Here is a 100,746-nt window from a genome sequence, read left to right on the forward strand (position 1 = left end):
CCTTAGGCCCCCCCCCCCAAGGGCCCCGGCGCCCCCCCCCCCCCCCCCCCCCAAAAACCCCCCCCCCGGGGCCCCGCGGGGGGGGCCCGCGGGGGGGCGGGGCGCGGCCAACGAAGCCTGGGGCAAGAAGCCGCTGGTGACGGTGTTCGTCACGAGGTGACGAACAAGGGAGTAGGGGAGTAGGGCAGTAAGGGAGTAGGGAAGTAGGAAGTAGGAGCGCAAACAGATGCACTTCTAGATCCAGTTTTTCCCTACTCCCTTACTGCCTTACTCCCCTACTCCCCTAACCCGGGAGTACTCTATGCTCGGACGCCTCAACCATGTCGCGCTTGCGGTGCCGGATCTGGCCGCGGCCGCGGCGGTCTATCGCGATACGCTTGGCGCGCGCGTGACCGCGCCGCAGGCGCTGCCGGAGCATGGCGTTACGGTGGTGTTCGTCGATGTCGGCAACACCAGGATCGAGTTGCTCGAGCCGCTCGGCGAAGCCTCGCCGATCGCCGCATTCCTCGCGAAGAATCCGTCCGGCGGCATGCACCATGTCTGCTATGAGGTGGATGACATTGTTGCGGCGCGCGACCGTCTCAAGGCCAGCGGCGCGCGCGTGCTCGGCGACGGCAATCCGAAGATCGGCGCACATGGCAAGCCGGTATTGTTTCTGCACCCCAAGGATTTCTTCGGCACGCTGGTCGAACTGGAGCAAGCATGAGTTGGGTTTCGTTTATCGCCCTGTTCTTCGCCACATGGTGGGTGGTGTTGTTCGCCGTCCTGCCGTTCAGCATGCGGACGCAGGACGAGGATCGGGACGTGACGCTTGGCACGGTTCCGAGCGCACCGCGCGGACCGCACATGCTGCGCGCCGCGCTGCGCACGACGATCGCCACGCTGGTCCTCATGGGTATCTTCTACGGCATCACGAGAGGGCTTGGCCTCGGTATCGACGACATCCCGCACATCGTGCCGGATTTCAACCAGAGCCCAGCGCATTAGCCGGCTACCTATCGTGTCCGACTATCCCAGCCTAGCTGAGGCTCTGAAATCAAGCTGAGCCAGCAAGGTCAACCCAAAGTAAAGGCCGGGGCGGGTTTGGGCTGACGCAACGTCATGTGGTTTGATAATCTGTCGTGCTAACCAGATGATTGCACAAAAAAAATGCAAGGCGCGAGGCCTTGCAATTTAAACGCGTCCGATCTGTTTCCGGTGTCCGGCGGCAGCGAGTTACCGCGCCTAGATCGCATCCTCCCAAGACTTTGACCGCGTAGGAGGGCAGATTTTTCTCTACCCTCTCGGTTATGGGGGCACACTAGCCTAAGGCGGGTGAAAATGTCACGAAGAATTTTGCCCAGAAACAGGCAATCTCGTGCTGCAGTGCACAATAGTACGGCAGGCGTTGCTTGCGAAACGCCCAGCAAGCCGCGTGCGGCAATTGCGGCGCCTGTGCAGCGCCTGGGCCGGGTTTCCATTCCGCCATGAAATGGCTATGAAGCCGGGGCAAGCAAGCCTGCGCTGCGCCGATTCCGGCGCCGCCATCCTCTCTCACGGACCCAGTTCATGCGTTTGTCGCGCTATTTCCTGCCCATCCTCAAAGAAAATCCGCGCGAGGCTGAGATCGTCTCGCATCGGCTGATGCTGCGCGCCGGCATGATCCGCCAGCAGGGGCAGGGCAGCTTTTCCTGGCTGCCGCTCGGCAAGCGGGTGCTGGACAAGGTCTGCCGGATCATTCGCGAGGAGCAGAATCGCGCCGGCGCACTCGAAATCCTGATGCCGACCATCCAATCGGCCGAGCTGTGGCGCGAAAGCGGCCGCTATGAAGACTACGGCAAGGAGATGCTGCGCATCAAGGACCGGCAAGACCGCGATATGCTCTACGGGCCGACCAACGAGGAGATGGTCACCGAGATCTTCCGCTCCTATGTCAAGTCCTACAAGGACCTGCCGCTCAACCTCTATCACATCCAGTGGAAGTTTCGCGACGAGGTGCGCCCGCGCTTCGGCGTCATGCGTTCGCGCGAGTTCCTGATGAAGGACGCCTATTCCTTCGACCTCGATTATGAAGGCGCCAAGGCCGCCTATAACCGCATGTTCGTTTCCTATCTCAGGACGTTTACGCGCATGGGGCTGCAGGCCATCCCGATGCGCGCCGACACCGGGCCGATCGGCGGCGACCTCAGCCATGAGTTCATCATCCTGGCCGACACCGGCGAGAGCCAGGTGTTCTGCCATCGCGATTATCTTTCGCTGGCAGTGCCCGGCGCCGACACGGATTTTTCGAACGACGCCGAGATCGGCGGCATCGTCAAGACGTGGACGACGCCCTATGCCGCCACCGACGAGATGCATGACGAGGCGGCGTGGGAGAAGGTGCCCGCGAGCGACCGGGTCTCGGCGCGCGGCATCGAGGTTGGGCATATCTTCCATTTCGGCGACAAATATTCCAAGCCGATGGGCGCCAAGGTGACCGGGCCGGACGGCAAGGATCATTTCGTTTCTGGCGGTTCCTACGGCATCGGCCCGTCCAGGCTGGTCGCGGCGATCATCGAGGCCAGCCATGACGATAACGGCATCATCTGGCCGGAGGCGGTGGCACCGTTCGATGTCGGCCTGATCAACATGAAGGTTGGCGATGCCGAATGCGACCGCGTCTGCGGCGAGCTGAATGCCGCCTTTGCCGCCGCCGGCAAGGAGGTGCTCTACGACGACACCGACCAGCGGCCGGGCGGCAAGTTCGCCACCGCCGACCTGATCGGGCTCCCGTGGCAGGTGATCGTCGGGCCGCGTGGTGTCGCCGCCGGCGAGGTCGAAATCAAGAACCGCAGGACCGGCAAACGCGAGACGCTGCCGATCGCGGACGTGAAGCAGCGCTTCGGTGCCGCGGCATGAACGAAGCGGCGGCAGCAAGACCATCGGGCGCCGGGCCTTTTTCCGGCTTCGAGCGCTTGGTGGCGTGGCGCTACCTGCGCTCGCGCCGCAAGGAGACGGTGATTTCGGTGATCGCCTCGATCTCTTTCCTCGGCATCATGCTGGGCGTTGCCACGCTGATCGTCGTCATGGCGGTCATGAACGGCTTTCGCGCCGAACTTTTGACGCGCATCCTTGGCGTCAACGGGCACCTGATCGTGCAGCCGCTCGACATGCCGCTGGAGGACTATGACCAGGTCGCCGGCCGCATCAACGGCGTGCCCGGCGTCAAATATGCCATTCCGCTGATCGACGGGCAGGTGCTGGCGCAAGGCAATGTCGGCGGCGGCACCGGCGCGCTGGTGCGCGGTATACGCGGCGAGGATCTCGGCAAGATCACCATCGTCGCCAACAACATCAAGGAGGGCTCGATCGTCGGCTTCGACACCGGCGAGGGCGTCGCCATCGGCAGCCGCATGGCCGAGAATCTCGGCCTTGTGCTCGGCGATACCATCACGCTGATCTCGCCCGAGGGCGACATCACGCCGCTCGGCACGACGCCGCGCATGAAAGGCTATCCGATAACCGCGATCTTCGAGGTCGGCATGTCGGAATATGACAGCTCCATCGTCTACATGCCGTTTTCCGAAGCGCAGCTTTACTTCAACATGGACGGGCGGGCGCAGACGATCGAGATCTACGCCGACAATCCCGACAATATCGACGCGCTGAAGCCGAAGGTCGAAGAGGCGGCGCAGCGGCCGATCAGCCTTGTCGATTGGCGGGAGCGTAACAAGACGTTCTTCGACGCGCTGCAGGTCGAGCGCAACGTCATGTTCATGATCCTGACGCTGATCGTGCTGGTGGCGGCGCTCAACATCATTTCGGGCCTGATCATGCTGGTGAAGGACAAGGGCCACGACATCGCCATCCTGCGCACCATGGGCGCCACGCGCGGCGCGATCCTGCGCATCTTCCTGATGACCGGGGCTGCGATCGGCGTTGTCGGCACCATCGCCGGCGTGCTGCTCGGCATCGTAATCTGCCTCAACGTCGAGCGCATCCGCCAGTTCTTCTCCTGGCTGGCCGACGAGAGGCTGTTCAATCCCGAGCTTTATTTCCTCAGCCAGTTGCCTGCCCGCATGGATGCCAGCGAGACGATCTCGGTCGTTCTCATGGCATTGGCGCTGTCGTTCCTGGCGACGCTGTTTCCGGCGTGGCGCGCAGCCAGGCTCGATCCGGTCGAAGCGCTGAGGTACGAATGACGGCCGAGGCCATTATCGAGCTGAAGAGCGTCGAGCGGCACTATGTGCAGGGGCCGCGCAAGCTGACCATCCTGAACGGCGCCGATTTTTCGCTGAAGCGTGGCGAGATGGTGGCGCTTGTGGCGCCGTCGGGCACCGGCAAGTCGACGTTGCTCCACACCGCCGGGCTGCTGGAGCGACCGGACGCCGGCGACGTGATCCTGGCGGGGCGCGCCTGCGGCCGGCTTTCCGACGACGAACGCACGGCGATCCGCCGCAACGACGTCGGCTTCGTCTACCAGTTCCATCATTTGTTGCCTGAGTTTTCTGCGCTGGAAAACATCATGATGCCGCAGCTGATAAAAGGGCTGCCGCGCAAGGAGGCGGCCGAACGGGCGGCGCAATTGCTCGACTATATGCAGATCGGCAAGCGGGCACAGCATCGCCCCTCCGAGCTCTCCGGCGGCGAGCAGCAGCGGGTCGCCATTGCGCGTGCCGTCGCCAATGCGCCGCTGGTGCTTTTGGCCGACGAGCCGACCGGCAATCTCGACCCGGTGACTGCTTCCTATGTGTTCGAGGCGCTGGCAGCACTGGTCCGGCAATCGGGCCTGGCGGCGCTCATCGCCACCCACAATCACGAGCTCGCCTCGCGCATGGACCGCCGCGTGACGCTGGCCGACGGCAAGGTCGTGCCGCTTTAGAGTGCGCTGCAATTGAGGCGATGACGGCCTGCGAGCTGCGGTGCGCCGTCCCGCCGCTTTCGCGCGCCTGTCGGCCCCGAAACGCTCGGCATCTCCCTCTCAACCGTTTCTTAACCCTGTCGAAATGACCGAGCGCAATTCCGGTGACGCCCGGACTGCGATCGTTGACATTCGAACAAAATTAGAACAAAATACGAACATACTAACAACAGGAGAGAGTTATGACCGATCTTGTTCAGGATGTCGTCTCGCTGGTGTGCATGAGCACGTTCCTCATTTCCATGGCAATCTGGATCGGCGCGATGTGAGGATTGAGCTCAAGGGCGGCCTCATGCTGATGAGCGAGGGCCGCCTTCGCATATTGGCGCAGGCATTGGGCGAGTGTTTCAGCCGGCCTTGCGGGAAACTTCGACAGGCGACACCGCGGCGGGCCCGAACACGTCCTCGAAAGCGGATTTCAGCGCCAGGTCGAGGTCGGCCATGGTCACGGAAAGGCCGAGGTCGACAAGGCTGGTGACGCCGTGATCCTGGACGCCGCACGGCACGATGCCGCTGAAATGGCTAAGGTCCGGCTCGACATTGATGGCGATGCCGTGAAAGCTCACCCAGCGCCTCAGCCTGATGCCGATGGCGGCGATCTTGTCCTCGGCCGCCGAGCCGTCGGGCAAAGCGGGGCGGTCCGGCCGAACCACCCAGACGCCGACGCGGTCCTCGCGGCGTTCGCCGCGTACGTTGAAGGCGGCCAGCGAGCCGATGATCCATTGTTCGAGTGCGGCGACGAAGGCGCGGACATCCTCGCGCCGCCGCTTCAGGTCGAGCATGACGTAGGCGACGCGCTGGCCCGGCCCATGATAGGTGTATTCGCCGCCACGCCCGGCGGCAAAGACCGGGAAACGGTCCGGCTCGATCAGGTCCTCGATGCGGGCGCTGGTGCCGGCGGTGTAGAGCGGCGGGTGCTCGACCAGCCAGACCATCTCGCCGGCGGCGCCGCTGCGGATTGCCTCGGCGCGCGCCTCCATCACGGCGAGCGCATCGGGATAGGCGGTGAGCCCCGGCTCGATGCGCCATTCGACCGGCGCCGAGCCGGGCAAGGGCAGGAACGACGTGGCGATCTGGCTGCGTTCTGTCATGATATCTCGTCTCGCCACTCATATGGCGGCAATCGGTACAAACGTCCAGTTCCGGCACGTTCGGCCCTTGAACAGTTATGCCGATGTCCGGCCGATTATTGCTGGCCGCGCACTTGTTTCACCGGAAACGATTTGCTACACGCCGCGGGCCGGTTGGTTCCGGCTCCTACCACGTGCGGTCGTGGCGGAATTGGTAGACGCGCAGCGTTGAGGTCGCTGTGGGGCAACCCGTGGAAGTTCGAGTCTTCTCGACCGCACCATTAAATTCGAAAGCGGAACCTCTAACCCGTTGAATTCGAGCACGGCGGGGAGCGTCCTTGTCGGGGCGCGAGGCTTTTTGCCTGGTTGCGATCACGAATGTGGCCCAGTGAAGAAGCAATCGGCGCGCGGAGCCATCTATGCGGTTGGCGTGCAAACTATTCGCGCACCAAGCGTCCGGTTGCCCACCAGATCACCGACACAACAATGATCGATGCGTAGCCGTCCACGGCATAGTGCCAGCCAGTGAACACCGATCCGTACAGGATCAGGGCTGCAAAGGTCCAACCCAGAACGAGCCGGCGCTGGGTGTGGTTCGAGGGGCAGCTCGATCTCGACGCTGATCGGATGGTTCATGGCCTATGGTCCAGCGACGATCGCAGCGAAAATAAGCCCCTTTGCGCTTGCCTTGAAGGCATCCTATTCTGGCGGGTAGTATCCGCTCGTGGGCATAGAATGTCGGTACTGCCTTTCCTAAGAATTTACGCGCCGCTCAACGCGGTGCTGGCTGCGACTGGGCTTGTGGCGGTGGCTACGCTCACGACACCGGACCTGTCCGGACGAAGCAGACTGGCTTTGGCTGCCGTGCTCGCGGTCATTTGGGGCGTCTATCTCCTGGAATTGGCCGAGAAACTGCTCAAGCGCCGGGCGGGAGACGTTCGGGACAGGACGCCGGCAATCGCCATTGATGTGCTCGCGGTTTTGGTTCCACTCGCCGCATTTCTGCTCGTCGGCACGCCCGACCGGAGCCTCTACTGTGCTGTCTGGCTGCTGAAACCGCTGCGCGACTCAACTTTCTTCCCGCTGCTGGGCAGAATCCTGACCAACGAAGCGCGCAACCTGATCGGCGTCGCCACGGTCTTCGGCATCGTTCTTTTCGGTTTTGCGCTCGCAGCCTATGTCATCGAGCGCGACGTCCAACCGCAACAGTTCGGCAGCATCCCCCAGGCAATGTGGTGGGCGGTGGTCACGCTGTCCACCACCGGCTATGGCGACGCTATTCCGGAAAGCTTCACCGGCCGCGTCCTTGCCGGGGCGGTCATGATGAGTGGCATCGGCATCTTCGCGCTCTGGGCTGGCATTCTTGCCACCGGCTTTTATCAAGAAGTCCGTCGCGAGGATTTCGTCCGCAATTGGCAATTGGTCGCCGCCGTGCCGCTGTTTCAGAAGCTCGGCCCGGCCACACTAGTCGAGATCGTGCGCGCATTACGACCTCGCATCGTGCCGGCGGGCGCTGTGATCTGCCGCAATGGCGAGACCGGTGACCAGATGTTCTTCGTCGTGGAGGGGCGCGTCAGCGTCGCGACGCCGAACCCGGTGGAGCTGGGCCCTGGCGCCTTCTTCGGCGAGATGGCGCTGATCACCGGCGAACCACGCTCGGCGACCGTCAGCGCCACAACGGTGGTCTCACTCCTGTCGCTACACTCGGCGGATTTCCAGATGCTGTGCAGCAGCAGCCCGGAGATCGCAGAAACCATCCGCAAGACCGCGCTCGAGCGGCGCGGCGCGGCAGCTAAGGGTTGACCGTACTAGGTGTTCGTCAGAGGAGGATGTGATGGCAAGGCTGCCAGCTGCCTGCCGATGGTGGCTGGCTGGAACTACATGCTTTGCCGCTGCCGAACCATCCTCAATACAAATCGCCACGGAATCGTAGAAAAATGGCTTAAAATCAACGCGGGAGGCGTTGCGGCGCTGCATCTCGACCGCACCATCAAATTCGAAAGCGGAATCTCTTGCCCGTTGAATTCGAGCACGGCAGGGAGCGTCCTTGTCGGGGCACGTGCTTTTTGCCTGATTGCGGTCGCGAGTTTGGCTTATGCGAAGTGGCCATCGGCAGGCATGGCCATCTATCGACAAGCGCACATAACTATTCGCGCACCAGGCGTCCGGTCGCCCACCAAATCACCGACACAACAACGATCGATGCGTAGCCGTCCACGGCATAGTGCCAGCCAGTGAACACCGATCCGTACAGGATCAGGGCTGCAAAGGTCCAACCCAGAACGCCAAGCCAGCGATTGATCGATGACAGCAAATAGGCGTTCAATGCGGCAAAGGCGACATGCATGCTTGGCATGGCCGAGATGCCGCCGCCAAGACTTGGCCGGCCGCTTTGGTAAGCCATCAGGAGATATGCCGCGGGTTCCCGCACCATGTAACTATGGTCCAGCCTGTCCAAGGCCGCATTCAATCCGTGGAAGCGATCCACGCCGACAAAGTGGTGGTAGTAAACCGGTCCGACCGATGCCAGCGCCAGGGCCAAGACCGTTCCGAGGACGGACAACGTCAGCGCTGCTGCGCAGAGATAGCGGATGCGGGCAATCTCGTCGGACCAGAGCGACACGAAAAGGATGGCGCCGAACCACTGGTAAAACCAAATGACTTCATAGCTGTTGAAGACGACGAACGACCAATTGTTGCTGTCGAGCTTATGGACGATCTCCCATGGCGGCATCCCGTGCAGCCATTCATCAGCGTCGGCCAACCAGTTGTCGGCATAGTATGGGACGACGGACGGGATGGCGATCTTGTAGGTAGAGAACGCGGTCAAGCTGGCAAAGAAGAACAGCAGCACCAGCAGACAACCGCGCCAGCGCCCTTGAACCAAATCCAGTGCGTAGCGAACCGGTTGCCGCCGGCCATGGATTAGCGCGGCACAGCAGACGCCACCGATAAACAACACCGGAATGCCAACAAGAAACTTGTGAGAATAGATTAAGGCGGACGTATAGAATATTTCTGGATATAATCCAGATGCGCCTAAAACGTATGTCGCCATGAACAAGGAGAGCCGCAATTGCCATATGGCGGAGGGCCTGTAGCGAGAGGCTTCCGTGGTTAGGGCCAAACCAATTTACCTGTTCTTAACGTTTCGCCGGAGAGACACATACACCGGTAAGGTAAAAACCTTGCCGCCAGGTTTACTTTTCCCCGGTGGTCGACATTTGCCGGCCGGCCCGCATGCGGTGGATCGATTCCCTGAGCAGTCTTGCATCCGCATCGCTGTCCATGCCCCCGCGTGAAGGAATTGCCCCGGAGCCTCGGGGCCGAGCCGGCCGGTTGCTTGAACACGGGCCCGCCACGCCCTCGGTTGACTTATCATAAGTTTTAGCTTATCATAAGTCATGATTTATGATTATGCAGGAATGGTGGCCTTGGCCGATCCGACGCGCCGCAAGGTGTTCGAGCTCATCGCCGATCGGCCACGCTCGGTCATAGATCTGACGCGAGTGCTTCCGGTCTCGCAGCCGGCGGTATCGCAGCACCTCAAGGTCTTGAAGGAAGCCCGGCTGGTCCGCGCAGAGCCGAAAGGTGCCAGCAACATCTATCATCTCGACCCGCATGGGCTCGGCGAGATGCGTGCCTGGCTCGACCGCATGTGGGGCGATGCGCTCGACGCCTTCAAACGGGAAGTCGACAACAGCAAGGAGAAGAGGAAATGACGACCATGATCAAGCCCGCGCCGGTCAGGAAGTCGGTGACGGTGGAGGTGCCGCTCGACAAGGCATTCGATGTGTTCACCACAGGATTCGGGCGCTGGTGGCCGGCTTCGCACTCGATCGGCAAATCCGCCCTGACGACCGCGGTGATCGAACCGAAAGCCGGCGGCCGCTGGTACGAGATCGACGAGGATGGGTCACAATGCGATTGGGGCGAGGTTCTCGCCTGGGATCCGCCGTCGAGGCTGACGCTCGCCTGGCGCATTGGAGCCGGCTGGCGCTACGATCCGGCATTGCTGACCGAAGTCGAGATCCGCTTTGTCGCGCTCGGCGAGAACGCGACGCGCGTGGAACTCGAGCACAGGCTTCTGGAGAACATGGGCGAAACCGCAGAGGCGATGCGCGAGGCCTTCGAATCGGAGGGTGGCTGGAGCGGTCTCCTGGACCGCTATGCGGCTGAGGCCAAGCGCCACGCCGCCTGATCGGGAAGCCGTTAAGTCCAATATCCAGCGAGGCCGTCGCACCTTCGGCCTCGCCGTTTTTGAATCAGTGTCGATCTGCCCATCTGGTTGACCGGGGCGGGGAGATACGCTGCCCTTTACCTGCCGCCGCGAAGGTTTGCAGCGCCGCAGGTTTGTAGAACGTCCTCTCCTCCTACCATCCGGTATGCGCCGCGTCGTTTGGACGCGCGAACGGCGCTGTAGCAATTTGTCGTTGTGCATGGTCCTTTCGCAAAATCGATTCCGATTGTCAGGATCATGGTCTAGACCTGACAGGCACCTTATCCGGAAATCCGATGGCGGGAGGCGCTGGTGGAAGGCCAGGACGAACAGATGACCGGCGCCAGGGCGGCTGAGGAGCGCCGCGCCGACATCTATGACGAGGACGGCGTCATCCTGTCGTCGTTCCTCGCCCAGATCGGTGCCGCGATCGCCGATCGCGATACGCTGACGCTGAAGCGCGAAGTCGACGATCTGCACCAGTCGGAACTCGGCCACCTGCTCGAGGCCCTGCACCCGGAACAGCGACGCGCGCTGGTCGAATTGCTGGGCAAGGATTTCGATTTTTCCGCGCTGACCGAGGTTGACGAGGCGATCCGCCGCGACATCGTCGACAGTCTGCCCAATGCGCAGATCGCCCAGGCGGTGCAGGATCTCGATTCCGACGACGCGGTCTACATTCTCGAAGACCTCGACCAGGAGGACCAGGACGAGATCCTGTCGCAGCTGCCGTTCACCGAGCGGATCAGGCTGCGGCGTTCGCTTGACTATCCCGAAGAGACCGCCGGCCGCCGCATGCAGACCGAGTTCGTCGCGGTGCCGCCGTTCTGGACGATCGGCCAGACCATCGACTATATGCGCGAGGACAACAATCTTCCCGACCGTTTCAGCCAGATCTTCGTCATCGATCCGAGCTTTAAGCTGCTCGGCGCCATCGACCTCGACCAGATCCTGCGTACCAAGCGCTCGGTCAAGGTCGAAGAGGTCATGCATGAGACCAGGCATGCCATCCCGGCCACCATGGACCAGGAGGAGGCGGCACGCGAATTCGAACAATACGATCTCCTGTCCGCCGCCGTCGTCGACGAGAACGAGCGGCTGGTCGGCGTGCTGACCATCGACGACGTCGTCGACGTCATCCAGCAGGAGGCCGAGGAAGATCTGCTGCGCATGGGCGGCGTCGGCGACGAAGAACTCTCGGACAGCATCTTTTCGACCTCGCGCTCGCGCGTGCCGTGGCTGCTGGTCAATCTTTTGACGGCTTTCCTGGCGGCCTCGGTGATCGGCCTGTTCGACCGCACCATCGAGCATATCGTGGCGCTGGCGGTGCTGATGCCGATCGTCGCCGGCATGGGCGGCAATGCCGGCTCGCAGACCATGACGGTCACGGTGCGGGCGCTGGCGACCAGGGACCTCGACATCTACAATGCCGGCCGCATCATCCGCCGCGAAATCGGGGTGGGCTTCATCAACGGCATCATCTTTGCCATCCTGATCGGCCTCGTGGCTGCTGCCTGGTTCCACGATCGCAATCTCGGCGGCATCATTGCGGCTGCGATGATCATCAATATGTTCGTGGCGGCTCTGGCGGGCATCCTTATCCCGCTGCTGCTCGACCGCTTCAAGATCGATCCGGCTGTGGCTTCGGCGGTTTTCGTCACCACGGTCACCGATGTCGTCGGTTTCTTTGCCTTTCTCGGGCTCGCCACATGGTGGTTCGGCGTGCGCTGAACGTCACCTCAGTTGACTTTTACGTAAATGCCATGCGAGGCTTTGAAAGGTGCCTTGTCCGCCGATTCTGGTACGCGCCTGGGCGCTGGCGGCGCCGGCCAGTTGGAACTCGCGGCGTGGCCGGGGCATTGGAGTGACGATGCGGGAATATTATTCGATCACGGAACTGACCCGCGAATTCGACGTGTCGACGCGGACGTTGCGCTTCTACGAGGACGAAGGGCTGGTGCAGCCGGTAAGACGCGGCCGCACGCGGCTGTTCCGTCCGTCGGACCGGCATCTCATCCGCCAGATCATGCGGGGAAAAAGGCTCGGCTTCTCGATCAACGAGATCCGCGAGATCATCCAGATGTACAGGGAGCCGCCCGGCGAGGTAGGCCAGCTCAAGCTGATGATCAAGCGCATCGAGGAAAAGCGCGAGGATCTTCGCCAGAAACGCCGCGACCTCGAAGAGACCCTGGCAGAGCTCGACCAGGCCGAGGAATCCTGCGTCGAGCGGCTGGTGGAGCTCGGCGTCACCACCTAAGCCGGTGTCAGCCTCGGCTCAAATCCAGCGCCGCACCCTTTTGGCGTAGTCCCGGTATTTCTTGCCGAATTTGGCCGTCAGCACCTTCTCCTCGCTCTCGATCGTCAGCTTCTGCGTCAGGAACGCCGCGATGACTGCCAGCGGCAGGAACCAGGCGATCCCAGTGACAAAGGCGAGGCTGACCAGCAGCAGCGTGTTGGCGAGGTAGATCGGGTTGCGGCTGACGGCGAAGGGTCCGGTGGTCACCAGATGGTCAGGCACGCCGTTCGGGTTGAGCGTCGTCTTGGCGCGGATCATGGTGCGGATTGCCGTGAACCAGAGCGCGGCAACCGCCACCAACCCCACAAGGCCGGCGGCGAACAGGATGTCGCCGAGAAGATCGCCGATCCACGGCAGCGGATAGAACAGCCCTAGCGCGACGCTGACGATGATGGCAGCGATATAGATCAGCGGCGGCCATGGGATGTGCCCCAGCTTCGGCTGCCCAGGATTTTGCTGCACGGGTTTCGGGTGACTGTCGCTCATTATTGTCCTCCCTCGATTAGCGCGTTCCCGGTTCCGCCGCCTCGGTTTGGGCGGTGCAGGTGCCGGCGAGCTCGCCAATATGCGCCTTCCACTCCGGGGACTGGTCGTCGCTGTAGAGCCGGTCAAGCGAGGCTTCGCCCTGGAGAGTGTCCAGCATGCAGGCACAATAGCTGGAGCAGAACTCGGTGTCGCGTGCCTGCTCGCAGGATATCTGGCAGGATTTCAGAAAACTCACCTCCCTGGTTTCGGCCTGCGCCGGCATGAATTGCGAAAACAGCCAGACCGAGCCGATCAGCACCGGCTGATGGATCAGGTAGAAGGCAAGGCTGTGCCGGCCGATGAAGACCAGCGGATTTGCCCAGCGGCCAGGCGCCAAGGCCGACAGCCGCGTCAGCGCGCCGGAGGTGGCGGCGAGCTTGGTAACCGCGATGCCGGCAAGTACGGCGCCGAACCAGGGCAGCAGTGGAACGTAGTCGTTGGAGCGCGGGTTGGTCGCCGACAGGCCGACCCACCACAAAGCCGGATGATCGAAAAGCTCAGATCGCAGGTAGAAAGGCGCGGCAATAGCGAGGGCCGCCACGGCAAGCGTCAGTAGCGCCGGGAGGCGCAGGAACGCCAGGCCGAGCAGGCTGGCGAGCGCGATCTCGTGCAATATGCCGAAGAAGATGAAGCCGTCGGGCGTGGCGATGCGGGTGACCAGCGATATTGCGAGCGCTGCCCCGGCAACCATGGCGAAGCGCTTCCAGAAGCCGGTCCAGCGGATTTTCTTGCCATGGGCGAGATAGAGGCTGATGCCGACCAGGAACAGGAAGCTCGAGGCGATGCAGCGCGCGTAGATTTTCCACCAGCCGAAGGCGGTGAGGCCGGGATCGGTGTAGCCGAAGAATTCGAGGTCCCAGGTGAAATGATAGCTCGCCATGGCAAGCAAAGCGATGCCGCGTGCAATGTCGATAGCGGCGATGCGCTTCGACTTCGGTTGATCCTGAACGGCTGCGCTCGGCGTGTCGATGCTCATGGTCTCGCTGTCTTGGTTCAGCCCCGGCAAGACGACTATCACGGTTGCCACCGTCAAAAGAAGCAGGGCCTTGCGTCGTGTTGGCGCCGGTCGGCATCAGAGCTGCTTTAGGCCAGAGCCGGAAAGCCTTTGGCCGGCGTGCTGGCGTTTTTCGGACTGGGCGCTGTTTTCGCGACGCTCGGCCTGCTGGCGGTGGCCTGCGGCTTCGTCACCTGGCGCTATCTGCCCAAATCGCTTTGATGTGTGAGCGCCGCATGGCGCTCGCGCACCCAGTTGTGGAAGCGGTGCAAGTCGTATTCCTCGGGCATCAGTACGCCGGCCTTGTGGCGCATCGAGCGCAGGCCCATCTGGTTGACCTCGCAGATATCAGCATCCTCCTCCAGCACCTGGGTACCGAACGCGACGATGTTGTCGATATCGGCGGCCGGATCGGCGAGCGCTTCGCGTCGCGGCAGACGAGCAGCCAGTTGCGATACCAGATGGCCTCGAGATCGCGCTGATAGGCTGCGATGTCCCAATAGGCTGTTTGACGGCAGCGTCGGCTCGGGCCGCGTCAGGCCGTTGTAGGGATCGCTTGTTCGGGCTGGGTTGCATGCCGGCTTCCTCCGCATCCGCCAGCCGACACCCGGCTGCGAAAATTGTCAATCGCGGCGCCGGTCTGCGAACTTGGCGAGGCGGCGCATTCGCCACACGATCCGGCGGAATTTGGTTTGCCGGGCGCGGCGATTCTGCCTATAGTCGCTGATGTCGTCGGTTCCGTTTGGAACCAAGAGGGAATGCGGTTAGGGCAAGTTGTTTGCCCAATGCCGCGGCTGCCCCCGCAACTGTGTGCGGTAGTCCTCTCCATATGCCACTGAAGGTTCGCCTTCGGGAAGGTGGGGAAGGGCGCTGATCCGCGAGCCAGGAGACCTGCCGGCGACAGGAAACTGACTTCTATGCCCTCGGGTGGAGGGCGAAAGGACAAGACATGAATACCGCTTCCGTTTCGCTCGGCGCTTCCGCCTCCTCGCAGTCGCGTCTCATGCAGCTGGCGCTTGCTGCATTCCTCGGCATTTTCGTCATGGGCTTTGTCGGCTTCTCGCATATCGATGCGGTCCACAATGCCGCGCACGACTATCGCCATTCGATGGGCTTTCCCTGCCACTAACAAGGGGCTGACATCATGACACTGTTTCGCAACGTCGTGTTCATCGCGGCGATCGCAGGGCTTGTGGCCGGCGTGGCTCTCGCCTGCATGCAAGCCTATGCCACGGTGCCGCTCATCCTGAAGGCGGAAGTCTACGAACAGGCCGGCGGCGGCCATGACCATGCCGCGGCACCTGCGGCACCGGCCGAAAACGCCGCGGGCACGACGGCTATGAGCAGCGCCGCGCCGGCACCGGCTGAAGCAATGGCTCCGGCGGAAGACGAAGGCTGGGCGCCGGCCGACGGTTTCGAGCGCTTCGGCTTCAGCGTCGTTGCCAATATCGTCACCGGCATCGGCTTTGCGCTGGTCCTGGTTGCGGTTTCGGAATTCGCCGGCGGCATCGGCAACTGGCGCCAGGGCCTGTTCTGGGGGCTTGCCGGCTTTGCCGTGTTCACGCTGGCGCCGGGCCTCGGCCTGCCGCCGGAACTGCCGGCGATGCCGGCGGCCGACCTTGTCCAACGCCAGATCTGGTGGTGGGCAACAGTGGTGGCGACCGCCGCCGGGCTCGGCCTTATCGCCTTCCGCAGATGGTTGCCGCTGGCGATCCTTGCCGTAGCGTTGATCGTGGCGCCGCATATTGTCGGCGCGCCGCAGCCCGATAGCTTCGAGACGGCGATCCCGGAAGGCCTGCACCACCAGTTCGTGGTGGCGGTGACGCTGACCAATCTGGTGTTCTGGCTGGTGCTCGGCGCGGTCGTCGCCGTGGTGCGCGGACGCTTCACGGGCACGGCGACCAGCCTGCGCGACAGCTTTGCCTGACCGCGCTGCCGGGGCACTCACCCTGGTCATCGGCGGTGCGCGCTCCGGCAAGAGCGCGCATGCTGAGAGCCTGGTGACGGTCGGCCCGCCGCCTTGGAGCTATATCGCCACGGCGCAAGCCTATGACGAGGAGATGCGCCAGCGCATCGCGCTGCACCGCTCGCGCCGCGGCGCCGGCTGGACGACCATCGATGCGCCGCTCGACCTTGCCGGCGCGATCGGAGCGCTGCCTGACGGCCAGCCGGTGCTGATCGATTGCCTGACGCTGTGGCTGACCAATCACATGCTGGCCGACCATGATGTCGAGGCCGAATGCCGGAGGCTGGCCGATGTGCTGTCGCGGCCGCGTGGGCCGTGGTTCGTGGTGTCCAACGAGGTCGGCCAGGGCATCGTGCCGGACAATGCGCTGGCAAGACGGTTTCGCGACGCCGCCGGCCGGCTGAACCAGGACGTCGCGGCTGTTGCCGGCACCGTGCTTTTGATGGTGGCGGGGCTGCCGCTCAAGGTGAAATGACATGGCTGATACTATCGATCCCAAGGACGAGGAACGCCACCGCGCCAAGATGGCCAAGCGCAAGGCGGTGCAGGACGCAGAGGTCGCGGCCAAGACGGTCGAGAAGGGGCTGCTGATCGTCAACACCGGACCGGGCAAGGGCAAGACCACGGCCGCCTTTGGGCTGGCACTCAGGATGCTCGGCTATGGCAAGCGCGTCGGCGTCGTTCAGTTCATCAAGGGCAAATGGCACACCGGCGAGAAGGACGCGTTTGCTAGTTTTGGCGATCGTGTCGTCTGGCACGCCATGGGCGAAGGCTTTACCTGGGAGACACAGGACCTGAAGCGCGACATCGCGGCGGCCGAGGCTGCCTGGGCGAAAGCGCTGGAGCTGATGGCCGAGCCGTCGATCAGCCTCGTGGTGCTCGACGAGCTGAACATCGCGCTGCGCTACGACTACCTCGATCTCGAAAAGGTGGTCGCGGCGCTGAAGGCGCGTCGCGAAGGCCTGCATGTCGTCGTCACCGGCCGCAACGCCAAACCGGTATTGGTCGAGGCGGCCGATCTGGTCACCGAGATGGGCGTGACCAAGCACCACTTCTCCGCCGGCGTGAAGGCGCAGCAGGGGATCGAGTTCTGAGGGGTGTTGCTGGCGCCTCTTCTTCCTTCTCCCCTTGTGGGAGAAGGTGGATTGGCGCGCAGCGCCAAGACGGTTGAGAGGTGCTGGCCGGGGCGCTGTTTGGTGCCAAGCTGGAACACCCCTCATCCGGCCGCTTCGCGGCCACCTTCTCCCACAAGAAGGGGAGAAGGGAAAGCCGCACGAAGCGGCTCGCCCCGGGAATGGTAAGGGTGAGGGGCGGCGCCGACCTGACGCGATTATTTGAGGCGTAGCCTTATTTTGTTCTTGCTTTGTGCCGGCAGCTATGCTACTAATTTCGGTATGGTGCTAATTGGCTCCAACGACCCGCCGCATGGTGGGTTTTTTGTTTCCACTCGATCTCGAGCGCAGATCACGCCAAGATAACAACCATCGCGACCACGCCGAATAGCGCGATCAGCAGTAAGTCGGCGACACGGTAGAGTTTGAGGGCCCGTCGGATGTCGGTGCTCTCGACATCATCGCGCCGGCCGCCTTCGCCCATCAACGCGTCTTCGACCATGACGCCATCGTAGGAACGGGGGCCGGCGAGCGCCAGGCCGAGCGCGCCGGCCATCGCTGCTTCCGGCCAGCCGGCGTTGGGCGAGCGGTGTTTTTTCGCATCGCGCCGCACGGCGTGCCAGGCGCCCTTGGCGTCGGCGCCCTTGACCAGAAAAGCGGCGAGTACGATCAGCAGCGCCGTCAGCCGCGACGCCGGCAGATTGATCCAATCGTCGAAGCGCGCCGCCGCCCTGCCGAAGGCTTCGTGGCGCGGGGTGCGATGGCCGATCATCGAATCGGCGGTGTTGGCGGCCTTGTAGGCGACGCCGCCGGCGAGCCCGCCGATACCGAGCCAGAAGGCCGGAGCGACGACACCGTCGGAGAAATTCTCGGCCAGGCTTTCGATCGCGGCGCGGCAGACAGCGGCCCTGTCGAGCTTTTCCGGGTCGCGACCGACGATCCGCGAGACGGCAATGCGGCCCATATCCAGTCCGCCGCTGTCGAGTGCGTCGGCGACCGCTTCGACATGCTCGGCCAGGCTCTTCTGCGACAGCAGCGACGTCGCCAGGATTGAGGTGACCAACAAGCCGAGGGGAATGCTCCAAAGCAAGGTTTCGAGCCAGAGGGCGAGGGCGGCCGGCACCAGCACGATCACCAGCAGCGCGACGACGCCCCAGCCGCGACGGTGGGCGTCGGAATCAGTGGCGCGGTTGAGCCTGCGGTCGAGAAAGGATATCAGCCTGCCGAACCAGGTGACGGGATGGCCAATGGCATCGAAGAGCCGGGCCGGGTAGCCGAGTACAAGTTCGATGGCCAGCGACAGGAAAGTGATCAGGATCGGCATGAAGTCTCTTGATGGAGTGACGGCGGCAGTGGACCACGGCGGAAGCCTTGGCCGGGCGAGGGCGCTTTTCCCTCACGCGCCGCTGCCTTTCGTCGACCTCTCGACCGGGATCAATCCGCACTCCTACCCGCTTTTCGATTTGCCCGCCACCGCCCTGTCGCGATTGCCGGAAACAGCGCGCAGCCGCGACTTGGCTGAACGCGCGGCAAGCGCCTATGGCGCCCCGTCGGCGGCGAATGTCGCAGCGGCGCCCGGCACGCAGATCCTGTTGCCGCGCGTCGCTTCGCTGGTCAGCCCGGGCACGGCGCTGGTGCTCGGGCCGACTTATGCCGAGCATCGGCGGGCAGCGGCGATCGCCGGCCATGCGGCGGCTGAAGTCGATGATTTCGAAGCCCTGGCGGCGGCCGACCTTGCCGTCGTCGTCAATCCCAACAACCCGGACGGGCGCGTCGTCGAGCGCGAAAGATTGCTTCGACTTGCCGGGACATTACGCGCCAGAGGTGGGCTGCTGGTGGTCGACGAGGCCTTCATGGATGTCGGCCCGCGCAGCGAAAGCCTGGCCGGCGACGTCGACCAGGGCGGCATCGTCGTGCTGCGTTCGTTCGGCAAGTTCTTCGGCCTGGCCGGCCTGCGGCTTGGCTTTGCACTGGCCGATGCGCTGACGGTCGAGCGGCTGGAGGCGCAATTCGGGCCATGGGCGGTTGCCGGGCCGGCGCTCGAATATGGCATAAGGGCGCTTGCCGATACCGGCTGGCAGGCCGGGATGCGGCGCCGTCTGGCCGAGGACGCTGCGCGGCTCGATACGCTGTTCGGCCGCTTCGGCGTGCCTGTCGCCGGTGGCACCGCGTTGTTCCGCTATATCAGGCTGGCGGGCGCCGCCGGCCTGTTTTCGGTGCTCGGCCAGCGCGGCATCCTGCTTCGGCATTTCGCCGATCGTCCGGATGTGCTGCGCGCCGGCCTGCCGGGAGCCGATGAAGAATGGCGGCGGCTCGAATCCGCACTTGCCGGCTGGGCCTCGCGGCGCGACGATGATGCCAAGGGAGAAACTACCCAATGATCCACGTCTGCTCGCTGTCCAAAGTCGAGGAAACGGTAACGAAGACCGGGGCCGGGCGGCTTCTTTCGCTGCTCGCTGCCGGAACGGAGGTGATGCGACCGGCCTCGATCACCAGGGAAAACCATCTGCATCTGGTCATGCATGACATTGCGGTGGCGCAGGAGGGCATGACCATGCCGGGCGAGGAGCATGTCTTGAACCTGCTCGATTTCGCCTGCCAATGGGATCGGTCGCGGCCGCTGGTGGTGCATTGCTATGCCGGCATCAGCCGTTCGACCGCCTCGGCCTACATCATCGCGGCAGCGCTGGCGCCGAAGCGCGACGAGGCCGAGTTGGCCGAGACGCTGCGCGCGCTGTCGCCCACGGCGACACCCAATCCGCGGCTGATCGCAATTGCCGACGCACTGCTCGATCGCAGGGGCCGGATGATCGAAGCGATCCAGGCGATCGGGCGCGGCGCGGATGCTTTCGAAGGCACGCCGTTCGAATTGAAAATCTGAGCTTAAAAACAAATTCCAGGAAAATGCGCAGGAGTTCTAGGACACGGCCAAGGGGCGAATGATGATCGGGAGAATTTTGGCCATCGTTGTTGGCGTGGTCTGCGCGACAGGCAGCGCCATGGCCGCGTCCATGCCGGCTCTCAAGTCGATCGACCTGGCAGCGCTCCAAGCCACTGTCGAGGGTTTGGCCAAGGAACTTATGCTGCCCGGTGCCATGGTTTTGCTCAAGACTCCGCAGGGCAACCTCGTCTTCGGCTACGGTACGACTGAACTGGGTGCCACGAACCCGCCGCGCGCCGATACCCACTTCCGTGCGGCCTCGAACACCAAGACGATGACCGCCGCTGTCATCGTGCAACTGGTGCAGGAGGGGAAACTGAGCTTCGCCGATCTGATCTCGAAATACGTCCAGCGCGTTCCCAACGGCGACGAGATAACCATTCGGCAGCTCATAACAATGCGGAGCGGCCTCCCTAACTTCACCAATGCGCCGGAACTTGCCGAAAGCCTGGACAAGTATCCTTACAGGGTATGGACCGCCGATGAAGTACTCGGCATGGCGTTCAAACGGCCGCCGGACTTCGCGCCGGGTGCCGAATTCGAGTACAACAACACCAACTACTATCTGCTCGGCCTTGTTGCCGAGAAGATCGACGGCAAGCCGCTCTCGACCATCTTCCGGGACCGCCTGTTCGGGCCGCTCGGCATGAAGAACACCGCGTTGCCGCCGAGCACGTCGAACGCCATCCCCGAGCCATACTCAAACGGCTATCTCTACGGCAGTACTTCGTACGCCCTGGCTGATGCGCCCTATCCGGACGACCTCCAGGCTGCGGCCAGGGCGGGAACGCTCAAGCCCAACGACGACACATGGCAGAACCCGTCCGCCTACTTTGCGGCTGGCGGAGTCATCTCCACCGCGGATGACCTCGCGACCTGGATGCGCGCGCTGGTCGGGGGCAAGCTCTTCAATGCCGACTTCCAGCGGCAGTGGCTTGCAAGCCCTGAGGCGCCGGAGCCGGGCGAACCCGCCATGCAAAAATACGGCTATGGCATCCTAACGCTGACTTTCGGGCCTAACGAAATCTACTATCACGAAGGCGAGATGCCCGGTTACCAGTCCTTCATGGGCTACGATCCGGCCAATGATGTCACCCTGGTCATATGGACCAACCTGACTCTCGCGCTCGACGGCCAGGCGACCGCCAACACCTTGATGGTGAAGATACTCGACGAAATCTACACGGTGTCGCCGCTTCAAGACGTGAAGTGAGGATCCTCGCGCCCGAATGGAATCGCCCCTCGTGAGCGAGGCCTGAGGTGGTGGGATCAAACACCTACGCCAACCAATCCGCCAGCTTTGCCTTGCCCACGTCCCTCAGCAGGTCGATGAAGCCGTCGGCCTGATGTTCGGCGGTCAGCCGGCCTTTTTCGGCGGTGGCAATGCTGGCGTCGCCGACCACGCCATTCGGGTTGAGGTCGCTGGCGATCCAGGCGAAGGCGTGCGTTCCGGTGTGGCGCAGCAGCGAAAATTCCTTTTCGGCGCGGGCGACCTTGGACACGAAATTGTCGGCCTTGGCCATGTCGACGAGGTCGGGCCGGAAATGCAGCATCAGCGAGGTCTCGACGTCGCCGCCATGAATGCCGTGGCGGTCCTCGAGCTCGGTGTACATGCCGGCCGGCCGGCCAAAACGCTGCCAGCTGGTCTTTACCGCCAGCATCTTTGCCCGCACGCGCAATTCGCGGGTGATGATGCCCATGATCTCCTCATTGCCGCCATGCGAGTTCACGACAATCAGTTTTCGGACGCCGGCGCGCGCGACCGACAGGCCAAGTTCGGTCCACGCCTCGACCAAGGTCGTCGCCGGCAGGGTGAGGGTGCCCGGCGCATGCAAATGCTCGTTCGACTTGCCTACCGCCTGGACCGGCAGGATGCGGATGTCGAGATCGCCGGGCAGGCGCGCGATCACCGTCTCCAGCATGCCGTTCATGATCGAGGTGTCGGTCGAGACCGGCAGATGCGGGCCGTGCTGCTCAATCGCCGCCAGCGGCAGAACGGCAATGGTCGCCTCAGGATCGACGGTCGCGTATTCGGTGGTCCGGTAGTCACCCCACCATACGCGTTTTTTTGCAGCGGTCATGTCATGCCCTCTTGAACCGACAAGCCCAGACCTAACGCGGGAACGATCGGCTGTCGATCATCCCGCCGCAATGACCTCGATCTCGACCTTGAATTCCGGCCGGGCAAAACCGGACACGATCATCAGCGTCGAGGCCGGCGCCGGGCTGGCAAACAGCCGGTCGCGAACCTCCATATAGGGCCGCAGGAAGGCGCGGTCGGTGACGTAGGTGTTGATGCGGACGATGTCGGACAGGCCGAGCCCGGCCTCGCCGAGAATCGCCGCTATGTTCTGGAAACAAAGCTCGGCCTGTGCGCCGGCCTCCTCGGGGATCTGGTCGTCCGGGGTGATTGCGACTTGGCCCGAACACAGCACCAGCCGCTTGCCGGGCGGCAGTTCGACACCATGGCTGTAGCGGGCGAAGGGCGGCTTGATCGACTTCGGCGTGAGAAATTTGAACATGGCAATCTCCGTTCACGGCAGCCTAAAGCGGGATCGATGCGGGCATCAAGATGGCGGTGCATGTCACGAGGGCGATTGTGGACAGGCGATCAAAAAATAGGCACGATGCCTTTCGTACAGCATGACCCGTCCGGCTCGCGCCGCCATTGCACAGGCGGGCATTGCACAAGCGGGCGGTCCCGGCGCAACGCGCCGGTGGCATGTGTCTTGCTTCTTGAAACAATGGTGTCGAGCCCGACGCGTGACGCGCCGGAGCGAACAAAGGGTGGTGTGGATGTACGGAAAACTCAAGATTTCGGCGGGCGTGATCGTGCTGCTTGGCGCAGGCACGCTTGCCGCGGCAGCGAACGAAAAAGTCACCTTCGGCACCAACTGGCTGGCTGAGCCGGAGCATGGGGGTTACTACCAGGCCGTGGTGGACGGCACCTATGCCGCCTGCGGCATCGACGTGACGATCATGCAGGGCGGCCCACAGGTCAGCGGCCGGCCGCTGCTGCTGGCCGGCAAGATCGATTTTTACATGGGCGGCAATCTGCTGTCGGCCTTCGATGCCGTGCAGCAAGGCATACCGATGCGCGTCGTGGCGGCCGACTTCCAGAAGGACCCGCAGGTCATCATGTCCCATCCCGGGCAGGGGCTGGACAAATGGGAAGACCTGAAGAACGCCGAGCAGTACATCCTCGGCGACGAAGGTGCGCAGACCTTCTTCCAGTGGATGGTCACCGACCTCGGCTTCGATGCCGCCAAGCGCGTGCCCTACACCTTCAACCCGGCACCGTTCATCGCCAACAAGAAGTCGATCCAGCAGGGTTACGTCACCTCGGAGCCATTCGCCGTCCAGAAGCAGGGCGGTTTCACGCCGAACCAGTTTCTGCTGGCCGACTATGGCTGGGACACATATGCAACGACGGTCGAGACCATGCAGGAGACGATCGACAAGCGTCCCGAGGTGGTCCAGTGCTTCGTCGATGGCTCGGCCAAGGGCTGGTACAATTATCTCTACGGTGACAACAAGGCCGCCAACGAGATGATCAAAAAGGAAAATCCGGACATGACGGATGAGCAGATCGCCTTCTCGATCGAGCAGCTGAAGAAGTTCGGCGTGGTCGATTCCGGCGACAGCGAAAAGCTCGGCATCGGCGCCATGACCGATGCGCGCATCCAGAGTTTCTACGACAAGATGATCAAGGCCAAGGTCACGCCGGCGGGCATCGACATCAAGAAGGCCTACACGCTGGCCTTCGTCAACAAGAGCGTCGGGCTCGACCTGAAGAAGTAGGCCGTGAAGCTGGAGAAAGTGGCGCAACAGCCAGGAAGTATACCAGGGCCGACGCTGTTGGCGCTGCGCGGTGTCGGCAAGGTGTTTTCCAACGGCGTTACCGCGCTCAGCAATGTCGAGCTGACGATCCGGGAAGGCGACTTCCTCAGCCTGCTCGGGCCGTCGGGCTGCGGCAAGTCGACGGCGCTGCGGCTGATTGCCGGCCTGTCGACGCCGACCTCGGGCGTGCTCGACTGGCGCGGCAGCGGCGCCCTCGAGCGTTCGAATATCGGCGACCGTTTAAATATCGGCTTCGTCTTCCAGGAGCCGACGCTGCTGCCCTGGGCCGACGTCTTTGACAATGTCTGGCTGCCGCTGCGGCTGAAGGGCGTGTCGCGTGCCAAGGCGGCGCCGGCGGTGATGGAGATGCTGGCGCGGGTTCACCTGACCGGCTTCGAGAATGCCGTGCCGCGCGAACTGTCCGGCGGCATGAAGATGCGCGTCTCTATCGCCCGCGCCATGGTAACCAAGCCGCGCATTCTGTTGATGGACGAGCCGTTCGCCGCACTCGACGAGATCACCCGCTTCAAGCTCAACAACGACCTTCTCGAGCTATGGCAGGATGAGCGTTTTACCGTCGTTTTCGTCACCCACAGCGTCTTCGAAAGCGTATTCCTCTCCAACCGCATCGTCGTCATGGCGGCGCGGCCGGGCCGGGTGTTTGCCGAGCTTGCCGTCGATGCATCCTATCCGCGCGACGAGGCGTTTCGCACCTCGCCCGACTATGCCGCGCTCTGCCGCCAGGCATCCGACGTGCTGATCGGCGCCATCAACTCAACTGCCGGACCGCATCATGACGGCCATTGAAGAACCAGTCCTGGCGCTCGACCCGGAGGAGGCGCGCCGCGTCCGCCAGGAGCGCTTCGAGCGCATCGGCAGATGGCTGCTGCCGCTGGCGATCATGATCCTGGCCATCTGGCTGTGGGACCGCATCTGCGTCTGGAACGACATCCCGAAATACATCCTGCCGCGTCCCGGTGTGGTGCTGCAAACGCTGCACGACGATGCCGGGCTGCTGTTCTCCTCGCTGCTGGTGACACTCAGGATCACCTTCTTGAGCCTGCTTCTCGCCGTGGTCGGCGGTGTCGGGCTGGCAGTGCTGTTCGCTCAGTCGAAATGGGTCGAGATGTCGTTCTTTCCCTTCGCCATCGTGCTGCAGGTGACGCCGATCGTCGCGATCTTTCCGCTGATCAATATCTATGTCGACAACCAGACGACGAAGCTTTTGCTTTGCGCCTGGATCGTCGCCTTCTTCCCGATCCTCTCCAACACCACGCTCGGCCTCAATTCTGTCGACCGCAATCTGCGCGACATGTTCAAGCTCAACGGTGCGACCCGCTGGCAGCAATTGCGCTATCTGCGGCTGCCGGCGGCGATGCCTTATTTCCTCGGCGGGCTGAAGATCGCCGGCGGCCTGTCGCTGATCGGCGCGGTGGTGGCAGAGTTCGTCGCCGGCGCCACCGGCCAGTCGTCCGGCCTCGCCTCGCGCATCATCGAGGCCGGCTACCGGCTCAACGCACCAAGACTGTTCGCGGCGCTGATCCTGATCTCGCTCACGGGCATCCTGATCTTCCTGGTGCTGTCGCTGATTTCGCATCTCATTTTGCGGCGCTGGCACGAGAGCGCGCTGAGGCAGGAGCGGTGATGGTGAGCAGCGCCGCCTTGATACCGGCTTCTGGTTCCTACCATCTTTCCAACGTCCGGCTTCACGCGTCGCTGACGCCGGGGCTTGCGGCTGCCTTTGACGCCGACGGATTTGCGCTCGCGGACATTGCCGTCGCCGATGGCAAGATCTCCGGGATTACGGCGCATCGATCCAACGCACCGGCGGACGCCACCGACCTCGGCGGCCGCATCGTGCTGCCGTGCTTTGTCGACTGCCACACCCATATCGACAAGGGCCATATCTGGCCCCGAAAGCCCAACCCGGACGGCACCTTCATGGGCGCTTTGAACGCCACCGGCGCCGACCGCGCGGCGCGCTGGAGCGCCGACGACGTTGCCCGCCGCATGGATTTTTCGCTGCGCTGCGCCTACGCGCACGGCACCAGGGCGCTGCGCACGCATCTCGACAGCGTCGCGCCGCAGGAAGAGATCTCCTGGCCGGTGTTCGAGACGATGCGGGAGAAATGGCGCGGCCGCATCGAGCTGCAGGCAGCCTGCCTGCTCGGCATCGAGGGCGTGCGCGACAGGAAATGGTTCGAGAGGCTGGCCAAACGGGTGGCTGCCGCCAAGGGTGTCCTCGGCGTCGTCACCTACATGGTGCCGGATCTCGAAGAATTGCTCGACCAGGTGTTTGCGCAGGCGATCAAGCATGGCCTCGACCTCGATTTCCATGCCGACGAGACCGACGATGTCTCGGCGATCTCGCTGAAGAAAATCGCCGAAGCCGCCCTTTGGAACGGTTTTGACGGGAACATCCTGGTCGGCCATTGCTGCTCGCTGGCGCGCCAGCCCGATCTCGACGTGCTCGACACCCTGGACAAGGTCGCCAAGGCGGGCCTGGCGGTGGTGTCGCTGCCGATGTGCAATCTCTATCTGCAGGACCGGCGAGGCGACAGGACAACGCCGCGCTGGCGCGGGGTGACGCTGCTGCACGAGATGAAGGCGCGCGGCATTGCCGTCGCCGTCGCCTCCGACAATACGCGCGACCCGTTCTACGCCTATGGCGATCTCGACATGCTGGAGGTCTACCGCATGGCGACGCGCATCCTGCATCTCGACCATCCCGTCGCCGACTGGCCGCAGGCGGTGACCGCGACGCCGGCCAAGGTGATGCGGCTCGATGGTTTCGGCACGCTTGCCGCCGGAGCGCCGGCCGATTTCGTCGTCTTCAAGGGGCGGAGCTGGACGGAATTGCTGTCACGGCCCGAATCGGATCGCATCGTCGTGCGCGACGGGCATGCGATCGAGCGCCAGCCGCCCGATTATGCCGAACTCGATGATCTGATGGTGGAATGATGGATATTGCGGCGCTCAAGCGCGACCTGGACGGTTTGAAGATCGACGACCATCCGGCGATCGTCCAGCAGAAGAGCCGCGACTTCTACTGGTACAGCCCGGTGCTGAAGCAGCAGCTCGAACACGTCACCGGTGACCTGATCGTGACGCCGAAAACCGAAGACGAGGTCGTCCGCATTCTCGCCGCCTGCCACCGGCATGGCGTCCCGGTGACGCCGCGCGGCAGCGGCACCGGGAACTACGGCCAAGCGATGCCCTTGTCCGGCGGCGTCGTGCTCAATCTCGCCGAGATGAACGCGGTCAAGACGATTGCCCCCGGCCGTGTCGTCACCGGCCCCGGCGCCGTGCTCGCCGACATCGACAGAGCGACGCGGGCGCATTCCGGCCAGGAGCTCCGCATGTCGCCGTCGACCTACAACACGGCATCGATCGGCGGCTTCGTCGCCGGCGGCTCCGGCGGTATCGGCTCGATCCGCTGGGGCGGACTGCGCGACCTCGGCAACGTCATCCGGCTGAGGACCGTGACGATGGAGGCACGGCCGCGGGTCATGGAGCTCACCGGCGAGGACGTGCTGAAGGTCATGCACGCCTACGGCACCAACGGCATCATCACCGAAGTCGAGATGCCGCTGACCGCCAGCTATGACTGGATCGACGTCATCGTCGGCTTCGACGATTTCATGGATGCGGCCGGCTTCGGCAACGACCTCGCCATCCAGGACGGCATACTGGCAAAACTGGTCACGCCGATCGCAGCACCGATCCCCTACGATTACTTCAAGCGCCACCAGCGGTTTTTCCGGCGCGGCCAAAGCATCGTCGTCCTGATGATCGCACCGCATGCTATGGATGCCTTCCTCGCCTTCACGGCGCGCAGCAAGGGCGAGATCGTCTTCCGCGCCGACAAGGAGGCCGATCTCAAGGGATTGCCGCCGGCCTATGAGCTGACCTGGAACCACACGACGCTGCGTGCCATCCGGGTCGATCCGACGATCACCTACCTGCAGACCCGCTACCCGTCGCCGGACCACCTCGGCCACGTCAAGGCGATGGTCGACCGCTTCGGCGACGAGGTGCCGGCGCATCTCGAATTCATCCGCTTCGACGGCGCAATCGGCATTGCAGGGCTGCCGCTGGTGCGCTTCACCACGGCGGAGCGGCTCGACGAGATCATCCGCATCCACGAGGACAATGGCTGCTGGATCTTCAACCCGCACCGCTACACGCTGGAAGAAGGCGGCATGAAGCGCACCGACGAGGTGCAGCTCGCCTTCAAGCGCGAAACCGACCCGCAAGGGCTGCTCAATCCGGGCAAGATGATCGCCTGGGAAAACCCGGACTATGATTATCGCTCGGGCAAGTCGTTCCTGTTCAAGGGGCTGGAGAAGGCGGGTTGAGACGATGACGGGCGTGTGGCGCTGTATCCCCCTCTGGCCTGCCCTCTTTGCCACCACTTGGCATCTCCCCCGCAAGGGGGGAGATTGGCAGTTCCATCGTCTCGACCATCTTCCAACGTCGTCGAGTGGCGAACGCGATACTGACAGCCGATCTCCCCACTTGAGGGGGAGATGCCCGGCAGGGCAGAGGGGGGTGCTTGGTGCCGACTTGCGAGATGTTCTCCTGTGAACGTCCTCGTCCTCTATGCTCATCCTGTGGAGACCAGCTTCAATGCCGGCCTGCACCGGACCATCGTCGAGCGGCTGAAAGCGGCCGGCCATGTGGTCGACGATTGCGATCTCTATGCCGAGGGTTTCGATCCCAGGCTGACGCACGCCGAGCGGCTGTCCTATCACGACGCGCGCAGTGCCGGCGATCCGGCGGCGCCTTATGTCGAGCGCCTGTTGCGGGCCGAGGCGCTGGTGCTGTCGTTTCCGGTGTGGAACTTCGGCTATCCGGCCATTCTGAAAGGCTTTTTCGATCGCGTCTTCCTGCCCGGCGTGTCGTTCAAGCTGGTCGACGGCAAGGTGCAGCCGTCACTGCACAACATCCGCAAGGTGGTCGCGGTCACGACCTATGGCGGCAGCCGGTTCCGAGCCATGCTGATGGGTGACCCGCCGCGCAAGCTGGTCAAGCGGGTGCTGCGTGCGACGATCAAGCCCGGCGGGTCGGTTTCCTACCTTGCGCATTACTCGATGAACCTGTCGACAGAGGGCAGTCGGACGAGGTTCGTGGCGAAGGTCGCGGCCAGGATCGACGCGTTCTGAGGTGCGCTACATCCGCACCCGTTCCGACTTCGGATCGTACATCGGCTTGAGCGAGGCCTCGGCGGCAAAGCGCTCGCCGGCGATCTCGATCTCGTAGGACGACGACAGGACATCCGCCTCGCTCTCGCCCTTGCAAGGCACGTAGCCAAGCCCGATCGCGCCGCCGAGATGATGACCGTAATTGCCCGAGGTGATCGGACCGACGATCTTGCCGTCGCGCAGGATCGCCTCATTGTGGAAGAGCAGCGGCTCGGTGTCGTTCAGGCGGAACTGCACCAGCCGGCGTGACAGGCCGGTTTCTTTCTTCTTCAGCACCGCATCGCGGCCGAGGAAGTCTCTCTTGGCAGTCTTCACCGCGAAACCCAGCCCGGCCTCCAGCACATTGTCCTCGTCGGTGATGTCGTGGCCGAAATGCCTGAACGCCTTTTCGATTCGGCAGGAATCCAGTGTGTGCAGGCCGCATAGCTTCAGGCCGACGTCGGCGCCGGCTTCTTCTATCGCCTCGAAGACGTGGGCGGCCTGGTCGGTCGAGAGATAAAGCTCCCAGCCGAGCTCGCCGACATAGGTGACGCGGTGGGCGCGGGCCAGGCCCATGCCGATTTCGATCTCCTGAAACGTGCCGAACGGATTGTTCCCGTTGGAGAAATCGTTGGGGCTGACCTTTTGGATCAGCTTCCTCGAATCCGGGCCCATCAGGCAAAGCACGGCTTCGGCAGCGGTCACATCGGTGATGACGACGAACTCGTCGGCAAGGTGTTTTCGCAGCCAGGCCAGGTCGCGCTGCAGCGTGGCGCCGGGCACGACGAGCAAGAAGGCTGTTTCGGATAGCCGCGAGACGGTGAGGTCGCTCTCTATGCCGCCGCGCTGGTTGAGCATCTGGGTGTAGACGATCTTGCCCGGCGCCACGTCGATGTCGTTGGCGCAGAGCCTTTGCAGGAAAGCGCAGGCGTCGCGGCCCTCGACGCGGATCTTGCCGAACGAGGTCATGTCGAACAGGCCGACGCCGTTTCGGACCGCCAGATGCTCCTCGCGCTGGTTGTCGAACCAGTTCTGCCGTTTCCAGGAATAGCGGTATTCGCGCTCCTGGCCCTCCCGCGCAAACCAGTTGGCGCGCTCCCAGCCGGCGACCTCGCCGAACACCGCGCCGCGCGCCTTCAGATGTTCGTGCAGCGGCGAACGGCGGACGTTTCGCGAGGTTGCCATCTGCCGGTACGGAAAATGATCGGCATAGAGCAGGCCGAGCGTTTCGGAGACGCGCTCCTTGAGATAGCGGCGGTTCTTCTGGAACGGCTGGGCGCGGCGGATGTCGACCTCCCAGAGGTCGAAGGGCGCCTCGCCGTCATTGATCCATTGCGCCAGCGCCATGCCGGCGCCACCGGAGGAGACGATGCCGATCGAATTGTAGCCGGTCGCCATCCAGTAGCCGGAAAGCTCCGGCGCCTCGCCGAGATAATAGCGATCGTCGGGGGTAAAACTCTCGGGGCCGTTGAAGAAGGTGTGGATGCCGGCGGTGGCCAGCATCGGCATGCGGTTGACGCCCATTTCCAGGATCGGCTCGAAATGGTCCATGTCCTGCGGCAACTGGTCGAAGCAGAAATCCTCGCTTATGCCGTTCATGCCCCAGGGCTTGGCCACCGGCTCGAAAGCGCCGAGCATCATCTTGCCGGCATCTTCCTTGTAGTAGGCGCACTCGTCCGGCACGCGCAGCACCGGCAAGCGGGAAAGCCCGGGGATCGGTTCCGTGACGAGATAGAAATGTTCGCAGGCGTGCAACGGGATGGTGACGCCGTTCTGGGCGCCAAGTTCGCGTGCCCACATGCCGGCGCAGTTGACGACGATATCGGCCTCGATCAGGCCTTGCTCGTCGCCCTGCACCCAGGAAACGCCGGTGACGCGGCCGGCCCTGGTATGCACCTTGGTCACCTTGACGTTCTCGACGATCGTCGCACCGCGCTGGCGCGCGCCCTTGGCCAACGCCATGGCGATATTGGCCGGATCGCACTGGCCGTCGAGCGGCAGGTGCACGGCGCCGACCACATCGGAAACATTGAGATGCGGGTACATCTGCTTGACTTCGTTGGGCGAAATCTCGCGCACGTCGACATCGAAGGCGCGGGCGAGAGATGCCTGCCGATAGATCTCGTGCTTGCGCTCCTCGGTCAACGCCACCGTGATCGAGCCGACCTGGCGCATGCCGGTGCCGACATCGGTCTCGGCCTCCAGCTTGACGTAGAGGTCGGCCGAGTACTTCGCCAGCCGCGTCATGTTCTGCGAGCCGCGCAGCTGGCCGATCAGGCCGGCGGCGTGCCATGTCGTGCCCGACGTCAGCTGCTTGCGCTCGAGCAGCACGATATCGGTCCAGCCGAGCTTGGCCAGATGATAGGCGACCGAGCAGCCGGAGACGCCGCCACCGATGATGACCGCCCTCGCTTTGGGAGGAATGACCTTGGTCGGAATGGTTTTGGTGGGCGAGGCGTTCATGCGGCCTCGCGACCATAGCTGGAGGCAAAGCGGCGCAGGCGCGTGGCAGCCTCCATCAGTACCGGCTCAGGCTGGCAGAGGCTGAAGCGGATGTGGCCGGCGGCGGCCTCGCCGAAGCTTGAGCCGGGCATGACGCCGACCTTTTCCTGGTCGAGGAAGGCCCAGGCGAATTTTTCGTCGTCCGGCTCGATCGCCGATATGTCGAGCATGACGTACATGCCGCCTTCGGAGCCGCGCACGGTGATGTTGTTCATACCGCGCATGGCATCGAGGACGACGGTGCGCCTCGCGGCGTAGCGCTCGGCGATCTCCTTGACGCCGTAGCCATTTTCGAGCGCCTCGGCGCAGGCGAGGCTGATGAAGGCCGGCAGGCCGTAGGTCATCACCAGATTGAGGTCGGTCAGCAGCGAGACCATCGGTTCCGGCCCGGTCAGCCAGCCCATGCGCCAGCCGGTCATGCCGTGGCTCTTGGACATCGAATTGATGACCAGCGTGCGTTCGGCCATGCCGGGCAGCGAGCGTGGTGAGACGTGCTCGCCGCCGCCCAGCGTCCAGTAGACCTCGTCCGACAGCAGCCAGAGGTCATGTTCGCGGCAGATCTGCGCCAGCTCTTCCAGGCGCTCGCGCGAATAGACGGCGCCCGTGGGATTGTTCGGCGTGTTGATCAGGATGGCGCGGGTGTTCGGCCGAAGGGCGGCGCGGATGTCGGCGGCCCGCGGCTGAAAGCCATCCTCGGCGGGGGTCTCGACGACGCTGAACTCGGCGCCCGCCGCACTGAAGGTGTTGGGATAGGTGGCGTAATAGGGCGCGACGACGATGGCATGGTCGCCCTGGTCGAGAACCGCTTGTATGGCCGCGTAAAGCGCGGCCTGCCCGCCCGGGGTGGCGATGACCTGGTCGGGATTTGTCGCAACCCCGGTGCACCGCGTCGAGGCCGCCGCCATCGCCTTGCGCAGGCGCGGAACGCCGGCAAGCGGGGTGTAGTGGTGATTGCTGGCGCGAACCGCCGTCACGCAGGCTTCGATCGTCTCGCTCGGCGTGTCGAAATCATGGTCGCCGACCGACAGCATGATGATGTCCTCGCCGGCCTGCTTGCGCGCCCAGGCAGCGGAATGAACCTCCCAGCCATCCTTGCCCGAAGGCACGATGCCGGAAATGCGCGATGATGGCCTGGTCATTATGCTGCTCCCGAAATTTCATAACCGGCCTGTTCGAGCCGGTCGCGCAGCGCGGCGATGTGGGCCGGTCCGACTTCGCAGCAGCCGCCGACGATGCCGGCGCCGGCCTCGACCCAATCGACCGCCTGGCCGGCATAGGCATCCGGATCGAGGTCGTGGCGGGCGTGCAGCACTTCCACCGTACCGCCATGCTTGAGCGCCTCAATCGAGGTGAAGCCGTTGGCATAAGCGCCGACCGGACCGCCGAGAGCGATCAGTTCGGGCAGCGCTGCAGCGATCGCTTCGGGCCGGCAGCAATTGATCAGCCGGGCCGCGACGGGCAGGCCGGCAAGAGCGCCCGACGCCGCCGCAATGGCTTCGCCGCTGCGCAGGCGCGGCGTGCCGTGGTCGGCAAGCGTCCACGACACCCATACGGGCTTGCCGCTTTCCGACGCCGCGGTGACGGCGGCGCGCGCCTCTTCGGCCGACGCCATGGTTTCGCACAGAAACAGATCGACGCCGCCCGCCTGCTCGGCAACGATACGGCGATAGATGTCGAGCGTATCCTGGAAGGATATCGTCAGCGCCGGCGCATAGCTACCGAACAGCGGCGACAGGCAGCCGGCGATCGCCGCGTCGCCAGCCTGGTCGCGGGCTTGCCTTGCCAGTTCGATGCCGCGCTTCTGCAGGGGCTTGAACAGCTCTTGCGCGCCTTCGCGTGCCAGCCGTTCCGGCGTGGCTGAATAGGTGTTGATGGTGATGACGCGGGCGCCGGCGCGGATGAATTCCGCATGCAGGTCGCGCACCAGATCCGGTTCGTCGATCAGCACCCTGGCCGACCACAGCGGCGTCGGCTCGGAACTGCTACGGCGGACCAGCTCCTGGCCCATGCCGCCATCGGTGAGGATAACAGTCTTCATGCTCTGAGCCTCTCGTTCTTTGGATCCCATAACGGCTCATCCTTCTGCACGATCGCCCGAAAACGTTCGCCGAAGATCTCGATCTCGACCGCGGTTCCCGGCTCGGTGAGGTCGGCGCGCAGCATGCCGAGCGCGATCGACTTGTCGATGCGATGACCCCAGCCGCCGGATGTCGTCTCGCCGACGATGCGGCCATCATGCCACAGCGTCGACATGTAGGGCGCATCGCAGTCGCCGGGGTTTTCGACGACCAGCGTGACGAAGTGTTTCTTTACGCCCTGCTGCTTCTCGTTCTGCAGCGCCGCCTTGCCTCGGAAGTCGGGCTTGTCCCATCTGACGAAGCGCTCCAGCCCGCCCTGCAGGATCGAATAGTCGGTCGACAGGTCGCCCTTCCAGGTGCGGTAACCTTTTTCGAGCCGCAGCGAATCCAGCGCGTACATGCCGAACGGTTTTAGTCTATGCCTCTTCCCGGCCGCCCAGACGGCGTCGAAGATGGCTGCGGTATCGTCGACCTTGCTGTGGATTTCCCAGCCGAGCTCGCCCGCGAAGGACACGCGCACCAGCTTTGCCCAACGTCCGGCGATACTGGTTTCCTGATGCGTCAGCCAGGGCAGGGTGAGGTCGGCCGCGCAGAGTTCGGCGAGGATTTTTCGCGAGTTGGGGCCGGCGAGGATCTGGGTGGAGTATTCCTCCGTCCGGTCGACCAGCTTGAAAGTGGCGTCCTTCGGGATGCGCGATTTCAGCCATTCGAAATCATGCCACTGAGCCACCGCGGCGGTGATCAGCGTCATCAGGTTCTCGTCGTGGCGGACCACCGACATTTCGGTGACGATGCGGCCCTTGTCGTCGGCAAAATAGACGAGGCCGATGCGGCCGGGTTTCGGCACCAGGCCTGTCACCTGGAGGCTCAGCCATTCGGCGGCACCCGGACCATCGAGATTGAAACGGGAAAACCCCGGCAGGTCCAGAATGCCGGCGGCATCGCGCACGGCGAGGCATTCCTCGCGCACACGATGCTGCCACGGCCCGTCGCGGCGGAAGGTCAGCGTGGATTCTTCGGAGATGTCGTCGCCTGGCTTGGCATACCAGGTGGCGCGTTCCCAGCCATTATAAGCGTCGAACCGAGCGCCGAGTGCCTTGATGCGGTCGTGGAGCGGCGACAGCTTGCGGTCGCGCCCGGCCGGCCAGGCATGGCGCGGGAACTGGATGGCGTATTCGTTGCCGTAGATTTCCATGCCCTTGGCAACGCAATAATCCGGAGCCGAGGCGAAGGCGGTGAAACGGCGCGGATCGCAGGACCACATATCCCATTCGGTCTGGCCCTCGGTCACCCATTCGGCCAGCACCTTGCCGGCGCCGCCGCCCTGGGCGATGCCGAAGGTAAAGACGCAGGCCTCGAAGGCGTTGGGCACGCCGGGCATCGGGCCGATCAGCGGGTTGCCGTCCGGCGCATAGGGGATCGGCCCGTTGATGACCTTGGACAGGCCGGCGGTGCCGAGGATCGGCACGCGGGCGACAGCATCGGCCAGGTAATGTTCCAGCCGGTCGAGATCGTCGGGAAACAGCTGGAACGAAAAGTCGTCGGGCATTGGGTCGTTGTGGCCGACCCAGTGGGCGCGGCAATTGCGCTCATAGGGGCCGAGATTCATGCCGTTCTTTTCCTGGCGCAGATAATAGGACGTATCGACGTCGCGCAGCAGCGGCAGCTTCTTGCCCTGCTCCTTCGACCATGCGGCCAGTTCGGGGATTTCCTCAAACAGGATGTATTGATGGCTCATCACCATCATCGGCACCTCGCGGCCGAACATCCTGCCGACCTCGGCGGCGCGGTAGCCGGCGGCGTTGACGACGATCTCGCAGCGGATCTCGCCTTGCGTTGTCTCGACCACCCACTCGTCGTTGTCGCGGCGCACGCCGGTGACCGGACAGAAGCGGATGATCTTCGCGCCCATGTCACGCGCGCCCTTGGCCAGTGCCTGGGTCAATTGCGCTGGATCGATATCGCCATCATTCGGATCGTAGAGCGCGCCTTTCAGCTCATGCGTCTCGATGAAGGGGTAACGGCGCTTGATCTCGTCGAGCCCGAACACGTCGATATCCATGCCCTGGTAACGGCCCATGCCCTTGGCGCGCTGGAATTCCTGCATGCGCTCCGCGCTATGGGCTAGCCTGAGCGAGCCGGTGACGTGGTAGTTCATGGGATAGCCGACCTCGTCGGCCAGCCGGCGATAGAGCTCGGTCGAATAACGCTGCATGTTCATCAGCGACCATGACGAGGAGAAAGTCGGCACGTTGCCGGCGGCATGCCAGGTCGAGCCGGAGGTCAGCTCGTTCTTCTCCAGAAGCACGCAGTCGGTCCAGCCCGCCTTGGCGAGATGGTAGAGCGAGGAGGTGCCGACGGCACCACCTCCGATGATCACAACGCGTGCCGTGGTCGGCAAACCGGCCATGTTCTTCTCCGACTATTTGTTTTGATGCATGTCGTTGTCCCAAAACCGCCACGCACTTTTGGGCGACATGCATTCGTTCAATAGACAGGCGGCGAAACCACCCAGATCACCACAGCCGGTTCCGCTCCAGGATTGCGCCAGCGGAACGGCTTGCCGTCGAAGCGGAAGGAATCGCCTTCGCCAAGCCGGTGCCAGACGCCGGCAATTTCGATATCGAAACTGCCGGAAGCGACGTAGCCGGCTTCCTCGGTCGGCCGGCGCGCCTCGGTGCTCAGCTCGGCACCCGGGGCGAAGACCGAACGCAGCATCTCGAAGCTACCGCCGAGATCGGGCGACAGAAGCTCCTCCACCAGGCCAGAATCGCTTGTGCCAAGCGTGCGCCGGTTGCCGGCGCGCACGACCACGCCGCGCTCGGTCTCGACAGGTACGTCATGGCTGAAGAACAGGCTGACCGGCACGCCGAACAATTCGGCGAAGGCCCTGAGATCGCCGAGCGACGGGACCGACAGACCGCGCTCGACCTGGCTGACCCAGCCGACGGAACGGCCGAGCTTCAGTGCGATTTCAGCAAGCGTTAGGCCGCGCGCCTTGCGCAACGCGCGGATGTCGCCGGCCAGCAGCCGTTCGCCGCTGTCCTGTTCCGATCTGGCGGCGGTTGAGGGCAAAGCCATCCCTGTCTCGGTGAAAAATTCCCAGCAAATTTCATTTGATGGCGGGTTCATGAAAAAATCAAGAGGATTTTCACGCACTCACAAGATTTACTTGCGCCATTTTGACGGTTCGGGCAAAGGCTCGGCGCACGAGCGGCGAGTGGGGCGTCCGGTCGAGGCGGGTAGGCTATCGGGCGTTCAAAAAGACGCGCAAGGATGCTCCATCACTTCTAGTCGGCGCATGATCCTTCCGGAAAATCGGGTTCGGGATCATACGCAAAAGGACGGCCCATGCTGGAAAACAACTCCCGGATTGCGGCGGCGATCGTCGATGACGCGATCACCTCGCGGCGGTCGGTACGCGCCTTCTTGCCCGATATGGTCGACGACGAGACCATCCGCGATATTCTCGCCGTTGCCGCGCGCGCGCCCTCAGGCACCAACATGCAGCCCTGGAAAGTCTATGTGACCAAGGGCGAGGTCAAGCAGCGCATCACCGATGCCATCCTCAGCTCGGGCATCCGCGCCGAAAAGGCCGAGTGGGACGAGTACCGCTACTATCCCGACCAGTTCTTCGAACCCTATCTGACGCGACGGCGCGCCAACGGCTTCGGCCTCTACGGCGTGCTCGGCATCGGCCGGCGCGAGGTCGACAGGATGCGTGCGCAGCACGACCGCAACTTCGTCTTCTTCGACGCGCCGGTCGGCATGATCTTCACCGTCGACCGGCGGCTGAACAAGGGGTCGTGGATCGACTACGGCATGTTCCTGCAAAACATCATGGTCGCCGCGCGGGGCAGGGGCCTGCACACTTGTCCGCAAGCCGCCTTCGCGCCCTATCACCGGCAGATCAGGCCGGTGCTCAACATTCCCGACGAGGAGATCGTCGTCTGCGGCATGGCGCTCGGCCATGAGGATACGTCCAAGCCCGAAAATGCCTTCCGCACCGACCGCGCGCCGCTGGAAGAGTGGGTGACGTTCGCGGAGTGACGTGAAGCGCCGTCCGGCTCTACTGCACTTCGTAGCCGACTTCCTCGCTCGCATGGCAGAGCGCTTTCCAGAACGAGCGGGCAAACGAGCGGAACACATAGATGTCGAACTGATCGGCGCCGGTGCGCTGGATCTGCGCGAAGATGTCGTGATGCATGGTCGAGCGGCCGGCGCCGATCGGGAAGGCCGGCAGCGCGAAGTCGATGGCGAAGAATTTCGCCAGCACCCACTCGGCCTTCGGCCCGGCGATACGGATCGCGGTGCGGCCGTGCGAAAGGTCGGTCACCGTACCGATGGCCGAAGTGACGACACTGGCAAAGGCCGGCCCCAATCCCTCGGCTTCATCGACCACAGTGAACTTTCCCGGCGCAAAGCCGAACACCGACCTGGCGCCGTTCGTCACACCGCCACCGGCGCCGTCGGGCAAAGCCAGGCCGGTGACCGCATGGATGCCGGCCATCAACGTCTTCTCCTCGCCGGGCCAGGCGGCGAGCTGCAGGATCGAACCCGGCCTGGTTTCGGAGAGGATGATTTCGACACCATGCTCGAAATTGCCATGCGAGCCCGGATGCAGCACCGGCTCAAGCGGTGATTGGCGTTCAACCATGCATGCGGCTCCCGTCCGGATCGAAGAAATGGTTGGAGACGATCTCGACCGGCCCGAACCGGTTGCGCAGCGGGTCGGAGACATAAGCGCGCGTGCCGCGCCGCGCCTTGCCGCCCTTGACCAGGGCAAGCGCGATATATTTACCGAGCGCCGGCGAATAGCAGCAAGCGGTGATGTGGCCAAGCGAGCCGTGCGGATTGGCTTCGTCAAGCTCCTCGACGATGTGCCCGCCGCCGTTGAGCGGCTGGTTGTCGAGCGAAACAATACCGACGAGTTCCAGGCGGTCCGGCGCGATCAGCCCCTCGCGGTCCATCATCGCCGAGCCGATGAACGGCTTCTTCTTCGACAGCATCCAGTCGAGATGCAGGTCGCGTGCCGTGGTGCGGCCGTCGATCTCGGCACCGGTGACGTGGCCTTTCTCGATGCGCATGGTGCCCAGCGCCTCCAGCCCGTAGGTCACCAGCCCGAACGGCTTGCCGGCTTCGATCAGCGCCTCCCAGACATGGGTGCCGTAGCCGGCGCCGGAATAGACCTCGAAGGCCATTTCGCCGGAGAAGGACAGCCGGCAGATCATCACCGGCACGCCGGCGATTTCGCCGTGGACGATGCCCATGAAGGGCAGGGCGGCATTGTCGACGGCGGTGCCGCTGACGCAAGCAGCCAGTATCTGCCTTGCCTTCGGCCCACCGATGGCGGCACCGGCCCATTGGTCGGTGACCGAGGCGACGTGGACTTTCAGCTCCGGCCAGATCACGTCGAGGAAATATTCCAGATGCTGCATCACCTTGCCGGCATTGGCGGTGGTGGTGGTCATCAGGAAATCCTGCTCGCCGAGCCGCCATGTGGTGCCGTCGTCAAAGGCGAGACCGTCCTCGCGCAGCATCAGCCCATAACGCGCCTTGCCGACGGCCAGCGTCGAAAACACGTTGGTGTAGACGCGGTCGAGGAATTCCGCCGCGTCGGGGCCTTGCACCGCGATCTTGCCCAATGTCGAGACATCGACGATGCCGGCGCTCTCGCGCGTGCCTCTCGCTTCGCGCACATAGGCCTGCTCGATCGTCTCGCCGGGATGGCCGTAGATCATCGGCCGATACCACAGGCCGGCGGAATACATGGTGGCGCCATTGGCGACGTGCCAGTCATGCATCGGCGTCAGCCGCTCGGGCTTCAGATCGCCGAAGCGTTCGGCGGCTAGCGAGCCGATCGACACCGCCGAAAAGGGCGGGCGAAAGCGCGTTGTGCCGACCTGCGGGATCGGCTTGCCCAGCGCCTCGGCCATTATGGCGAGGCCGGGTATGTTGGAGCTCTTGCCCTGGTCGGTTGCCATGCCGAGCGTGGTGTAGCGCTTCAGATGCTCGACCGAGACGAAGCCTTCGCGATGCGCCAGCCGCACGTCGTCCGCCGTCACGTCATGCTGGAAGTCGACGAAGCTTTTTCCTTCGGCCTTGATCTCGAACACCGGCGCCGGATCGGGATCGCCAGGTGCTGCCTCGACGGCAGGCAAGGCCGCCGGCGTGGCGGTTGCGCCCGCAGCGGAAAGACCGGCGGCGCGACCTTCGGCGATCGCCTCGGCGGTGGAGAAACTGCCGGTGAAGGCGCCGGCGCCGATCCATTGCCGTGTCGTCGGCTTGGGCGGCAGGAACGCTTGCAATGCTTCGTTCCATTCCGCTTTAGCTCCGGCCTGGCTGGCCAGATGAATGGTCGGCGACCAGCCGCCCGACATCAATAGGCAATCGGCGTGGATGCTGCGCGCATCGCCGGAAAGCGCGCCGTTGACCATGTCGAAGCGCTGCACCTTGAAGCCGGAAAGCGCCTTGCCGCCCTCGGTGGCGATCACCGCGTGGCCAGAAAGGATCTCGGCCTCGGTCTCGCCGGCCAGCTTGCGTATTTCGCTCGAAAGCTCAGGGCGCACGTCGATGATGGCGACGACCACGGCGCCGGCCTTCTTCAGCGCGAGGGCCGCGCGATAGGCGCTGTCATTGTTGGTGAACAGCCCGATCCTGTCGCCGGGCAGCACGCCATATTCAATGGCATAACGCTCGGCAGCATGCGCCAGCATTACGCCTGGCCGATCATTGCCTGGAAAGACCAGCGGACGCTCCAGGGATCCGGTGGCCAGCACCACCGACTTGGCGCGGATCGTCCAGTAGCGATGGCGCGATTCGCCCTTGCCGGGCGTTTCCTTGTGGTCGGTGACACGTTCGAGCGCGGCAAGCGTGTTGCCGTCATAATAGCCCCAGGCGGTGGTGCGCGGCAGCAGGCGGACATTGTCACGGCCTTCGAGCTGGCCAGCGGCGCGCGCTGCCCAGTCGGCGGCCGGCATGCCATCGATCGTCTCGCCCGACCAATTGGCCGAGCCGCCGAAATGCGGCTCGAGCTCGGCCAGGATGACGCGTGCACCCTGATCGGCAGCCGCCCTGGCGGCCATCAGCCCCGCCGGGCCGGAGCCGACTACCAGCACATCGCAAAACGCGTTCATGCGTTCGTAGCGCGCCGTATCGGGAGCCGTGCCTGCCTTGCCCAGGCCGGCGGCACGGCGGATGAAATGCTCACAGAACATCCAGAAGCGAGTGCCCTTCAGCGGACCGATCACCGGTCCCATGAAGGTTTTGTAGTAGAAGCCGGCCGACAAAAGCTTGCCGCCGAGCTGGTTCACGGCACTGACGTCCCAGGCAAGCGAAGGGAAGCGGTTCTGGCTGACTGCGGCCAGCCCGTCATAAATTTCGACCATTGTGGCGGGGATGTTCGGCTCGCGAACCTCGCCCCTCAACACTGTGACCAGCGCGTTCGGTTCCTCGACGCCGGCGGTCAGCACGCCGCGCGGGCGGTGATATTTGAACGAACGCCCAAACAGGGTGACGCCGTTGGCCAGCAGCGCCGAAGCCAGCGTGTCCCCGGCATGGCCGGTATAAGGCGCGCCGTCGAAGGTGAAACGGATGGTCCGCAGCCGGTCGATGCGGCCGCCGGCCTCGGTACGGCGCGGGCTCATGGCTTGTCCTCGGCCCGGTGCCGCGCAACCGAGTTGTGGTCGCCGCGCGCGAACGCGGTGCTGGAGATCTCGTGCGTCAGCGTGTTGCGCACGACCCTGAGATGGGCGCGGCAGCCGCCGGAATGCTGCCAGATCTCATTGTGGTCGCCGGCCGGGTTAAGCCGGTCGTAGACATAGGCGTTCCAGGCGTCGAGGTTCTGCGAGGCGGGCTGTGGGCGCTGGCTGTTGCCGTCGCCCTGATAGGTGAATTCGATCACGTCGCGGGGGCCGCAATAGGGGCAGGTGATGAGCATGGATCTCTTAAACTTCTCGTTTGACCATGATCTTGTCCGAAAACCGGTTTCCACTTTTCGGGATCATGGCCTAATGCAGCCGGGGCGTGGCGCCCTGGCCCTTGTCGTCGATCACCATGCCACGGTAAAAGCGGTCGAGCGTGAAGGCCGCGTTGAGACCGTGCGGCTCGTCCTTGGCAATGGTCCAGGCAAAGCACCAGCCGGAAGCCGGCGTCGCCTTGAAGCCGCCATAGCACCAGCCGCAGTTGAGATACATGCCCGGCAGCGGACCGGTGGTGATGATTGGCGAGCCGTCCATCGACATGTCGCAGACGCCGCCCCATGAGCGCAGCATGCGGACACGGGCCAGCCCAGGGAACAGCGCCAGCATCTCGCTCATCACCTCATCGACGATAGGCAGGCTGCCGCGTTGGGCGTAGCTGTTGTAGCCGTCGAGATCGCCGCCATAGACAAGCCCGCCCTTGTCAGATTGCGACATATAAAAATGGCCCATGCCGAAGGTCAGGACCGTATCGATGAACGGTTTTAGCGATTCCGTGACGAAGGCCTGCAGCACGTGGCTCTCGATCGGCATCGTCTCGATGCCGGCAAGCCGCATGACCCGCCCGGTGCTGCCGGCAACCGCGACCGCTACCTTTTTTGCGCGGATTTCGCCGCGCGTTGTCGTGACGCCGATGATGCGGTCGCCGTCGCGCAGGAAGCCGGTGACCTCGCAATTTTCGATGATGTCGACGCCGCGGCGATCTGCGCCGCGCGCATAGCCCCAGGCGACGGCGTCGTGGCGGGCGGTGCCGGCGCGCCGCTGCATCAGGCCACCGACGATCGGGAAACGCGCGGTGGCCGAGACGTCGAGCGCCGGCACCAGGCGCGCGATTTCGGCCGTGGTCATCAGTTCGGCGTCAACGCCGAGATGGCGCATGGCGTTTCCGCGCCGGGCATAGTCGTCGAGCTGAGCAGGTGTGTGGGCGAGGTTCAGGCAGCCGCGCTGCGAGAACATGACGTTGTAGTTGAGGTCATGGGCCAGGTTCTCCCACAGCTTCATCGAATGTTCGTAGAAACGCGTGTTGGCCGGCAGGAGATAGTTGGAACGGACCGCCGTGGTGTTGCGGCCGACATTGCCGGAGCCGAGCCAGCCCTTCTCCAGCACCGCGACATTTGTGATGCCGTGCTCCTTGGCGAGATAGTAGGCGGTCGACAGGCCATGGCCGCCGCCGCCGATCACGATCACGTCGTAGGACGCTTTCGGGTCGGGCTTGCGCCAGGCCGGCCTCCAGTCCTTGTTTCCGGTCAGCGCGTTCTTGAGAAGCGAAAAGGCCGAATATTCCGCCATTCTTATTGTCATCCATTTCAGGCTTTACGGCAGAGTATAGAGCAGGCTGCAAACGCAAAGCCAAGATTGCGCCATCGCTTTTCGACTCCCCGACTTCGATTGGATTTGGCCGACTTCGATTGGATTGGCCGACTTCGATTGGCGGGACTTCGAAAAACGAGACGCCTGGGATGACTTGCCCCGTGATATGAGCCTCTTTATCAAGGACGTGCTTCAAAACTGCCGATGCCGCCCGCGAGTCGCCAGAAAAATCATGTTCTTTCGTTTATTCCGCCTGGTCTTGATTCTTGCGCTTGTTGTCTCGGCGCCGCCGTCGCTCGTTGCTATGGCGCAGGCACTCGGGCAGGGCGCCGCCGGGTTGATCGCAGACCAGCAGAAGGTCATCCAGAGTCTGACGGCCAAAACCGACGGTCTCGAGAAGAAGATACAGCAGGACGGCCAAGACGATGCCACCCTCGTGGAAATCCGTCTGCAATTGGAGGATCTGTCGCGGGCGGCGCTCACCAGCGCGCTAGCGTTCCGATCGCGTCTCGGCGATATCAACGATCGGATTGAGATGCTGGGACCTCCGCCGGCCGCGGGCCAGCCGGCCGAGCCAGACATCGTAACCGGTGAACGCCAGGCCTTGGCTTCCGAAAAAGCCGAGATCAACGCCGTTATTGCCAGCGCGCAGAACCTGTCGATCCGCATCAGTGGGCTGATCGAGAAGATCGGCAACATGCGCAGCGAGCTGTTCCGCAATGTGCTTACCAAACGCTACGTGCTGTCCGATGCGCTTAGCCCCGAAGTCTTTTCCGACGCCAACGCTGAGTTTTCCGGCTTCTATAAGGCGGTCTCGTCCTGGCTGAGTTTCGCCTTCAAGTTCAAGTTCCAGGCCATTCTTGCCGCGACTTTGATGGCGCTCGCATTCGCTGCAGTGCTTTTTATCGGCGGCCGACGCCTGTTCGGCCGCGTCTTCGAAGCGGATCCCTCCGTCGAGGACCCCTCTTATCTCAGCCGCCTGTCGGTGGCGTTCTGGTCGACGTTGCTGCCGACGCTGGCGGTCGGCGCCTTCCTTGTCTCGACGATCTTCTTCTTCGATTATTACAACGTTTTACGCGGTGATATCGGCATCTTCCTGAATTCGCTGGTTGCCGTTATCGCGGTGGTGTTCTGCGTCAACCGCCTGACCAACGCAGCGCTCGAGCCCCGACTGCCGAACTGGCGTTTGATCCCGGTCGAAACCGGCCCGGCGCGCTGGCTGGTGCGGCTGACGACCGCCATGGCTGTCGTCATCGGCAGCAACAACTTCCTGTCTGTCGTCAACGACAAGATGGGCTCGCCACTGTCGCTGACCATCGCCAGAAGCTTCATCGCCACCATCATCGTCGGCATCATCCTGATCCTTATGGGCCTTCTGAAGCCGTTCAAGGCCCCCGACGGAAGCTGGCGCCCGTGGCCGGCGTGGCTGCGCTACACCGCCGTCGCGCTAGGCCTATTCACAATCGCATCGGCACTGCTTGGCTATATCGGCCTTGCAATTTTCGTCTCGCTGCAGGTCGTGGTCACCGGCACCATCCTGGTCACCGCCTATATCGGCTTCCTGTCGGCGCGAGCGATCGGCGAGGAAGGTGGTTTCGCCAAAACTTCGATCGGGCGCTGGCTAGCGGCCAATTCAAGCTACGAAGAGACCGCCCTCGACCAGCTCGGGCTTGTCGTCAGCGCCGCCATCAACATCATGATTGTGCTGGTGTTCCTGCCGCTGATCCTGTTGATGTGGGGCTTCCAGCCCGGCGACATCCAGGCCTGGGCCTACAAGCTGGCGACCGGCCTCACCATCGGCTCGGTGACGATCTCGGTCACCGGCATTCTCACCGGCGTCGTCGTCTTCATCATTGGCTATTTCCTGACGCGCTGGTTCCAGGGGTGGCTCGACGGCTCGGTGATGGCGCGCGGCCGGGTCGACACCGGCGTGCGCAATTCGATCAGGCTGGCGGTCGGTTATGCCGGTGTCGCGGTCGCGGCACTGGTCGGCATCTCGGCGGCCGGTATCGACCTCTCCAATCTCGCGCTGGTCGCCGGCGCCCTGTCCCTCGGCATCGGTTTCGGCTTGCAGAATGTCGTCTCGAATTTCGTGTCGGGCCTGATCCTGTTGGCCGAGCGGCCGTTCAAGGTCGGCGACTGGATCGTCGCCGGCGACATCAGCGGCACGGTCAAGAAGATCAGCGTGCGCGCCACCGAGATCGAGACGTTCCAACGGCAATCGGTGATCCTGCCCAATTCAAACCTGATCAACAATGCGGTCGGCAACTGGACGCACCGCAACAAGCTCGGCCGCGTCGACATCAAGGTCGGCGTTGCCTATGGCAGCGACGTCAAGCACGTGCATGGCGTTCTGTTGGAGATCGCACGCAGCCATCCGCTGGTGCTGAAGAACCCGGAACCCTTTGTGCTGTTTTCCAATTTCGGCCCGGCCGCGCTCGAATTCGAGATCCGCGTATTCCTGGCAGACGTTCTTAGTGGCAATATCGTCCAGAACGACATCCGCTTTGCCATCTTCGATGTGTTCGCCGACCAGCATATCGAAATTCCGTCGACACCGCGCGCTGTCGTCGAGATCAAAAAGCACGAGGCGTGGCCGATCGACGACGACAAGATCGAAGTCGAATTCGCCGAGCGGGAACAAGCAAAAGCCCTAGCGGCGGTCGAGGCGAAACGTCTCGCCAAGTCGGGACGCAAGGTACGGAAGCCCGATCCTGACTAGCTGATTGGAGCTTGCCTTCAAGCCTTCGGAAACCAATTGCGGCATGAATGCGGCATTCAGTTGCCGTTCAGCTTGCATTGCATATAAGCTCACCTGCAAACGGCGAGAATGCCTTGCGAAATGCAACAGAGGCGGTGGCAACACCGATACTGCAAAATGTGGAAGTCTCTCGTCGCCGCCGTCGCTTTTCTGGCCGTGGGCGGCTCGGCCCATGCCGCCAGCGCGGTTAACAAGGACGCCGAGACCCGCACGCTGATCGTGACGGAAGGCGGCGGCAAGACCGAGCTGGCGCTGGCCGCTGGCGAAACCGTGGAATTTTGCCCGAGCGGCTGTTTTGTTACCTTGCCGAATGGCGACCTCGAGGCGCTGACCGGTTCGGAGACGATCGAGATCTCGGGCGGCGTCGCGCGCATCAAGTAAAGTCGACGCCATGATTTTTGAAGGCCGGGCAAACACCCGGCCTTTTATTTGCTTCCGGTAATCGGCGATGAAGGTATGCATTTTTCTTCGAAGCTGCGCAGGACGGGCTCTAGCAGCGTCTTCGTACCGAGCAGGGCGAAGGCGTAGGTCTAACTGCATTCGACGGGCTGGTGGCGCGGGCTTTTTTTTCGATGTCGCAAACAGGCTGCAAGCGCGGCGCCGCGCCGCCCTATAGTCTGCTCGCAATAGCATCTTGGAGTCGCGGGCAATGGCAGGGTTTCCGGAAAAGGCGAAGGTCGTCATCGTCGGGCTGGGCGGCATCGTCGGCGCATCGGTCGCCCATCACCTGATCGAGCGCGGATGGGACGATATTGTCGGCATCGACAAATCGGGCATCCCGACGGATATCGGCTCGACGGCGCATGCCTCCGACTTCTGCTACACGACCAGCCATGATTTCCTGTCGTGCTGGACGACGCTCTATTCCATCGATTTCTACGAAAAGATGGGTCACTACGCGCGCATCGGCGGCCTCGAGGTCGCCCGCGTCGGCGACGACGCCCGCATGGCGGAGATCAAGCGCAAGATCGCCTCGGCGAAGGCCTTCGGCACACGCGCCCGCCTGATCGATCCCGCCGAGATCAAGGAAAAATTCCCGCTGATCGAAGAACAGATGGTACAGGGCGGCCTGTGGGATCCCGACGCCGGCCTCGTCATCCCGCGCTCGCAGACCGTCGCCGGCAAGCTTGTCGATCAGGCGGAAGCTTCCGGCAAACTCAGGGCGTTTGCCAATACGTCGGCCAGGTCGCTCGTCATCGAGAACGGCCGCATCAAGGGCGTGGTGACCGACCGCGGCACCATCGAGGCCGACTATGTCGTGGTCTGCACCGGCATCTGGGGACGGCTGATCGCGGAAATGGCGGGCGAGGACCTGCCGGTCATGCCGATCGACCATCCGCTTACCTTCTTCGGGCCGTACACCGAGTTCGCCGGCACCGGCAAGGAGATCGGCTGGCCGCTGCTGCGCGACCAGGGCAACTCGGCTTACATGCGCGATACCGGCGACCCCAAGACCGCCGAAGGCGGGCAGATCGAATGGGGTTATTACGAAGAGACCAATCCGCGCCTTTGCCATCCGCGCGATATTCTCGAGAAAAACGAGGCGCGGCTTTCGCCGTCGCAACGCGATCTCGACATGGAGCAGATCCTGGCGCCGCTCGAGCGCGCCATGGAACTGACGCCGATCCTGGGCGAGCTGGGCTACAATGAGAGCCATTCCTTCAACGGCCTATTGCAGGTGACGGCGGACGGCGGCCCCTCGATGGGCGAAAGCCAGAAGGTCAGGGGCCTCTGGTATGCGGTGGCGATTTGGGTCAAGGACGGCCCCGGCATGGGCAAGCTCATCGCCGACTGGATGACGGACGGCCGCACGGCGATCGACCACCACGCCATCGACTATTCGCGTTTCTATCCGCACCAGACGAAAGAACAGTTCATCTGGGATCGCTGCACCGAAACCGCTATGAAGGTCTACAACCCAGCGGTCCATCCACGCGAGCCCTTCTCCAAGGCTCGCAATGTCCGCCGCTCGCCCTTCTGGGAGCGCGAGAAGGAACTCGGCGGCTATTTCATGGAACTCGGCGGCTGGGAGCGCGCCCATGGCTACGCCGCCAACGAGCATCTGCTCGAGAAATACGGCAACCGGGTGCCGGTGCGCCAAAACGAATGGGATAACCGCCACTTCTGGCGCGTCTCGAACGCCGAGCATCTCGCGATGAGCGAGGATTGCGGCATCGTCAACCTGTCGCATTTCGCCATGTACGACGTGGAAGGCCCGGACCATGTCGCGCTGATGGAATGGCTGTGCGCGGCAAAAATCGGCGGTGACGGCAATATCGGCAAGGGCATCTATACCCATTTCCTCGACGAGGAAGGCATGGTGCGCGCCGACCTGACCGTCATCCGCATGGCCGGCCGCTGCCGCGTCATCGACGGCGCCGATGCCGGGCCGCGCGACTTCCAGTACATGCGCCGGACGGCAGAGGACAAAGGCTTCGACGTTAGCGTCACCGATGTGACCGAGAGATATGTGACCGTCGGCATCTGGGGTCCGAACGCGCGGGCGACATTGAGCAAGTGCGTGGAAAACCCCGATGGGCTGACGCCGGAGAATTTTCCCTTTGCCGCGATCAAGCCCGTCAGGATCGCCGGCAAGGACGTGACCGCCTTCCGCATCTCCTATGTCGGCGAGCAAGGCTGGGAACTGCACATGCGCTACGACGACGGCCTGGCTGTCTGGGACGCGCTGCGGTCGACCGGCGTGATGGCCTTTGGCGTCGAGACCTATGCCAACAGCCGCCGCCTGGAGAAGAGCCTGCGCCTGCAGAATGCGGACCTATTGACCGAATACAATCTGCTGGAAGCCGACCTTGCCCGTCCGAAAGTCAAGGAGGCCGATTTCTGCGGCAAGGCAAAGCATCTGGAATATCGCGCCCGGGCGCATCAGCCGGCCATGCTTTGCACGCTTATCTTGACGGACAATACCGATTCCAATGGCGTTCCCCGCTATCCGGTCGGCACGATGCCGGTGATGGACCCGCAAACCGGTGAGACGCTCGTCGACGAGCTCGGCCGCCGCTCCTTCACGACTTCGGTGGCCTATGGTCCGACCCTCGGCAAGAACATCGCGCTCGCCTACCTGCCCTGGGCGTATTGCCAGGAGGGCCGCAAGCTGAGCGTCGAATATTTCGGCGAGAAGTACCCGGTCGAAGTGGCCGCCGTCGGCTACAGGCCGCTCTACGACCCGGAGAACCTCAATCCTCGCAGCTAACCGTTGCTTGCCTGCCGATTCTCCACACAGGCAAGCCGAGCAGTGCCGGCAGGACCTGAATGCAGAAGCCCGATTCATTGTCGGGCTTCTCGCTTTGTGGAGCGATGATTCTCGCTTACCGTCGCGCTGCGATTGGGGGGTGCCTTTGCGGCGGATCGGCTGGGATAGAAAAAACGATGCGCTTGTGTTTCAGCTGAACCGGAATATCCCGGTTCGCGTCAGCTGGACCTTCGCAATTCCCCATTGTGCTGCCCTTCCTGAACGAGTGGGCGAGCCGACCCAAGGATGCATTGATCCATACCTCTATCTTTGCAGCGCTTCTGTTTGCGTCGATATTTCTGCACGAACTGGCACACGCATGGATCGGACGCCGACAAGGCGTCGCCACCGACAGGATAGAATTATATCTCTTCGGCGGGTTCACGCGTTTCAAACGCGCCGCAGCACCATCGCCTGCCTGGGCGCGGATTGCGATAGCGGGTCCCCTGGCGAACATCGCGCTCGCCGCGTTTTTCGATGCGGCCTATTATCTGGTTTTTGGAGAACTCATCCCAGTTGTACCCGAAAGGCCATTCGGGTGGCTGCCGTCAAGGTCGGCCGGTCCTCTGGAATGGACGCTTTGGATTGGCGCATTGTTGAACGTGTCACTTATCATTCTCAACATCCTGCCCGCCTACGATCTGGATGGCGGCGTGATTGCAAGACATTTGTTCCTGAGACGCTTCGGCGTCCGCCGGGCCGCGCAGATCGTCGGCATCTGCGGCATCGTACTTTCAATTCTGCGTTTTGCGATCATCTTGCCTGCCGCGGTTGCAGGTATTCTGTTGTGGCTTCCGCCGTCATTCAAGCCGAACTGGACGGCAGCGCGCGGGGTCGGTGCTAGAAAACCGAAGCCGGACCCATCCTCCGAGACGGATGTCGAGAAGGCCGTGGAATGGCGGGGACGGGGCGGGCGCCGCATCCACAAATGAAATTCGTTTTCCGGCGGTTCGCAAAAATGTGACAGAATGAGCCCGGCTCTCCACCGGGCTTTTCTCTTTGTCGATCGGCGATTTTCGCTTACCGTGCGGCATGTCTGGTTTTGCCCGTGCAAGACATCTCGTCTCGGGTGCCGCCGCGCTGGCGTCGGTGCTATGGCTGACTGCAAACTCCCGCGCCGCCGAGCCGGTTGACGTCGAACTGGTACTGGCGGTCGACGTTTCGCTGTCCATGTCGCCGGACGAGCTCGAAATCCAGCGTCATGGCTATGCGGCGGCGCTGACGCATGACGATGTCCTGCAGGCAATCGGCGAAGGCGCTCATGGCAAGATTGCCGTCACCTATGTCGAATGGGCTGGCGCGACCTGGCAGCAGGTCGTTGTGCCGTGGACGGTGATCGCCAATCGTGCCGACGCCGAGCGGCTGGCAGCGCAGCTTTCCGCTCATCCGCCGGCCAGTGCCAGGCGCACCTCGATCTCCGGCGCGCTGGAATTCGCCAGCGATCTCTTTGCTGAAAGCGGCTTCCAGGGCGTCAAGCGGGTGATCGACATTTCGGGTGACGGCCCCAACAACCAGGGCGCACCTGTCGATATCACCCGCGACGCTGTGATCAAGCAAGGCATCACCATCAACGGCCTGCCGCTGATGACCAGGGGCGGGTTCAGCAGCGCTTACGATGTCAACAATCTCGACCGCTACTACAGCGACTGCGTCATCGGCGGGCCGGGCTCCTTCATGATCCCGGTCAATGACTGGACGCAGTTTCCGGCGGCCATCCGCCGCAAGCTGGTGCTGGAGCTTGCCGGTCCGGCCTCGCCGCAGCGAGCGGCGGAAGGGGCGGCGCATCCGCCATTGGTGCTGGCACAGGACATCCCCGTCACCGACTGCCTGGTTGGCGAAAAAATGTGGCGCGACCGCAGCTGGATGTACGACAGCCGCTGATGGCGGAGTTTGCTGTCGATGGTGACATACCGCAGTGCAGCATCTGCTTCATTGACAAGCCTGCGGGCGTCTGTGACACAATTCCGCATCCGAACACATTAAAGGGGAACCGGCATGAACAGGATCGGAATTCTTGCCGCAAGCTTGACGCTTGCCGTCGGATTGTCCGCGCCGGCGATGGCCGCCACATCGGTCAGCATCGGCATCAGTGGGTGGACCGGCTTTGCGCCGCTGACGCTCGCCAAGCAGGCCGGCATCTTCGAAAAGCACGGCCTCGACGTCACCTTGAAGAAGGTGCCGCAAGCCAGCCGGCCGCTCGCCATCGCCAGCGGCGACCTGCAATGCGCCGCCACCACGGTCGAGACCTGGCTGGTCTGGAACGCCAATGGCGTGACGACCAAGCAGATATTCCAGCTCGACAAATCCTACGGCGCCGACGGCATCGTCGCCCGCAACGACATCAAGACCGTCGCCGATCTCAAAGGTAAGTCGGTCGCGTCTTCGGCGCCGGGCACCTCGCCCTATTTCATGCTGGCCTGGGTGCTCAACAAGAACGGCATGTCGACCAAGGACGTGACGGTCGTCAACCTGGAGCCGGATGCGGCGGCGCAGGCGTTTCTCGCCGGCCAGAACGATGCGGCGGTCACCTATGAGCCGTTCATCTCGGCGGTGCGCGAAAAGTCCGACCAGGGCCATATCCTTGTCACCACTCTCGACTATCCGATGGTGCTCGATACGGTCGGCTGCACGCCGGAGTTCCTCAAGGCCAATCCGGATGCGGGCAAGGCGCTTGCCGACAGCTATTTCGAGGCACTCGACCTGATCAAGAGCGATCCGGCGAAATCCTATGAGACGATGGGTGCCGACGTGAAGCAGTCGGCCAAGGAATTCGAAGAGTCGGCCAAATACCTGAAATGGGCCGACAAGGCTGAAAACAAGCAGTTCTTCACCAAGGAATTCCAGGACTTTTCCAAGACCGCTGGCGAGCTTCTGCTGCAGATGGGTTTGATCAAGGAAGCGCCTGACGTCTCGACGTTGGCCGACACCAGCGCCGTCGCCGACTAACCGCCAGGATTGTCGCCCGGCGGCGGCGCGTGCGCCGCCGCTTTTTCATTCAGATCAGAGGACGGTCGAAGATGCCGCGCCCCTTGCATCCGGTTTCGCCGGGCATTCGAACCGTGCTCGGCATTTCGTTCTTCGTGCTGTTCGTGGCGTTCTGGGCGTGGATCACGCTTGGCGGCCACGTCAATCGCATTTTCCTTGCCGATCCGCTGTCGATGGTGAGAGACGGCTGGCGGCTGCTGGTCGAGGACCGCTTCTGGCTCGACATCCTTATCACCATCTGGCGCGTCTTCGGCGGGTTCCTGATGGCGGCCATCGTTGCCGTGCCGCTCGGCATCTTGATGGGTGCCTGGAAGCCCGTGGAGGCGTTCCTGGAGCCGTTCGTCTCCTTCGCCCGCTATCTGCCGGCATCGGCCTTCATCCCGCTGCTCATCCTGTGGGCGGGCGTTGGCGAGCTCGAAAAACTGCTGGTGATCTTCGTCGGCTCGGTGTTCCAGATCATCCTGATCATCGCGGTCAAGGTCGGCGGCACACGGCGCGACCTAGTCGAGGCGGCCTACACGCTTGGCTCGTCCGACAACGGCATCGTGCGGCGCGTGATCATGCCGGCCAATGCGCCGGAGATTGCCGAGACCCTGCGGCTGGTGCTCGGCTGGGCCTGGACCTATGTCATCGTCGCCGAGCTGATCGGCTCGTCGTCGGGCATCGGCTACATGATCATCAACAGCCAGTCGCGGCTGGCGACAGGGCAGATCATCTTCGGCATCATCGTCATCGGCCTGATCGGGCTGTTGTCCGATTTCGCCTTCAAGGCGCTCAACCGTTGGCTGTTTCCATGGAGCCTGGCGTGAGCAAGCTGCTCATCGAAGGCGTCTCGCGCACCTTCGCCGGTGTCGGCGGTGGGCAGCCGGTCAAGGCGCTGATGCCGATCGATCTGGCGGTCGCCGCCAACGACTTCATCACCATCCTGGGGCCATCCGGCTGTGGAAAGTCGACACTGCTCAGGATCGTCGCCGGCCTCGAAGCGCCGAGTGGGGGACGTGTTCTGCTCGACGGCAGGGTGGTGGACCGGCCCGGTCCAGACCGCGGCATGGTTTTCCAGTCCTATACGCTGTTTCCGTGGCTGACGGTCGCCGAGAACATCGCCTTCGGCCTGCGCGAACGTGGAATGGCCGAGCACGAGCGCAGCGAGATCGTCGCTTCTTACGTCGATCTCGTCGGGCTGAGAGGTTTTGAAAACCATTGGCCGAAGCAGCTTTCCGGCGGCATGCAGCAGCGCACCGCGATTGCCCGGGCACTGGCCAACGATCCGGAGATCCTGCTGCTCGACGAGCCGTTCGGCGCGCTTGACAACCAGACCCGCGGGCTGATGCAGGAACTGCTTCTCGGCATCTGGGAGCGCCGGCAAAAAACGGTGCTGTTCGTCACCCACGACATCGAGGAGGCGATCTTCATGGCGTCGCGCGTGGTCGTGATGACGGCACGGCCGGGCCGCATCAAATCGGACGTTGCCGTCGACCTGCCGCATCCGCGCCACTACACGCTGAAGACCAGCCCGGAATTTTCGGCGCTGAAAGCGCGGCTGACGGAAGACATCCGCGTCGAGGCTATGCGCACGGCGCAGGTATAGTCGCCGCAACCTACACTCGACCGCGACCGGAAAAGATGCTCGGTTCGCTCAACAGGCGCTTTAGGCGTGGAAGGTCGCGCGTAGGGGCGTCCATTGCCGCCATGAACGCGGCCCATTTTTCTGCATCGAGGCGGAAGCTGTGCGGGTCGGCCGGTTTTTCGGATAGGCTCGAACTCGTGGTCATGCGACATCTCTCGATGCGGAATATCACACTTCGCCGGTCCTCTGCTGATTTGCCAGATCAAGCCGCCAGAAGCTGCTTGCGGTCGACGCGTTCCTGTTGCGGCGAGCGGGCGTACAACTCGCGATAGCATTTGGAGAAATGCGAGGCGGAAACAAAGCCGCAGGCGACCGCCACTTCGACCACCGGCAACGACGACTGGATCAGCAGGTGCCGGGCGCGGTCGAGGCGGATCTCCAGATAGTAACGGGCAGGGGAGCGCCCCATCTCGGTGCGGAACAGGCGCTCAATCTGCCGGCGCGACAGGTCGACATGATCAGCGACCTCGATCAGCGAGAGCGGCTCGGAGAGATTGGCTTCCATCAGCTCGATAATGGCCAGAACCTTGGAATTCTGCACGCCAAGGCGAGCGCGCAGCGGCAGGCGCTGGCGGTCGGTCGGGCTGCGCACGCGATCAGTCAGCACCTGCTCGCAGACGCGGTTGACGAGGCTTTCATCGAAATCGTCGCCGATCAGCTTCAGCATCATATCGAGCGCGGCGGTGCCGCCGGCGCAGGTGTAGATGTTCTGGTCGATCTCGAAGAGGTCGGCGAAGACATTGGCCTTGGGGAACGCCTCGGAAAAGCCCGGCAGGTTCTCCCAATGGATGGCGCAGCGCTTGTTGGACAGCAGGCCTGCGGCGGCCAGGATATGCGCGCCAGTGCACAGGCCGCCGACGGCAACGCCGCGATTGTACTCCTCGCGCAACCAGGCAAAGGCCGATTTGTTCTGGTAGCGCTCGACATTGATGCCGCTGCAGACGATGGCCATGTTCGGCCGGTCCGGTCCGGACATTTTCTTGCGCTCTTCCTCTAGCGAGGTGTTGACGGCGCATTCGACGCCGTTCGAGGCGCGCACCGGCTTGCCGTCGATGCTGGCGAGCCGCCAGCGATAGGCTTCATAGCCGAGCATGCGGTTGGCCGAACGCAACGGGTCGAGCGCCGTCGCGAAGGCGATCATGGTGAAATCGGGGACCAGGAAGAATACGAACGATCGCCGGATCGGGTGCTTTACGACATTCACGGGTAGATCCTCACGCTGCAATGGCGCGAACAGGATGTCGCGATTAGCACAGCGACATCAGGAAAGACGTTTCCTGTCAATTGGCTAGACGGCAACGGAGCGACTTTATTTGCGACACGGGTCGCAAATGGGCGATCGCTATGCGGCGAAGGACGCGACATGCCGCCGGATCGACCAACCGAGCCTACGCAGTCTGCGCACACGAAAAACGCCGCCTCGGCAAAACCGAAGCGGCGCTGGATCGACTTCGAAGCAGCGCTAGGCTGCTTCCGCCGGGATTGCCGCGTCTCAGGCGACGAAGCCGAGGCGCGCGGCAGCCATGGCACCGGTCTGGCCAGGCATGGTGTTGGCCAGGCGCTGGCGCTCGAGCGCGGTCGTCAGGTTCATTTCGCGACGGGCAAAGAGGCGGGCAAAAAGCTTCATGATCATCTCCATTCGGTTGCTCAGACGGGTCGCCTTCGCTTGATGGAGTGGGGCAGCTCGTTTGTTGATGATGATATAGGCTTACGTGAGGGGAAACTAAATCGCAAAAGCGAAGCACTTGATATGAAAAGCGACACGGAATGCGACAAATTTGGGCATTCTGCCCAGGATTTTCGATTATTTACAATGTGTTGATTGCCAGTGCGGGCTGCTATGCGACTCGCTCATATGCGGCATGCGACGGCGACATGGCTCGGGAAAATCATTGGAGTACAAACAAAAAAGCCTGCCGGGCTGATCTGCGCGGCAGGCCTTCAGCTGTTGATACACACGGTTTACTTTGCTCCAGCCCACGATCCCACACCATGGCGAGTGCCGGCCTTGGCATCGGCAGCTTCGGGCCAGCCGATATCCTTCTGCAGTTCAATCGGCAGCGCGCGGATGGCGCGTTCCGTCTGGTAGCGGGCACGGGCCTCGCTGAACTCGGTCGCGATCCGACCGATGGATGACAGGATAGACATCTCATTCTCCTTCGCGTTGGGCCGGGTCGTCCCGGCGCTTGCAGCGTCAGGCGGTACACCGGCTTTGTTTCAGCTTCATTTCGTGTCGATTGCAGGTCCGTGTCATGGTTGTTTCGGGACCATTTCGATGCGTCCTGCCTTCGACGGAGTTGACTATCCTCCCAAACTGATGTTCAATCAAACGAAATGGAATGATGGTTTGCATCAGAAAAATTGAAGGCCGCTTGCCATGAACGCCCCACTCAATCATCCGCTGCCGCTGCTCGATCTCGATGTTCTGCGCACTTTCGTCGCAATCGCCGAGACCGGCAGCTTCACCACTGCGGCCAATGCGGTCTTCCGCACGCCGTCGGCCGTCTCGATGCAGATCAAGAAGCTGGAGGACATTCTCGGCCGCTCGGTGTTCGCGCGCGACGCCCGTTCGGTGACGCTGACCACCGATGGCGAGATGCTGCTCGGCTATGCGCGCCGGCTGCTGTCGATCAATCGCGAGGTGGTGTCGAAGTTCATCATTCCAGACATTGTCGGGGTGGTGCGGCTCGGCTCGCCGGACGATTACGGCGAACGTGTGCTGCCGCATGTGCTGAAGCGGTTCGCACAATCGCATCCATCGATCGCGGTCGACGTCACCATCGACCAGAGCGTCAATCTGCGCCGGCGCATGGACGACCGGGCGCTCGACATCACGTTGCTCACCAACTCCTACAAGACCAGCGCGATCGGCGCCGAAGTACTGCTCACCGAGCCGATCGTCTGGGCCGGTGCCAAGGGCGGTTGCGCGCATCTGCGTGAGCCGCTGCCGGTCTCATTGTGGGAAGAGGGCTGTGCCTGGCGGGCAGGGGCATTGGAGGCGCTTGGCCGCGAGGGCCGCAACTACCGTATCGCCTATATGAGCGCACACACGGCCGGCCAGCGCGCCGCGATCATGGCGGATCTTGCGGTGGCGCCGCTGCCGAAATCGTTCCTCGGCAGCGATATGGTCGAGCTGTGCCCGAAGGACGGCATGCCTGACATCGGCACCTACAATCTGGCCATGGTGGTGACGCCGGACGCCAGCGCGCCGGTGAAGGCAGTCGCCGACCATATCCGTGCGACGTTTGAGATGTTCAGGGAAACTGGGAAGTTCTGAGCCAAACTACGACCTGAGCGGCGCAACCAGATCGCGAGGCGTTCCGTCGCGGTCTGCCCTTTGCAGCGACAACTCTCCTGCCTTGGCATGATAACTGTCAGTTTCGTTGGTCAAGAAGGCCACTATGCTGTCCCGCGCGCGACGCGCCTCCGGCATGTCGATCAACGGCCAGACATGGAACATGCCTTGCTCGTGGACGACCTCAATTTCGACGCCGGCCGCGCGTGCCTTTTCCGCGAAGATCAGATTGTCGGGGGTGAGCAGATCGCGTGAACCGGTCAGCAGCAGCGTTTTGGGCAGCACCGACAGGTCGCCGTAAACCGGGCTGATGCGCCAGTCGGTGGGATCTATGCCGGCGCTGTAAAGCCGGATCGCCTCGCGACCGCCGGCAATGCCCAGCCACGGATCGTTGCGTTCGGCCTCATACATTTCTGGGTTGGCGAGCGACACGTCGAGACCGGGCGAAATCAGCACGTGGCGTGATGGCAAGGGCAGGCCGTCTTGCGCAGCCATCATGGTCAGCACGACGGCCATGTTTCCGCCGGCGGAATCGCCCATGAAGATGATATCATTCGCCCTGGTTTCGCCGAACATCTGGCGGTAGACGGCGCCGACCATGCCGAACATGGCGTGAAAATCGTGTTCGGGAGCAATGGGATAGATCGGCACGGTGATACCGAACCCGAGGCGGTCGGCCATGTCGGCGATCAGCCGCCAATGATAGGGTGTGATTTCAAAGACGTAAGCGCCGCCGTGCAGGTAGAGAATCCGCCTCCGCTCACCAGCCTGGGGAGCGATCTCGTAGACGGGAAAGCCGTTGATCGTGCGGGTTGTGATCTCCAGGCGTGACCACAGCGACGCAGGCGGCTGATGGTTTTCCGTCTTGCGCGCATAGGCGATCCAGCGCTGCAGGTTCTCGGGGCTGGAAAACGCCTTCTTGCGGCTGTACCTGAGGACGAACGACACGACGTGGCTTTTGAGACTGGGCATGCAGATACACGGACTTCGGCTGAGCCGACTAAGAGAACCCCCGACTATTTCGAAGATTGTGTCGCCACCAAAAAAGTCAAGATTGATGCAATCTCAACACGGTCGTTTGATCCCAGCTGTCGACAAAGCGTCCGGCCATGAAGTCTCTGGCCTACCGGTGCAGCTCAACGCCGCGGCAGCAACGCGGCGCGCAGCCAATTGCTGAGGGTGCAGCCGGAGCCGCATTGCGGCTCCGGCGAATACCGAGCTGCTTGCATTTGTCGATGAATTTCATCCGCGCTGCGTGCCCCATCCGACCGCAAGCTGCCTTTCGCTCGAACGCGGCGACACCGGCCAGCCAATGTCCTTTTGGATCTCAGGCGGCAAGCTGTTGAGGATGCGCAGCGACTTGCGCGCTTCGCGTGTTTTCTTGAAGGCCGCACCATAGCGGCCGAAGCTTTCGAACATCGACATCTTGATCTCCTTGGAGCGTTGCGGTGGCCGAAAACTGTTTCCGCCGGCCGTTCGATGCCGGTTAAATGCTCCGCCTATGTATCTGGCGGATTTCACGAAAACGCGATTTCGTTTCCAGATCGGCGCGATCTGGAAACATTTGCATACAAAATGAAAATGGAAGTTCTGACAGCCTGGCGGAGGCGAGTCATCCCCGCCCGCGCCGCGCGGCATGGCCTTCGCGCGAACGCCGCCGCGGGGCAGCGTCGCCGGCAATGCCGTCTTCGCTCACCGTCTTGCGCGGCGGCAGTTTCACCGCCGCCGACAGCTTGGGAAACGGGTCGATCTTGTTCGGGAGCGCCATGGCATAAACGAAATGTTCCTGGAATTTCGGCTCCAGCGCCGTCTCGATCTTCTCGATCTTGCTAACGGTTTCCTCGATCTCGCGGCGATAGCCACGGTTCAACAGCGCCATGCGGGCGCCGGCGCCGGCCGCATTGCCAACGGCCGAGACCTTGTCGAGGTCGCAATCCGGAATCAGGCCCAGCACCATTGCGTATTTCGGGTCGATGAACGAGCCGAATGCGCCGGCGAAGTGGATGCGGTCGACATGATCGGTGTGCTGTTTTTCCATCAAAAGCTTGGTGCCGGCATAAAGGGCGGCCTTGGCAAGCTGGATAGCGCGCACATCAGTCTGGGTGATGGTGATCTTGGGCTCGCCTTCCTTCAGCACATAGGAGAAGGTGCGGCCATTGGCGACGACGCGGGGCGAGTGGCCGCTCAGCGATCCATCGACGACGCCGTCCTCGGAGATGATGCCGGCGAGATACATCTCGGCGACCACCTCGATGATGCCGGAGCCGCAAATACCGGTGACGCCGGTCGCCTGCACACTGTCGAGGAAGCCCGGCTCGTCGGACCAGAGTTCCGAGCCTATGACGCGGTATTTCGGTTCCAGCGTTTCAGGATCGATGCGGACGCGCTCGATGGCACCCGGTGCGGCGCGCTGGCCACCGGAGATTTCCGCACCTTCGAAGGCCGGGCCAGTTGGCGATGAGGCCGCCACGACCCGCTGGCGATTGCCGAGCACGATCTCGGCATTGGTGCCGACATCGACGATCAGCATCATCTCGTCCTGGCGGTGCGGCCCTTCCGACAGCGTCACTGCGGCAGCGTCCGCGCCGACATGGCCGGCAATGCAAGGAAGCATATAGAGCCTGGCGCCCTGGTTGAGCTTCAAACCGATATCCGATGCCTTGATGTGCACGGCGCCGGAGACGGCTAGCGCGAAGGGGGCGCCGCCGAGCTCGGTCGGATCGATGCCGAGGAACAGATGGTGCATGATCGGATTGCCGACGAACACGGAATCCAGGATGTCGTTGCGTTGGACGTTGCCTTCGGTGCAGACCTTGTCCACAAGCCCCGAAATGGCCTCGCGCACGGCGACCGTCATGCCTTCGCGGCCGTCCGGGTTCATCATCACGTACGAGACACGGCTCATCAGATCCTCGCCGAAGCGGATCTGCGGATTGGATGTGCCCGACGAGGCGGCGACGCGGCCCGACAGCAACGACACCAGATGCATGGCGATCGTGGTCGAGCCGATATCGCAGGCAAGTCCGTACGCCTCGTTCTTGAGGCCGGGCCACAAAGCGATGACTCGTGCGGTCTCGCTGTCGGTGTCCTTGTGGATGGCGGCGGTCGCGGTCCAGTTGCCTTTGCGCAAAATGCCTTGCACCTGCGGCAACAGATGGAAATCGAAATCGAGGCTCTTGAGGCCCCAGTCCTTCATCAGCGCGATCTTCAGACGGTCGAGGTCGCCGAGCGGCTTGTGCATGTCGGGTTCTTCGATCTCGACATAGCACATGCGGATTGCCGCATCGCGGGCGATGACCCTGGTGTCGGCGTCCTTGCGGATGGTCTGCGCGTTGATGACGGTGTCCTGCGGCACGTCGACGACGAGATCGCCGAGAATCTGCGCCGAGCAGGACAGCCGGCGGCGCTCGGGCAGGCCGCGTACGCGCTCGTAGCGCTCTTCCTTGGCGCCCTTGGGCGAGAGGTGATCGTTGGAGGAAACGATCTTGTGCTTGGCGAAATTGCCTTCCTGCACCTCGATCTGGCAACGCCCGCAAGTGGCACGCCCGCCGCACACGCTCTCGACGTAGACACCAAGCTGGCGCGCGGCGTCCAGAACCGGCGTGCCGACCGGAAACCGCCCGCGCTTGCCCGACGGCATGAACAGCACGAGCGGATCGGTGATGTTGACGGGAGAGTTCATACGTTCCAGACTTTACTTTTTACGCAGCTCGGGTCTTGGCTACGGCAGCGATGCCGCTATGTCTCGGTTCCTCCCCAGTCCTAGGCCCCATATCGTGTCGGCCAAGACCTGGCTCAACCCCGGGCCATACGCGCTTCGCGGCCGCCGCGCCTGCGTCCGCCATTGCCATTGCCATCGCCCGGCGCGTTGACCTGCGTCCGGGCGGCAACGGCCTGGCCGCCTTCAGCAGGCTTGTAGTCCTTGTAGGTCCTGATCCAGTTGGTGCAGTTCTCGTCGGTGCCGTTCAGCACGTTGGCGCCACGCACCGCTTCCATTTCCTGCGGCCGCACCGGGTTCATGATCGCCGAGGTCATGCCGGCGCCGATCACCATCGGGATGAAGGCGGCGTTGATGCCATGACGGTGCGGCAGGCCGAATGAGATGTTGGAGAGGCCGCAGGTGGTGTTGACCTTGAGCTCCTCGCGCAGCCGGCGTAGCAGGGCAAATACCTGGCGGCCGGCATCGCCCAGCGCGCCGATCGGCATGACCAGCGGGTCGACGACCACATCATGCGCCGGAATGCCGAAGTCGGCACAGCGCTGAACGATCTTCTTGGCGACGGCGAAGCGCACATCGGGGTCCATCGAAATACCGGTCTCGTCGTTGGAAATGGCGACGACGGGAACGTTGTATTTCTTGATCAACGGCAGGATGGCTTCGAGCTTTTCCTCCTCGCCGGTGACGGAATTGACCAGCGGCCGGCCTTTGGCGACCTTCAGCGCCGCTTCGATTGCCGCAGTCACGGAGGAGTCGATCGACAACGGCAGGTCGACTAGGCCTTGCACGATCTCCAGCGTCTGCACCAGCAGCGCCGGCTCGGTGGCGTTGGGATCGACTGCAGTGACGCCGGCATTGACGTCGAGCATGGTGGCCCCACAGGCGGCCTGCTCCAGCGCATCCTTGATGACGGTCTCAAAATTGCCGGCGATCATTTCGGCGGCCAGTTTCTTACGGCCGGTCGGGTTGATGCGCTCGCCGATCACGCAGAAGGGCTGATCGAAGCCGATGATGATTTCTCGTGTCGCCGAGGCGACGATGGTGCGGGTCATGAAATCTCTCCATCGTGATATAAAGAGTTCTTTATATCGTTATCTGTTTCTGATCAAGCGAATGCTGACGATTCGCGCTGTCAATGCGCGGTCTTGACCATGTCGACTTGGGTTTCGGTGAGGTCGTCATGCAGTATGTGGTCGAGCCGGTCGGCAACGAGCTGGTCGTCGCGGCGGATTTCGCGTTTCCACGGCCGGCGACCCTTCAGCACGCCAGATTCGTCGACGATCTCAGCGACGTATTCTTCCTGGCGATAGGCCATCACATGGACGCCGGACACACCGGGAATTTCCTTCACCTCATTGATGATGTCGATGCAGAGCTGCTTGCCTTCCTTCTTCTGATCCTGAGCGCCTTCCAGGCGCTTGACGATCTGATCGGGAATGTGAATGCCCGGTACGTTGGAGCGGATCCATTTGGCCGTCTTGGCCGAGGCCAGCGGCCCGACGCCGCACAGGATGAAACATTTCTCGGTATAGCCGAGATCGCGGACCTTCTGCATGTAGGTGCGGAACATCGGTACGTCGAAGCAGTACTGGCTCTGCACGAACTGTGCCCCGGCGGCGATCTTCTTGCCCAGCCGATAGGGCCGGAAATCGATCGGCGGCGCAAACGGGTTGATCGCCGCGCCAAGGAAAAGCTGCGGCGGGGTCGTGAGTTTGCGGCCGGACAGGAATTTGCCGTTATCGCGCATAACGCGGCAGGTTTCGAGCAGCGACATGCAGTCGAGATCGAACACCGGCTTGGCGCCGGGCTGGTCGCCGGCCTGCACGCCGTCGCCGGTCAGGCACAGCATGTTGGCGACGCCCATCGCAGCACCCCCAAGCACGTCGCCCTGGATGGCGATGCGGTTCCGGTCGCGGCAGGCGATCTGCATGATCGGGGCATAGCCCATGCGGGTCAGCAGTGCGCAGATGCCGACCGACGACATGTGGCAGTTGGCGCCGGAAGCGTCGACGGCATTGATGGCGTCGACCCAGCCGTCGAAAATCCTGGCGCGGTTGTAGACGTCTTCCGGATCGGCGCTGTCGGGCGGATTGAGCTCGGTCGTCACTGCGAACTCGCCGCGCCTGAGGACGCGTTCCAGCCGGCCACGCGAGGTGTGGCCGGGCAGGGGATCGAGCGGCAAATGGATGCCGGCCGGATTCTCGTCTGGCTGACGGCCGATCATGCCGATGCTCCGGTCTTCGTAGTATTCCGGGCCGCATTGCGGGCGGCCGCGGCCTGCGCGGTGACCCGCAGCCAGGCGGAAGTTTCGCGCAAGGACTGATCCACCGGCTTCTGCACTTCCAAAATCTTGTCGCCATGCACCATGTTCCGCGAGCCTTCCCAGGCTTTGACCCAGACGCAAGGCATGTCAGGCTCGACCTCGCAATTGCCGTTGGCGCGGACACCGCCGCAAGGGCCGTTGCGCAATTGCTTGGGGCAGTTCATTGGGCACGACATGCCGGTCGAGGAAAGGATGCACTGGCCGCACATGCGGCAGTCGAACATGAATCCCTTGACGCGCTTTTCGACGAATTTCACAGGCCCTTCGACACGGCTGTAGCCGATGCCCTTCCACAGCGGATGGAGGAGCAGGAACATGTCGGCGAATTTGCCGTAGAACCATTCGAGCAGCCGCGAATGCCGCACAGACCAAAGCCGCACCGCGAAAGAGCGCTGCACACGCCGCTGCGGCGACACGTCGGCCGGCTTGTAGTCGGATTTCGGCGCCGCCTTCTTGACGATGGTCGCCTGGGTCACGCCGGCTTGAGCCGTCGTCGCCGGCATTGATTGGGGATCAGACATTCTCTTTGCCCCCCGCCTTGACCAGAGCGACCAGCCGCTCACGGTCGTATTTCGCATCAAGTTCCTGAAGAGCCTTCTCGGCCTCGGCTTCAAGATCGTCACTGACCGGGAGGGGTTCTGCCTTGTGCCATTCGGCAAGATAGTCGTCGGTGCCGCCAGCGCCGGTGCGCATGGCGCACATGTCGATCGCCTCGGTGAAGCGCAGCGGCAGTTCGCGCTTGGCGTTCTGCCGGCCCTTCTTGACGATGACCTGGGCGGGGATGTCGCGCCAGTAGACGACGATCAGATCGGCCATAATTTCCTGCTCCTGCAGAGCGCCGTGCGTCCAATCGGACGCACAAACGATGCTCTACCATTTAACTCCGCTGCATCGTGCTCTCCGAAGATCGATTCCGATCTTTTGGCCAATGCAGTGGTTTCGAGCATTGCCGGAAGCGCTGTTGGGCTGCTTGTTATGGGACGACGCGGGGGCCTTCAAAAGCGACGCAATCGACGGCCGCGGTTGAAAGCGGAGTTTCTTCCAGCACTGGTCAGCCGGCGCGGCCATCGTAGCTGCCGACCAGCTTCCTGTGGAAGCGCACGTAACCTCGTTCGGTCGTGCGTAAATGCTCCGCGACGATGTCATGGAAGCGCGGCAGGCGGTGGAAGGGAACGGCCGGATAGGAATGGTGCTCGGAATGGTACGGCATATTCCAAGCCACGAAGCGCACCAGCCTTGTGGTGAAGGTGGTGCGGGTGTTCTCGAGCATGTTGGCGACATGTGGGCACAACGCGTGCTCGGCCAGCAGGTAGGCACGCAAAAACGGCTGTCCGACCAGCACCGGCACGATCCAGACCCACAACAGCAGCGCCGACTGCGCGGCGAGCGATGCGGCCAGCAATGCCGCATAGCCGATCAGGAACTGCCGTGCTTCGGCAACCACCTTGCCGCGGCGCTTTTCCGGCACAAAGCCGTCGCGGTTGCGGCCCGCCGCATTGGTTGCGATCACACGGCCCATGGCGATCCAATAGGGGCCGCCTGACAGATAGCGCAGATATTGGCTGATGGTCTCCGGCTTCGGGGCCATCAGTTCGGGGTCGTTGTCCGGGTCGTGCGTATGGCGGTGATGGGCGAAATGGAAATAGCGGAACCATGCCGGCGGCAGCAGGATCAGGAAGCCGGCCACGGCGGCAACAGCGCGATTGAGCCGCGCCGTTCTGAACGCCGTTTCATGGATGGTCTCGTGCAACGGCGTGAAGAAGAAGACGATCAGGATTCCCTGCGGCAAGACGAGCGCGGGCCAGAACGGGATGCGAGCGGCGATCAGCGCGCCTAGCAGGATAACCAGCCCGGCATGGACCGCCAGCCGGACGATGCCTGGCCGGTCAACCCTGGCGGTGAGGTCGCGACGGTCCTCGACCGAAAGGCCGGCAATGATGGTGCGGTGGTCGATGTCGCTCATGATGCAATGTTAGTGGCGGGTGGCTGTCCGGTAAATCGGCGCGTCACCAGACGCCGTTCCTTATCCCCGTCCAGAGATAAAACCATATCGTCGGATGATACCATTGTGTCGAAGGTAGGCCGGGATCCACCGTGCCGACCTTGCCGGCCAGCGCATCCCTGACCGCTTCGACGCAGATGTCGCGCGAGAAGGCCGCCTGCCGCAACGCGTAGCTCGAAACTGTGTCGCCCGGCTGCGGTTTGCCACGCGTCTGCCGCAGCACGCCGCCAGTGTCGACGCCGGCGTCGACCAGATGCACGGTGGTGCCGAAGTTCTCCGCATCGCCTGAGGCCAGCGCCCAGTAGCCGCCGTTCATGCCACGATATTTCGGGGCGATGCCGGCATGGTAGTTGAGGACCGGGCAAGGGATTTTCGCCAGCGTCTGCCGCGACAGCAAGCGGCAGCCGGCGAGCAGCACCACACCCGGCTGGATTTCCGCAATCGCCTGCAGGCACTCCGGCGCGTTGGCCGACGAGACATAAATGATCTTTTGCCCAGGCTTCGGTTCGGTTTGCAGCTTCTGCCCGGCGGCAAGCCGTGCTGCGTGGCCGGCGAAGAAGCGCTTACCGAGGCGCGTCAGCACCATCGTGCCGAGTTGACCGATGGCCGAGGTCCAGCCTTGCCGCCGCGCCCGCGCGAGAAGCAATTGCTTTTTGGATTCAGGAGCTTCGAGGATGACGCTGACCGGGCCGAGTTGATCGGCGAGGGCGTTGACGATCGCCCAGATATGCGGGCCGCCTTCGGTGACGACGACGATCGGCCGTTGGTTTGTTTTCGACAGTGCCATGCTCTGCGACTCCCCGCAAAGAACCTGTTCTTTGCGCGCGAATGCTAGGCTGACCGGGTTAACCCCTGGTGATCGGGCTCAGCGCTTGAATTCGAGGATATCGAGCTTCGATTCGTAATAGGGCGCCGGGAACTCGATGCGCCATTCACTGGCGCTGTTGCGGAAGGCATAGCCGACCTGATCGCTTTCCGGGCCGCTGCCGTAGGGCTTTGCCGGATCGTCGTTGACGTGGAAGGAACCGAGATAGATCGCGCGTTTCTCGCCATCGTCGAAGAAGCGGCCCTTGGTGCGCTGCGAGCCGGTGATCTTTTCCAGTCTCCAGCCGGAACCGTCGTCGCTCACCTTGCATTTGAACCAGCCATAGATGACGAGCGGGCTCAATCCGCCGGCCTTGATGGTGCGGCATTGCCATTTGCCGGTCAGGTCCCTGTCAGAGAAGGGAACCAGCGGCTTTGCCAGCAAGGCGTCGAGCTGCTTGACCTCGGCGGGATCGCCGGCCTTCGCCTCGTCAAGCGCCGCCTTGCGCGTCTCGCCATATTTATCGAGCCGCGCCTTGTCGGCAGCCGTTATCAGCTTCTGCACCTCGCCATCGGCGAACGCGGGCATGGTCAAGCAGAGGACAGTTGCTACGGCAAACATGAGGCGAGCGATCATCGGTGGCGTTTCCCTGTTGATGGCTGGAGCAGCCCGTTTTCTCGTCTGGCGCATACCTTAATGTTTCGCCGCGTTCTGTCATCCGTGCCTGAGCATCGACAGCAGAAACGAGGTGGAAAGAATGCGGATCTTGCTGACGGGATCGTCCGGTTGGCTGGGCAGCGCCTTGGCGCCGCGCCTGCGGGCTCTTGGCCATGACGTCACCGGCCTCGATCCCGCCCCATCCTCGGAAACGCGAATCGTCGGCTCAGTCGCCGATCGCGACCTGGTCATGAGGGCGGTCGAGGAGAACCGCATCGAGGCCATCATCCATAGCGGCGCGCTGCACAAGCCTGACATCGAACGTCATCGCAACGAGGATTTCGTCGAGACGAATGTGCGCGGCACACTCAACCTGCTCGACGCGGCGGCAGCTTTTGGCGTTCAGCGCTTCGTGTTTACGTCGACGACATCGCTGATGATTTCCGAGTCCATCCGCACCGGCTTCACCGGCGGGGCGCGCAAGGCGGCATGGCTGACGGAAGACATGTCGCCTGAACCGCGCAACATCTACGGCGTCACCAAGCTTTCAGCCGAACAGCTCTGCCGGCTCTATCATTTGCAGTTCGGCCTGCCGGTGATCGTGTTGCGCACCGCCCGGTTTTTTCCCGAGGCGGACGACATGGCGCACGTGATCGAACAGTCGGATGCCAACACCAAGGCCAATGAGCTGTTGTTCCGCCGGCTGACGGTGGAGGACGCAGCCGACGCCCACATCGCTGCCCTGGAGAAAGCGCCGCAATTGGGCTTCGACACTTTCATCATCTCGGCACCGACGCCTTTCCAGCCCGAAGATTGCGCGGCCTTGATCGCCGACGCGCCGTCGGTCGTGGCGCGCTATTTTCCGGATTATCCGGCGCTCTACGCGAAGAAAGGCTGGACGATGTTTTCGTCGATCGACCGGGTCTATGATGCGTCGCGGGCGAGGAAGCGGCTGGGTTTCATCTGCAAGACGAGCTTTGCCGATGTGCTCGCCCGGCTTGTGGCGGAATAAGAGCGCGGGTATTCGTCAGGAATGCGCGTCACTGGGAGAGGTAGTTGGGAGTAACAATCTACTTTGAAGGACAGTTACGGGGTCACGAGCAATATGCTGCTTTGCTGCACGAAGCCAAGGCGTTCGCCATTGCGCGAGACTGGCCGGTGCGCGAGATCGATGAGCGCGAGAAGACGCTCAATCGAGTCATTGATGAACGAAACGTGGACTATATTGGCCCTGTGTTTGGAATAGAGCTTCAACCGCATCCCAATTCGGAACCGCTGCGGCTTGAGTTCGACAATCACCTCTTCGTTCAACAACATTGTAAAACTCAGTTTTCAGGTGCAGGCGCTCATATCGAGATCATCAGGTTTCTTCGCGAAATTACTCGCTTGTTCTCCAGTCTCAATGTCGTCGATGAAGGGGAGTATTGGGAGCTAAGTGATCCGTCAATTCTGCAAAGTAATTTCGACAATGTCGATGCAATGCTTGCCGAAATATTGCTTAAAGATCCAACCGCGCGGGGGCCGATCCGCCTTGAAACCGGGCGCATTATCGATGTCATATCGGATCGGTGAATCGGTGGGCGAAAATGAACGGCAGCCTCCGGCAAACGCTTAGAGGACGCTATTTCTTTTACGAATGTGCTGAGGCGCTGGCCAGTTCCTTCGTCAGGTCACCATAGCCGGTCGAGCGGCGCTCATAGGCGAGGCCGAGCATTTTCGCCGCCTTTTCGGCGACCTTGTCGAGTTCCGGGTCGTTGGTCTGAGCGATATAGATCAGCTTCTCGTAGTTGCCGAAATAGTCCTTGATCAGCTCCGGGTGCTTGTCGAGGCCGAGCGGCTTCATGAAGAAGGCATCGAATTGCCGGCAGAGGAAGTCGGTCATGTAGAACGACATCATGTCGTCATCGGCGACCTTCGCATAGGCATCCATGCCCTGGTAGAAAGCAAAGCAATGCGGCCCGGCCATGCGCTCGACGCCATGCTTCTCGCAGATCCGATCGAGCAGGCCACCCGTGCCGCAATCGGCATAGCCGACGAAGATGTGTCTGTAGCCGTCGGTCTTGGCCTTCTCGATAGCCCTGTCCATGGCCGGCGCGATGCGGTCCGGATAGAAATGGAACTCCGCCGGTAGGCAGGTCAGGTCGAGATGGTCGAGCCCGAGCTGCTCCTTGACCGCCAAAACTTCGCGCGCGATCATCCCGCAGGCGATGACGAGCAGCCTGTCGCCTTGATCGGATTGTTGTTTTCGCGCGGTAGTCATGGAACCAGTCTAATCGATCTTCGTTGCTGTCCAGCGAATTTATATGCTGAGGGAGACACCAATCATGAAATTGTTCCGCGTCGCGCCAATCGCTATTCTCGCCTGCGCCTTGGCTGTTTCGGCCTGCGCCAACACGGTGCGCGGCGTCGGTAAGGATATCAAATCCACTGCGAAGGCAGTTGACGATACCGTCAAGAAACCCTGATCCGCACGGCTCTCAACATTTGGGAATAAAAAAGCCGCACTGCAAGGCGCGGCTTTTCTTGTTCGTGCCGGACTTATTGGCTCAGGCCGAAGCGCGGACGTTGTGCTTGCGCTTCATGAAGTCCTTGGCGGTCTCGACTGCCACCGCGGCGTCGCGGCAATAGGCGTCGGCGCCGACGGCTTTGCCGAATTCCTCGTTGAGCGGTGCGCCGCCGACCAGTACGACATAGTCGTCGCGAATGCCTTTTTCCTTCATCGTATCGATGACGACCTTCATGTAAGGCATGGTCGTCGTCAGCAGGGCCGACATGCCGATGATGTCGGGCTGGTGCTTTTCGATGGCATCGAGATATTTTTCGACCGCATTGTTGATGCCGAGGTCGATGACATCGAAGCCGGCGCCTTCCATCATCATGCCGACCAGGTTCTTGCCGATGTCGTGGATGTCGCCCTTGACGGTGCCGATCACCATCTTGCCCTGCTTCGGCGCGCCTGTGGCGACAAGCAGCGGACGCAGGATGAACATGCCGGCCTTCATCGCGTTGGCCGACAGCAGCACTTCGGGAACGAACAGGATGCCGTCGCGGAAATCCTCGCCGACGATACGCATGCCCTCGACCAGAGCCTCGGTCAACACCTTGTAAGGCGCCCAGCCGCGCTCGAGAAGGATATTGGTGCCTTCCTCGATTTCTTCCTTCAACCCGTCATAAAGATCGTCGTGCATCTGCTGCACCAACTCGTCGTCGGAGAGTTCCGAAAGGATGATCTCGTCGTCGGCCATTTTTTCTCAGGCTCCTTGCCGGCTACAACTATCGCGGCAGCTTAAAAATATCGCGTCAATACCTAACCCGCACGGGCCGGTTGTCCATAGCTGATTTGCGACTTCCCGCAAAACGAAAGCGACCGTAAATCTCTTGGAATTCTTGTCGATTTTGCGACAGGCGTTGGCGCTGGCGGGCCGTTTCGAATAGGGTGCATGGCTACGATCCGGCCAGAGACCGCAATATGCGGCCGCAAACGGATTTCAGGCCGGTACAACAGCCCGGCCGGAGTAAATCAGGCCAGAACGAAAGCCAGGGAAGAACGATTATGAGTGAGAACGCGCCGGTCGATCAGGAAGCGTCAAACGCACGGCGCGGGCGCGCTGCCAGCGGTGGCGCCGCAGCCCGACGGGCTGCGCGTTCGGGCGGCGGCCCCGGCACACAGCTCACCTATATCAAGCGCAAGATCAACGTCTATGAAGTGCTGGACGAGGAAGGGCTGGCGCTGATCGAAAAGAATACCGACACGGTGCTGGAGGAGATCGGCATCATCTTCCGCGACGACGCCGAGGCGCTGCAGCTTTGGAAAGAGGCGGGCGCCGACGTCAAGGGCGAGCGGGTGCATTTCCCCAAGGGCCTCTGCCGCTCGCTGTTGAAGACCGCTCCGTCCGTCTATACCCAGCACGCCCGCAACGGCGAGCGCTCGGTGCAGATCGGCGGCAACGCGACAGTGTTCGCGCCGGTCTATGGACCGCCCTTCGTGCGCGATCTCGACGGCGTCAGGCGCTATGCGACGATCGAGGATTTCCGGAATTTCGTGAAACTCGCCTATATGGCGCCGTCGATCCACCATTCGGGCGGCACGGTTTGCGAGCCGGTCGACGTGCCGGTCAACAAACGGCATCTCGACATGGTCTACAGCCATATCAAATATTCGGACAAGCCGTTCATGGGCTCGGTGACCGCGCCCGAGCGCGCGGAAGATACGGTGGCGATGGCCAAGATCGTGTTCGGTGACGATTTCGTCGAGAACAACACGGTGCTGACCAGCCTGATCAATGCCAACTCGCCGATGGTCTTCGACGAGACCATGCTGGGAGCGCTGAAGGTCTATTCGCGCCACAATCAGGCCTGTATCGTCACGCCGTTCATCCTTGCCGGTGCGATGAGCCCGGTGACGGTCGCCGGCACGCTGACCCAGGTTTTAGCCGAGGTTCTGGCGGGGGCGTCGTTCACCCAGCTGATCCGGCCGGGTGCGCCGGTGCTGTTCGGCACCTTCGCCTCGTCGATCTCGATGCAGTCGGGCGCGCCGACCTTCGGCACGCCGGAGCCGTCGCTGGTCTCGTATGGTGCCGCACAGCTTGCCCGTCGGCTCGGCCTGCCGTTTCGCACCGGCGGTTCGCTCTGTGCTTCAAAAATCCCCGATGCGCAGGCCGCCTACGAGAGCGCCAACACGCTGAACTCGACGATCCTCGCCGGCACCAACTTCGTGCTGCATTCGGCCGGCTGGCTCGAGGGCGGTCTCGCCTCCTGCTACGAAAAGTTCATGATGGATATCGACCAGCTCGGCATGACGCAGAAGTTCTCTGAGGGTGTCGACCTGTCGGAAAACGGCCAGGCGATGGACGCCATCCGCCAGGTCGGCCCAGGCAGCCACTATCTCGGCTGCGATCACACCCAGGCCAATTTCCAGACCGCGTTCTACCGCTCCAACATCGCCGATAACAATTCCTACGAGCAATGGCTGGCCGAAGGCGAAAAAACCGCGCCGCAGCGCGCCAACGAGCTCGCCCGCCGCTGGCTCGAAAGCTACGAGGCGCCTTACCTCGATCCGGGCATCGACGACGGGCTGAAGGACTTCATCGGCAGGAAGAAGGCGTCGATGGCCGACGCCTTCACCTGAAAGGAGCCCGAATCAGGCGGGGCTAAAGTCGCCAACATCATCCACAAGGAAGTCTGGCGGAGTGCCTTCTCCGACCCGGACAAGAAGGGGTGATTTGCGCGTTCGGGTGAGGACGAGCGGCGAGGGAACGGTGCCAATGCCTTTCAATCCAACCAGGCGAAACCGGAACATTGGCACGCCGAAGCAGGGCCATGGGCAAAACAACCGCATGATCGTTCCCCGACCGTGGACATCCGCCGGATGGTGTGCGGCGCAGCTCAATCCTGGCCAGACGCTGCGCAGGACGGTGAATGGCAGGGACGTAACGCTCATTGTCGAAAAGACGAGCGGTGGGTGTGTTCACGCATGCTCGGTCGAAGATGTTGTCTTCCTTCTCTCTCATGTTCCTCTCGCTGACTGGGCCGGGCTGGAAACATTTGTCTTGCGCCAACCGACGCGAAAAGCGCGCGTACTCAGACCGGCGTGGGGGCGGATGTTTTATTATGCCGATCTTGGTTTCCGCGGATCCTCCATCGAAAAAAGTGGTCCGGCCTTATTTTTGGAAGCCTGTAACGTTGGCGACACCATCGAATGGTCCACATCGCTGGACCCTGAGGATGCGGCAGAGTTGGACAGACTTCGTTTGGACGGTCACAAAATCAGCCGGGTTGGAAAGAAGCATCTCGTTTCCACCTCACTCGATTCCGTGCGAGCCACGCAGCTCTATCGCACGCTTCTGCATGAGATCGGCCACTGGGTTGATTGGCTTGGAAAAGTGGAAGCGCCGTTCGCCCAAGGTGAGGACTACTCAACACTTTATGACCGCTATTTTGCCCGGCCCAAAGGTGAAGTAGAGGCGTTTGCTCATCGCTACGCCGATAATTTGCGTGAGACGCTTGAGAAAAGGGGAGTAATTCCGTTTTCAAGGATCGAAGGGTGACAGAGTTCCTTGAGCGCAGCATGGTCGAAACCATCGCGGCAGCGCTTTCCGCCTCCGGCCTCATGCTTCGCGGCGGCTTCAATTTTGCAGGTGCTGAGGAGACACCTTCCGGTCTCTCCGGCGCTGCCGCCAGATCCGTTCTGCTGGTGGGGCAGGCGGGTGCCGCACCTTGGCCGCACTTCCTGCGCTGGTTGGAGAAACAGTCACAGCCGATCGACGATCCGCTCGACAGATGGTCTCGCGAAGTGATCGGCGCGGTGGCCGAAAGATTCGGGGCACGCGCGGTGTCGCCGTCCGACAGGCCTTATCTGCCATTCCAGCAATGGGCGATGCGTGCGGAGGGGCTGAAGCCGTCGCCGCTCGGCATTCTCATGCATCCGCAATATGGGCTCTGGCATGCCTATCGCGGCGCGCTGCTGTTCGAAGACGAAATTGCGCTCCAAGAACCCCGCGACGTGATTCACCTTTGCGACACATGTGCCGAAAAACCTTGCCTGAAATCCTGTCCGGTCGAGGCTTATTCTGCGGACGGTTTTGCACATGAAACCTGTCTGGCGCATGTGCGCGGGCAAAACGGCGCGCCCTGCCGGACCGGCGGCTGCCTTGATCGCAACGCCTGTCCTTACGACACCGATTATCGCTATCCGGCCGAGGTTCAGGCCTTTCACATGGCAGCATTCGCGCGTCTGTAGCGTCGCCGAATGCCGCACGAAATCTTGAAGCAGATCGCCTCATTACAGCTTGCGGCGACGGTCAGCGCGGATATCTATCGCACGACATGTCAACGGAGCGGGCGATGGCCAAGCAAGCGATCCAGATCAAGACGAGTGACGGCGTGGCCAAAGCCGGGCTGTTCCGCTCGGCAGCCCCAGCCAAGGCAGCGATCATCCTCTACATGGACGCTTTTGGCCCGCGACCGGCGCTCGACCAGATGGCGGAAAGGCTTACCGACGAAGGCTATGCGGTGCTGGTGCCGGACCTTTTTTACCGCAACGCGCCCTACGGCCCTTTCGAAGCCAAGACTGCGTTCAGTGACGAGAGGAACAAGGCCGCAATCACAGGTCTGCTCGGCGGCACGACCCAGGAGATGACGATCCGCGACAGCGGCGCTTTCCTCGACGCGCTCGCTGCCCAAGGCCTAACCGGGCCGGTCGGCATTGTCGGCTACTGCATGGGCGGAGCGCGGGCGCTGAACGCCGCGGCCAGCTATCCCGACCGCATCGCCGCCGCGGCCAGTTTTCACGGCGGCAATCTGGCTGGTGACGCCGCCGACAGTCCGCATCGGAAGGCCGCCTCGGTCAAGGCAAGGGTCTATATCGGCACTGCCGGTGTGGACCGCAGCTTTCCGCCGGAGCAATCGGCGCGGCTGGCCGAAACACTGCGCGCCGCCGAGGTCGATCATGTCATAGAGAACTATGCCGGCATGGCGCATGGCTGGTGCATGCCGGACCATAGTGCCTTCGATGCAGCCGGCGCCGAACGCCACTGGAAGCGGCTGACGATGCTGTTTGCGGAGACGCTCGGCCAAGGCACGCCAACCATTACGACGTGACCGCCCGCCAAAAAATTCTTTCCATCGCCCCAAGGAACCGCCATTAGCCTTCGTCCAACAGGCAAATGATGGCGATGATGCTGGACGAAAGCGAAGCCTCCGACGCCGAACTGATCGGACGGGCGAAGGGCGGAGACCGGGGTGCTTTCGGCAAGTTGCTCGAAAGGCACTATGGTTTCGTCTATCGCGCCGCCTATCGCTGGTGCGGGAAAAAGGCCGACGCCGAGGATATCGCCCAGGAAGTCTGCGTCCGGCTCGGGCGGGCGATCCGCGACTATCACGGCAGCGGTGCCTTCACGACGTGGCTCTACACCATGACGCTGAATGCGGCGCGCGACATGATGCGCAAGACCGCCCGCGAGACGGTCAAGACCGAGGCTTATGGCGCCTATGCGCTAATTTCGGGGGAAATCTCGGCCGAGCCGGAAGACCCGGCCGAGGCGCTCTGGGCAGCGGTGCGCAAGCTGCCGGACAAGCAGCGCGATGCGGTGCTGCTGGTTTATGGCGAAGGGCTGAGCCACGCCGCCGCCGCCGAGGCGATGGCGATCTCGGAGACGACGGTTTCCTGGCACATCCATGAAGCGAAGAAACGGCTGAAGACGCTGATGCGTTCAGCCGGGGAAGTGTGACCATGGTCGACGACAACGAACTGAACAGACTGCGCGACATCGCAGCACCGGCGCCGGACGCGGACGCAAAGGCGCGTGCCCTCCAGGCCGCGCTGCGCGCCTATGACATGGAAGAAAAAACTTTGCCGGGCGCCCAAGGATCGGTGAGCGGGCTTCGTCTCACAGAGCGAGCACAAAGGCTCTGGAGCGAAATCATGCAAAAGAAACTCTTCGCCACGCCGGCCATTGCCGGGCTCGTTGCCCTGCCGATCGCCGGATACGCTACCATTTATATGCTGGGGGAATCCAAATTCGGCGGGCCCGAATTCGGCGGGGATAAGATCACCGAAACGCTGGCTGACAAGCCGACGACCGTCAAACCGCCGGTCGTTGCCGAAGCGGACAAGCAGAAGAAGGCGGACGCCGACAGTGAAAGCCGCGACACCGGCGAGGCGCTTGTGGCGCCGACATCGCCGCCGAAGGCGGAATCGACCGCAGTCGGCGGGCTGACGCAGCAGGATGTGCTCAGCCGCAATGCACCCGAACCGCAGCCGAGCAGCGAGCTTGCGTTGAACGGCGACGCAAGCTCCGCGGCCCCTTCAGCCGATGGCGGCGCGCGGGTCGGCCGCATGCCTGGCACGGTTGCCGAGCCCAAGCTGATGGCACAGCAGCCCGCCGCTGCGCCGGCCGACCAGATGCTGCCGCAAGAGGAAAACCGCGACCGCGTCGAGAATTTCAAGACCAACCCGGTGCATGCCGCACTTGAAGACCCGGTCTCGACCTTCTCGATCGATGTCGACACCGCTTCCTATTCCTTCGTCCGGCGCTCGCTCAAGGAAGGCTTTATCCCGCAGGCCGACACGGTTCGCGTCGAGGAGATGGTCAACTACTTCCCCTATGACTGGAAAGGCCCGGACTCCGCCTCGACGCCGTTCAACTCGACCGTCAGCGTCATGCCGACACCGTGGAACGAGCACACCAGGCTGATGCATGTCGCCATCAAGGGTTTCGACGTGAAGCCGGCCGAGCAGCCCAGGGCCAATCTGGTCTTCCTGATCGATGTGTCGGGGTCGATGAACGAGCAGGACAAGCTTCCGCTCCTGCAGTCGGCCTTCCGACTGCTGGTCAACAAGCTGAGACCTGACGACACCGTCTCGATCGTCACCTATGCGGGCGATGCCGGTACCGTGCTGGAGCCCACCAAGGCTTCGGAAAAGGACAAGATCCTCGCTGCCATCGACAATCTGACATCCGGCGGCTCGACGGCAGGCGAGGCCGGCATCAAGGAAGCCTACAGGCTGGCGCAGAAATCCTTCGTCAAGGACGGCATCAATCGGGTGATGCTCGCCACCGATGGCGACTTCAATGTCGGCCAGACCGACGACGACGACCTGAAGCGGCTGATCGAAAAGGAGCGCAAGACAGGCGTATTCCTGTCGGTGTTCGGCTTCGGCCGCGACAATCTGAACGACCAGATGATGCAGACCATCGCCCAGAACGGCAATGGCACTGCTGCCTACATCGATACATTGGCGGAGGCCGAGAAGGTGCTGGTCGAGGATGCCTCCTCGACACTGTTCACCATCGCCAAGGACGTGAAGATCCAGGTCGAGTTCAACCCGAACAAGGTCTCGGAGTACCGGCTGATTGGCTACGAAACCCGCGCCTTGAACCGCGAGGATTTCAACAATGACCGGGTCGATGCCGGCGAGATCGGCTCAGGTCATTCAGTCACCGCGATCTACGAGATCACGCCTAAGGGCAGCGGCGGCGAACAGATCGACCAGTTGCGCTACGGCCAGGCCTCGGTGAACAATGGCGGTGTCGCCAATGCCGACGAATATGCTTTCGTCAAGATCCGCTACAAGCTGCCGAACGAGGACACCTCGAAGCTGATCACCACGCCGGTAACGTCAGCCAATGAGGTGGCGTCGTTCGACCAGGCCAGCACCGACCAGCGTTTCTCTGTTGCCGTTGCTGCCTTCGGCCAGAAGCTGCGCGACGAGGATGCTACCGCGAAGTTCGGCTACGACAAGATCATGCAGATTGCCACCGCCGCCAGAGGAGCCGATCCGTTTGGATACCGGTCCGAGTTCCTCTCGCTTGTGCGCCTTGCCTCGGCGCTCGGCGGTAACCGGTAGTGGCAATGACGGCCGGTTTCTTTCAGATGGGATCGTTCTGATAGGGGGAGCCGGCCTACGGGCGGGTGAGGCAGGCCGGCGAGGGAAACCTTGCCGGCCTTTTTTCGCGGCCGCACTGCTTCGCGCGGACCATGTCGCAGACGAAAGGGTCAGGCGCGTCCGCGGCGCCGCTCGCGGCGGGCTTCGCTGGTCTCGGCGACATTGACCGTAGCCTGCTTGTTGCGCATCGGGCCGATGCGTTCGACGATCTGCTCGACGGTCGGGCGATCCGACTTGGTGTGCGCATCGAGCGCCTTGCGCATTGCGGCGAGGTGCTGGAACGAGGTGCCGCAGCAGCCGCCGACGATTTTGGCGCCGGCATCGACGGCGAGGCGCACATAGTCGGCCATCAGCTCGGGTGTGCCGGAATAGTAGATCTCGGCACCGCGAAATTCGGGAATGCCGCAATTGCCCTTGACGATCACCGTTGCTTCCGGCTTCGCCGCGGTCATGTCGAGCAGCGACGCGAGAATGTCGGAGGCGCCGACACCGCAATTGGCGCCGACACCGAGCGGTGTCTGCGACAGGCCATCGACGACGCCGTGGATGTCCTTCGGCAGCAGTCCCATCATGGTGCGGCCGGCGGTGTCGAAGGAGCCGGTATAGGTATAGGGCAGGCCGACGCGGATGGCGGCTTCGGCGGCGGCGCGGATTTCGTCAGGCGCCGACATGGTTTCGATCCAGGCGACTTCGGCGCCGCCGGCCTTCAGCCCCTCAATCTGCTCGGCAAAGGCTTCGACCGCCTCGTCATAGGTCATGGCGCCGAGCGGCACCAGCAGCTCGCCGGTCGGGCCGACGGAGCCGGCCACGATCACCTTGCGGCCGGCGTTGCCGGCGACGGCGCTTGCGATCTCGGCCGCGCGCTTGTTCAGCGCATAGACCCGGTCCTGCGCGTGGTGCAGCTTGAGCCGATGGCGGGTGCCGCCAAAAGAGTTGGTCAGGATGATGTCGGCGCCGGCATCGACAAAGTTCTGGTGCAGGCTGGTGATGGTGTCGGGCGCGGTCTCGTTCAAGAGCTCGGGAGCCTCTCCGGCCTCAAGGCCCATGGCGAACAGATTCGTGCCGGTGGCGCCATCGGCGAGCAGGACGCCCTTTTCGGCAAGCAGAGCGTCGATCGGATTGGTCATGTGAAATACGCCTTCCCGGAAGAATAACTGAGATAAGGATATAAAGAATTCTTTATGTGGCGTCAATGTCGGCACGTAGAGCAACCGGTCAAAATCGCATCTCCGCCAGCTTTCGTGTGAAGCTGGCCGCTTCATGCGCGTTGACGTCCGCGGCACGGATCAGATTGTCGAAATGGCTGGTCAGGATGCGGATCGGCTGCGTGGCGTTCAGCACCAGATACATGTCGCCGACGTAAATGGCGGCGCGATAGGGCCCGAAGATGGTGTAGGGGATCGAATAGCGCATCCGCCCGTCATAGAGAAACAGGCGGAAGGTGGGATAGAGGTCGTCGAGCAGCGTCGCCATGTGCAGGAGCTGCTGGTGGCGGTCGGCCTCCGGAAAGCGGTCCCACACGCCCAGCCCGCGCGCGAAGATCTCCAGCGTGTGGCGCGGCATACAGACTTCCATGTCGGTTTCGGGCCGTCGGTTGTAGTCGATGCGGTACTGCGTCTCGCCGGCCTGTGCCTCGCGGCTCTTGTTGGCGATGACAGCTTCGTAGTCGACAAGCGCCTCGGTGCGCAGAAGATCGGGAATGCCGGCCGGCACATAGCGGATTTTCGTTCCCGCCGCCTCGGCATGCCAGCGAGCCAGCAGCGTGCGGTCGAAGCCGTCCGGCGCCTCCTCGATCTCAAGGCTCTCGCGGATTTCACCGGTGACGCCCTCATCGTGACTGAGGCCGAGCAGCCAGTCGAGCGAGACTTTGAATTCGGCGGCGATGTTGAGCAGCGTTTCAGCACGGGGAAGGCGGGTCGAGGCGCCGGAGAGCAGCTGCGACAGTGCCGAACGGTCAATGCCAACCGCGGCGGCGAAGGCTGATTGGTTCAAATCGGACCTTGTCAAGAGCATTTTCAGGCGCTCGCGAAAGATCGTCGACAGGTCGCGCTTGTCCAAATCGCTACCCCATTCAATAGGAGGAAAAATTTGCGCTTAAAGCCGCGAACGCGGGCTTCAGGCGCAAATGAATCCTGTTGGCTGTTTACAATACATAACATATGCAGCTGAAAATGCGCAATCGCAACAGTTTGTGCGCTTTATCGCGTTGCGCCGACGCAACGCTCCTGACACAATGTTGTCAGGAATCAAACGGGTTCCGGCGACTGGAAGGCAGTGGTCGATAGCATGACGAGCATGGGCAACAGGCGACACGGCGCAATGGCCATCGAATGGCCGACAGCATTTCTCGCACTTCTCTGCTACGGCGGCTGGCTCGCTACCGGCTTCCTGCTCTGGCCCTCTTACCCGCTGCTGGCACTCGCCTTTCTGACCCTGATTGCGGCGCTGCAATCCTCGCTGATGCACGAGGTCCTGCACGGCCACCCAACCCGGAATGCGCGGCTCAACGAAGCCTTTGTGTTCCTGCCGATTGGCCTTGTCTGGCCGTTTCGCCGGTTCAAGACCATTCATCTGCGCCACCATGCAGACGAGCGCCTGACCGATCCGCTCGATGATCCCGAAAGCTATTACAAGGCTCTCTGGCAGCACGAGGAGCTGCCGTCGGCGATGAAATTCCTGCTGAAGGTCAACAATACGATGATCGGGCGTTTGGTGCTAGGCCCGTGGCTTTCCTGCATCGGCTTTTTCATCGACGACGCCAAGCAGGTTGCCGCGGGCGACAAGTCCATCCGCAAGGCATGGCTGCTGCATGCGATCGGCCTCGTCGTGGTGCTGCCTGTCGTGCAGTTCGGCTTCGGCATGCCGTTATGGCTCTACATACTGGTGCCGGTGTGGCTTGGGCAGTCGCTGATTTCGATCCGTACCTACGCCGAGCACCAATGGTCTGAACATCCGGAAGGCCGCACGATCATCGTCGAGCGCTCGCCGCTGTCCTTCCTGTTCCTCAACAACAATCTGCATTTCGTCCATCACAAGAGCCCGACGGTGGCCTGGTACAGGCTGCCGAAGCTGTTCGCCGACCGCCGCGACGAATGGCTGCGGATGAACAATGGCTACGCCTATCCGAACTATTTCGCGCTGCTCAAGGCCTATGCCTTCAAGGCGAAGGAGCCGGTCGTCCATCCCGTGCTGCGGCGCATGCCGGAACCGGGACGCGCATTCAAGCCGCGCGTCAGGGCACGCAGCCTCAATGGGCTTGGCAGCGCGCCGGTACCCGCCGAGCCGCCGAAAGAATGATTCTTGCGTTGTTGCAGGCGGTGCCGCGCGGACGACGCTTTCCTGACCTTGCCAATTTCCCCGCATAACGGTCAAATCCCGGCATGAGCGAATTCATTGCGGCTTTGCCGATGTACGACTGGCCGGAAGCGCGGGACGATGTCGACGCGCAATGGGCGCGGCTGCGCGATGCTTTCAGACAAAAAGGCATCGATGCGCCGGAGACGATCATTCGCCGCACCGGCGATTTGCCCCCCGTGCCTGGCGGTATTCGCGACGATCAGGGAAAACCCATCGCGCCCGATCCGGCGACATTGCCGCCGGACGAACTGGATTTTCACCAGCTCTGGCTGCATCCGGCGCTGCTCTTTGCGCAAACCTGCTGGGGACCGATGGAACTCGGCCTGTCGCAGCGTGTCCAGCTCATCGGCCAGCCGCGTTACGACGCCTTCGAGGGTGGACAGGGCGAACTCTATTCGAGCGCCATCGTCATGAGGGCGGGCGAGGCACCGCCGGCAAGGGCGCCGGCCGACGGCGGCGTCGTCATTCCGCTCGATCAGCTTCGCAGCAAGCGCTTCACCTTCAACAGCCTCGATTCCATGTCGGGCATCATCGCGCCAGCCCGCGACCTGCAAGCATTGGGCGAGAGTTTGGATATCTTTTCCGCGCTGAGCGAAAGCTGTGGGCACCGTGCTTCGATCGTTGCCGTTGCCGAGGGCAGGGCGGACGTCGCGGCGATCGATTGCGAGAGCTGGGCGCTGGCGCAGCGTTTCGAGCCGGCGGCGCAGAAGGTGACGGTCGTCGGCTGGACAAGGCGGCGCAAAGGCTTGCCGTTCATCACCGCCAGGACGACGCCGGAAACGATCGTCGCCGCGATGCGCGAGGCGATCGCGGCGCTCACGTAAAGCGCGTCGCGTTCGGTCGGCCTCATGCGACGCGCTTTAGATTCTTGTTTTATGCATGTCGTTATCGCAAAGCCGCTGCACACTTTTGCGCGACATGCATTAGCATCGCTCAGCCGCCAAGCAGCCGATTGTCGAGCGGGTAGGTCGAAAGCTTCTCGTAGCCGGTTTCAGTGATCAGGATCTGTTCTTCGATCTTGACGCCTTCGTAGCCGCCAAGCCGACCGATATAGCTCTCGACGCACAGCACCATGCCAGGTTCGAGCACTCCGTCCGGTGTGTCGTCGGTCCAGTCGCCAGCATGCGGCAAAGTCGGGTATTCGTCGGCAAGGCCGACGCCGTGATAGAGCACCCCGTAACGGGCCGGGAAGCAGTCTCCCGGTGGCACTGACGAGCCCTCGACGAGGTCGCGGAACGATATGCCCGGCCGCATCAGCTCCGTGTTGTGGGCGATCTGGTCGGCGGCGATGCGGAACAGGTCGCGCTGCTCCTGCGACGGCGGCGCGTCACCGCAAAGCCAGGTGCGCGAAAGGTCGGCGCAGAAGCCGTAAGGACCGATCAGGTCGGTGTCGAAAGCGACGAGCTCGCCGGCCTTGATCGTCCGCGACGAACACTCCTGGAACCATGGATTGGTGCGCGGACCCGACGACAGGAGCCGGGTTTCGATCCATTCGCCGCCGCGCGCGATGTTGCCGCGATGGAGTTCGGCCCACAATTCGTTCTCGGAGATGCCAGGCCTCAACGCCTTCTCCATCTCGCCCATTGCCGCCTCGCAAGCGGCGATCGCCCGGCGCATGGCAAGGATTTCGTCGGGCGATTTGATCAGCCGCGCATTTTCCATCACCGCCTCGCCATTGCCGGTCGAGATGCCGAGGCGGGCGAGCTCTTCGATGCCCTCGGGATTGATGTGGTCGACTGCGATGCGGCGATTGCCGCCGCCATGTTCCAATACCAGGTCGGCAATGCCGGCTGCCCAGCGGCGGGCTTTTTGGCCGGTCAGCTCGCCGCTGTACAGATAAGCCCACGACACCGCCGGCCGCACCTCGTCGACGACGCCGGAATGATCGGAAAGGTGCTCGCAGGAGAAATAGTCGAACAGCACCACCGGGCCATCGGTGGCAACGAAACAATGCCTGGTCCGATTGTGTGCGACCCAGAGCTGCATGTTGGTTGCGTCGGTGGCATAGCGGATATTGACCGGATCGTAGAGCAGGGCTCCCGCATAGTCGCGGCGCTTCAGCTCGGCGCGGATGCGCTCGAGCCGATATCGGCGCATGGCGGGCAGGTCAGGAGCAGCAATGCCCGCCGCCTGCCATTCGACTTCCGCCAGCGCTCCATAGCCCAGCGCATGCTGGTTGAGTTCAGCGGCCTTCAGCCGCGATTTTTTGTGCAGCACATCGTTCGAGCCGTCCGGCTCGAACGGCATGATCTTGCGGTGATGACGGGGCCGGTCAGTCGGGTTCCTGTCCACCCTCGGCTCCTCCGCTAACGCCTTCCTTGGGCGCCGTGGTTGCTCCCACCGCCATTCTCTTCAATCTTACATAGGCGCCGGCCCGGGCGGACTTGCCGGTGCCGCGCAACAGCGGAACCATCATTTGCCGTGGTTGGCCGTCCGGCTCATAGCCGGCCGCTTTGAGCTGCTCCAAAATGACCGGACGCGGATCGTCTCGGTCAAGCCAGACGAGTACGGCCGGCTCCTGCATCAGCGTTTCGAAATTAGGCACTTCCTGGTCAAGTGCGACCAGTTTTGCGTCGACCAACCTCAGGTTTCCGACCCATGCACCATCAGATATTGCGGTTTTGACCGGTCCGTCCGCAGTCAGTTGGCGATAGAGGGCGGGGTAATCCACGCGGATCATCCGCGACAGGCCACTGGTCCCGTTTATCTGGACGTACCAGGTGGCCGGTGCGAGCAGCACGGCGATGATCGCTCCAGCCGCGATTACCAGGAGCTGCGCATTCCTGCCACGCGGCGCCAGCCGTTCCATAGTGGCGACGATGGCCAGCGGCAACATGAACAGGACCGGCAGCAGCCAGCGGTCCTTGACCACCGTCACGCCGGTGGCAAGTACAAGCATTGCCAGCATGGCCAAGCCGAGCGCCAAGGTACGCCGCAACAGAATTTCCCGAGCCGGACCTTTCGGGTGCCACTCGGAGAAACGAAACCCGGCCAGCCCGAAAGCCAGCGCGGAAACGAGCACGGGCAAGACCGCGAAATTGAAGGTGCCCATGATAAACTTGCCGGCGCCGACAAAGGCCGCCGCCATGCGTCCTTGTTGCGAGTCTATTCCGAACTTCTCGCCTCTCGACAACAAATCGGCGGGATGCATGAGGCTCCAATAGGTGGTTGGCGCCAGCACCAATATCGCGACCGCTATGCTGATCGCGAACTTCGGATCGAGGATTGCGCTGCGCCATTCGCGCAGCGACAGCACGGCCGCAACAAGGGCCACCACGAGGAAGACATCATTATATTTGGCAAGAATTGCCGCCGCGGTGGCCAGGCCAAACGCCGCATAGGCGATCATGCTTCGCCGCTCGAGAAGATAGGCCATGGCCAGCAGGAGCAGCGAGCAGAAGCCGACGACGGCGACGGAATGCGACAAGGCGCGCTGCGATTCCCAGACGATCTGCGGGATCGTAAACAGGCCGAACATGGCCGCCGCCGCTGTCGCTTTGGTGTAGCCGAACCGCCGCATGGCGGCGAACACGCTGCAGGCGGCAAGGAACAGCACGGAGTATTTGACGAGCTTCAGCGTGAAGATACTGGTGCCGAAAACATGCGCGGCCAGCCAGTTGATCCAGGTGTAGAGAGGCGGTTGCGAGCCGCCATATCCAGCCCAGAGATGCGGCACATAGATCAGTTGCTCCGCATCATCGATGCCGACGCCGGTTCCCGCCCAAGAGCTCAACAGGGACAGTATGATGGTCTGCAAGGCAAAATAAGCCGCGACCATGACGATCGCCGCCGGGAAGGGGCCGATCCGTCCCTCGGCCAGCCACTCGGCCCATCTCAGATTGTATTTCAATGAAATCTCATCGCCCTTGCCAGCAGAGTGTTGCCGGCTGCGCTAGCATGAAGAGTATGCTCCGCACAATGCGACCGGCTGGCTGCGTCTACGTCCTCATCTTTTCGCCGCTCGGGTCGAAGGGCGGTTCGACATTGATGCGTGCCGGCCGCCGTTGCCCGAGGATTTCGATCTCGAACAGGCCGGCGCTCTCGTTCTCGGCAAGCGCTGCCGGTACATAGCCTTGCGCCATCGACTTCTCGACATAATGCGCATAGCCGCCGGAGGTGACCCAGCCGACCACGCGCCAGTCGCCGTCGACAATGCCGCGCACGGCAGACGCGCCTTCGGCGGCGTTCGAGCCGCGCACTTCCTTGCCGCCCGCGTCGAAGCGCGGCGCGCCATAGCCATGCGGCTTTTCCACGGTGCCGTAATCCTTGCCGCCGACCTTGGCCCAGATCGGCTCATCGCCCATGACGTCTGCATCCGCGGCATCGACGATGAAGGAGACACGGCGCAGTTTCGGCCCTTCTGCCTGTTCCTTGGCCGCTGCTTCCCGGCCGATGAAGTCGTTCTTCTCTAGCTTGATGAAGCGGTCCATCGAGCCTTCGAACGGTCCGTAGATCGGACGTAGCTCGCGGAACCAGGTCGGGAAGTTCTTCTCAAGGCGCATAGAGAGCAAAGCCCGCATGCCGAAATCGACAAGCCCAAACTCTTCGCCAGCCTCCTTGATCGCCTTATAGACAAGGCGCTGGTAGGCAGGCGCCATCCAGATCTCGTAGCCGAGGTCGCCGGTGTAGGTGATGCGATTGACCATGCAAGGCGCGCCGCCGACCGCCATTTCGCGGAAATCCATAAAGCGGAAGGCCTTGGTCGAGATGTCGACATCGACCAGTCTCTGCAGCAGGTCGCGGGATTTCGGCCCGGCGATGGAGAGACCGACCAGCGTCTGGTCGAAGCGGTGGATGCGGATGCTTCCATCCTTTGGCAGATGCTTCTCGAACCAGCGCATGTGGTATTTTTGCGCTGCCGAAGAACCCCATATCATGAAGCGTTCTTCCCCACCCCTTGGGCCCGCCTTGGCGATGGTGAAGTCCCCGATCAGCCGGCCGAACTCGTTCAGCATCGGCGTCAGCACGATGCGGCCGGTCTTCGGCATGCGATTGGTCATCAGCCGGTTGAGGAAATCCTCGGCCCCCGGTCCGGAGACTTCGTATTTGGCGAAGTTGGCGATCTCGGTGACGCCGACCTTCTCGCGGGTGGCGCGCACTTCCTCGCTGATCGCGCCGAAATCATTGGAGCGGTGGAAGGACACGACGTCCTTCGGCTCCGAGCCTCTCGGCGCGAACCAGAGCGGGGTTTCGAGACCCCAGCTGTCGCCCATGACGGCGTTGTTGGCGAGCATGGTGTCGTAAAGCGGGGTCGTCTGTGCTGGTCTTGCCGCCGGTAATTCCTCGTTGGGAAAGCGGATGGAGAAACGGCGCGAATAATTTTCGCGGACCTTTGCGTTGGTATAGCGCAGCGTTGCCCATTCGCCGAAGCGCGCAACGTCCATGCCCCAGACGTCGAAGCCGGGGTCGCCATGGACCATCCAGTTCGACAGCGCCAGGCCGACGCCGCCGCCCTGGCTGAAGCCGGCCATGACGGCGCAGGCGCACCAGAAATTGGTCAGGCCCTGCACCGGGCCGACCAGCGGGTTGCCGTCCAGCGCGAAGGTGAAGGGGCCGTTGATGATCTGCTTGATGCCGGCCTTTTCGATGCCGGGGAAATGCTTGAAGCCGATCTCGAGCGACGGCGCGATGCGGTCGATGTCTGGCTGCAGCAGCTCGTGGCCGAAATCCCAGGGCGTGCTGACCGGCGACCACGGCTTGCAGGCCTTTTCATAGGTGCCGAGCAGGATGCCGTTGCGCTCCTGGCGGGTATAGATCTCGCCCTTGAAATCGAGCACGCCAATCATCTCGCGGCCGGTCGACTTGTTGAATTCCTCGACCTCCGGCATCGGCTCGGTCAGGAGATACATATGCTCCATGGCCAGCACTGGCAGTTCGACGCCGACCATGCGACCGATCTCGCGCGCCCACAGGCCGCCGCAGTTGACCACATGCTCGGCTTTGACTGTGCCTTGCTCAGTGACGACGTTCCAGGTGCCGTCGACCTCCTGCGTCAGTTCCACGACGCGGTTGCGCAGTACGATCTCGGCGCCTAGCTTCCTGGCGGCCTTGGCATAGGCATGGGTGGTGCCGGAAGGGTCGAGATGGCCCTCGACTGGATCCCACATGGCGCCGACGAAATTCGTCTCGTCCATCAGCGGGAACATTGCCTTGGCTTCGGACGGCGTGATCAGTTCGGTGTCCATGCCGAGATAGCGGCCCTTGGCGTGGGCGAGCCGCAAGAAGTCCATGCGCTCGGGCGTGTCGGCCATCATCACGCCGCCGGTCAGGTGCAGCGAGCAGGATTGGCCGGAAATCTCCTCGATCTCCTTGTAAAGCTGCACCGTATAGGCCTGCAGCTTGGCGACGTTGGGATCGCCGTTCAGCGTATGGAAGCCGCCCGCCGCATGCCAGGACGAGCCGGAAGTGAGCTCCGAACGCTCGATCAGCATGATGTCGGTCCAGCCAGACTTGGCCAGATGATAGAGCACCGAGCAGCCAACGACGCCGCCGCCGATGACAACCGCTTTTGCATGAGATTTCATGAAGATAGATCCGTTTTTGAAGAGATTGAATCGAGTGAGCGGGGCGCGAAAACAAAGCGGAGATGGGATACAGCGATGTTTCGGGCCAGCCTGCCATCAAGACGGAGTGGGGGTCGACTACTCATCAGATGATCAAAAATCGGTCGGCGCGCCGCCTTCGGCCCGGCGCTTGTCGACGAAGGCGTTGAGCTCCTCCCGGATTGCCGGATCCATGTAAGGCTCTTCATAGGAGGCCAGCCGTTCCTTCCAGACGCGATTGGCCTTTTCGAGCGCCGTCGGCGATCCGGCCTCCGCCCAACTCTCGAAATTGCGCCAGTCCGAGATAATAGGCGCATAGAACGCGGTCTTGTAGCGGTCCTGCGTGTGCTGGGTGCCGAAGAAATGGCCGCCGGGGCCGACGGACTGTATGGCGTCGAAACCGAGTGCTTCCTCGGAAAGATCGAGCGGCGTCAGGAACTCTGCGACCATCTGCAACAGGTCTATATCCAGGATGGTCTTCTCATAGGAGCAGCGCAGGCCGCCTTCGAGCCAGCCGGCGGCATGCATCATCAGGTTGCCGCCGCCCTGGATGGCGCCCCACAGCGAGAACACGCTTTCATAGGCGGCCTGCGCGTCGACCGTGTTGGCGGCGCAGGTGTTGGAGGTGCGGTAGGGGATGTTGTAGCGGCGGGCGAGCTGCCCGCCGACCAGCTGCGCCTTCATATATTCCGGCGTACCGAAGGCCGGCGCGCCGGACTTCATATCGACGTTCGAGGTGAAGCCGCCGTAGCCGACAGGCGCGCCCTTGCGCACCATCTGCGCGAAGGCGATGCCGGACAGCGCCTCGGCATTCTGTTGCACCAGCGCGCCGGCAATCGTCACCGGCGCCATGGCGCCGGACAGGGTGAACGGCGTCACGATGACCACCTGGCCCTTGCTCGACATCTGGATGATGCCTTCCATCATCGGCACGTCGAGCTTGAGCGGCGAATTGGTGTTGATGATGGTGAATACCGACGGCTCTGCGAGCAACTGCTCATGGCTGATGCCGCGTGCGATCCTGGTGATCTCGATGCCGTCGACGTTGCGTTCCTTGCCGAGCGAATAGATGTGGAACATCTTGTCGGTCAAAGTGGCGAGGTCACGGATGCATTCGAGGTGGCGCACGGACGGATGGATGTCGATCGGCTCGACCGGATAGCCGCCCGTGCAGTTCAATATGTTGTGCATCTGCGCAAGCTTGAGGAAGTTGCGGTAGTCCTGCTGGTTGCCTGGCCGGCGGCCGCGGTCGACGTCTGAGCAATTGGGTGCCGACGCCATCATTGAGATGATCAGATTATCGCCGCCGAAGCGCACGTCGTGCGCCGGGTTGCGGGCGTGGATGGTGAATTCCGGCGGGCAGTGCGCAACCAGTTCCAGGATCATGTCACTGTCGAAGCGCACCCGCTCGCTGCCTTCGCGGACATCGGCGCCATGCGCCTTCATGATGCGCCGGGCTTCGTCATGCAGCACGTCGACGCCGATTTCCCGCAACACGCGCAGAGAGGCGAGGTGGATAGATTCCAGCTCGTCGTCGGAAATCAGCCGGGTCGGCGCCAGCGGGTTCTTCAACTGCCGAAACGGCGGCTGCTCGAACGCCGCCGATCCGCCGGCACGCTTTCCCGCGCGGCCGCCGCGACGGGCGCGGTCGTTTGCCAATGCAGGTTCGGCGGGCTGAATGGCGGCGGTCATGATAGTCCTCGTACGCTGCGGCAATGCGGCGGCATAATGGACTGCCGCCCGGCCAGCCATTGCGGAGGCGGCGACCACTAGGACGAGGGAAGCGACATGCCTGAAGGGCAGCCGGAGGGATCGTCAGGCTCTTATCTCTTCCGGCTGGCGCAAGCGGTTTTCGTTGCCGGTGCTTACCGCGATGAAAGCGAAACGCTAGTCCTGCATCATGGACCGGGCGGAACAGGACAGCGGCGAGACAGTGCAATGGGCGGCGATCACCGGCGTGATCGCCACCGTCTCGGTGTTCGCCATCGCGCAAGGGCTGAGCTATCCGCTGTTGAGCTTCATCCTGCAGCGCCAGGGCGTCTCGCCGGCCATGATCGGCCTGTCGGCGGCAATGACGCCGATCGGCTTCATCGTCTCGTCGCCGCTGGTTCCGGCGCTGGCGGGGCGTTTCGGGGCAGGGCGCACCGCGCTTACTTGCGCGGCACTTTCCGCGCTGGTGCTGGCGCTGATCGGCTGGACGCAAAATGTCTATCTGTGGTTTCCTCTGCGCTTTTTGATCGGCGCCGTCACCAACCCGCTCTACGTGCTGAGCGAAGTCTGGGTGATCGCACTGGCGCCGCCGACACGCCGCGGCCGCGTCATGGGCATCTATTCGACCATCATTTCGGCGGGCTTTGCGGCGGGGCCGCTGTGCCTGCTTGCGGTCGGCACCGAGGGATGGCCGCCGTTCCTCGTCGGCATCGCCGCATTCCTGTTTTGCGGCGCCTGCCTCGCCTCGGTGCTGGCACGGCTGCCCAAGGTCGACGAGAGCGGGCACCGCGTTTCGGTGCTGGGGTTCGTGCCGCAGGCGTGGCTGCTGTTATCGGCGGTGATCGTGGCCGCCGGTTTCGAACAGGCGGTGCTCGCCTTGCTGCCGGTCTACGGAACACATTATGGCATCGCCGAAGCGCGCATGTCGGCGCTGCTGTCGGTGATGATCGCCGGCAACATCGCTATGCAGGTGCCGCTCGGCCTGCTGGCGGAACGACTGACGGCGCGGCTGGTGCGGTTCATCTGTGTTTCGATGACGGTGCTCGGATGCGTTCTGTTGCCGTTTCTCATCGAGACGCCGCTGATCTGGCCGTGCGTCTTCATCTGGGGCGCGGTTTCCTACGGCATTTACACGATGTCGATCATTGAACTCGGCGAGCGGTTCACCGGCTCGGCACTGGTCGCCGGCAACGCCGCCTTCTCGCTGATGTGGGGCGTCGGCGGCATCGCCGTGCCGCCGCTGGCGGGCAGCGCCATGGATGTTGTTGGCGCCGGCGGCCTGCCAATGACGCTCGGTGCCATTTGCCTGGCGCTGGCAGTTGTAACGGTCATTCGAGGACGGATGGTGTGAATGCCAGAAAGCCGCCGTTTCTGACGAATGACTTGAATATAAGCGGCCCCATGTCGATCTTGGCTATGCCGCCGCCCGACTCAACCGGAGACGTCATGACCAAATCGAATACCAAGGGCCAGCCGGGTTCGGCGGCCGAAGACCCGTTTCTCTGGCTTGAGGACAGGAGAGGCAAGCAGGCGCTCGACTGGGTGCATCACCAAAATGCAGTTACGGTCGGGGAGCTGCAGGGCGATCCGTCCTATCAGACGTCGTTCGAGACGGCGCTCGACCTGATAACAGCCGAGGATAACATCGCCGTTGGGGCCGCTGTCAACGGCTATGTCTATAATTTCTGGCAGGACCGGACGAACGTACTCGGCCTTTGGCGGCGCACCACCGTCGCCTCCTACAAGACCGACAAGCCGGAATGGCAGACGATCATCGACTTCGACAGTCTGGCGGCGAAAGAGGGGGTGAAATGGGTGTTCAGCGGCGCCAGTCGGCTCTACCCCGACTTCAGCCGCTGCCTGCTCAACCTGTCGCCGGATGGCGGCGATGCCAGCGAGATGCGCGAATTCGATATCGAAAGCAGATCGTTCGTCGATGGCGGCTTTCGCGCTCCTGCCTCGAAGTCGAGCTTTAGCTGGCTGGACGAGGACACGGTTATCGTTTCCGCCGCCTTCGAGGAGGACGACAAGACCCAGTCCGGTTATCCGCGCGTGGTCAAGCTTTGGCGGCGCGGCACGCCACTGGAAGCGGCGATGCCGATCTTCGAGGCGCTGAAGCAGGATCTTGCCGCCGGCGGGTCCGTCGAATTCGACGGCGACAAGCGTCATGTCTTCCTCGCCCGGACCATCGACTTCTTCGCCTCGCACAGTTTCCTGCGGCTGCCTTCCGGCGAGAACAGGCGCATCCCGTTGCCGGACGACGTCACCGATACAGCGCTGTTCAAGGGCCAGCTCGTCTTCGGCGTGCGTACCCCGTGGACTGCGCCGGACGGCACGCTGTGTAAGCCCGACGGGCTCTATTCACTCGATTTCGAGCGCTGGATCGAAACCGGGATATTCGGATCCCTCGATACCGTGCTCGAGCCGGCGCACCGCGTCTCGATCGCCGGCATTGCCCGCACGCAGGACCGGCTGTTCATCAATTTGATGGACAATGTGCGCGGCAAGGTCGTCGCCGGCGAGCGCAGCGACAGCGGCTGGGAGTTCAAGCCCGTGGCGTTGCCCGAAAACGGCAATGTCGGCATCAGCCATGCCGAGCATTTCGGCTCCAGCGTCTCCTTCTCCTTCACCGATTTCCTGACGCCGAGCTCGATCATCTGGTCGGACGACAACGCCGCGGGGCTGGCAACGGTGAAGTCGCAGCCGGCGCGTTTCGATGCGTCGTCCCTGGTCTCCGAACAGTTCGAGGTGCGCTCGAAGGATGGCACGATGATCCCGTACTTCGTCGTCAGGAGGCGCGACTTGCATGGACCCGTGCCGACATTGCTTTACGGCTATGGCGGCTTCGAAGTGCCGCTGCTGCCCGGCTATGCCGGCGTGCGCGGCAGGCTGTGGCTGGAGAAGGGCAATGCCTATGTGCAGGCCAACATCCGCGGCGGCGGCGAGTTCGGCCCGAACTGGCACCAGGCGGCGCTCAAGGCCAATCGCCAGAATGCCTTCGACGATTTCGCCGCGGTCGCGCAAGATCTGGTCAAACGCGGCATCGCCACGCCCGCCACGCTGGGCATCCAGGGCGGATCGAATGGTGGCTTGCTGACCGGCGTCTCGCTGACCCAGCACCCGGAATTGTTCGGTGCAGTGATCATCGACGTGCCGCTGCTCGATATGCTGCGCTACACCGAACTGCCGCCCGGCGCGTCGTGGATGGCCGAGTATGGCGATCCGGCGAAGCCGGAAGAGGCAGCCTGGCTCGCCGCCTATTCGCCCTACCAGCATGTAGACGCGGATGCAGCCTATCCGCCGGTGTTGCTGACGACCTCGACCGCCGACGATCGCGTCCATCCCGGGCATGCCCGCAAGATGGCGGCACGGCTGCAGGCGGCCGGCCATGGCAAGACGCTGTTCTTCGAGGAGACCGAGGGCGGCCATGGTGGACGCGGCGACCGGCGGCCGCAGGCCGCACAGGCGGCGATGAAGTACGTCTTCCTGCAGCGGGCCCTGACTGGCACCAATTGACTGGCACCAATTGACCGGCGTCGCTTGACCGGCACGGCTTGAACTGAGGGCTCGAGGCAGCCTAAGGTACATGCATGGCTCGGCTGGCGAAATCGGGTTGCGCATTTAGGGTGGCGGTGACGCCGTCGTCGCGCACGCTACGCGCCGAGTTGTTGCGGCTGTGCGCTCGCATCGGCTATTCGCCGCCCGCTGTCCTCTGACGAATCCGCCCCGGCGCGAAAGCTGCCGGATTGGTTCAAGAGGAAAGACCAGACATGACCTACCAGAATTATTCGCTGAAGCAGCTTCAGCAGATCGATGCCGCGCATCACCTTCATCCGTTCACCGACCACAAAGAGATGCGCGAGACCGGCTCGCGCATCATCACCCACGCCAACGGGCCGTTCATCTATGATGCCGAAGGGACGGAAATCCTTGACGGCATGGCTGGGCTGTGGTGCGTCAATGTCGGCTATGGCCGCGACGAGCTTGCCGACGCCGCCTACGCCCAGATGAAGGAGTTGCCCTACTACAACTCTTTCTTCAAATGCTCGACGCCGACGCCGGTTCTGCTGTCGAGAAAGCTGGCGGAGATCGCGCCAAGGCACATCAACCAGGTGTTCTACGGCTCGTCCGGTTCGGAGGCCAACGACACGGCGCTGCGCCTGGTCCGTCACTATTGGGTGCTGGAAGGCAGGCCCGAGAAGAACCGCATCATCTCACGCAAGATGGGCTATCACGGCTCGACCATCGCCGGCGCCTCGCTCGGCGGCATGGATTTGATGCACAAGCAGCTCGGAGGCGCCGTGCCCAACATCGTCCATGTGATGATGCCCTATGCCTATGAGCTCGCACTGCCCGGCGAAAGCGACCATGATTTCGGCCTGCGCGCGGCAAAAGCGGTCGAGGACGCTATCCTCGAAGCCGGCGCCGACAAGGTGGCCGCCTTCATCGGCGAGCCGGTGATGGGGGCAGGCGGGGTGAAGATCCCGCCGATGAGCTATTGGCCGGAGGTGCAGCGCATCTGCCGCAAATACGATGTCCTGCTGATGCTGGACGAGGTCATCACCGGATATGGCCGCACAGGCGAGTGGTTCGCCGCACAAGCCTTCGATGTCGAGCCCGACACCATCACCACGGCCAAGGCGCTGACCTCTGGCTATCAGCCGCTGTCGGCGCTGCTGGTCGGCGACCGCATCGCGGCGACGCTGGTCGAAAAGGGCGGCGAATTCTACCACGGCTACACCTATGCCGGGCATCCGGTGGCCTGCGCGGTGGCGCTGAAGAACCTCGAGATCATCGAGCGTGAAGGCCTGGTCGAGCGCGTCAGGAACGACACCGGGCCTTACTTCGCCAGGGCCCTGCAGGAACGTCTCGGTGGGCACGATCTGGTCGGCGAGGTGCGCTCGTTCGGGCTGATGGGGGCGATCGAGATCGTCAAGGACAAGGTGACCAAGGAGCGCTTCCTGCCTGCCGGCAGCGCGGCGGTGATGGTTCGCGACCACGCGATTGTCCAGGGCATGATGCTGCGCGCTACCGGCGACACGATGATCCTGTCGCCGCCGCTGATCTGGACGCGCGAGACGATCGACATGGCCTGCGACCGCATCGCCACGGCGCTCGATCTGGCGCAAGCGGATTTGCGCAAGGGGGTAAGGTAGAACCATCGCCGGGCGTCCTGCAGTCGGACGCTCGGCGATCGCTGCGTCGATCGCCGAGCAGATGGTCGACGACGTGGACAAAGTCAGTTCGAATTCGGCTGCGGGTGGAAACGCGCCCTTTGGCGCGCCAAGCCTACCTCACTCCCCGGCTGGCAAAACTCGTCCATGCCGAGCGCGGCAAGCGTGCGAACGGCGCCCGTCTTGTCGCCTGCCGCCGATCAGCGTGACTTCCGTAAGCCATCCGTAAGTCCGGTCCTGTCAACTTCGCCTGATCAACTTCAGCAATGGATCATTCGTTCAAGGAGACCAAAATGGGCGACTAGCTGTCCTTAGCGCCACGTCGCAACGAATAGCGCCACGTTGAAGAGCGAACAAGTCGAGCGGTGTGCAAATTGAAGCATGCTTGCTTTCCCAATTGAGGCATTTGGCGAATCCAAATCTGAGGGAGTGACACATGTTTAAATATCTGTCTCGGGAGGGTCTCACGCACGAACAATCGGAAGCCCTGGAAAAGGCCGCGTTCTTGATCATCAGCGCGCGGAGAGAAGCCGCGGCGCTACTGGCGCGGGCGGGAGTAACTTTACCTGATGATGGGTTTGGGTTCGGGAACCCTTGCAACGCGCATATAGAGGCGCACGGCAACTGCCCGTGCAACGATTACACGGGCGATGGTGGGCCATGTTTGACGCAGACTACCCTCGATACGGCCTTCCCCCCGTCCCGGAGTTGCGGCCATCCACCATCAAAACATCTCTCCACGTAAGGCGTATTGGAGACAGTTGATGCGCACCATTTCTTTGATCCTAGCCTTGGTTATGCAATCGGTCATCACTGTATCTCTTGCGCAGGACGCCAAAACACCTTTCAAAAGGCCGGTTCCAGAAGAGCACAAGGGCTTCGTGGCGGAAATTGAGAGTGTTTTCAGGAAATATCCAAAGGCGATCGCTCGCTACAAACTCGTGGATATCGGCCTCGTAAATGTTGGCGAGATGCCGCGCTTGGAGTGCACAGTGGAATGCGAGTTTGATTCTACTTGGGGCGGATGGTGCAAAGACCGTTGTGATACGGAACGCGAAGAATAGCACCCTGCCGGTTTCCATTGCCCGGTTGCTAGTCGACAGACACGCGCTTTATGATGGCTGCTGAAGCGGCGATCGGGCCCGTTGCCCGAGATCGTTGTGCGGGAGGGACACTATGGCCCAGCAGGAGCAGTGGCAGCTGGAAGGCAGCGCCGCGGACCTCTACGAGCGCTACCTGGTCCCGGCAATCACAGCCCTGTGGGCTGCGGACCTGATGGATTGTGCTGCGCCTCAATCTGGTGAGCGGATTTTGGACGTAGCTTGCGGCACCGGCGTGGTGGCACGCTCGGCGGCCGAGCGTATGGGAAGTGGGCAGGTCGTCGGCCTCGACATCAATACGGGCATGCTCGCCGTTGCTCGGTCGCTCCCGAGAGGCGCTGGAGCGCGTATCGACTGGCACGAGGGAAGCGCGCTCGAAATGCCGTTCCCTGACTCCGCCTTCGATCTGGTTCTTTGCCAGCTCGGACTGCAGTTTTTTCCGGATCGATCTAGTGCGCTCCGTGAGATGTTCCGGGTTCTGGTGCCTGACGGCCGACTGGCTTTAAACGTTTTCAGCGCTATTGAGCACACTCCTGCGGCGAAGGCGCTGGCGGATGCCTTGGATCGACACCTCGGTCCAGGCGCTTCGGCAACGAAAAGGTCTGAGCATTCACTCGCCGATGCGGACGAGCTTTACCGATTGGTGGCCGAGGCGGGATTTCGTCAGGTGACCATCCACACGACGACACAAAACATCCGATTTCCCTCGTCTAGGGAATATGTGCGACTACAGTTGGCAGCGACTCCGCAGGCCGGGCTGGTCAGCAGAATTGATGCCGGGCATCGGGAAGCAGTCATCGCAGCGATCACCGGTGATCTAGATTTTTCGCTGGCAATCTATTCAACTGAAGGGGAGCTGATGTTCCCCCAAGAGGCCCACGTCGTGCTCGCACGCAAGTAGCGTAGCTGACCGATGAGCCATGGCACCGACGCGCTGGGGGATTGGGGCGCGACCACCTGTGGGTCGACGTAGCTCAGGACAGCAGCCACGACGCCGACGATCATCTGGAGACACGCCAGGGCGATCGCCTCATTGTCCTTGAAGAATGCGAAACGCAAAAACCGCGCTCCATCGGAACGCGGCTTTGCCAGATACGCATGGCGCTTCGCCAACAATACACTTGCGAAACTTACGGCGAAACTTACGGGCTCCGGTACGCGAGACCTGATCCGGAGCGCCGGGCGGATGTCCGCCTCGCAATCCGTTTTAAACGCATATCGTTACTGCAGGGTTAGCAAGAGCTTAAGCAAACCTAAATTTGCCGACTTTCCGCTTTGGGCAGATCGAAAACCTGTGAACCTGGAGCTTACGCTGGGTCACCACGGAGGAAATTAATGATGCCGGAAAAATCCGCGCCGGCATTCCCTTGTGCGTTGAACAGCGCATAAAGCTGGGCTGCCTCGGCGCCGAGCGGCGTTGCTGCACCGACGCTCTGTGCGGCCTCCTGCGACAGTTTCAGGTCCTTCAGCATCAGTGCCGCCGCGAAGCCAGGCTTATAGCCATTGTTGGCGGGCGATGTCGGCACCGGGCCGGGCACCGGGCAATAGGTGGTCAGCGACCAGCACTGGCCGGACGAGGTCGAGGCGACGTCGAACAGCGCCTGGTGCGACAGGCCGAGCTTTTCTGCCAGCACGAAGGCCTCGGCAACGCCGATCATCGAAATGCCCAAAATCATGTTGTTGCAGATCTTCGCCGCCTGTCCGGCGCCGTCGTCGCCGCAATGAACGATGCGGCCGGCCATCGGCTTGAGGATTGGTTCGGCCATGGCGAAGGCATCCTTCGAACCGCCGGCCATGAAGGTCAGCGTGCCGGCCGCCGCACCGCCCGTGCCGCCGGAGACCGGCGCGTCGATCGACAGCAACCCGTGCTTGGCGGCGATGGCATGGGCCTTTCGAGCCGACTCGACATCGATGGTAGAGGAATCGATGAACAGCGCGCCTTTTTTTGCCTTGGATACTATGTCTGCGTAAACCGACAGAACATGCTTACCGGCCGGCAGCATGGTGATGACCGCATCGGCGTCTTTCACCGCTGCAACGGCGTTGGCCATGATGACGACGCCGTGTTCCCTGGCGATGACGAGATTCTCCGGCACCAGGTCGAAGCCGTGCACGGCATACCCGGCCTTGACCAGGTTGGAGGCCATCGGATTGCCCATATTGCCGAGGCCGATGAAGGCGATGGTGGTCATAATGGCGCTCCGTGGTTTGGGTAGGCAGTAGGCAGTAAGCGACCTATTCGGGCGCAAGTTTGCTAATAAGTTGGCGAAGCATTTTCCCGATGCCCTCGGTCGCTAAAAGCACGTGATAGGCTTGATCATGCGTAGCAAGGCCAATGCGTTCGGCGATCTGGAGGTGACGGCCAGATCCATCGCCTGCTGCCATACGATAAGATCCTTGTACGAATTGATCTTGCCGGTCATCTTTCTGCCTACTGCCTACTGCCTACTGCCTACTGCCTACTGCCTTACCGTCCGATCAGGGCGCGAGCGATGATGACGCGCATGATCTCGTTGGTGCCTTCGAGTATCTGGTGGACACGCAGGTCGCGCACCAGCTTCTCGATGCCGTAGTCGTGCAGATAACCATAGCCGCCGTGCAGCTGCAGGGCGTCGTTGGCGACGTTGAAGCCGGCGTCGGTGACGAAGCGCTTGGCCATCGCCGACCATTTCGAGGCCTCCGGCGCGTTGCGGTCGAGCTTCGAGGCGGCGGTGTAGAGGAAGACGCGCGCTGCCTGCAGTTCGGTCTCCATGTCGGCAAGCTTGAACTGCAGCGCCTGGAACTGGTTGATCTTCGAGCCGAAAGCCTTGCGTTCGGCGGTGTAGGCGAGTGCCTTGTCGAGTGCCGATTGCGCGCCGCCGAGCGAGCAGGCGGCGATGTTCAACCGGCCACCGTCCAACCCGGCCATGGCGATGCCAAAACCGGCGCCTTCAGCCGACAAAAGATTTTCGGCCGGCACCTTGCAGTCCTCGAAGACGACCTGGCGCGTCGACTGCATGTGCCAGCCCATCTTGTGCTCGTTGGCGCCGAAGGAAAGGCCCGGCGCATCGTTCGGCACGACGAAGGTGGAAATGCCTTTCGGCCCGTCGGCGCCGGTGCGCGCCATGACGACATAGAGGTTGCTGTCGCCGGCACCGGAGATAAACTGCTTGGCGCCGTTCAGCACATAGTCGCCGCCGCTTTTGACCGCACGCGTCTTCAGCGCCGCGGCATCGGATCCCGAACCCGGCTCGGTCAGGCAGTAGCTTGCCAGCCATTCCATCGAGGTCAGCTTCGGCAGGAAACGCCGGCGCTGCTCGTCGCTGCCGAAGCGGTCGATCATCGATGCCGCCATGTTGTGGATCGAGATGAAGGCGGAAAACGCCGGATCGGCCCGCGAAAGCGCCTCGAAGATCAGCACGGCGTCGAGCCGGCCGAGCCCCGAGCCGCCGACGTCGTCGCGGACATAGATGCCGCCAAGGCCGAGCGGACCTGTCTCGCGGATCACATCGGCCGGGAAATGCTTGTTGCGATCCCAGTCGAGTGCGTTCGGCGCCACGCGGTCGGCGGCGAAGGCTTGCGCCATCTCCTGGATGGCGCGCTGGTCCTCGTTGAGTTCGAACTGGCTGGTGCCCGCATCGACAGCGGCGTCCATGGCGTGCTCCCTGATGTTTCCGGCCTGCTGGCCTGTCGTTTTTGGCTTTGCGCGCAGTCCAATCTAGACCAATGATGCCGCCGCGCAACCCGATCGTCTCCATCCAACCATCTGGGCAGCGGCTGTGGGCGAATGCGCTTTGGAGCAAAGTGTGACGACAACTTTCGACGAACTGCTTGGATGCTTCCATGCCTATCTCCAGACGTTCGATGATGCGCTGGTACGCGACGCCGTGGCCCGGATCGGCTGGGACATGCCGTCCCGTCCGCTCGAACCGCATGCACTGCCTTGTCTCGTCCAGCTCGACCGGATCGTCGAACTCGCTCCCGCTACGGCCAAGCCCCTGGCGCGGCTGGTTGCGGAGCGTCGCGGAGATCTGCGCTGGGGGCAAACCTATGGCGAAGCGGATTTCGGCAAGGCTTTCATCGACAATTACGGCTGGCTGGAGGTGTTCGGCACACGCGGCCATTTCGTCAATGACGAGGTCGCGGGCGGCCTGCTGATCCTTGGGCCCGACATTGTCTACCCCGATCACCACCATGTCGCGGAGGAGATCTACATCCCGCTGACCGGCGGCACCGAATGGCGCATGGGCGACGGCGGTTTTCGCCTTCGAGCGGCGGGCGAGGTGATCCACCATGCCTCTGACATCAACCACGCCATGCGCACCGGCAAGGAGCCGCTGCTGGCGCTCTATCTCTGGCGTGGCGGGCCACTGGCGGCCAAGTCGACGATCACCGCAACCGTTGGGCAGGGCAGGGACTGATATGGCCAAGGCGATCATGCTGCAGGGCACGGGTTCGGATGTCGGCAAGACGGTGCTCGTCGCCGGTCTGTGCCGCGCGGCGAAGAAGCGCGGCTTGAAGGTGCGGCCGTTCAAGCCGCAGAACATGTCCAACAACGCCGCCGTCGCCGATATTCCGGGCGATTCAGGCGGCGGCGAGATCGGCCGCGCCCAATGGCTGCAGGCGATCGCCTGCGGCGTGGCGCCGACCCTCCACATGAACCCGGTGCTGCTCAAGCCGCAGACCGATGTCGGCGCTCAAGTCGTCGTGCAGGGCAAGGTGTTCGGCGAGGCGCGGGCGCGCGACTACCAGGCGCTGAAGGGCCGGCTGATGGATGCGGTACTGGACTCCTGGGCAAAGGTCGGCGAGGGCGCCGATCTGGTCATTGTCGAGGGCGCCGGCTCGCCGGCCGAGATCAATCTCAGGAGCCGCGACATTGCCAATATGGGCTTTGCGACGCGCGCCGGCGTGCCGGTGATCCTGGTCGGCGATATCGATCGCGGCGGCGTCATCGCCTCGGTCGCCGGCACCCATCTGATCCTGCCGGAGGAGGACCGGCGCATGATCGTCGGCTACCTCATCAACAAGTTCCGTGGCGACGTCTCGCTGTTCGAAGACGGCATCAAGGCGATCGAAAAATTCACCGGCTGGCGCTGTTTTGGCGTCGTGCCGTGGCTGAAGGCGGCGGCGCGGCTGCCATCGGAAGATTCCGTCGTGCTCGAGCGACTGGCGTCCGGCGAGAAGTGCGCGCTGAAGATCGCCGTGCCGGTGCTCTCGCGCATCGCCAATTTCGACGATCTCGACCCGCTCAAGGCCGAACCGCAGGTCGAGGTGGTGTTCGTGCCGCCTGGTGAGCGCTTGCCCGAAGATGCGGGTCTGGTGGTCATTCCCGGCTCGAAGTCGACGATCGGCGATCTCCTGAAATTGCGCGAGAACGGCTGGGACCGCGACCTTGCCGCGCATAGGAAACGCGGTGGTCATATCGTCGGCATTTGCGGCGGCTTCCAGATGCTTGGTCATATCGTGCGCGATCCCGACGGCATCGAGGGCAGCGTTACAGAAACGCAAGGGCTTGGGCTGCTCGACGTCGAAACGGTGATGGAGCCGGAAAAGACGGTGCGCAATGTCAGCGCGCGCTCGGTGCAATTCGATCTGCCGCTCGAGGGCTACGAGATCCATCTCGGCCGCACCACCGGTCCGGACACGCTGCGGCCGTCCGCCGTTATCAACGGCATCGATGACGGCGCTATCTCGGCCGACGGCAAGGTGGTGGGCACCTATATGCACGGGCTGTTTTCCGCCGATGCCTTCCGGGCGAAATTCCTCGAAAGCCTCGGCGTCAAGGGCGGCGGCATCGACTACCGCGCCGAGGTCGAACGGGCACTGGACGAGATCGCAGCCGAACTGGAAACCCACCTCGACTGCGACACGATTTTTGGGCTGGCGCGTTAGATACTTTGCGCGGAAGTTTTGCACGGGTCGTTGCCTTCGACGGATCACATGCCTTGGCGATTAGCGGAAACGTCCATCGCTTCGTCATCCTGGGGCGAAGCAAGGAGCGAAGCGACGCGGCGCAGACCCCAGGATCCATGCCCTGACTTCGGAGCGCCGCTGCGGCGCAGAATTCTGCTCCGCTGGCTCCTTGGCCAAGGCAACGGCATGATGGGGTGGACGGCGCCCGACGGCATCGGATGTGCCAGAATGAGTTCGTTGAGATCTCAAACAAGGGAGCCGTCCGT

The 100,746-nt window shown here is 62.8% G+C and carries 94 protein-coding genes, 1 tRNA gene and 1 riboswitch; of the genes, 53 read left to right on the forward strand and 42 right to left on the reverse strand.

All coding sequences use genetic code 11. The annotated features are described in order from the left end of the window. The first annotated feature begins 301 nt into the window (after positions 1-301). The 5 genes from mce (at position 302) to NKH04_RS19550 (ending at position 4,840) form a co-directional block, all read left to right on the forward strand. On the forward strand, positions 302-706 hold the full coding sequence (gene mce / locus NKH04_RS19530) for a methylmalonyl-CoA epimerase (protein WP_352450005.1): 405 nt from the start codon (positions 302-304) through the stop codon (positions 704-706). Further along, complete coding sequence (locus tag NKH04_RS19535) at positions 703-987, forward strand: DUF1467 family protein (RefSeq protein WP_352470241.1); 285 nt, start codon at positions 703-705, stop codon at positions 985-987. The genes mce and NKH04_RS19535 overlap by 4 nt, the downstream gene beginning before the upstream one ends. Before the next feature lie 561 nt (positions 988-1,548). Then, positions 1,549-2,877 carry a proline--tRNA ligase gene (proS, locus tag NKH04_RS19540; protein WP_353044786.1) on the forward strand — a complete coding sequence of 443 codons (1,329 nt, stop codon included), beginning with the start codon at positions 1,549-1,551 and terminating at the stop codon, positions 2,875-2,877. Next, positions 2,874-4,160 carry a lipoprotein-releasing ABC transporter permease subunit gene (locus tag NKH04_RS19545; protein ID WP_353044787.1) on the forward strand — a complete coding sequence of 429 codons (1,287 nt, stop codon included), beginning with the start codon at positions 2,874-2,876 and terminating at the stop codon, positions 4,158-4,160. Before proS ends, NKH04_RS19545 begins: the two co-directional genes overlap by 4 nt. After that, positions 4,157-4,840 carry an ABC transporter ATP-binding protein gene (locus NKH04_RS19550; RefSeq protein WP_352767896.1) on the forward strand — a complete coding sequence of 228 codons (684 nt, stop codon included), beginning with the start codon at positions 4,157-4,159 and terminating at the stop codon, positions 4,838-4,840. The genes NKH04_RS19545 and NKH04_RS19550 overlap by 4 nt, the downstream gene beginning before the upstream one ends. Positions 4,841-5,226: 386 nt before the next feature. Here the strand turns inward: NKH04_RS19550 and lipB are convergent, their stop codons facing one another. Continuing rightward, positions 5,227-5,970, reverse strand: a complete 744-nt coding sequence (gene lipB / locus NKH04_RS19555) for a lipoyl(octanoyl) transferase LipB (protein WP_353044788.1) — start codon at positions 5,968-5,970, stop codon at positions 5,227-5,229. A 175-nt stretch (positions 5,971-6,145) separates the two neighbouring features. On the opposite strand from lipB, the gene NKH04_RS19560 reads away from it, so the two are divergent. Continuing rightward, positions 6,146-6,230: transfer RNA gene (locus tag NKH04_RS19560), tRNA-Leu, on the forward strand. Positions 6,231-6,684: 454 nt separating this feature from the next. Further along, positions 6,685-7,752: a cyclic nucleotide-gated potassium channel gene (locus tag NKH04_RS19570; RefSeq protein ID WP_353044789.1), complete on the forward strand. Its 1,068-nt coding sequence runs from the start codon at positions 6,685-6,687 to the stop codon at positions 7,750-7,752. 343 nt (positions 7,753-8,095) lie between these two features. Here the strand turns inward: NKH04_RS19570 and NKH04_RS19575 are convergent, their stop codons facing one another. Beyond that, positions 8,096-9,007 (reverse strand): phosphatase PAP2 family protein, encoded by a 912-nt coding sequence (locus NKH04_RS19575; RefSeq protein ID WP_353044790.1) that lies wholly within the window; start codon positions 9,005-9,007, stop codon positions 8,096-8,098. 346 nt (positions 9,008-9,353) lie between these two features. Here NKH04_RS19575 and NKH04_RS19580 point away from each other — a divergent pair, with 346 nt between their 5' ends. From NKH04_RS19580 to NKH04_RS19595, 4 genes are all read left to right on the forward strand, one after another. Beyond that, the gene (locus NKH04_RS19580) at positions 9,354-9,671 is read left to right on the forward strand and encodes an ArsR/SmtB family transcription factor (RefSeq protein ID WP_023676569.1); all 318 of its coding nucleotides are present in this window, start codon (positions 9,354-9,356) and stop codon (positions 9,669-9,671) included. After that, positions 9,668-10,150, forward strand: a complete 483-nt coding sequence (locus tag NKH04_RS19585) for an SRPBCC family protein (protein WP_352618927.1) — start codon at positions 9,668-9,670, stop codon at positions 10,148-10,150. The genes NKH04_RS19580 and NKH04_RS19585 overlap by 4 nt, the downstream gene beginning before the upstream one ends. Before the next feature lie 351 nt (positions 10,151-10,501). After that, a complete protein-coding gene (gene mgtE, locus NKH04_RS19590) occupies positions 10,502-11,899 on the forward strand; it encodes a magnesium transporter (protein WP_502894205.1) in 1,398 nt (465 codons plus the stop codon). Positions 11,900-12,038: 139 nt separating this feature from the next. Beyond that, entirely contained in the window at positions 12,039-12,425 is a 387-nt protein-coding gene (locus tag NKH04_RS19595) for a MerR family transcriptional regulator (protein ID WP_023676566.1), read from the forward strand. Between the two features lie 18 nt (positions 12,426-12,443). On the opposite strand, the gene NKH04_RS19600 is transcribed toward NKH04_RS19595, so the two are convergent. The 3 genes from NKH04_RS19600 to NKH04_RS19610 form a co-directional block, all read right to left on the reverse strand. Then, entirely contained in the window at positions 12,444-12,950 is a 507-nt protein-coding gene (locus tag NKH04_RS19600) for a methyltransferase family protein (protein WP_352454650.1), read from the reverse strand. A gap of 16 nt (positions 12,951-12,966) precedes the next feature. Continuing rightward, a complete protein-coding gene (locus NKH04_RS19605) occupies positions 12,967-13,965 on the reverse strand; it encodes a heparan-alpha-glucosaminide N-acetyltransferase (RefSeq protein WP_353044791.1) in 999 nt (332 codons plus the stop codon). A 218-nt stretch (positions 13,966-14,183) separates the two neighbouring features. Next, positions 14,184-14,576 (reverse strand): SRPBCC family protein, encoded by a 393-nt coding sequence (locus NKH04_RS19610; protein WP_353044792.1) that lies wholly within the window; start codon positions 14,574-14,576, stop codon positions 14,184-14,186. 123 nt (positions 14,577-14,699) lie between these two features. After that, positions 14,700-14,896: riboswitch (cobalamin riboswitch) on the forward strand. A gap of 36 nt (positions 14,897-14,932) precedes the next feature. On the opposite strand from NKH04_RS19610, the gene NKH04_RS19615 reads away from it, so the two are divergent. From NKH04_RS19615 to cobO, 4 genes are read left to right on the forward strand one after another with little or no spacing between them, the layout of a single operon-like run. After that, on the forward strand, positions 14,933-15,112 hold the full coding sequence (locus NKH04_RS19615; protein WP_023676561.1) for a CbtB domain-containing protein: 180 nt from the start codon (positions 14,933-14,935) through the stop codon (positions 15,110-15,112). A 15-nt stretch (positions 15,113-15,127) separates the two neighbouring features. Further along, positions 15,128-15,910, forward strand: coding sequence for a CbtA family protein (locus NKH04_RS19620; protein ID WP_353044793.1), 783 nt, complete (start codon positions 15,128-15,130; stop codon positions 15,908-15,910). Then, positions 15,903-16,424 (forward strand): bifunctional adenosylcobinamide kinase/adenosylcobinamide-phosphate guanylyltransferase, encoded by a 522-nt coding sequence (gene cobU, locus NKH04_RS19625; protein ID WP_352500975.1) that lies wholly within the window; start codon positions 15,903-15,905, stop codon positions 16,422-16,424. Before NKH04_RS19620 ends, cobU begins: the two co-directional genes overlap by 8 nt. A 1-nt stretch (position 16,425) precedes the next feature. Next, positions 16,426-17,043: a cob(I)yrinic acid a,c-diamide adenosyltransferase gene (gene cobO / locus NKH04_RS19630; protein ID WP_352815825.1), complete on the forward strand. Its 618-nt coding sequence runs from the start codon at positions 16,426-16,428 to the stop codon at positions 17,041-17,043. Between the two features lie 370 nt (positions 17,044-17,413). On the opposite strand, the gene cbiB is transcribed toward cobO, so the two are convergent. Further along, the gene (gene cbiB, locus NKH04_RS19635) at positions 17,414-18,385 is read right to left on the reverse strand and encodes an adenosylcobinamide-phosphate synthase CbiB (protein WP_353044794.1); all 972 of its coding nucleotides are present in this window, start codon (positions 18,383-18,385) and stop codon (positions 17,414-17,416) included. Here cbiB and cobD point away from each other — a divergent pair. The 3 genes from cobD (at position 18,384) to NKH04_RS19650 (ending at position 21,215) form a co-directional block, all read left to right on the forward strand. After that, positions 18,384-19,442 carry a threonine-phosphate decarboxylase CobD gene (gene cobD, locus NKH04_RS19640; protein WP_352786988.1) on the forward strand — a complete coding sequence of 353 codons (1,059 nt, stop codon included), beginning with the start codon at positions 18,384-18,386 and terminating at the stop codon, positions 19,440-19,442. The genes cbiB and cobD overlap by 2 nt on opposite strands. Then, on the forward strand, positions 19,439-19,942 hold the full coding sequence (locus NKH04_RS19645) for a tyrosine phosphatase family protein (RefSeq protein ID WP_352815820.1): 504 nt from the start codon (positions 19,439-19,441) through the stop codon (positions 19,940-19,942). Before cobD ends, NKH04_RS19645 begins: the two co-directional genes overlap by 4 nt. A gap of 130 nt (positions 19,943-20,072) precedes the next feature. Next, positions 20,073-21,215, forward strand: coding sequence for a serine hydrolase domain-containing protein (locus NKH04_RS19650; protein ID WP_352614060.1), 1,143 nt, complete (start codon positions 20,073-20,075; stop codon positions 21,213-21,215). A 64-nt stretch (positions 21,216-21,279) separates the two neighbouring features. On the opposite strand, the gene NKH04_RS19655 is transcribed toward NKH04_RS19650, so the two are convergent. After that, positions 21,280-22,083: a creatininase family protein gene (locus NKH04_RS19655; RefSeq protein ID WP_353044795.1), complete on the reverse strand. Its 804-nt coding sequence runs from the start codon at positions 22,081-22,083 to the stop codon at positions 21,280-21,282. 57 nt (positions 22,084-22,140) lie between these two features. Next, positions 22,141-22,524, reverse strand: a complete 384-nt coding sequence (locus NKH04_RS19660; RefSeq protein WP_352470263.1) for a RidA family protein — start codon at positions 22,522-22,524, stop codon at positions 22,141-22,143. Between the two features lie 274 nt (positions 22,525-22,798). Between NKH04_RS19660 and NKH04_RS19665 the strand changes: the two genes are divergently transcribed. The 6 genes from NKH04_RS19665 (at position 22,799) to NKH04_RS19690 (ending at position 29,007) form a co-directional block, all read left to right on the forward strand. Beyond that, complete coding sequence (locus NKH04_RS19665; protein WP_352613967.1) at positions 22,799-23,803, forward strand: ABC transporter substrate-binding protein; 1,005 nt, start codon at positions 22,799-22,801, stop codon at positions 23,801-23,803. Positions 23,804-23,806: 3 nt separating this feature from the next. After that, positions 23,807-24,649 carry an ABC transporter ATP-binding protein gene (locus NKH04_RS19670; protein WP_353044796.1) on the forward strand — a complete coding sequence of 281 codons (843 nt, stop codon included), beginning with the start codon at positions 23,807-23,809 and terminating at the stop codon, positions 24,647-24,649. Continuing rightward, positions 24,636-25,487 carry an ABC transporter permease gene (locus NKH04_RS19675; protein WP_352490743.1) on the forward strand — a complete coding sequence of 284 codons (852 nt, stop codon included), beginning with the start codon at positions 24,636-24,638 and terminating at the stop codon, positions 25,485-25,487. The genes NKH04_RS19670 and NKH04_RS19675 overlap by 14 nt, the downstream gene beginning before the upstream one ends. A 17-nt stretch (positions 25,488-25,504) precedes the next feature. Next, positions 25,505-26,803 (forward strand): cytosine deaminase, encoded by a 1,299-nt coding sequence (locus NKH04_RS19680; protein WP_353044821.1) that lies wholly within the window; start codon positions 25,505-25,507, stop codon positions 26,801-26,803. Next, positions 26,800-28,200: an FAD-binding oxidoreductase gene (locus NKH04_RS19685; RefSeq protein ID WP_502904268.1), complete on the forward strand. Its 1,401-nt coding sequence runs from the start codon at positions 26,800-26,802 to the stop codon at positions 28,198-28,200. Before NKH04_RS19680 ends, NKH04_RS19685 begins: the two co-directional genes overlap by 4 nt. A 225-nt stretch (positions 28,201-28,425) precedes the next feature. Beyond that, a complete protein-coding gene (locus NKH04_RS19690; RefSeq protein ID WP_353044797.1) occupies positions 28,426-29,007 on the forward strand; it encodes an NAD(P)H-dependent oxidoreductase in 582 nt (193 codons plus the stop codon). Between the two features lie 6 nt (positions 29,008-29,013). Here the strand turns inward: NKH04_RS19690 and NKH04_RS19695 are convergent, their stop codons facing one another. The 5 genes from NKH04_RS19695 to NKH04_RS19715 all read right to left on the reverse strand — a co-directional run bounded on the left by NKH04_RS19695 (position 29,014) and on the right by NKH04_RS19715 (position 36,686). Next, positions 29,014-31,488 (reverse strand): GcvT family protein, encoded by a 2,475-nt coding sequence (locus NKH04_RS19695; RefSeq protein WP_353044798.1) that lies wholly within the window; start codon positions 31,486-31,488, stop codon positions 29,014-29,016. Beyond that, positions 31,485-32,666, reverse strand: a complete 1,182-nt coding sequence (locus NKH04_RS19700; protein WP_353044799.1) for a pyridoxal phosphate-dependent aminotransferase — start codon at positions 32,664-32,666, stop codon at positions 31,485-31,487. The genes NKH04_RS19695 and NKH04_RS19700 overlap by 4 nt, the downstream gene beginning before the upstream one ends. Then, a complete protein-coding gene (locus NKH04_RS19705) occupies positions 32,666-33,565 on the reverse strand; it encodes a homocysteine S-methyltransferase family protein (RefSeq protein WP_353044800.1) in 900 nt (299 codons plus the stop codon). The genes NKH04_RS19700 and NKH04_RS19705 overlap by 1 nt, the downstream gene beginning before the upstream one ends. After that, on the reverse strand, positions 33,562-36,015 hold the full coding sequence (locus NKH04_RS19710; RefSeq protein ID WP_353044801.1) for a GcvT family protein: 2,454 nt from the start codon (positions 36,013-36,015) through the stop codon (positions 33,562-33,564). The genes NKH04_RS19705 and NKH04_RS19710 overlap by 4 nt, the downstream gene beginning before the upstream one ends. Before the next feature lie 77 nt (positions 36,016-36,092). Then, positions 36,093-36,686: a helix-turn-helix domain-containing protein gene (locus NKH04_RS19715; RefSeq protein WP_352470272.1), complete on the reverse strand. Its 594-nt coding sequence runs from the start codon at positions 36,684-36,686 to the stop codon at positions 36,093-36,095. 270 nt (positions 36,687-36,956) lie between these two features. Here NKH04_RS19715 and NKH04_RS19720 point away from each other — a divergent pair, with 270 nt between their 5' ends. Beyond that, positions 36,957-37,655, forward strand: coding sequence for a nitroreductase (locus tag NKH04_RS19720; protein ID WP_352452121.1), 699 nt, complete (start codon positions 36,957-36,959; stop codon positions 37,653-37,655). 19 nt (positions 37,656-37,674) lie between these two features. On the opposite strand, the gene NKH04_RS19725 is transcribed toward NKH04_RS19720, so the two are convergent. The 4 genes from NKH04_RS19725 to NKH04_RS19740 all read right to left on the reverse strand — a co-directional run bounded on the left by NKH04_RS19725 (position 37,675) and on the right by NKH04_RS19740 (position 42,874). Continuing rightward, positions 37,675-38,262 (reverse strand): sarcosine oxidase subunit gamma, encoded by a 588-nt coding sequence (locus tag NKH04_RS19725; RefSeq protein WP_352766931.1) that lies wholly within the window; start codon positions 38,260-38,262, stop codon positions 37,675-37,677. After that, positions 38,255-41,251, reverse strand: a complete 2,997-nt coding sequence (locus NKH04_RS19730) for a sarcosine oxidase subunit alpha (RefSeq protein WP_353044802.1) — start codon at positions 41,249-41,251, stop codon at positions 38,255-38,257. Before NKH04_RS19730 ends, NKH04_RS19725 begins: the two co-directional genes overlap by 8 nt. Further along, the gene (locus NKH04_RS19735) at positions 41,248-41,544 is read right to left on the reverse strand and encodes a sarcosine oxidase subunit delta (protein ID WP_353044803.1); all 297 of its coding nucleotides are present in this window, start codon (positions 41,542-41,544) and stop codon (positions 41,248-41,250) included. The genes NKH04_RS19730 and NKH04_RS19735 overlap by 4 nt, the downstream gene beginning before the upstream one ends. Positions 41,545-41,614: 70 nt before the next feature. Next, on the reverse strand, positions 41,615-42,874 hold the full coding sequence (locus tag NKH04_RS19740) for a sarcosine oxidase subunit beta (RefSeq protein ID WP_352815802.1): 1,260 nt from the start codon (positions 42,872-42,874) through the stop codon (positions 41,615-41,617). A gap of 253 nt (positions 42,875-43,127) precedes the next feature. Between NKH04_RS19740 and NKH04_RS19745 the strand changes: the two genes are divergently transcribed. The 8 genes from NKH04_RS19745 (at position 43,128) to NKH04_RS19780 (ending at position 53,479) form a co-directional block, all read left to right on the forward strand. Beyond that, the gene (locus NKH04_RS19745; RefSeq protein ID WP_352681627.1) at positions 43,128-45,617 is read left to right on the forward strand and encodes a mechanosensitive ion channel family protein; all 2,490 of its coding nucleotides are present in this window, start codon (positions 43,128-43,130) and stop codon (positions 45,615-45,617) included. A gap of 156 nt (positions 45,618-45,773) precedes the next feature. Further along, complete coding sequence (locus tag NKH04_RS19750; protein ID WP_352452117.1) at positions 45,774-46,037, forward strand: hypothetical protein; 264 nt, start codon at positions 45,774-45,776, stop codon at positions 46,035-46,037. 268 nt (positions 46,038-46,305) lie between these two features. Beyond that, positions 46,306-48,867, forward strand: a complete 2,562-nt coding sequence (locus tag NKH04_RS19755; RefSeq protein ID WP_352928355.1) for a GcvT family protein — start codon at positions 46,306-46,308, stop codon at positions 48,865-48,867. 245 nt (positions 48,868-49,112) lie between these two features. Beyond that, complete coding sequence (locus tag NKH04_RS19760) at positions 49,113-49,838, forward strand: site-2 protease family protein (protein WP_352928353.1); 726 nt, start codon at positions 49,113-49,115, stop codon at positions 49,836-49,838. A 100-nt stretch (positions 49,839-49,938) separates the two neighbouring features. Further along, positions 49,939-50,787 carry a DUF1194 domain-containing protein gene (locus tag NKH04_RS19765; RefSeq protein WP_352681622.1) on the forward strand — a complete coding sequence of 283 codons (849 nt, stop codon included), beginning with the start codon at positions 49,939-49,941 and terminating at the stop codon, positions 50,785-50,787. A 114-nt stretch (positions 50,788-50,901) separates the two neighbouring features. Continuing rightward, entirely contained in the window at positions 50,902-51,852 is a 951-nt protein-coding gene (locus NKH04_RS19770; RefSeq protein ID WP_352452114.1) for an ABC transporter substrate-binding protein, read from the forward strand. A 71-nt stretch (positions 51,853-51,923) separates the two neighbouring features. Then, positions 51,924-52,700, forward strand: coding sequence for an ABC transporter permease (locus NKH04_RS19775; protein WP_352539653.1), 777 nt, complete (start codon positions 51,924-51,926; stop codon positions 52,698-52,700). Further along, positions 52,697-53,479 carry an ABC transporter ATP-binding protein gene (locus NKH04_RS19780; RefSeq protein ID WP_352500960.1) on the forward strand — a complete coding sequence of 261 codons (783 nt, stop codon included), beginning with the start codon at positions 52,697-52,699 and terminating at the stop codon, positions 53,477-53,479. Before NKH04_RS19775 ends, NKH04_RS19780 begins: the two co-directional genes overlap by 4 nt. Positions 53,480-53,489: 10 nt before the next feature. On the opposite strand, the gene NKH04_RS19785 is transcribed toward NKH04_RS19780, so the two are convergent. From NKH04_RS19785 to NKH04_RS19800, 4 genes are all read right to left on the reverse strand, one after another. Then, positions 53,490-53,663 carry a type II toxin -antitoxin system TacA 1-like antitoxin gene (locus tag NKH04_RS19785; RefSeq protein WP_352470283.1) on the reverse strand — a complete coding sequence of 58 codons (174 nt, stop codon included), beginning with the start codon at positions 53,661-53,663 and terminating at the stop codon, positions 53,490-53,492. A gap of 57 nt (positions 53,664-53,720) precedes the next feature. Further along, complete coding sequence (locus tag NKH04_RS19790; protein WP_352501106.1) at positions 53,721-54,659, reverse strand: GlxA family transcriptional regulator; 939 nt, start codon at positions 54,657-54,659, stop codon at positions 53,721-53,723. Between the two features lie 351 nt (positions 54,660-55,010). Beyond that, entirely contained in the window at positions 55,011-55,145 is a 135-nt protein-coding gene (locus NKH04_RS19795; protein WP_013894968.1) for a hypothetical protein, read from the reverse strand. A gap of 335 nt (positions 55,146-55,480) precedes the next feature. Continuing rightward, a complete protein-coding gene (locus NKH04_RS19800; protein WP_352452109.1) occupies positions 55,481-55,666 on the reverse strand; it encodes a hypothetical protein in 186 nt (61 codons plus the stop codon). Between the two features lie 229 nt (positions 55,667-55,895). On the opposite strand from NKH04_RS19800, the gene NKH04_RS19805 reads away from it, so the two are divergent. Then, entirely contained in the window at positions 55,896-56,795 is a 900-nt protein-coding gene (locus NKH04_RS19805; RefSeq protein ID WP_023676521.1) for a LysR substrate-binding domain-containing protein, read from the forward strand. Between the two features lie 6 nt (positions 56,796-56,801). Here NKH04_RS19805 and NKH04_RS19810 read toward each other — a convergent pair whose 3' ends face one another. The 10 genes from NKH04_RS19810 to NKH04_RS19855 all read right to left on the reverse strand — a co-directional run bounded on the left by NKH04_RS19810 (position 56,802) and on the right by NKH04_RS19855 (position 66,297). Next, on the reverse strand, positions 56,802-57,785 hold the full coding sequence (locus NKH04_RS19810; RefSeq protein WP_352500958.1) for an alpha/beta hydrolase: 984 nt from the start codon (positions 57,783-57,785) through the stop codon (positions 56,802-56,804). A gap of 270 nt (positions 57,786-58,055) precedes the next feature. After that, positions 58,056-58,238 (reverse strand): hypothetical protein, encoded by a 183-nt coding sequence (locus tag NKH04_RS19815; protein ID WP_352500957.1) that lies wholly within the window; start codon positions 58,236-58,238, stop codon positions 58,056-58,058. Positions 58,239-58,425: 187 nt separating this feature from the next. Further along, positions 58,426-60,495 (reverse strand): ASKHA domain-containing protein, encoded by a 2,070-nt coding sequence (locus NKH04_RS19820; RefSeq protein ID WP_023676517.1) that lies wholly within the window; start codon positions 60,493-60,495, stop codon positions 58,426-58,428. A gap of 113 nt (positions 60,496-60,608) precedes the next feature. Next, positions 60,609-61,583 (reverse strand): methyltetrahydrofolate cobalamin methyltransferase, encoded by a 975-nt coding sequence (locus NKH04_RS19825; protein WP_023676516.1) that lies wholly within the window; start codon positions 61,581-61,583, stop codon positions 60,609-60,611. 80 nt (positions 61,584-61,663) lie between these two features. Further along, positions 61,664-62,755 (reverse strand): methylenetetrahydrofolate reductase, encoded by a 1,092-nt coding sequence (locus tag NKH04_RS19830; protein WP_023676515.1) that lies wholly within the window; start codon positions 62,753-62,755, stop codon positions 61,664-61,666. After that, positions 62,752-63,375 (reverse strand): methylenetetrahydrofolate reductase C-terminal domain-containing protein, encoded by a 624-nt coding sequence (locus NKH04_RS19835; protein ID WP_352454616.1) that lies wholly within the window; start codon positions 63,373-63,375, stop codon positions 62,752-62,754. The genes NKH04_RS19830 and NKH04_RS19835 overlap by 4 nt, the downstream gene beginning before the upstream one ends. After that, on the reverse strand, positions 63,368-63,670 hold the full coding sequence (locus tag NKH04_RS19840; RefSeq protein ID WP_352470289.1) for a virulence factor: 303 nt from the start codon (positions 63,668-63,670) through the stop codon (positions 63,368-63,370). The genes NKH04_RS19835 and NKH04_RS19840 overlap by 8 nt, the downstream gene beginning before the upstream one ends. A gap of 235 nt (positions 63,671-63,905) precedes the next feature. Beyond that, positions 63,906-64,817, reverse strand: coding sequence for a fatty acid desaturase (locus tag NKH04_RS19845; protein WP_352681619.1), 912 nt, complete (start codon positions 64,815-64,817; stop codon positions 63,906-63,908). Between the two features lie 43 nt (positions 64,818-64,860). Further along, positions 64,861-65,643, reverse strand: coding sequence for a formyl transferase (locus NKH04_RS19850; protein WP_353044804.1), 783 nt, complete (start codon positions 65,641-65,643; stop codon positions 64,861-64,863). Between the two features lie 78 nt (positions 65,644-65,721). Then, entirely contained in the window at positions 65,722-66,297 is a 576-nt protein-coding gene (locus NKH04_RS19855) for a DUF4893 domain-containing protein (protein WP_353044805.1), read from the reverse strand. 121 nt (positions 66,298-66,418) lie between these two features. On the opposite strand from NKH04_RS19855, the gene NKH04_RS19860 reads away from it, so the two are divergent. Both NKH04_RS19860 and NKH04_RS19865 read left to right on the forward strand, forming a co-directional pair. Next, positions 66,419-67,330, forward strand: a complete 912-nt coding sequence (locus NKH04_RS19860) for an NAD-dependent epimerase/dehydratase family protein (protein WP_353044806.1) — start codon at positions 66,419-66,421, stop codon at positions 67,328-67,330. Between the two features lie 44 nt (positions 67,331-67,374). Next, positions 67,375-67,890 carry a hypothetical protein gene (locus NKH04_RS19865; RefSeq protein ID WP_352500950.1) on the forward strand — a complete coding sequence of 172 codons (516 nt, stop codon included), beginning with the start codon at positions 67,375-67,377 and terminating at the stop codon, positions 67,888-67,890. 58 nt (positions 67,891-67,948) lie between these two features. Here the strand turns inward: NKH04_RS19865 and NKH04_RS19870 are convergent, their stop codons facing one another. Next, positions 67,949-68,578 (reverse strand): DUF1638 domain-containing protein, encoded by a 630-nt coding sequence (locus NKH04_RS19870; RefSeq protein WP_352500949.1) that lies wholly within the window; start codon positions 68,576-68,578, stop codon positions 67,949-67,951. Between the two features lie 64 nt (positions 68,579-68,642). Between NKH04_RS19870 and NKH04_RS19875 the strand changes: the two genes are divergently transcribed. Then, complete coding sequence (locus NKH04_RS19875) at positions 68,643-68,783, forward strand: entericidin A/B family lipoprotein (protein ID WP_023676507.1); 141 nt, start codon at positions 68,643-68,645, stop codon at positions 68,781-68,783. An 81-nt stretch (positions 68,784-68,864) separates the two neighbouring features. Here NKH04_RS19875 and NKH04_RS19880 read toward each other — a convergent pair whose 3' ends face one another. Beyond that, positions 68,865-69,563: a cobalamin B12-binding domain-containing protein gene (locus NKH04_RS19880; RefSeq protein ID WP_023676506.1), complete on the reverse strand. Its 699-nt coding sequence runs from the start codon at positions 69,561-69,563 to the stop codon at positions 68,865-68,867. 308 nt (positions 69,564-69,871) lie between these two features. On the opposite strand from NKH04_RS19880, the gene NKH04_RS19885 reads away from it, so the two are divergent. The 6 genes from NKH04_RS19885 to NKH04_RS19910 all read left to right on the forward strand — a co-directional run bounded on the left by NKH04_RS19885 (position 69,872) and on the right by NKH04_RS19910 (position 76,666). After that, complete coding sequence (locus tag NKH04_RS19885) at positions 69,872-71,446, forward strand: trimethylamine methyltransferase family protein (protein ID WP_352500948.1); 1,575 nt, start codon at positions 69,872-69,874, stop codon at positions 71,444-71,446. Positions 71,447-71,582: 136 nt separating this feature from the next. Next, positions 71,583-72,365, forward strand: a complete 783-nt coding sequence (locus NKH04_RS19890; RefSeq protein WP_353044807.1) for a hypothetical protein — start codon at positions 71,583-71,585, stop codon at positions 72,363-72,365. 20 nt (positions 72,366-72,385) lie between these two features. After that, positions 72,386-73,057 (forward strand): hypothetical protein, encoded by a 672-nt coding sequence (locus tag NKH04_RS19895; protein ID WP_353044822.1) that lies wholly within the window; start codon positions 72,386-72,388, stop codon positions 73,055-73,057. A gap of 104 nt (positions 73,058-73,161) precedes the next feature. Beyond that, positions 73,162-73,917: a dienelactone hydrolase family protein gene (locus NKH04_RS19900; RefSeq protein ID WP_353044808.1), complete on the forward strand. Its 756-nt coding sequence runs from the start codon at positions 73,162-73,164 to the stop codon at positions 73,915-73,917. Positions 73,918-73,985: 68 nt separating this feature from the next. After that, complete coding sequence (locus tag NKH04_RS19905; protein WP_352452095.1) at positions 73,986-74,546, forward strand: RNA polymerase sigma factor; 561 nt, start codon at positions 73,986-73,988, stop codon at positions 74,544-74,546. Between the two features lie 2 nt (positions 74,547-74,548). Then, the gene (locus tag NKH04_RS19910; RefSeq protein ID WP_353044809.1) at positions 74,549-76,666 is read left to right on the forward strand and encodes a vWA domain-containing protein; all 2,118 of its coding nucleotides are present in this window, start codon (positions 74,549-74,551) and stop codon (positions 76,664-76,666) included. 149 nt (positions 76,667-76,815) lie between these two features. On the opposite strand, the gene bmt is transcribed toward NKH04_RS19910, so the two are convergent. Together bmt and NKH04_RS19920 are read right to left on the reverse strand one after the other, a co-directional pair. Then, entirely contained in the window at positions 76,816-77,832 is a 1,017-nt protein-coding gene (gene bmt / locus NKH04_RS19915) for a betaine--homocysteine S-methyltransferase (RefSeq protein WP_352831061.1), read from the reverse strand. A gap of 88 nt (positions 77,833-77,920) precedes the next feature. Beyond that, positions 77,921-78,763, reverse strand: coding sequence for a helix-turn-helix domain-containing protein (locus tag NKH04_RS19920; protein WP_352539665.1), 843 nt, complete (start codon positions 78,761-78,763; stop codon positions 77,921-77,923). A gap of 228 nt (positions 78,764-78,991) precedes the next feature. On the opposite strand from NKH04_RS19920, the gene NKH04_RS19925 reads away from it, so the two are divergent. Together NKH04_RS19925 and NKH04_RS19930 are read left to right on the forward strand one after the other, a co-directional pair. After that, entirely contained in the window at positions 78,992-80,002 is a 1,011-nt protein-coding gene (locus NKH04_RS19925) for a fatty acid desaturase (RefSeq protein WP_352539666.1), read from the forward strand. A gap of 83 nt (positions 80,003-80,085) precedes the next feature. Beyond that, on the forward strand, positions 80,086-80,886 hold the full coding sequence (locus NKH04_RS19930) for a phosphate/phosphite/phosphonate ABC transporter substrate-binding protein (RefSeq protein WP_353044810.1): 801 nt from the start codon (positions 80,086-80,088) through the stop codon (positions 80,884-80,886). 109 nt (positions 80,887-80,995) lie between these two features. Here NKH04_RS19930 and NKH04_RS19935 read toward each other — a convergent pair whose 3' ends face one another. From NKH04_RS19935 to NKH04_RS19950, 4 genes are all read right to left on the reverse strand, one after another. Beyond that, a complete protein-coding gene (locus tag NKH04_RS19935) occupies positions 80,996-82,309 on the reverse strand; it encodes a M24 family metallopeptidase (RefSeq protein WP_352614063.1) in 1,314 nt (437 codons plus the stop codon). A gap of 25 nt (positions 82,310-82,334) precedes the next feature. After that, a complete protein-coding gene (locus NKH04_RS19940; RefSeq protein WP_353044811.1) occupies positions 82,335-83,912 on the reverse strand; it encodes an ArnT family glycosyltransferase in 1,578 nt (525 codons plus the stop codon). Between the two features lie 88 nt (positions 83,913-84,000). After that, on the reverse strand, positions 84,001-86,586 hold the full coding sequence (locus NKH04_RS19945) for a GcvT family protein (RefSeq protein WP_353044812.1): 2,586 nt from the start codon (positions 86,584-86,586) through the stop codon (positions 84,001-84,003). 132 nt (positions 86,587-86,718) lie between these two features. Beyond that, positions 86,719-88,296 carry a trimethylamine methyltransferase family protein gene (locus tag NKH04_RS19950; protein WP_353044813.1) on the reverse strand — a complete coding sequence of 526 codons (1,578 nt, stop codon included), beginning with the start codon at positions 88,294-88,296 and terminating at the stop codon, positions 86,719-86,721. Positions 88,297-88,504: 208 nt separating this feature from the next. Here NKH04_RS19950 and NKH04_RS19955 point away from each other — a divergent pair, with 208 nt between their 5' ends. The 6 genes from NKH04_RS19955 (at position 88,505) to NKH04_RS19980 (ending at position 95,489) form a co-directional block, all read left to right on the forward strand. After that, positions 88,505-89,665: an MFS transporter gene (locus tag NKH04_RS19955; RefSeq protein ID WP_353044814.1), complete on the forward strand. Its 1,161-nt coding sequence runs from the start codon at positions 88,505-88,507 to the stop codon at positions 89,663-89,665. Positions 89,666-89,760: 95 nt separating this feature from the next. Then, positions 89,761-91,830: a prolyl oligopeptidase family serine peptidase gene (locus tag NKH04_RS19960; protein ID WP_353044815.1), complete on the forward strand. Its 2,070-nt coding sequence runs from the start codon at positions 89,761-89,763 to the stop codon at positions 91,828-91,830. A gap of 254 nt (positions 91,831-92,084) precedes the next feature. Further along, positions 92,085-93,470, forward strand: a complete 1,386-nt coding sequence (locus NKH04_RS19965; RefSeq protein WP_352766895.1) for an aspartate aminotransferase family protein — start codon at positions 92,085-92,087, stop codon at positions 93,468-93,470. 454 nt (positions 93,471-93,924) lie between these two features. Next, positions 93,925-94,233, forward strand: a complete 309-nt coding sequence (locus NKH04_RS19970; protein ID WP_353044816.1) for a DUF6422 family protein — start codon at positions 93,925-93,927, stop codon at positions 94,231-94,233. A 19-nt stretch (positions 94,234-94,252) separates the two neighbouring features. Beyond that, positions 94,253-94,552 carry a hypothetical protein gene (locus NKH04_RS19975; protein WP_353044817.1) on the forward strand — a complete coding sequence of 100 codons (300 nt, stop codon included), beginning with the start codon at positions 94,253-94,255 and terminating at the stop codon, positions 94,550-94,552. Between the two features lie 112 nt (positions 94,553-94,664). After that, on the forward strand, positions 94,665-95,489 hold the full coding sequence (locus NKH04_RS19980) for a class I SAM-dependent methyltransferase (RefSeq protein WP_353044818.1): 825 nt from the start codon (positions 94,665-94,667) through the stop codon (positions 95,487-95,489). A 406-nt stretch (positions 95,490-95,895) separates the two neighbouring features. Here the strand turns inward: NKH04_RS19980 and mmsB are convergent, their stop codons facing one another. The 3 genes from mmsB to NKH04_RS19995 form a co-directional block, all read right to left on the reverse strand. Further along, positions 95,896-96,780 carry a 3-hydroxyisobutyrate dehydrogenase gene (mmsB, locus tag NKH04_RS19985; RefSeq protein ID WP_352767980.1) on the reverse strand — a complete coding sequence of 295 codons (885 nt, stop codon included), beginning with the start codon at positions 96,778-96,780 and terminating at the stop codon, positions 95,896-95,898. Between the two features lie 102 nt (positions 96,781-96,882). Next, positions 96,883-97,011, reverse strand: a complete 129-nt coding sequence (locus tag NKH04_RS19990; RefSeq protein ID WP_352918957.1) for a hypothetical protein — start codon at positions 97,009-97,011, stop codon at positions 96,883-96,885. 44 nt (positions 97,012-97,055) lie between these two features. Next, on the reverse strand, positions 97,056-98,222 hold the full coding sequence (locus tag NKH04_RS19995) for an isobutyryl-CoA dehydrogenase (protein WP_352815760.1): 1,167 nt from the start codon (positions 98,220-98,222) through the stop codon (positions 97,056-97,058). Positions 98,223-98,373: 151 nt separating this feature from the next. On the opposite strand from NKH04_RS19995, the gene NKH04_RS20000 reads away from it, so the two are divergent. Both NKH04_RS20000 and NKH04_RS20005 read left to right on the forward strand, forming a co-directional pair. Further along, a complete protein-coding gene (locus NKH04_RS20000) occupies positions 98,374-98,988 on the forward strand; it encodes a dimethylsulfonioproprionate lyase family protein (protein ID WP_353044819.1) in 615 nt (204 codons plus the stop codon). Between the two features lies 1 nt (position 98,989). Beyond that, a complete protein-coding gene (locus NKH04_RS20005) occupies positions 98,990-100,459 on the forward strand; it encodes a cobyric acid synthase (protein ID WP_353044820.1) in 1,470 nt (489 codons plus the stop codon). Positions 100,460-100,746: the final 287 nt, after the last annotated feature.

It is taken from the genome of Mesorhizobium sp. M1365, from assembly GCF_040317865.1.
Classification (GTDB): domain Bacteria; phylum Pseudomonadota; class Alphaproteobacteria; order Rhizobiales; family Rhizobiaceae; genus Mesorhizobium.

Bases quoted from the DNA above. Each gene is read 5' to 3' on its own strand.
- NKH04_RS19595 (WP_023676566.1), top strand. From the start codon at position 12,039: ATGCGGGAATATTATTCGATCACGGAACTGACCCGCGAATTCGACGTG.
- NKH04_RS19925 (WP_352539666.1), top strand. From the start codon at position 78,992: ATGACGAGCATGGGCAACAGGCGACACGGCGCAATGGCCATCGAATGG.
- NKH04_RS19880 (WP_023676506.1), bottom strand. From the start codon at position 69,563: ATGGCCGACGACGAGATCATCCTTTCGGAACTCTCCGACGACGAGTTG.
- NKH04_RS19665 (WP_352613967.1), top strand. From the start codon at position 22,799: ATGTACGGAAAACTCAAGATTTCGGCGGGCGTGATCGTGCTGCTTGGC.
- NKH04_RS19650 (WP_352614060.1), top strand. From the start codon at position 20,073: ATGCCGGCTCTCAAGTCGATCGACCTGGCAGCGCTCCAAGCCACTGTC.
- NKH04_RS19810 (WP_352500958.1), bottom strand. From the start codon at position 57,785: ATGCCCAGTCTCAAAAGCCACGTCGTGTCGTTCGTCCTCAGGTACAGC.
- NKH04_RS19715 (WP_352470272.1), bottom strand. From the start codon at position 36,686: ATGGCTTTGCCCTCAACCGCCGCCAGATCGGAACAGGACAGCGGCGAA.
- mmsB (WP_352767980.1), bottom strand. From the start codon at position 96,780: ATGACCACCATCGCCTTCATCGGCCTCGGCAATATGGGCAATCCGATG.
- NKH04_RS19645 (WP_352815820.1), top strand. From the start codon at position 19,439: ATGATCCACGTCTGCTCGCTGTCCAAAGTCGAGGAAACGGTAACGAAG.
- NKH04_RS19945 (WP_353044812.1), bottom strand. From the start codon at position 86,586: ATGAAATCTCATGCAAAAGCGGTTGTCATCGGCGGCGGCGTCGTTGGC.
- proS (WP_353044786.1), top strand. From the start codon at position 1,549: ATGCGTTTGTCGCGCTATTTCCTGCCCATCCTCAAAGAAAATCCGCGC.
- NKH04_RS19805 (WP_023676521.1), top strand. From the start codon at position 55,896: ATGAACGCCCCACTCAATCATCCGCTGCCGCTGCTCGATCTCGATGTT.
- NKH04_RS19615 (WP_023676561.1), top strand. From the start codon at position 14,933: ATGAATACCGCTTCCGTTTCGCTCGGCGCTTCCGCCTCCTCGCAGTCG.
- NKH04_RS19890 (WP_353044807.1), top strand. From the start codon at position 71,583: ATGCCTTTCAATCCAACCAGGCGAAACCGGAACATTGGCACGCCGAAG.
- NKH04_RS19875 (WP_023676507.1), top strand. From the start codon at position 68,643: ATGAAATTGTTCCGCGTCGCGCCAATCGCTATTCTCGCCTGCGCCTTG.
- NKH04_RS19655 (WP_353044795.1), bottom strand. From the start codon at position 22,083: ATGACCGCTGCAAAAAAACGCGTATGGTGGGGTGACTACCGGACCACC.
- NKH04_RS19770 (WP_352452114.1), top strand. From the start codon at position 50,902: ATGAACAGGATCGGAATTCTTGCCGCAAGCTTGACGCTTGCCGTCGGA.
- NKH04_RS20005 (WP_353044820.1), top strand. From the start codon at position 98,990: ATGGCCAAGGCGATCATGCTGCAGGGCACGGGTTCGGATGTCGGCAAG.
- NKH04_RS19545 (WP_353044787.1), top strand. From the start codon at position 2,874: ATGAACGAAGCGGCGGCAGCAAGACCATCGGGCGCCGGGCCTTTTTCC.
- NKH04_RS19970 (WP_353044816.1), top strand. From the start codon at position 93,925: ATGTTTAAATATCTGTCTCGGGAGGGTCTCACGCACGAACAATCGGAA.
- NKH04_RS19930 (WP_353044810.1), top strand. From the start codon at position 80,086: ATGAGCGAATTCATTGCGGCTTTGCCGATGTACGACTGGCCGGAAGCG.
- NKH04_RS19820 (WP_023676517.1), bottom strand. From the start codon at position 60,495: ATGAACTCTCCCGTCAACATCACCGATCCGCTCGTGCTGTTCATGCCG.
- NKH04_RS19740 (WP_352815802.1), bottom strand. From the start codon at position 42,874: ATGGCGGAATATTCGGCCTTTTCGCTTCTCAAGAACGCGCTGACCGGA.
- NKH04_RS19840 (WP_352470289.1), bottom strand. From the start codon at position 63,670: ATGGCCGATCTGATCGTCGTCTACTGGCGCGACATCCCCGCCCAGGTC.
- NKH04_RS19995 (WP_352815760.1), bottom strand. From the start codon at position 98,222: ATGGACGCCGCTGTCGATGCGGGCACCAGCCAGTTCGAACTCAACGAG.
- bmt (WP_352831061.1), bottom strand. From the start codon at position 77,832: ATGACCAATCCGATCGACGCTCTGCTTGCCGAAAAGGGCGTCCTGCTC.
- NKH04_RS19965 (WP_352766895.1), top strand. From the start codon at position 92,085: ATGACCTACCAGAATTATTCGCTGAAGCAGCTTCAGCAGATCGATGCC.
- NKH04_RS19710 (WP_353044801.1), bottom strand. From the start codon at position 36,015: ATGGCCGGTTTGCCGACCACGGCACGCGTTGTGATCATCGGAGGTGGT.
- NKH04_RS19850 (WP_353044804.1), bottom strand. From the start codon at position 65,643: ATGGCACTGTCGAAAACAAACCAACGGCCGATCGTCGTCGTCACCGAA.
- NKH04_RS19795 (WP_013894968.1), bottom strand. From the start codon at position 55,145: ATGAAGCTTTTTGCCCGCCTCTTTGCCCGTCGCGAAATGAACCTGACG.
- cbiB (WP_353044794.1), bottom strand. From the start codon at position 18,385: ATGCCGATCCTGATCACTTTCCTGTCGCTGGCCATCGAACTTGTACTC.
- NKH04_RS19730 (WP_353044802.1), bottom strand. From the start codon at position 41,251: ATGAGCCCGCGCCGTACCGAGGCCGGCGGCCGCATCGACCGGCTGCGG.
- NKH04_RS19535 (WP_352470241.1), top strand. From the start codon at position 703: ATGAGTTGGGTTTCGTTTATCGCCCTGTTCTTCGCCACATGGTGGGTG.
- mgtE (WP_502894205.1), top strand. From the start codon at position 10,502: ATGACCGGCGCCAGGGCGGCTGAGGAGCGCCGCGCCGACATCTATGAC.
- NKH04_RS19790 (WP_352501106.1), bottom strand. From the start codon at position 54,659: ATGATCGCCTTCGCGACGGCGCTCGACCCGTTGCGTTCGGCCAACCGC.
- NKH04_RS19990 (WP_352918957.1), bottom strand. From the start codon at position 97,011: ATGACCGGCAAGATCAATTCGTACAAGGATCTTATCGTATGGCAGCAG.
- NKH04_RS19700 (WP_353044799.1), bottom strand. From the start codon at position 32,666: ATGACCAGGCCATCATCGCGCATTTCCGGCATCGTGCCTTCGGGCAAG.
- NKH04_RS19910 (WP_353044809.1), top strand. From the start codon at position 74,549: ATGGTCGACGACAACGAACTGAACAGACTGCGCGACATCGCAGCACCG.
- lipB (WP_353044788.1), bottom strand. From the start codon at position 5,970: ATGACAGAACGCAGCCAGATCGCCACGTCGTTCCTGCCCTTGCCCGGC.
- NKH04_RS19835 (WP_352454616.1), bottom strand. From the start codon at position 63,375: ATGTCTGATCCCCAATCAATGCCGGCGACGACGGCTCAAGCCGGCGTG.
- NKH04_RS19900 (WP_353044808.1), top strand. From the start codon at position 73,162: ATGGCCAAGCAAGCGATCCAGATCAAGACGAGTGACGGCGTGGCCAAA.
- mce (WP_352450005.1), top strand. From the start codon at position 302: ATGCTCGGACGCCTCAACCATGTCGCGCTTGCGGTGCCGGATCTGGCC.
- NKH04_RS19675 (WP_352490743.1), top strand. From the start codon at position 24,636: ATGACGGCCATTGAAGAACCAGTCCTGGCGCTCGACCCGGAGGAGGCG.
- NKH04_RS19735 (WP_353044803.1), bottom strand. From the start codon at position 41,544: ATGCTCATCACCTGCCCCTATTGCGGCCCCCGCGACGTGATCGAATTC.
- NKH04_RS19975 (WP_353044817.1), top strand. From the start codon at position 94,253: ATGCGCACCATTTCTTTGATCCTAGCCTTGGTTATGCAATCGGTCATC.
- NKH04_RS19895 (WP_353044822.1), top strand. From the start codon at position 72,386: ATGGTCGAAACCATCGCGGCAGCGCTTTCCGCCTCCGGCCTCATGCTT.
- NKH04_RS19960 (WP_353044815.1), top strand. From the start codon at position 89,761: ATGACCAAATCGAATACCAAGGGCCAGCCGGGTTCGGCGGCCGAAGAC.
- NKH04_RS19600 (WP_352454650.1), bottom strand. From the start codon at position 12,950: ATGAGCGACAGTCACCCGAAACCCGTGCAGCAAAATCCTGGGCAGCCG.
- NKH04_RS19860 (WP_353044806.1), top strand. From the start codon at position 66,419: ATGCGGATCTTGCTGACGGGATCGTCCGGTTGGCTGGGCAGCGCCTTG.
- NKH04_RS19605 (WP_353044791.1), bottom strand. From the start codon at position 13,965: ATGAGCATCGACACGCCGAGCGCAGCCGTTCAGGATCAACCGAAGTCG.
- NKH04_RS19550 (WP_352767896.1), top strand. From the start codon at position 4,157: ATGACGGCCGAGGCCATTATCGAGCTGAAGAGCGTCGAGCGGCACTAT.
- NKH04_RS19885 (WP_352500948.1), top strand. From the start codon at position 69,872: ATGAGTGAGAACGCGCCGGTCGATCAGGAAGCGTCAAACGCACGGCGC.
- NKH04_RS19845 (WP_352681619.1), bottom strand. From the start codon at position 64,817: ATGAGCGACATCGACCACCGCACCATCATTGCCGGCCTTTCGGTCGAG.
- NKH04_RS19870 (WP_352500949.1), bottom strand. From the start codon at position 68,578: ATGACTACCGCGCGAAAACAACAATCCGATCAAGGCGACAGGCTGCTC.
- NKH04_RS19755 (WP_352928355.1), top strand. From the start codon at position 46,306: ATGGCAGGGTTTCCGGAAAAGGCGAAGGTCGTCATCGTCGGGCTGGGC.
- NKH04_RS19830 (WP_023676515.1), bottom strand. From the start codon at position 62,755: ATGATCGGCCGTCAGCCAGACGAGAATCCGGCCGGCATCCATTTGCCG.
- NKH04_RS19935 (WP_352614063.1), bottom strand. From the start codon at position 82,309: ATGCCGTTCGAGCCGGACGGCTCGAACGATGTGCTGCACAAAAAATCG.
- NKH04_RS19980 (WP_353044818.1), top strand. From the start codon at position 94,665: ATGGCCCAGCAGGAGCAGTGGCAGCTGGAAGGCAGCGCCGCGGACCTC.
- NKH04_RS19610 (WP_353044792.1), bottom strand. From the start codon at position 14,576: ATGCGGAGGAAGCCGGCATGCAACCCAGCCCGAACAAGCGATCCCTAC.
- cobO (WP_352815825.1), top strand. From the start codon at position 16,426: ATGGCTGATACTATCGATCCCAAGGACGAGGAACGCCACCGCGCCAAG.
- NKH04_RS19950 (WP_353044813.1), bottom strand. From the start codon at position 88,296: ATGACCGCCGCCATTCAGCCCGCCGAACCTGCATTGGCAAACGACCGC.
- NKH04_RS19745 (WP_352681627.1), top strand. From the start codon at position 43,128: ATGTTCTTTCGTTTATTCCGCCTGGTCTTGATTCTTGCGCTTGTTGTC.
- NKH04_RS19695 (WP_353044798.1), bottom strand. From the start codon at position 31,488: ATGAACGCCTCGCCCACCAAAACCATTCCGACCAAGGTCATTCCTCCC.
- NKH04_RS19750 (WP_352452117.1), top strand. From the start codon at position 45,774: ATGTGGAAGTCTCTCGTCGCCGCCGTCGCTTTTCTGGCCGTGGGCGGC.
- NKH04_RS19775 (WP_352539653.1), top strand. From the start codon at position 51,924: ATGCCGCGCCCCTTGCATCCGGTTTCGCCGGGCATTCGAACCGTGCTC.
- NKH04_RS19955 (WP_353044814.1), top strand. From the start codon at position 88,505: ATGGACCGGGCGGAACAGGACAGCGGCGAGACAGTGCAATGGGCGGCG.
- NKH04_RS19705 (WP_353044800.1), bottom strand. From the start codon at position 33,565: ATGAAGACTGTTATCCTCACCGATGGCGGCATGGGCCAGGAGCTGGTC.
- NKH04_RS19620 (WP_353044793.1), top strand. From the start codon at position 15,128: ATGACACTGTTTCGCAACGTCGTGTTCATCGCGGCGATCGCAGGGCTT.
- NKH04_RS19660 (WP_352470263.1), bottom strand. From the start codon at position 22,524: ATGTTCAAATTTCTCACGCCGAAGTCGATCAAGCCGCCCTTCGCCCGC.
- NKH04_RS19720 (WP_352452121.1), top strand. From the start codon at position 36,957: ATGCTGGAAAACAACTCCCGGATTGCGGCGGCGATCGTCGATGACGCG.
- NKH04_RS19685 (WP_502904268.1), top strand. From the start codon at position 26,800: ATGATGGATATTGCGGCGCTCAAGCGCGACCTGGACGGTTTGAAGATC.
- cobD (WP_352786988.1), top strand. From the start codon at position 18,384: ATGAAGTCTCTTGATGGAGTGACGGCGGCAGTGGACCACGGCGGAAGC.
- NKH04_RS19725 (WP_352766931.1), bottom strand. From the start codon at position 38,262: ATGGTTGAACGCCAATCACCGCTTGAGCCGGTGCTGCATCCGGGCTCG.
- NKH04_RS19825 (WP_023676516.1), bottom strand. From the start codon at position 61,583: ATGACCCGCACCATCGTCGCCTCGGCGACACGAGAAATCATCATCGGC.
- NKH04_RS19855 (WP_353044805.1), bottom strand. From the start codon at position 66,297: ATGATCGCTCGCCTCATGTTTGCCGTAGCAACTGTCCTCTGCTTGACC.
- NKH04_RS19815 (WP_352500957.1), bottom strand. From the start codon at position 58,238: ATGTCGATGTTCGAAAGCTTCGGCCGCTATGGTGCGGCCTTCAAGAAA.
- NKH04_RS19765 (WP_352681622.1), top strand. From the start codon at position 49,939: ATGTCTGGTTTTGCCCGTGCAAGACATCTCGTCTCGGGTGCCGCCGCG.
- NKH04_RS19905 (WP_352452095.1), top strand. From the start codon at position 73,986: ATGGCGATGATGCTGGACGAAAGCGAAGCCTCCGACGCCGAACTGATC.
- NKH04_RS19580 (WP_023676569.1), top strand. From the start codon at position 9,354: ATGATTTATGATTATGCAGGAATGGTGGCCTTGGCCGATCCGACGCGC.
- NKH04_RS19585 (WP_352618927.1), top strand. From the start codon at position 9,668: ATGACGACCATGATCAAGCCCGCGCCGGTCAGGAAGTCGGTGACGGTG.
- NKH04_RS19570 (WP_353044789.1), top strand. From the start codon at position 6,685: ATGTCGGTACTGCCTTTCCTAAGAATTTACGCGCCGCTCAACGCGGTG.
- NKH04_RS19785 (WP_352470283.1), bottom strand. From the start codon at position 53,663: ATGACCACGAGTTCGAGCCTATCCGAAAAACCGGCCGACCCGCACAGC.
- NKH04_RS19575 (WP_353044790.1), bottom strand. From the start codon at position 9,007: ATGGCGACATACGTTTTAGGCGCATCTGGATTATATCCAGAAATATTC.
- NKH04_RS19800 (WP_352452109.1), bottom strand. From the start codon at position 55,666: ATGTCTATCCTGTCATCCATCGGTCGGATCGCGACCGAGTTCAGCGAG.